The following is a 115,343-nucleotide window of genomic DNA, read 5'->3' as shown; positions in this document are numbered from 1 at the left end:
TAATCATGAGCATATAGGCACATACATGACTAATCAGGATTCACTTCAGCGGTTTATTTTTGAAAAGGCGCCGGTACGTGGCGAATATATCCGCTTGCAAACCAGTTTTCAGGATATAATCAACCAACATGATTATCCGCCGCCTATTCGTCACTTACTAGGTGAATCCTTGTGTGTGGCAGGTTTGCTAAGCGCCATTATCAAGTTTAAAGGCCGGCTGACTGTCCAGTTCAGAGGCAAGGGAAAGCTTAAGCTTCTGTTGGCGCAGTGTGATAATCAATTTCATATACGCGGTCTGGCAAAATGGGAAGGTCAGTTAACATATGAAGATTTGATGGAATCCTTTAAACAGGGTGTATTACTGATTACTCTGGATTCCGGCCCTGGCAAGCGCTATCAGGGTATTGTTGCCTGGCGGGGGAACTCCCTGGCGGAATCGATAGAAGGCTATTTTCAGGATTCCGAGCAATTGGCTACAAAAATATGGCTGGCGGTTGATGACACGAAAGCGGCGGGATTTTTGTTGCAAGTGATCCCCGGCGTTCAGAAGGATGTGAAGGGTGTAGAAGATGAAATCATTTCACCTCACTGGGCGCGTATCAGCCAATTGACCGCCTCACTGCGGCCGGAAGATATACTGATGTCTGATCATCAGGCTTTATTGAACAAGCTGTATCCTGAAGAAGAAATCAGGATATTTCCCTCTGATCAGGTATCATTTAACTGTACCTGTTCACGCAAGCGCGGTGAAGATGCCATTTTGATTCTGGGCAGGGAAGAGGCGGAAGCGGAATTGAAAAATAATAATTCTATTGTGGTCACTTGCGATTTTTGTAACAAGGAATATGTTTTTGATCGTGTTGATGTGATCAGGATTTTTGAAGACAGAGGCAAACCTTCTTCACAAACGCAAATTCATTGAAGGCACTCATGAAAAAGAAACTTGTCATCACATTATTTATTATTCTTTCTGCCGGTATCTGGGTTTTTTTCAAATATCGCTCACCGTCTGAAGAGGCGGCGCCTGGACAAGTGTGGGTGCAGACCGCGGTGGTCAAAACCTCGACGCTGCCGCTGGAAGCCCATGCCATCGGCACGCTGGTTGCGCGCAGTGTTGAAATCACACCTGAACTCGCGGGTCATGTGCGCAACATCTATTTCCAGGATGGGGCCTTTGTCAGCAAGGATACGCCGCTGATACAGCTTGATGATTCCGTGTATAAAGCCAAATATGAATCCACCAAGGCGCAGCTCGCATTCAGTCAGAATGATTTCAACCGCAAGACCTTGCTGGTCAAGCAGGGAGCAGTGACTCGTGCGGCGATAGACCAGGCGGACGCCGATCTCAAGGAAAAAACGGCCAACGCACAGGAGAATGCTGTTATGGTCAGCAAAATGAGGCTTAATGCGCCGTTTGACGGAGTGGTGGGCAAGTCCAAGGTGAATTTGGGTGATTACGTCACGACAGGACAAAGTATTGTTACGCTGACGGACACCCGGCACTTGCGTATAGAATACAGCGTGCCTGAAAAGTATCTGCCCTCACTCAAATCTGGTCAGGAAGTCAAAATCACGACATCGACTTACCCCGGCAAAGAGTTCTTTGGCAAGGTATCATTCATTTCACCTACAATCAATACCGAAAACCGCTCTGTTTTTCTCTATGCTGACGTTCCTAATAACACAAATGAATTGGCTCCGGGAATGTTTGTCAATGTCACTCATTCGCTGGGCACGGAAGAAAAAGTCTTAATGATACCTGCGCGCAGTCTGGTGCCGATTCTTGATGGTGAGCAGGTATACAAGGTTGTGAATGGAAAAGCCTATGCTGCCACGGTGCTAATAGGCAAGCGTATCAGCGACAGCGTGCAAGTGCTGCAAGGCTTGTCACCTGGCGATGTCGTGATTACCGACGGACAGCTCAAGATTAAAAACGGCATGCCGGTTCAAATTAAATCCTGATGATTGAGGTTTCTGCGTGAATTTACCTGCATTTTGTATCAAGCGACCTGCTTTTACCATTGTCATCAGCCTGGTCATGACAATTATCGGGCTCATTGGATTCATGAATCTGCCGGTACGCTGGATCCCTAATGTGAATCCGCCTCAAATTGCCATTTCAACTTCTTATCCGGGTGCGAACGCGCGGCTGGTCGAGCGTGATGTGACCAAGGTCATTGAAGACACTTTGTCCGGAATTAACGGTATTGAAATGCTGACATCGACCAGCCGCCAGGGCGAAAGCCAGATATCTATTACATTCAAACTGGGTCGTAACATGGATGCGGCGGTCGAAGATGTGCGCAGCAGCTTGGAGCGTGTCAGAGGATCTTTGCCCAAGGATTCGCTAAATCCTATCGTCACCAAGGCGGATCCCAATACCGATGCGATCATGTATATTTCATTTAATGATTCGCATAGAAGCGAGCGTGAATTAAGCGATTACATCGATAAATTTGTGGTTCCCTCATTTGAAACCATTGATGGCGTGGGCAGCGTTTGGGTTTATGGAAAACGGATATCCGCAATGAGAATCTGGCTGGATCCGGCCAAACTGGCTGCGGCGAATGTCACGGTCGATGAGGTGGCGCAATTGCTGCGTGACCAGAATATATCCATACCCAGCGGCCAGATTCTTGCGAATGACCGCTATTATAGCGTTGTCACCGATACGACACTCAAATCGGCAGAACAGTTTAATGATTTAATCATCCGCAACACACAAAACCAGATGGTGCGCCTGAAAGACATAGGCGAAGCCAGGCTGGATGTGGAAGATACCGATTCGGCCTTCCGCATCAATGGGAAACCTGGAATCGCGCTGGGCATTGTGCCCCAATCCACGGCAAACCCGCTGGATGTGGAAGATCAGGTACAAAAATCCTTCGCCGAATTGAAACGCACACTTCCTGACGGAATGCAGGCAAGTATCATTTATAACCAGGCGGATTACATTCGGGCCTCCATACATAGCGTTTATGAGTCATTTATTGAGGCGGTATTGTTTGTCTGGCTGGTGATTCTCGCATTTCTATGCAGCTTTCGCGCAACGCTGATCCCTATCATCACGATTCCCGTCTGCATGATCAGCACGTTCGCACTGTTGTATTTTTTGGGATTTTCCATCAATACCATTACCTTGATGGCATTTGTGCTGGCCATCGGCCTGGTGGTGGATGACGCGATCGTCATGTTGGAAAATATCAGCAGGCATATGGAAGAGGGAATGTCTGCTTTTCAGGCGGCATTAAAGGGCAGCCAGGAAATTATCTTTCCCATTATTGCGATGACACTCACGCTCGCGGCTGTGTATACTCCCATCGCATTCACACCTGGTTTGCTGGGTGTCTTGTTCCGGGAATTTACGTTTACTCTCGCAGGCGCGGTCATTGTATCCGGTGTCGTGGCCCTGACTTTATCACCGATGATGTGCGCCCGGATTTTGAACAAAGTCAATTATGATAATAGATATGGGCGATGGCAGACTCGTCAGCTTTCCCGGATTCAGTCCGGCTATCAAAATATTCTTGGCGTGCTCTTAAGCAGACGCAAATGGGTGGCCGCCTGTCTGATACTCGCCGCTGCAATGGGTTTGGGTACTTACAAATTTCTTTCTTCAGAACTTGCTCCAGCCGAAGACATGAATAATATTTATGTTTCCATCGCGGCGCCGCGCAGCGCCAGTTTTCAATATACGGATAAATACGTGAAGCAGATGGAGGCTCTTTATCAGCAGGTTCCGGAAATTGAATCCTATTTAAGCATGAGCGGCATGCGCTCACCGTCACATTCATTCCAGATTTTGACACTTAAGCCGCGTAACCAGCGTGCACGCAGCACGGATGAGATTGTGTCGGCCTTGACATCGGAATCAAGCCAGATCTCCGGTGTGAGAGTCAACATCTTCACGCCTCCGCCTCCGTTGACTGAGGTCGCGGGCGGCGACGACGGGGATAATCTGGGGCTGGTCCTGATGACAACCAGTGATTACCGCAAGCTGCAACAGACCACAAAACAAATGGTGGATGCTCTCAAGGAAAAGCCCCAGTTTGCGCATGTTGACAATTCATTAAAGTGGGATAGTGAGCAGTTCCAGGTCAATATCGACAGAGACAAGGCTGCAGACTTGCGTGTTCCCATTCCCTCTATCACCAGTACGCTATCTACACTTATTGCCGGAAGAATCATTGGCAAAATGGATGAATCGAATGTATGGCTGCAAATGAACAAGTCTTCACTGGCGGATCCCAATATTTTTCATCAACTGTATGTGCGCAACGACGACAGCAAAATGGTTCCACTGTCCAGTATGCTGACTGTCAGCGAAGCCAGTACGTCGGAAGTGTATAAACATTATGAACGTCTCCGCTCGGACATGATTTATTTGACATTGGCTCCTGCCCATAAGGTGTCAGAGGCGATCAAGGTGCTGCAAACCATCGCCAAGGACAACCTGCCAGATGACATGAAGTTCAGTTTTACCGGGGAAGCCAAGAGTTTTCTCGAATCCAGCGGGAAGACGGCGATGACGTTTTTACTCGCGTTGATATTCATTTATCTGGTGCTGGTTGCGCAGTTTGAAAGCTTCATCGATCCGCTGGTTATTCTGTTTACAGTTCCGTTCGCGGTGGTCGGAGCCATGCTGACATTGAAAGTGTTTGGAGGCACGTTAAATATTTACAGCAATATCGGATTGATCACGTTGGTTGGACTGATCGCGAAACATGGTATTCTTATTACGGATTTCGCCAATCGTCTGCGCGCTTCAGGCAAGTCTATCCATGAGGCGGTGGTAGAAGCATCCATGCTGCGTCTCAGGCCCATCTTGATGACGACCGCCGCGATGGTGCTTGGCGCGTTACCGCTGGCTTTTGCAATGGGTCCTGGCGCGGAAAGCCGTCAACAAGTCGGGTTGGTCATTGCCGGCGGCATGCTGTTTGGAACGTTTTTTTCACTTATTGTTGTTCCCGTCACTTACACTTTTCTCGCGCCATTTCGCAAAGTGGCGGTGTTGACCATTGAACAGGAAGCATGACATGCAGCTATTTTACGAAATTTTTCCGGTTTTCCTTTTTTTTCTCGCATTTAAATTTTATGGGATTTATGTGGCAACCGTTGTCGGTATTGTGACGACGTTTCTTCAGGTTTTCATCTCTCGTGTCTGGATGAAGGCGTGGGATAAAAAGCAGTTAATCACGCTCGCGGTATTTGTCGTGTTTGGCGGCATGACTTTATATTTTCATGACCCCATCTTTGTGAAGTGGAAACCGACCGTCGTGTTCTGGCTGTTTGCTGTTGCGCTGCTGGTTACCCATTATTTTACTCACAAACCGCTGATGCAGCGCCTGATGGAAAACATGTTGCAGGAAAAAGGTGTCGTGCCCAGCGAAATCTGGAGAAGGCTAAACCTGGTCTGGGCGGCATTTTTTATTGTGCTCGGCACGGTTAATCTTTACGTGGCCTATTTTTATAGCAATGATGCCTGGGTCAACTTCAAGTTTTACGGCGTGACAGGCGCTCTGTTTCTGTTCAGCATCCTGCAGGCATTATACTTGTCGCGTTATTTGGTAGAGAGGAATCAGACACATGATGAAAAACAATGAACGCTGGTCTCTTATTCACGAGCGTTTGGTTCATGCTTTTTCTCCTCGTCATCTGGAAGTGATAGATGAGAGTGATCAGCATATCGGTCACGCCGGGCATCAGGGCGGCGGAAGACACTTTGCGATTGTCATCGACGCAGTCAGTCTGAAAAACCTGACCCGAATCGAGGCGCACAGACGCATTTATGCATTATTCACGGATATCATGCCCGACCAGCTGCATGCATTGAAAATTAAGATACTCTAGCCGCAGCGCCCGCGTAAGATGTGTTGACTTGCTTGAGAGGTCAGGCGCATCACGAATCCAGGGTGTCATGATAGCGGTTGCCAAGATAGTCGTTTATCAGCGTGCCGCCTGTGCCAGCGATATTTTCCTGTTTCTTCCCGCTGCTTTCCGCGGGGTTGAATATATATTTCCGTACCAGATGCAGGTGTGCCAGCCTGAACCTCGCCACATGCTGGATGACTTCATGATACGCGGCGGTTAAGACAGTTGATTGATGCCGCTCGACCCAAGCCCTGATGGAATACTGTCTGAATGTATTGATCACCTGCACGTGTTCAAGGGGCATGTATTGTTGAAAGTTCAGCAAGGTTTGATACATGTCATCGATATCATGGGTGATGCCCAGAAACGCGTCCATAGCGGGAATAATACTGCTTTGCGCGCCTGACGGCCCTTTATAGGTATATGTCACATGCTGGTTGCGCACGATCACGCCGTCAAATCGCACACCTTTAAAGCCGCATGATGCGTTTTCGATTTTATCCCATCCATTCAGGTAGTGTCGCAATGTTTCCCAGTAATACTTTGTGTTGCAGCCTTCAGTCATTCTGTTTAGTAACGAAACGGATTTATCAAGAGCGCGGGTCATGGCTTGAAAACGTGAACACAGTTCGGTTTCGTTTAATGCTGATGGTGTTTTCCATTCTGTCATTCTTGTGCCTGCAAGCGCGCAGAGCTCGCGGGCCGCGTCCAGCGCCATGGCGCAGGCGGATTCGATCATGACATGAATGATGATAAACCAGGCTTCATCCTGAGAACCTGTGAATGATACCAGCGGCTGAATGTTTTCAGGGCGCATTCCCAGAGCGACATCGGTTAGCCGCCAGTTGGTTAGAATATAATCGTAGTAAGTCAGAATGGGAAACCGTTGCCGTCTTTTTGCAATGGCATAACTGTTTTTTGCAAGCACAGCGGGAACACGGCTGGCAGGAGAGGCGGGTTGTTCCCAGATATATCCTTGTACCAGTGCCAGCAGAATCCGAGCGGCGTCCGCGTCCTGGTCAGGGTCTGTTCTGTCCAGTGTCACAGGTGTGTCCGCATAAACATTATTCAAGTGTTCGATTTCATCGCGCAGGGTGCGCCTGGCCAATAAAACATGCAGTTGGCTTGCCAAGCGGTTTAACTCGACATTTAATTGCGATGAGGAAGGGAGAAAGCCGCATGAAACATGCAGGGGTAAAAAACCGCGACCTGCGTTTAATCCCGGAAGAAAGACCATGCTTTATTCCCTAAAGGCTTCCTGGTGCTCATTCAACTGTTCCGCCGTCAGCATGAATACACCTCCGCCGCCGCGCTGGAATTCCAGCCAGGTGAACGGAACGTCAGGATAAGCCTGAGACAAGGCATATTCGCTGTTGCCGACCTCGACAATCAGCACTCCCTGAGGATGAAGATACTCGCTGGCGTGGCGCAAAATTCTTACAGCGAAATCCAGTCCTTGTGTGCCTGCGGCCAGGCCTACTTCAGGTTCATGCCGGAATTCCTGCGGAAGGCTGAACATTTCTTCAGTACTGACATAGGGAGGGTTGCTGACAATGATGTCGTATTTCTTGCGTGGCAGCGAGGAAAAGAGATCAGACTCGACCAGGGAAACCTGATCTTCCACGGAATGTCTTAACGCATTGATTTTTGCAACGGCGAGAGCTTCAGCGGAAATGTCACTCGCGTCTATGGATGCGTCTGGAAATGCTTTCGCGCACGCAATGGCGATACATCCGCTGCCAGTGCACAGGTCCAGAATGGCGAAGACTTGCTCTGGATTGATCCAGGGCTGAAAGCGGTTTTCAATCAATTCTGCGATGGGTGATCGGGGGATCAATACGCGCTCGTCCACATAAAACGGCATTCCGCAAAACCAGGCTTCATGTGTCAGATAGGGCACGGGCATTCGTTTTTCAATGCGCGTTTGTATTAGTCCAGCAATTGTGGCGCGCTCTTCCTCTGTCAGACGCGCGTCCAGAATGCCAGGGTGAATATCGTGTGGTAAGTGTAGTGTATGCAGAATCAGCGCAATGGCTTCATCCCAGGCATTATCTGTTCCATGCCCGTAATACAAGCCCGCGGCGTTGAAGCGGCTGGTGGCGATGCGGATATAGTCGCGAATGGTAATCAGGTTGGTGTAATCAGTCATGATGTCTATTCTTTTAAGTGGATGGCCAAGCGTTAAAAAGATTTATGGTATCAAGGTGGATGATTAAATCAAACAACATTATAATCCTTGTGGAAATTTCCACTGACCTTGTTAATCTTGCGTGACGGCGTGTCATCGCTGTCCTTACGGCTTCGTGCGGAATCAATGTAACCGTACCGGTCTTAGCATGTGATCAATTCAGGGGGCTGCGATGTTTCAATGCGGAAGAACTTGTACCTGGCTGGCGTATCCCAAGGATCAAGAGGATGATTATGACAGATAAAATTGGATCACTGATTATTGATTTGGAAGGTTTGCAGATTTCTCCCGAAGAAAAAGACCTGCTTAATCACCCTGTTGTTGGCGGTGTCATCTTGTTCGCCAGAAATTACGAAACAAGAGCGCAGCTTACCCGGCTTTGCCATCAGATCCGGTCTGCCCGCAAGAAGCCGGTTCTTATCATGGCTGACCAGGAGGGGGGGAGGGTGCAGCGCTTTGTCCACGATTTCACGCGCCTCCCTTATATGGCTGCATTTGGAGGGATTTATGACCAAGATCCTGCAACAGCCTGCAAAATGGCTCACGATTGTGGCTGGCTGATGGCTATCGAATTACTATCTGCCGGTATCGATCAAAGCCTTGCGCCTGTTCTTGATTTGAACAAGGGTGTCAGTACTGTTATTGGCCGCCGTGCATTTCACTCCAAACCCGAATATGTGATCAAAATTGCCACTGCTTTCATGAATGGGATGCATGAAGCAGGCATGGCATCCACCGGCAAGCATTTCCCGGGGCATGGCTCGGTCATCCTGGATTCGCATGTGGCGGCGCCCTTTGATGACAGGACGATACAGGAAATCGATCAGGATGATATGATACCGTTCGCAGGGTTGATCAAGGCTGGAATATCAGCCATCATGGCGGCGCATATCGTTTACCCTAAAGTGGATAAAATGCCTGTCGGTTTTTCACGTTACTGGCTTCAAGACATATTGCGTCAGCGGCTGGGATTCAAAGGCGTGATTTTCAGTGATGATCTGAATATGGAAGGTGCGAATATTTCGGCAAACTGCCCGGACAGGATAATGGCAGCCCGCGAGGCGGGATGCGATTTCACTTTGCTCTGTAATAACAGGAAAGGTGTCATTGAAGCCCTTGATAGTCTGTCTGCTTCATCACAGCAGGTCAGCAGGGACAAATGGACAGCGCTGCAAGGTGATTTTTCCGGCGTGCATGTGCCCTATAATGAAAGTCGCCGTTGGCTGGCTGCCCGTGCAGTTCTGAGCAAACTGGAAGCTGATATGCCCGGTTCCTGACACTACTCTTTTTTAACTTTTAAAATTCGGAACATTGCTATGGAAACAGTTGATAAAATTCATTCAGTCCTCGAAAAAGCAGAATGTCTTTATAGTTTTGACGAAATCAATCAAGCGCTTGACCGTATGGCGAAAGAAATTTCACTTAAACTCAAAAATGCTAACCCCCTGATTTTATGCGTCATGACAGGGGCGTTGATACCGACAGGCCATATCGCCACACGCTTGCATTTCCCTGTTGAAATCGACTACCTTCATGTCACGCGCTACCGCGGCACCAATCGCGGAGGAGATCTGCATTGGCTGGTGGAGCCTAGAAAAAACCTTGAAGGCCGGACTGTTCTGATTATCGATGATATCATGGACGGTGGATTGACTCTTTCTGCCATTATTGATTATTGCAACCAGGCAAAGGCAAAAGCTGTGTACACCGCGGTCATGGTAAGCAAAAAACGTACCCGCGAGCCCGGCGTCAATTTTGAACCCGATTTTGTAGGCGTGGAAACCGAAGACAAGTATTTGTTCGGATTTGGTCTGGATTATAATGAATATTTGCGTAATGTTCCGGGAATTTACGCTGCGACTGACGTAGACTGATCTATTCGCTACCAATTGCCCATGTTTGGCATGGGTTGCTGTCGTGGGGCGTAATTCCCGTTTCTGAAATGAACGAATTACCTGTATGCTAGTATCTGGGATAAGGCGGAATGCAAGGAGACCGTGTCATGCAGCAATATAATATTTTACGCGCCATTTATATGTCGTTCTATTCCAGGAACCTTTATCGCGATGTGGCGAATAACTGGGGAGGAAAGGCGTTTTTATACCTTTTTATCCTGGTGGTCCTGACTTCCATCTATTTTACCTACACCATCCAGCGCGATTTGAACCAGGGTTATCAGGCAACGTATATTAACATTATCAAGCCCCAGGTTCCGGTCATTACCGTTGAAAATGGCAAGGTTATTACGCCTGAGAACAGGCCTTATTTTATCATCGATCCAGAAACACATACGAATTATGCTGTCATCGATACCTCTGGTCAGTACACGAGTATTGAACAGGCCAAATCCCTGATCTTGGTTACTGAGAAAGAAGTGATCATGCAGAGCAGAGAAGATGAAACCAAAACGTACAAGGTGCCTGCGGATGCAAAGGAATCATTCGATCCGGTTAAAATAAACGATTTCATACAGAAATTTATCAGCTATCTGTGGATACCGATATTTATTTTCATGGTGGTGCTTGCTTACTTGTACCGCATTCTTCAAGCCCTGTTATACAGCATACTGGGAAAATTATTCGCCCTGATTTTCAGCGTGAAACTGAGTTACTGGCAAATTGTGCAAATCATGATGGTTGCGATCACGCCTGCCATCGTCTTGGCTGAAATCCATCATGGCTTGCGTGTGTCAATTGCGCACGAAATGCTGCTGTATTTCCTGCTGGGAATCGTGTATCTGTTTTACGGGATTATTTCAAATAAAAACTGACAGAATGAATGAAGACGACAGCGTTCATGGCTTTCCGTCGTCCGGAAACTAAGGAATTTGTATGACGGGATTGATCTGGTGTGTGGCTTTTTTATTTGTTTTCGGCGTGCTGGCTTATCAGCGCGCTTCTCTCGTAATCTGGACAATCAGTTTTGCTCTATTTCTCTTGTTTGCAACCCGTTTGACCGGATTGAGCTTCAGCCTGATACTGGCCTGGCTGTTTTATCTCGTCTTATTCATACCGCTTAATGTCAGAATGTGGCGTCAGCGCTATATTTCCCAACACTTACTGAATTTTTATCGTCAAGTCATGCCGGCCATGTCGCGAACCGAGCGTGAAGCGATTTCAGCCGGAACAGTCACTTGGGAAGGCGATTTATTCCGCGGCAATCCTGACTGGAAAAAGCTGCTTGAGCATGCGCCCGCAGCTTTGACACAGGAAGAGCAGGCATTCCTGGCCGGTCCAGTCGAGGCACTCTGTGCGATGCTGAATGACTGGGACATCACTCATAACCGGATAGACTTGTCGCCGCAAGTCTGGAAATTTATCAGGGACAATGGTTTTTTTGGTCTCATCATACCCAAGCGATATGGAGGGAAAGAATTTTCTGCGTACGCGCATTCGCAAATCTTAATCAAAATTGGCGGCATCAGTATAACTGCGGGCTCCAGCATCGCCGTGCCAAATTCACTGGGCCCCGCGGAATTATTGCTGCATTATGGCACGGAGGAGCAAAAAAACTATTATCTTCCCCGGCTCGCGAGGGGTGAAGAAGTTCCATGTTTTGCGCTGACCTCACCAGTCGCTGGATCAGACGCGGGTTCCATGACTGATCACGGAGTGGTTTGCCAGGGGGAATTCAATGGCAAAAATATACTGGGCATACGTTTGAATTTTGACAAGCGCTATATCACGCTGGCGCCGATCGCAACGGTAATCGGACTGGCATTCAAACTTTATGATCCAGACCATCTGCTGGGCAGCAAGGAAGATTTAGGTATCACCTGCGCGCTTATACCCAGAAACACGCCGGGAATTGAAATCGGCCGCCGTCATTTTCCTCTCAACACAGCGTTTCAAAACGGGCCGATTCGCGGGAAAGATATTTTTATTCCATTGGATTGGATTATTGGCGGCCCTGATAAAGCGGGGAAAGGCTGGGTCATGTTGATGGAATGCCTGGCGGCGGGCCGTGCCATTTCCCTGCCGGCGAGCGCGGTTGCTGGTGCCAAGGTTTTGTCGTATGCCGCCGGTGCGTACGCGCGCATACGCAGGCAATTCAACATGCCAATTGGAAAGTTTGAGGGAGTTGAAGAGCCGCTGGCAAGAATCGCCGCTTATACCTACATTATGGACGCGGCGCGGACTTTTGCTACCGCAAGCATAGACTCGGGAGAAAAACCTTCTGTCGCTTCTGCTATTGTGAAATACCATGTGACTGAATTAGGCAGAAAAATTGCGGCTGACGGCATGGATATACACGGAGGCAAGGGCATTTGCCTGGGGCCTAAAAATTACATAGGCCGGGGTTATGAGGCGGCCCCCATCGCCATCACGGTTGAAGGCGCGAATATCCTGACACGCAACATGATTATCTTTGGACAAGGTGTCATACGTTGTCACCCCTATATTTTGTCAGAGCTGGAAGCCGCCAGACTGGATGATCCCAAGGCTGCGTTGAAAGCGTTTGATGATGCGGTAATGAAACATATCGCGTTTGGCATCAGCAATTTTGTCCGCAGCCTGGTTCTGGGAATCACCAGCAGTTATATCGTTCAGGCACCCAAGGGCAGGATGAAGAGGTATTATCAGCAGGCGACCCGCTTCAGCTCTGCTTTCGCACTTCTTTCAGATGTCTGCATGATGGTATTTGGCGGCAGCCTCAAGCGCAAGGAAAGTATTTCCTCACGGCTGGGCGATATTCTGAGTTATCTCTATCTGTTGTCCGCAGTATTAAAACACTATCACGATCAGGGTGAAAATCACGATGACCTGCCTGTGGTAAGGTATGCGTGTTTGTATTGCCTGTTTGAAATTCAGGAAAGGTTTGACGAGATTTTGAAAAATTTCCCTAACCGCTGGCTGGCGTGGGTGTTAAAAATCATCATATTTCCGCTGGGTGAAAGGTTTTCTAAGCCTAGAGATGCCATAGGACATAAGGTTGCGCAACTTCTCATCGCGCCTACTGCGACACGCGAGCGGCTGGCGGCTGGTGCCTACCTTACTCCGGTTCCGGAAAATATCATGTCGGAATTGCAGGATGCGCTGATTAAAACCATTGAGGCTGAGCCCATTGAAAAACTGATCAAGACAGCGAAAAAAGAGGGCAGAGCTACTGGCCATTCTGCAGCAGAACAGGCGCAGTCCGCACTGAACAGCAAAGCCATCACCATCGAACAATTCAATCAATTCATGCAGGCGGAAGAAGCCCGCAAAAAAGTGATTGCAGTGGATGATTTTTCAAACGAGGAGCTTGTGCCGGGTATAATCCAGCCTGTCAATGAGTATGCAGACATTACATCAAAATAAGCACCAGGGAATATGGATATATCTCATATTGTTGACCAGCTTTTTTTTATTGCTGGAAATCAGCTTTTTCATTCAGTGTAATCGGGCCTATCTTTCGGATTACACTTTTGTATCGGACAATCTCCACATTCCTCTTACAATTATCCCGGGTGTCTTGTTTTTTCTGGCTGCACAGATGTTTATTCACATCATGTATTGTTTCATTGTGTGGATCGTCGTTCAACTATCTGCGCCGGTCTTGCCATTCATGGATGCCCGTAAGTTTTATTATGCCGCCGGCGTCTGGTTTCTGGGATTACTGACTATACTAACAGCAAACCAATACTACTTTCCCAATTCCAAATTTGCTGAATTGACATCTCTGGTATTGATTAATCAACAGGTGACGATGGCCGCATTGGTCGCACTGGCAGGTTTGTGCGCTATCATTGGGCTGCTGGCGGTGGCAGGCCTCGTGAAGAGAATAATCAGACATTCGTTATTTTATCTTCCCTTGCTGATCGCCTTGGGCGCGACATCCGGATTCACCTTTTTCAAATCTGCCAGTCATCCGATAATCAATGCCGCCAGCGCTGTTCGTCCCAATATCATTCTGATTGGCATCGATTCCCTGCGGCCGGATTTCCTGGGTTATTTTGGTTCGGAAAGACCGGTGCCATTTCTGGATTCTTATCTGGAACGCGCCACAGTATTCAGTGAAGCAGTCACGCCGCTGGCGCGAACGTTTCCATCGTGGGCAAGCATATTGACCGGGCAGTATCCTGTTCAGACACGGATACGCTCCAATCTGGCGCAGCAAAACGGATTGCAGCTTGAAAACACTTTACCATCTATTTTGCAGCGAAACGGCTACGAAACGATATATGCCACGGATGAAACACGGTTTAGCAATATCGACCGAAATTTTGGCTTTGACCGCATTATCACGCCGCCCATGGGTTTGAATGATTTTCTGATCGGGAATTTCAATGACTTTCCGCTCTCAAATCTGATCGTTAATACCAGCCTGGGGAAATGGCTATTCCCTCATAGTTATGGAAACCGGCCGGTTTATTTTCTGTATGATCCTGACAGTTTTCTGCGATCTATAAAGGAAACGTTATCGGTCAGACATGATGCCAAGCCTTTGTTCCTGGCCATGCATTTTTGTCTGCCGCATTATCCGTATTTATGGTCTGGCCTGCCTGGAAAGGATTACACCCCACAGGAGCGTTATGTGGAAAGTATCCGCCGTGTTGACAGCCAGATCCGTGATTTGTTCTCTCTGCTGAAACAATTCCAGTTGCTGGATCACGCCATCGTTGTATTATTGTCCGACCACGGTGAAGCGCTGGAATTTCCAGGTGACAGAATCACGGAAGCAGATTTATACCTTTCTTCTCGCGGTGCAGGCGGTCCTGTTCCACGGTTTTATCCTCCCAGCTTGGACAAGGAAGATGTCAACCAGTCTGCAGGACACGGAACTGATGTACTGGGATTACCGCAATATCACACGCTGTTGGTTTTCAGAATGTATGGCATGAAGGCTTACAAACCAGGCGTTATATCAGGCGTAGTGTCATTACTGGATATCAAACCCACTCTGCTTGATTTCTTGAATATCCCGTCACCGGATTCCAGCGGGATCACGCTTGCCAGCGCGATCAAAGATCCCGCGTTATCCTTGCCTGACAGGCATATATTCATGGAAAGTGATTTTTCACCGGAAGCCATACGCACGGTTTACCCTGAAACACGTAAAGTGTTACTTGAAGGAATTGATTTATTTCAAATCGATCCCGTCACAACTCGCCTGACTGTCAGAAACGAAATGGCCGTTAAAATCATAAGCAGTAAACAATATGCCGATATTTATCGGGGATGGATGCTGGCCTTGTATCCCCAAAGCAAGCACTTTCGCATGCCTATTCTGATAAATCTGAATACAGGGCAGTGGACTAATGATTTACAAGCTTCCTTCGCCAGGCATTCACCTGCGGACTTGATGCTGGCCGAATTGAAAAAATTTTATGGTCAGGAAATCAATAAAGTAATATCTGTTGAGTAATGAAAATTATTCACCTTATTCTGGTGCTTTTCATGATTTAAATAGAGTCAGGCGGTTTGTAAGAAGCTGGTAATTAACAAACCTTCAGTTTTGTACACAAAATGCATTATTCAAGTTTTTCCTATCCCAATTTATAGTCAAAACATGATAAAAAGCGGATTATAATATGTAACATTATGATTATTTATAAATATTTACTTATGTGCATTTAATGTTCTTTTTGCTCAAAGTCTTTGTTTATGGTATTTCAGGGAAGTTTTCGATAGGTTGCTCACAGACTTATCCACAGAATCTGTGAGTAACTTGAAAACAAGACCTGATCTTATCAACAAACCTGGCGAATTAATCGAGGCCAATTCCACTAGCCAGATGTCTGATACGCAGTCATACGCAAGCGCTCATTTTTGTTCACAAAATGCAAAACTTCAATCAAGGCCATGATAATTCAGAACCTATTCATGATGAAAAAGTGCTCATTCTGATTAAGTATATGATTATTAATAAATATTAACTTATGTGCATTTAATGTTCTTTTTGCTCAAAGTCTTTGTTTATGGCATTTCAGGATGGTTTTCGATAGGTTACTCACAGACTTATCCACAGAATCTGTGAGTAACTTAATGTATTGTTAATTTTTTGAATTGCTAATTTCTGGTCATGCGTTTTGTATTTCAAGCTCATATGCTAAACTGCCGGCAACTCTCAACAGCGAGTTGTTGTATAACGACCGGGGTATTGTCTATTTGATTTCTGTATCCGGTTTCTGGCATGGCATTGGAATAGGCAGACGGGAAATCCTATGTTATCAAACCTGTTCAGGCTGGGTGAAAATCAGACTAATGTCAAAATCGAAGTCATGGCGGGGCTGACGACTTTCCTGACTATGTCATACATTATTTTTATCAACCCTGCGATCTTGTCTGAAACGGGAATGGATAAGGGTGCAGTGTTTGTCGCGACCTGTCTGGCAGCTTCTCTGGGTTGCTTTTTAATGGGATTGCTAGCCAATTATCCCATTGCGCTTGCGCCAGGTATGGCGCTCAATACTTATTTCACTTACAGCGTTGTGCTAGGTTCGGGTCACAGCTGGCAAATCGCGCTGGGCGCGGTGTTTCTCTCGGGTTTGATCTTTTTGCTTCTGAGTGTTTTTCCCATACGGGAATATATCATCAATAGCATTCCCAAGTCTCTCAAGGTGGCTATTGTTGCCGGCATTGGTTTGTTCCTCGGCATGATAGGCTTCAAGAGTGCTCAAATAATCACTGGCAGCCCAGCGACACTCGTCAAGCTCGGTAATTTGCATCAGCCGTCGGCTTTACTGGCTATATTCGGTTTTTTTCTGATCATAGGCCTGGAAGCACTGGGTGTCATGGCCAGTATTCTAATTAGCATTTTATCCGTTACCTTTATCAGTGTCGCTTTGGGCTATAATCAATTCCAGGGTTTGATTTCCATGCCGCCCAGTCTTGCGCCCACCTTGTTGCAGCTTGATCTCGGCGGTGCGTTCCAGTTAGGCATCGCCGCCATTGTTTTTGCTTTTTTGTTCGTGGATTTGTTCGATAACACCGGAACACTCATAGGAATCGCTTACAAGGCGGGCTTGATGGACAAGCAAGGCAAACTGCCCCGGATTGGACGCGTCTTGATTGCAGACAGTCTGGCTGCCATTTTTAGCGCATTACTGGGGACCTCTACGACGACAAGTTATCTGGAAAGCACAGTGGGTGTGAAAGTCGGCGGCAGGACTGGATTGATGTCTATAATTGTCGGCATTCTGTTTTTACTGGCCTTGTTCCTCTCGCCGCTTGCGCGTTCAATTCCTATTTATGCCACGGCGCCAGCACTGGTTTATGTCGCCTGCCTCATGGCGCATGCGTTCACGGATATCGAGTGGAACGATCCCACGGAATATGCGCCTGCGGTCATCACTGCTATTACCATGCCGCTTGCATTTTCCATCGCCGACGGCATTGCTTTCGGTTTCATTACTTATACGTTTGCAAAGCTGCTAAGCGGGCGAATACGTGAACTAAACATCACCATCATCTTGCTGACTGCCGCGTTCCTTCTGAAATATGCTTTGCTGCAATGATGCGCCGTGGTGAACATTTTAAAAAAAAACTACCGCTGTATACGATATCCCGATATACTTTTGCGTTTGAAACTTCATCCTGCGGGTATGGATCTTGTTCAGATTACCTGCGACTGATATCGGCGAATTAATGGAAAGGTTAGGGCATGGATATGGCTAATGTCATTAGCATTCTGTTTATACTTGGGCTGGTTTTGATTTCGGCTTTTTACCAGTTGGCAACCCTTGCCTGGACCATTCTGATAGGGATAGGCCTGGTTATACTGACCTCGTTTGGCTGGTTGTCGCCATTGCCTTTGGCCTTCTTCTGGCTTGTTTATTTGCTGGCAGCTGCATTTTCCAATCTGCATCAACTTCGACAACAATATATCGTCAAGCCTGCCTTGAAACTGTTGCAAAAGCAATTACCTACCATCAGCGCCACGGAACGCGCCGCCATTGAAGCGGGTGATACCTGGTGGGAAAAGGAGTTGTTTTGCGGCCGCCCTAACTGGAAAAAATTATTCAATATTCCGCGTCCTGTGCTGTCTCAAGAAGAACAGGAATTTTTAAACAATCAGGTTGAACAGCTTTGCTCCATGCTGGATGACTGGAATATTGTGTTTAATGATCGCAATTTACCGGATGAAGTCTGGAATTATCTCAAACAGGAAAAGTTTTTCGCAATGGTCATTCCAAGGGAATATGGCGGCCTGGGTTTTTCTGCGCTGGCACATTCCACTGTTGTTACCAAAATCGCCACCCGCAGTATTAGCGCGGCTGTTACCACCATGGTTCCAAATTCACTTGGACCTGGAGAATTACTGGTTCGCTATGGCACCGATGAACAAAAAAAATATTATTTGCCGCGTCTGTCCAATGGAACGGATATTCCCTGTTTTGCCTTGACCGCCCCCGATGCGGGTAGTGACGCAGGCGCAATACCGGATACCGGAATCGTTTGCCGCGGAGAATTTGAAGGCAGGGATGTATTGGGTATGCGGGTGAGCTGGGATAAACGCTATATCACTCTTGCTCCCGTTGCCACCCTTCTGGGATTAGCGATTCACTTGTATGATCCGGATCATTTGTTAGGCGATAAAACCGATATTGGCATTACCTTGTGCCTGATTCCCACGTCTCATCCGGGAGTAGAAACAGGTTCGCGTCATTTACCCATGTATCATGCTTTCATGAATGGGCCGACCCGCGGAAATAATGTATTCATTCCCTTGGAATGGATCATTGGCGGGCCTCAAATGGCTGGACAAGGCTGGCGCATGCTTATGGAATCTCTTTCCATTGGCCGTTCCATTTCTCTTCCTGCTCTTTCGACCGCCTGTGGAAAAATGGCTTACCGGCTTACCGGGGCTTATTCGAGAATACGCCGGCAGTTCAATACGCCTATTGCCTCATTCGAGGGGATAGAAGAAGCGCTGGGATACATTGCTGGCTACAGTTATATGCTGGAATCCTGCCGCATGATGACGGCGGGCGCGGTTGATCAGGACATTAATCCTTCTATTGTCTCCGCAATAGCAAAATATCACATGACAGAAATGTGTCGTCATGTTGTTTCTTACGCCATGGATGTCCATGCTGGCCAAATGATACAAACAGGCCCCAGAAACCTGCTCGCGAATGCCTATCTGGCAGTGCCAGTCAGCATCACAGTGGAAGGCGCGAATATTCTGACGCGTAATTTAATCATTTTTGGTCAGGGTGCCATACGCTGTCATCCCTATATTCTCAAGGAAATTGAACTCATTAGTTCACCTGATGCCAAAGTTGAAGAACTGGACAGACTGCTCATGTCGCACATCGGGTTTTATGTCAGCAACCTGTTGAGGAATGTAGCATACGGACTGACTGGCGGCAGGTTTATCATTTCCCTGGCGAAGAACAAGCGCATCAAGGCTTATCAGCGTCAACTAACCCGAATGAGTGCGGCGCTTGCCTTGCTGGCTGATACCAGTCTGATACTTCTGGGCGGAAGCTTGAAGCGGCGTGAACGCATTTCTGCCCGCCTGGGCGATATCATGAGCCAGTTATATCTGGCTTCCGCTGTTCTGAAATATTATTACGATCACGACAAGCCTGCTTCCGATGTCAATTATGTGTGCTGGTCTCTGCAAGAGTGTCTTTATAAGATCCAGTTGGCTTGTAATGAATTGCTGCATAATTTTCCCAACCGCTGGGCGGGCAGGCTGCTGGAATGGATTATTTTTCCCTTTGGTACTGCGTATCACAAGCCACGGGACAGATTGCACAACAGCATTGTAGAGCCTATGCTGAGTGCATCTGAACTGCGTGACCGTCTAACCCGGTTCTCTTATCTCGGGCATGATGATACGCATCTGATCAGACAGCTGGATCAGGCTATAGCACGGATATCAGCCATTGAACCTTTGCAGAAAAAATTGCAAAAAGCGGTGCAGACAGGCGCAATCCCACGATCATTTGAATTTGCCGATCGGGTGGCCGCGGCGGAACAGGCTGGCCTGCTCAGCGCAGATGAAGCCAGAATGCTTAATGATTTTGAAAAGTTGAGAACTGAAATTATCAAGGTCAATGAATTCAATTTTGACTTTACTGAAGTCATCGCATGATTCCGGATGGCATCCCGTACTGATGAGGATATGAAAATGACAGGAAAAACGACATCTTATTTGCGTGATGTATATATTGTTGATGGCGCACGCACGCCATTTCTTAAGGCTAAAGGCAAGCCCGGGCCATTTTCTGCTTCCGATCTTGCTGTCAATGCGGGCAAGGAATTGTTGAAACGCCAGCCGTTTTCAGCGAATGAATTAAATGAAGTCGTGATTGGTTGTGTCATGCCCAGTCCGGATGAGGCAAACATAGGCCGAGTGATCGCCATTCGTCTAGGCTGTGGAAAAACGGTTCCTGCCTGGACAGTGCAGCGCAACTGTGCTTCCGGCATGCAATCACTGGACAGCGCCGCGAAAGATATCGCTATGGGACGCCATGATCTGGTGCTGGCGGGCGGGACGGAAGCCATGAGCAGAGCACCGCTTTTGTTTAGTGAAAATTATACTAGTTGGATTGCCGGATTAACGGGCGCAAAAGACTGGAAGGGTAAAATCCAGGCCTGGTCCAGATTCAGGCCCGCCTATTTAAAACCGGTTATCGCCTTGCTCAGAGGGTTAAGCGATCCTCTTGTCAACCTGTCTATGGGGCAGACAGCAGAAAATCTTGCTTACCGCTTCAATATCTCACGCGCGGAAATGGATCAGTTCGCGTTGGAGAGTCATCAACGTACTGCCGCCGGCCAGGATAATCACTATTTTGGTGAAGTCCAGCCAGCTTTTGGCAGCAGCGGCGATTTTTATTTGACTGATGATGGTGTCAGACGTGATTCCTCGATGGAAAGACTCGCGACTCTCAAACCGTTTTTTGATAAAAAGTTTGGCAGTGTCACGGCTGGCAATAGTTCACAGATTTCAGATGGCGCCGCTCTGCTTCTGCTGGCGAGCAAAGAGGCGGTGGATAAATACCGTTTGCCGGTGCTTGCACGCATCGTGGATATCCAGTGGGCGGGCGTCGATCCGGCAGAAATGGGACTGGGTCCGGTTTATGCAACTCACAAGCTATTACAGCATCAGAAGCTGAGTATGGATGAAATTGATTTTTGGGAAATCAATGAAGCTTTCGCTGCCCAGGTCATAGGGTGCCTGAGAGCCTGGGAAAGTGATGAATACTGTCAAAAGAATCTGGGGCTGAAAAGTGCTCTCGGCAGCATAGATAAGTCCCGGCTGAATGTAGACGGCGGCGCTATTGCCATTGGACACCCTGTTGGAGCGAGCGGAGCACGAATTGTTCTGCACCTGATTGAAGTGCTGCGGCGAAACAAGGCCAAAAAAGGGATCGCCACCATTTGTATAGGCGGTGGACAAGGTGGCGCGATGTTAATTGAAAATGTCTCCGAGGTGTAACATGACAAAGTCACAATCATATCAGCACTGGCAGCTAGAAACCGATTCGGACCAGATATTATGGGTATGTTTCGACAAAAAACATTCCGCTGTTAACACACTGGACCGGGAAGTCATGGAAGAATTTTCCAGGATTGTCGATATGCTAAAAATCGATACTACACATAAGGGAGTAATTCTCACCTCGGCAAAAAAAAGCGGCTTTATCGCCGGCGCGGATATTTCCCAGTTTACACAGTTCAGTGACATTGCCGAAGCAACAGGTGTGTTGACACTGGGGCAAGAGATTTTAAATCAGCTGGAAGCGTTAAAATTACCCGTCGTCGCCATGATCGATGGTTTTTGCCTGGGCGGAGGTCTGGAACTGGCCTTGGCTTGTCATTACCGTGTTGCGGAAGAAAGCGGAAAAACCCGGCTAGGATTGCCTGAAGTGAAACTGGGAATTCATCCGGGGTGGGGCGGAACCGTCAGATTGCCGCGCCTCATAGGTGCGCCACAGGCATTAAACCTGATATTGAATGGTCATACCGTCAGCGGAAAGGCTGCGGCAAAGCTTGGGTTTGTCGACGCTGCTGTGCCCAAACGACAGTTGGTTAATGCGGCAAAATATTATGTCCTGAACAAACCGCCCAGGCATAAACCCGGAACATTACAGTCACTGACAAATCAGAAAATTATTCGGCAAATGCTCGGTTATTATCTGCGCAAGCAAGTCCAGAAAAAAGTCAATCCTTTACATTATCCCGCACCATTTCATGTGATAGACAATTGGGAACTGGTCGGTGTGGAGTCGGATGCGGCTTATGAGCGCGAGGCAAAAAGCTGCGGCAAATTATTTTTTAGCGAAACCTGCCAAAACCTGGTGCGTGTCTTTTTTCTGCAGGATCGATTAAAAGGTTTGGCGAAGGAATCCTCTTTCACTCCGCAGCATGTGCACGTGATAGGCGCGGGCACAATGGGCGGCGATATTGCTGCATGGTGTGCCGTGCAGGGAATGACGGTCACACTGCAAGATCTTGAACCGCGTTTTATTGCTCCAGCCATCAAGCGTGCGCATAAGTTATTCAAGGACAAACTGAAAGAACAGTATCTCATTGAAAAGGCCATGGACAGGCTGATTCCGGATATTAATGGTGACGGCATTTCCAGAGCGGATATCATCATTGAAGCTGTGATTGAAGACCTTGCAGTTAAACAATCGACTTTCAAGATGATAGAGTCAAAAGCAAAACCCCAGGCAATTCTGGCTACCAATACATCCAGCATTCCTTTGGATGACATTAATACGGTATTGCAGCAACCGGAACGCCTGGTGGGGATTCATTATTTTAATCCTGTGGCAAAAATGCAGCTGGTCGAAGTAGTGCAAGGTCAGCACACTAGCCAGGAAATTGTTGAGAAGTCCATTAGCTTCGTCAGGAAAATCGACCGCCTGCCGCTGCCGGTGAAAAGCAGCCCGGGATTCCTGGTGAACCGAATACTTATGCCTTATTTGCTGGAAGCGGTAGAGTTAATCAAAGAAGGCGTGCCTATGACAGCCATAGACAAGGCGATGACACAGTTTGGAATGCCTATGGGTCCCATTACTCTGGCGGATACAGTGGGGCTGGATGTTTGTCTTTCCGTGGCGAAATATCTGGGTAAATATTTCAACACTCCCATTCCGCAGCAACTCATACAATGTGTGGAACAGCGCAAGCTGGGAAGAAAGACCGGTGAAGGGTTTTATCAATATGACAAACGCGGCAAACAGATCAGAGGTGAAGAGAAACCTTACGACCAGCCATTGGACACCATTTCAAATCCCCTCGTTTTAACCATGTTGAACGAAGCTTTCGCGTGTCTGCGTGAGGGAGTGGTGGCTGACGGTGATTTGCTGGATGCCGGTATGGTCTATGGTACTGGATTCGCGCCATTTCGGGGCGGTCCCATTCACTATGCCAAAACCCAGGGGATACATGAATTATACCAGCAATATATCAAGCAACAGGAAGCAAGAGGCGAGAGCCAAAAGGTTAAGGAATGGGAAACGACCGCTGTTTGAACCACTTGATGTGTTACTTTAAAAATAACCCTCATATCATTGTATGAGGGTTATTTACTTTATTTGTTGACTACATTACCAAGGGGTTCATTTACAGGTTTTTTGCCTCCCTCAGAGAATTTCATGCTGTCACGATGCGAGCTTACCAAACGACTGGTGGATTGTGAAATAATACCTTTTGCCACCAGTTCCTTGAGATTTTGTTCCAGTGTGAACATACCCATGTCGCCGCTGGTTTGAATGGTTGATTCTATGTGTGAATTCATACCCTGGCTGATCAAATGGCGTATTGCCGGGGTGGCGAGCATGACTTCAAAGGCGGCTACGCGTCCGGAAGCGGCTTTCTTGACGAGTGTTTGACAGACCACGGCTTCAATTGTTTCAGACAACATGTTTCTCACGCGGTTTCTTTCAGACGTAGGAAATACATCTATGATACGGCTGATAGTAATGGCTGCTGAACTGGCATGCATGGTAGACAAAACCAGGTGACCGGTTTCTGCCGCAGTCAATGCAAGCCGAATAGTTTCAAGATCGCGCATTTCACCCAGCATGATCACATTTGGGTCTTGCCTCAGGGATGAGCGCAATGCTGCTGAAAAGCTTTTTGTGTCCCTGCCAACCTGCAATTGATTGATGGAACACTTTTTATTTTTATGTATGTATTCGATGGGGTCTTCTATTGTAATGATGTGACATGGTCTCATGGTATTGACAAAATCGATCATGGATGCCAGCGTCGTGCTTTTCCCGGAGCCTGTTGGGCCTGTTACCAATACCAAACCATGCGGCTGCACGAGCAGCCTTTTCAATATGATAGGCAAATTCAGTTCATCAAAAGTGGGTACTTTGTCTGGAATGACACGTAATACGGCTGCAAGCCCCTCTCTTTGATGGAATGCATTCACGCGAAAGTTACCCACATTAGGAAAATTGACCGCCAAATCCAGTGCGAGATGTTTTTCAAGTTTGCCTTGTTGTTCTTTGGTCAGGATACTATAAATCAGTTCTTTCGCGGTTTCGGGGGTAAAATTGGGTTTATCTTTCGTTGCCAGTAAATCCCCGTCGATACGCATGAGTAACGGCATGCCCGGAACAATGTGCACATCGGACGCGCGCTGCTCCAATGCAAGTTTTAAATATGTTTCAATTTCCATTGTAGTCTCCCCCTCGTCGAATCACCGCCATCAGTGTCTTTTTGGTTGTTCTCATTTTACGGATCATTATAGCTTTATGTTCAAAATAACTTGTGACATACACAAGAATATAAATTAAGTATAGCAATGGTATTCCAATTGTGTTCTGGGCAATAAAATTAAATAAAAACAATAAATTATTATGAGGTTCACCCTTATTAGGCCAGTCGCCGGGATAACGGGCCTGGGCGAATGAAAAGCATGTTACGCCAAGAGGATTGCATTTCCAGGGATGAAACGGCCATAAAGCTGACCTTCTTCACATGGCGGCTGGCAATTTCTGAAACTTTTATTTGAATATGCTTCACATAAGAACAATGATTACATATGAACACAATGGCGGCTGAACAGGTGATTGGGCTCAGCCTGATCAGGCAGTTTGAATCCGTATCCTGCAGGTCAAAGTCTGTCGCGCTGGTTCCTAATGGAGTTATGTTGGAAAACGTTTTGGCTGTAAAGATTCACTAGCTTGAAAAGTTTGTTTTGTTATGTAAATACGGTATCCTTAACATGCCTCCTATTTCAAGTGAATGTATATTGAAAATAAGTAGAATGTGACAATCAAGCTTAGGAGATAAACAATAAAGTTAAGGAGAGAGACTCAATGAAACGTTTTGTCATGCGCCCATTGGTGACTGTTCTTTGTGCATCGGGCTTGTTAGGTTCAACTCAGGCAATGGCTTCGGCATTCCAGCTATGGGAACAGGATGGAGCCAGCGTTGGAAATTATCACGCCGGCTATGCTGCGGAAGCCAATGATGCAAGTATTACCTGGTATAACCCCGCCGGTATCACCCGTATCAAAAACCAGCAATTTGTATTAGGTGGATCCGCAATTGCTTCAGATTTCAAATATCAGGGCAGCGTGGGCGTCACAGAATTATCACCTGTATTTAATCCGTTCCCGATACCCCATTTTCAGCCTGTGACAGTCAACTTTGACAGTGTCACTGCACAGGGCGGAGGATTCAGTATCATTCCTAACCTGCAATATGTCGCACCCATCAACGACTGGATAGGGTTTGGTTTCAGTGTGGATGTTCCATTTGGTTTGAAAACCAGTTATGGAACGACATCTCCCATGCGCTATGCCGCGACATTGACTTCTATCAGGGTTGTTGATATCAGTCCTGCTCTTGGCATGCAGATTACTGATAAGGCATCCGTGGGCGCGGGTTTTGACATACAAAGAGCTTATGCGGAATTTGACAGTGTCGCTGCGTTAATTGATCCGAGTCCGTTTTCCATTAACAAGACCGTGATCACATCAGAAGATACCCGCAGTACCAATAAGGCAAATGATACGGGTTATGGATTTCGTCTGGGTTTTATGTATGAATTTAACCCTTGCACTCGTATGGGCATTAGTTATCACTCGCAGGTGGTTCATCATTTCTCTGGCAGCAGCAAGTTCATTGGCCCTATCACTGAAATAGCCAACGCAGAGCATGGCGGCGGACCTATTGTTTCTTCCCGTGCCACCACGAATGTGAAACTACCGCCTTATACCGCATTAAGTGTGTTCCACAAGGCCACGCCATCCTGGGCGTTTATGGGTACGCTGGTTTACACGCAATGGAATACCTTCAAGACCTTGACGCTTAATCAGGTCGCTGGTCTGGTGAATGACCCGGTCACATTGGTTGCACCCAGCACGGACATCCAGATATCAATTCCGGAAAACTACCGCAATAGCTGGAATCTTTCGCTTGGCGCCAACTATTATCCCACGGAAACCATCATTATCCGTTCGGGTATAGGGTATGATCAGTCACCCGTGCGAGACAGATACCGTAATGTCCAGTTGCCGGATTCCGACCGCTATGCCTTGGCCTTAGGCGGACATTTCCAGGCAACAAAAACCATAGGACTTGACGTTGGCTGGTCTCATATCTTTTTCTTTGGCAAGGTTAAAGTCAATCCTCCGCCGCAGGTTAATGGCGCTGAAACGGTATCAACTAACGGCCATGTCAAAGGCGGTGCAGATGTATTGTCCGGCCAAGTCACCTGGGACATCGTTTAGGCGGCTAAAAAAGTTCCCAGGGTGTTTGACCTGACCCTGGGAATGGCTGATCTTTACTACAGGGTTAAAATAATAAAAATGGCGGCATATTTGCCGCCATTTTTATTGCACGCTATGTGTTAGCCGGTTCTTTGTATTCTGATGGTCAGATCTGCTTGTACGCCGGGTGAAATGTGTAAAGTTCCTTTGGCTTCACCGGTTTTTTCTGAAAGGCTGCCTTTTAGGCTGCCATATTCCGTATTGATGGTAATGTCTCCATTAATGCATTTTCCCGACATTTGCTGTGAGGTGTGTTTGGGGCAAAGCATACTTCCCGAGTCCTTGTCTGCATTGAATTTCAAAGTGAAATTGCCTGCGGCATCCACACTGCTCGCCGTCCCGGAGCCGCTATATTCACATTGGCCAATCATCCAGTTTTTGGCAGTACCTGTTCCCGCCCATTGTCCTGAAAGTTTCTGGCAAGCATTTGCGGCGTATGAATGCATGGTGATGTCAGCATAAGAAGCGGCAGCAAACGAAACTATTGCCGCGGTAAAACAGGTTATCAGTTTTTTTTTCATCTTTTCTCCTTGAAAACTTTGTTAATCCCATAGCCGGATAATCCACCAGGATATCCATCCGGTTTGTGTCTCCATGATGCAATGATTGCGCACAGAAGATAAAGAGCGATTATTACTGTATAAATATAGAATGGCAATAGAAAGGAAGAGGGGAGTGCGTCATTTAAAAACTGCTCCCGGAAAGTCATAAACTATTCCGGGAACAGGAAGAAAGGACTTATTTCACCGCAAGCGCTGATCCGCTGTCCAAATTAACAGTGAATCCTGAACCGGAGATTTTAAATTTTGTTGTATCCACATTCTTGATGTCATAAATGCCTTTTTTTGTATCAAACATGACAGTGGCGACTTTGTCTCCGCTGCAATTATCGGTCATATAGACATCTGCTTTGCAGTCAGAAGCATGACCATAGCACGCAAAGCCGATAATAATATCAGAAACCTTGTTTGTTGAATGTGCTTTGGTAATTCCGCCTGAGAGAGAACTTGAACACATTCCATCATTAATGATGGAAGTGGAATCCTTGTCTGTGTTATTCACAATAGTGAGGCCTGCCTGGGCTGCCAGAGGAACACTGCACAAACCTGCTGCCAGGACGCCAATACTTATTATTTTTTTAATTGTCATGCTTTTTTCTCCTTGATCATATTAATAAAAAGAACACTAACCACGAATATGAGTGGGGATGACAAGCCTGTCACCCTCGCTCAGGGAACTGTTATCTACCAGATTGTTGATGCGTATAGCCGAAGCTGTGGTGCGGAATTTGCGCGCAATCTTTTCTATGGTATCACCGCGTCTGACCATGTAAATGGTATCGCCAGGCTGTATCTTTTTAGCAGACGGAACGGGGGATTTTTTGCTCGCTGTTACGACCGGATGCGTGGGTATGATGATTTGCTTGCCAGGTTTGATTTGATTCGATGTCAACCGGTTCGCTTGGCGAAGTGACTGGCTGCTGATATGAAAACGTTTGGCAATTTTGTCCAGCGTATCTTTTGATCGCACCATGTAAATGGTATCGCCTGGCTGAAGCTTGTATGAATTTCCGTTTTTTTCAGAAACGATCACCGGGACGATATCCTGTGATTTTTTTATTTTGGAGGATATGTCATCGGTTGTTTTGCGGATGGCCGGCTTGCGATGATCTTCTTTTTCAGCAAGCAGTTCTTGGACTGGATAGGCGTCATCTTCAGCATCATCATCGCTGTCTGCGCCGGAATGTGGAATCAGCAGATTTGTTCCCGGGCGGATGGTGCTCTTGCTGAGATGGTTCATTTTTCGAATATCACTCGTGGTCGTCTTGAACTTTCTGGATATGGACATTAGTGTGTCACCGGATTTGACTTTGTAATGTATCCAGTTCACTTTACGGTTAAGCGGCGATCTTGCCAGATTTTCGGTAAACTGTTCTATGTTTTCAATGGGTAAAACCAGCTTATATGGGCCGCTGGTCGAAGTGGAGGCGCTTTTGAACCCCGGATTCAACTGCATCAGCTTTTGATGACTGATGCCGGCGAGAGCGGCGGCCAGCTTGAGATTGATCTGGGTTCCGATATCAACTTGTGCAAGGTAAGGGGCATTTCTAACCGGGGGCAGATACACAGGGTATTTGTCCGGACGACTGATAATCGCTGCCAGCGCCAGCAGGCTGGGTACATAATCCCTGGTTTCCTGTGCCAACGGCAACGACCAAAAATCCGTGTCCCGGCCATCGCGAATATTTCTTTTGATCGCGGCCAGCACATTACCTTCACCGGTATTGTACGCTGCGATAGCCAGCAGCCAGTTCCCTTCAAAAAAACTTTGCAGGTATGCAAGATAATTGAGTGCGGCGCGTGTTGACGCGATGACATCCCGGCGTCCGTCGTACCACCAGTCGCGTTTGACGCCTAATCCGGATGCTGTATCCGGCATTAATTGCCAAATCCCCGATGCACCCATATTGGAAACAGAAAAGGGATTGTAACCGCTTTCGACAATGGGCAGTAAAACGAGTTCCGCAGGCAAGTGACGTTTTTTGACCTGTTGTGAAATATAATACAGATAAGGTGCCGCGCGCGAGGCGGAACGCAGAAGATAATCCTGATTATTCATGTACCATTCAATTTTGACTTGTACCGCGTAACTTTCTTCATAATGTGCCAATGAGAATTCGTCTCGTAACACATCCCAGAGATTGTCTGCATTTCGATAACGGGTGATATCATCAGCCAGTTTCTGTTTGTGTTCAGGGGGCAGGTATTTTTGATACACCTGAATGCCTTCAGGATTGGGTAAAGCAAAAGAGATTCCGCCAATCAGAATGCTGCCAGCCGATAAAAGCAGGCATTTGATCGCCGCATTGCGCATTAATCGCATTTTTTGTCTAATCAAAGCATATATCCTACTGCGCAATCCATTCTTGTCAGCAATTTTAGCCAGCAAGGCTTTAAATCTTTTCAACACGCATCTGTCCTCGGCATTACTTCGTGCAATGTTATTATTAGTTAAAATTTAAGCATTTTTAATTTTCCTGAGTCAAAAAAATTAAAAGGGTACGACGAAAAAACAAGACAAATGCGGAATTTACAACGTATTGACGTCACACGGCGACACAATAGGCATGATGCCGGTATATTGAAGTCACTATGATTTAGAATTGTTAATTCCATTAACATGACCTTAGATAGTACTGATTAATCACTGTACGTCAAGATTTGGTATGCTATAGTAACAAAATTAGTCGGGAGATGGAAAAGCTTTGGCACACGGCTATCGTACGCTTCAACACTGGAATCACTGGCTGGCCCAACAATTTTTGGGCAAGCGGCTTTTGGATGCTGAAGCAGCGCAGATGGCAAGCCTGCTTGGTCGGCATTTCGGCAAACATGCCGTTCTGATAGGCGTGCCCCATCAATATGAATTGTTGAAATCAACGGCTATTCCCTGTCATTCGCTAATTACACCCATAATCACCCATGCGCATGAACCCGGTTTGATTGAAGGGGATTTGCATGAACTGCCTATCCTGACCGGCAGCATCGATTTGGTTTTGTTACCTCATACGCTGGAATTTGTTGATAATCCCCGGCAGTTATTATCCGAAGCCTGCCGCATCATCAAACCTGAAGGATTAATTGTTGTCAGCGGATTTAATCCGTACAGCACCTGGGGATTGCGAAAGCTCATGACCAAACACAAGAAAAACATACCCTGGGGAAGCAATTTTATACATTTTCATAAAATCAGAAACTGGCTCAGGCTTGCGGATTTCGCTATGGAAAGAAGTGAGTCCGTTTTGTACACACCGCCGGTCAATCGTCCCAAGCTCTACCATAAACTGCAGTTTCTTGAAAAGATCGGCAAGAAATGCTTCCCCCGGATGGGCGGTGTCTATATATTGGTAGCACGCGCCAAAGTCATTCCTCTGACACCCATAAGGTTAAAGTGGAAACAACAATTGAGCGGAATCCGTATTTCATCGACTATTTCCGGTAATATTGCCAGACAATCCAAATGAAACATGTACAAATATATACAGATGGAGCATGCCGGGGTAATCCAGGGCCGGGCGGGTGGGGTGCCTTGCTGCGATATGGGGGGCATGAGAGAGTTTTATCCGGAGCCGAGACACTGACTACCAATAATCGCATGGAGCTGACAGCGGCAATCAAGGCGCTGGCTGCACTGCGAGAAAATTGCAAAATTGAATTGCATACGGATTCGCAATATCTACAGAAAGGCATTACAGAATGGGTAAAAGGATGGAAAAAGCGCGGTTGGAAGAAGGCAGACAAGCAGCCGGTGAAAAATGCTGATTTATGGCAGCTTCTCGATCAAGAGGTTTCGCGCCATGAAATTAACTGGCATTGGGTAAAAGGTCATAGCGGCCATCCTGAAAATGAGCGCGTAGACCGTGTTGCAAACCAGGCCATTGATGAACTTTTAAACGCGGAGAAATCGTGAGGCATGCGGCAGATTATTCTGGATACGGAAACAACAGGGTTACGCATTGAAGACGGCCACCGTATTATTGAAATAGGCTGCCTGGAGATGGTGGACCGTAAATTGACCGGAAATCATTTTCATCATTTTATTAATCCGGAGCGTGAGGTAGAAGCCGGTGCGCTGGCGGTTCATGGCTTATCCAATGAATTTCTGCATAACAAACCTCTGTTTAAAGAGATAGTTAAAGAATTGATGGATTTTATTTCCGGTGCGGAATTGATCATACACAATGCGCCGTTCGATCTTTCATTCCTGAATAATGAATTACTCCTGACTCGTGAACGATGGAAAGCCGTAGCCGATTATTGCAATGTGATTGATACCTTGCAATTGGCGAGACAAATGCACCCTGGCCAGCGCAACAGTCTTGATGCCTTATGCAAGCGTTATGGGGTAGATAATTCAAAACGCGATTTGCATGGCGCTTTGTTGGATGCGCATTTGCTGGCCCAGGTCTATCTGGCCATGACTGGCGGCCAAGGCAGTTTTTTTGACGCCGCGGCTGAGACGCGGGATGCGCAAACCCAATCTTCAGGAACGGCGCATACCCGGCGCATCCAAAACCATAAGCTGATCATCATGCGGGCAGCTGAAACGGAATTGAAAGATCATGAGTTGTATCTTCAATTGCTGCAAAAGCAGGGTAAGTGCATCTGGAATGATTGAGGACCCCGCCGCATCTTTTTCCGCCCAAAGGCGAATAAATTGCTTTTACCGCCAAGTCGATAACCTGTTAATATCTCTGATAAATTTATCCCCGGTGCTCTTGCGGGGCGCCGATGGGGAATGTTAAATTAATTTCTAATTTTTTATCATTACGATATAGACGTCTAATAAAAATAACGTTAATATTCACTGCTTGCGAATTGATCAATATGTCATTATAAAATTCTGGAGAGATGGCTGAGCGGTCGAAAGCGGCGGTCTTGAAAACCGTTGTGTCCTCTGGGCACCGGGGGTTCGAATCCCTCTCTCTCCGACAAATCGCATTGGATATTAGGGGACAGCCTTGATAAAAGTTCTGTTAGTAGATGACCATGAACTTGTACGCATGGGTATAAAACGCCTGCTGCAGGATGTGCAAGCCATCAAAGTTGTTGGCGAAGCAAGTACAGGCGAAGAAGCGGTACTCTTGGCCAAAGAATTGGTTCCCGATGTCGTCGTTATGGATGTGCATATGCCAGGCATAGGCGGTCTGGAAGCGACCCGCAAAATGATTCGCCACAATCCCGATATTAAAATCCTTGCCCTGACTATTTATGAAGATGAGCCTTATCCCTCCCGACTGCTCCAGGCGGGGGCATCCGGTTATATTACAAAAGGCTGTGATCCTGATGAAATGATCAGAGCTATCAGAACAATACATTCCGGACAGCGTTATATCAGTCCGGGAATTGCGCAGCAGATCGCCATTAAGCGCTTTACCAAAGGTGAGGAATCCCCCCTGGATATGTTGTCTGAGCGTGAATTGCAAATCATGCTCATGATTACTCAAGGACAAAAGGTTCAGGATATATCCAAAAAACTTTGCTTGAGCCCCAAAACAGTTAACAGCTACCGCTATCGGATATTCGACAAGCTGAACATTAATAGTGATGTTGAATTGACTCTGATGGCGATGCGGCTTGGCATGCTTGAGGGCGCAAAGTCCGAACAGGAATGAGATTTTTTCGCCTTGTCGTAGAATGGCGTATAATATAGCTATTAATATCCTGTCTTTGATGCTTGCTCATGATTAAAAATATCAAGACGTTTCTCGCCAACCTTTCTCATCACCCGGGTGTTTATCAAATGCTGGGCGATAAAGGTGAGGTTTTGTATGTAGGCAAGGCCAAAGATTTAAAAAGGCGGGTCTCCAGCTATTTTGGCGGCAAATCAAAAGATCCGAAAACGCTTTCGCTGGTAGAGCACATACACGACATCAATATCACGATTACACACACTGAAAACGAAGCGGTATTGCTGGAATGTAATTTAATCAAAAAACACCGGCCTCGTTATAATGTTTTATTACGTGATGATAAGAGTTACCCGTATATATTGATTTCACATCATGGTTATCCGCGAATAGATGTATACCGGGGCGCACGAAAAAAGAATGCGTTGTATTTCGGGCCGTATCCGAGTTCCCTTGCCGTAAGGGAAACCATCAGTCTGATACAGAAAATATTTCGCATCCGTACCTGTCGCGACAGTTATTTTAATGCGCGAACGCGGCCCTGCCTGTTGTATCAAATCGGGCGCTGTTCGGGGCCTTGTGTAAAATTAATCTCTGAGGCTGATTATGCTCACTATGTCCAGCTTGCGATTTTATTTCTGGAAGGCAAGAGCCATCAGGTGATTGAGGAACTTCAATGCCGCATGGAAACGGCGGCACATGCGCTGGATTATGAACTTGCCGGATTTTACCGTGACCAGATCACACGTTTGAGACAAATCCAGGACCGCCAGTACGTGAATGTCACACACGGCAACGCGGATGTCATCGGTTTCGCCATGCAGGCGGGAATTGTCTGTCTTCAGCTCTTGTCCATACGCGGCGGACAGGTATTGGATAGTCGGTCTTATTTTCCCGCTGTTCCTGCATATTCACATACGGATGAAATCATTGAGGCATTTTTGACCCAGCATTATCTTGCTGATGCTTCTCATGTTGAAAGTATACCCAGGCTGATTGTGGTAGATGCGCAAATTCTGGAACAAAAACTGCTCGAGAATGTGCTGGCAGAACAGGCGGGGCATAAGGTCGAGGTTCTCAAGCCATCGCGAGGTGAAAAGAAAAAATGGCTGGCCATGGCTACCCTCAGTGCCCGGCAGTCGCTATCCGCGCATATATACAATAAAACCAACTTGCAGGAACGCGTGCTTGCGTTACAAGCAGCTTTAAACCTGAAAAATCCGCCAAGACGAATAGAATGCTTTGATATCAGTCACACTATGGGAGAAGCAACAGTGGCTGCGTGTGTGGTGTTCGATCAAAACGGTCCTGTCAAATGTGATTATCGGCGTTTCAATATTCATGATATCCAGCCTGGAGATGATATTGCAGCGATGCGTCAGGCATTAACACGACGCTTCAAGAGGCTGCAAAAAGAACACGCTCTGCTCCCCGATCTGGTCTTGATCGATGGAGGCCAGGCCCAGCTTGCTGCAGCGAAAGACATACTGGCTGATCTGCAAATTCATTCTTTATTATTGGTCGGGGTTTCGAAAGGGCCTGACCGTAAGCCGGGTTTTGAGACTTTGCATATTGACGGTTTGCCTCCTGTGCGCTGGCCTGCGGATGCGCCCGCCTTGCATTTCATTCAGCAAATCCGTGATGAAGCACACCGCTTTGCGATCACAGGGCATAGGCAGCGTCGGGATAAAACCAGGCGTCAGTCTCCTCTTGAGCGTTTGCCCGGCATAGGCGCAAAACGCCGCCGTGATTTGTTACGTTATTTTGGTGGTATTCAAGGCATAGCTCATGCTAGTCTTGATGAGTTGACAAAAGTATCGGGTATTAGCCGTTCTCTGGCAGAGAGAATATTTGCAGCATTCCATGACACGACCGTATGATCAAATGTTTAATTGGCCCAATGTACTCACCATAATACGGATATCGGTGATTCCGCTGCTTGCCATCTTTTACTACCTGCCATTTTCCTGGGGCCATTTGGCTGCGGCCATCGTTTTTGCCATAGCTGCAATCACGGACTGGCTGGACGGTTATCTTGCCAGATATCTCAAACAATCCACCAAATTAGGCGCATTTCTCGATCCGGTTGCTGATAAACTCATGGTGTCTATTGCGCTTGTCCTGATAGTCGCGGAGCCTACTTTTCAATTCGTCAGCGTGCCTTCATCCGTTGTTTCCATACCTACCTTTGTTATTACCATTCCCGCTGCTATTATCGTGGCGAGGGAAATTATTGTGTCTGCCTTGCGCGAATGGATGGCAGAAATCGGCAAGCGCGCGAGCGTTTCCGTATCAAGTCTGGGAAAAGTGAAAACTGCGGTACAAATGCTGGCCCTGATTGTCTTGCTGTACTGCGATAATACTACCAATTCGACCCTGGTGCTTACGAGTTATATTTTGCTTTATATCTCAGCAGTGTTAACTATTTGGTCTATGCTGATTTATTTAAAAGCCGCCTGGGTGCGGTTAGTCGTTTCAGATTGAATTATTTCTCATAAATCGCTTGACATACTTCAGTGCCGGGATAGAATTACACGCAAATTAAGACATGCACTCCGAACGCTAAGTAGCATGTATATTTATGGAATTATGCGGGAATAGCTCAGTTGGTAGAGCACAACCTTGCCAAGGTTGGGGTCGCGAGTTCGAGTCTCGTTTCCCGCTCCAGGTTACAAGAAAGCCTCAGAATTGATCTGGGGTTTTTTGTTTTGGGCTGGGTGGCAGAGTGGTTATGCAGCGGCCTGCAAAGCCGTGGACGCCGGTTCGATTCCGACCCCAGCCTCATTTTCGAAAGACTGGGAAAGGAGGCGCGCGATTCAGCATGGCTGAGCGCGAAGCTCTTTCTCACATAGCCCGGGTGGCGGAACAGGTAGACGCAAGGGACTTAAAATCCCTCGGGATCTAATCCCGTGCCGGTTCGATTCCGGCCTCGGGCATGAATTACTGACAGGTACGCCCCGACAGAGTCACAAGTCATGCGATGAGATCGCCGCTGGCGCAGTGGCGGAAAGACCAGGTGTGGGGTGACAAATGTGAATATGGTAAGCTATATCAATGACATTTGTTGTAACCGAAAAGTGCATACGCTGTAAATATACCGACTGCGTGGAAGTTTGTCCGGTCGACTGTTTTTATGAAGGTCCTAATTTTCTTGTTATTAATCCCACCGAATGCATAGACTGTGCATTATGCGAACCTGAGTGTCCTGTTAACGCCATTTATTCTGAAGATGATCTGCCTGACAAATATCAGTCATACCTGCCATTAAACGCCGAGCTTTCCGAAAAATGGCCTAATATCAACCGCCGTAAGGATGCACCTGCTGATGCAGACCAGTGGACGGAAATAGAAGATAAACTTCAGTATCTCGAGAAAGAATGGCCAAAATAAATACTATCATTTATATCTGTTGGCAGCTCACCAGCCGGATGATAAAACCAGAAGAACGGCTGTTCCAGGCATTATATTCCGCGAAGCAGGTATCAGGATGAAAATACTGGCCTTGGAAACGTCCTTTAATGCCTGTTCAATCGCGCTACAGAATGATCGCCAAGTCATTTCCAGTCACCATATCGCCCCCATGCAGCAAGCCCGCATGATCCTGCCGCTTATTCAGGAAATCCTGAGTGCGGGTGCTCTGACGATAAATGATCTGGATGCTGTTGCCTATGGCTGCGGACCGGGCAGTTTTACCGGGGTACGCATTGCCAATAGTGTCGCCCAGGGCTTGGGGTTTGCCGGTCAGAAGCCTGTTATTCCGGTTTCTTCTCTGGCTGCGCTTGCCCAGACCGCTTTGCTGGCGCAACAATGTACAAAGGTATTAGTCGCAGTGGATGCGCGTATGGAGCAGTTATACTGGGCCCGGTATCAAGTCGGCGAGCAGGGACTGATGATATTGGATGGGAAAGAACAATTATGTGCACCCATGGATATTAGCAGACCGGACACGAATGACTGGGTTGGTGCCGGAGACGGCTGGGACAAGCATGAAAAGGTCATTTGTACACGGCTAGGCTGGGCTCCGCAGGCGGTTTATGCGGCATTAGCGCCCACAGCGGAGGCAGTGTTACAGCTTGCCGCAGTCAGTCTTGAGCAGGGCAGGTGGATTAAGGCTTCTGAAGCTCTTCCTGTTTATCTTCGTTGAGATTTAAGCCTCATGGGACTAAAATTTGTGCTGTTACATTTTCAAAGAGCAGGGTAAGAGCGTGGCCCTACAAATAATATTGCAAAGCGGGAGCAGACATGACCGGTGCCAATAATGGCGAATGCCAAAACATCATCAATCAATTGAAGACCTATATTCAAGATAACGCCCATGAAAAAGATGTGCGTTTGCTTGAGATTTTCGCTCAACGGTATTATGCCTCGTCCGCTGTCGACGATTTGAAAAACCGGCCGATTGCTGATTTGTATGGTATTTTACTGTCACATTGGAAATACATTCAGCAGCGCGCGCCCGGTGAAGCCAAGATTCGTATATTTAATCCGGACAAGGAAAAAGACGGCTGGTCATCGTCGCATACAATCATACAGATTTCACATGATGATATTCCGTTTCTTGTCGATTCATCCCGCATGGTTGTCAACCGGTTTGGTTATCAGATTCACTTTATCATCCATTTCGGCGGATTCAAGGTTAAACGGGATGCCCATCATAAAATCACGGATATTGCGACGCCCGCCACCATGGATGAACATACTACTGGTGAGGCGCCAATATATATAGAAATTGACAGGCTGACTGACAAGAACACCATGATGGAACTGGAACAGGAAATTGGCAGCGTTCTCAGTGATGTGCGTGTTTCCGTCGCGGACTGGCGCAAGATGGTAAATCGTGTGGAAGAGTGTCTGAGCGAACTGGAAAACAATCCTCACACTAATGTTGACCAGGCAGAGCTTGCCGAATCACGTGATTTTTTACGCTGGCTCATCAACAACAATTTTACTTTTCTGGGTGCCCGCGACTATAAACTGATAGGCAATGGCACCAACCGCGCCTTGCAAATTGTTCCAGGTTCGGGATTGGGTGTGCTGCGCGATGAAACGTTTAGCACAACATCAAAAACCTATGCCGAACTGCCGCCGCAAGCGCGAAAAATGGCTTTATCTAAAAATATTCTGATCATAGCCAAAACCAATACCACCTCGACGGTTCATCGCCAGGCATATACGGATTACATTGGTGTCAAAATTTTTAATGACAAAGGCGAACTGACAGGCGAACATCGCTTCATCGGGTTATATACCTCCACGGCCTATCATTCCAGTCCCCGTCAAATTCCATTCCTGCGCCATAAGGTTGACAAGGTGCTCGAAGACCTGGGTTTTCCGCCGGACAGTCACGACGGCAAGGAAGCGGTCCATATTCTGGAAACGCTTCCTCGCGATGATTTGTTCCAGGCCACTCATGAAGAATTAATGGAATTGACACTGGGCATCATACAGCTGAAAGAGCGCAAACGCATACGGCTGCTGGTGCGCCGCGATGCTTATTACCGTTATTTTTCCTGCTTGGTGTATGTTCCAAGGGAAATTTTCGACACGGACCTTGCTTTGGCGATGCAGGAAATCCTGATGCAGGCCTTTAAAGGGATTGACTGCACTTTCACAACTTATTTTTCTGATTCAGTACTGGCGCGCATTCACTTTCTCATCCGCGTCAATCCAAAAATTCCCGTGGAATTTGACCTGGCTGAAATTGAAAAGAAACTGATTACAGTGTCGCGCTCCTGGTCGGATGATTTGAAAGACCGGCTGGTGGAGCATTATGGCGAAGCCGAAGGTCTCAGGTATTATGGTAAATATCAGAAGGCATTTCCCGCCAGCTATATTGAAGATTACTCAGTTCATGAAGCGCTGGATGATATCGAAAAAATCGAATCCCTGTCTGACGCGCGTCCGTTAGGCATGCTTTTTTCAAAATCCAATGATAATAACACATTGAACCTGAAACTCTTTCACGCCGAACAGACCATTGTTCTTTCCGATGTCCTTCCTATCCTGGAGAATATGGGCCTGAAAATTATTGGCGAACGGCCGCATGAATTGAAATTCAGGGATGGCAAGCATATCTGGATCAATGATTTCAATATGACATATGCCATCAACAAAGACATCGATATTGACGATATCAAGGATATTTTCCAGGATGCTTTCACTAAAATCTGGTTCGGAAAAGCGGAAAATGACGGATTTAATCGTCTGGTATTAGAAGCCGGTCTGACCTGCCAGCAAACATCGGCATTACGCGCCTATACCAAATATCTGCGCCAGACGGGATTTACATTCAGCCAGAATTATATAGAAAAGGCGCTGATTAACAATGCCGGACTTGCCATGGCGCTGGTACAGCTCTTTTTACTGCGCTTTGATCCCGCATGTGACGAGAACCAACGGTCTGATCCCAAGGAGCTGATTGATTATATCGAAAAGATGCTGGATTCGGTTGCCAGTCTGGATGAGGACCGCATTATTCGCAGACTGCTGGAATTGATTCAGGCCACCATTCGCACTAATTATTTTCAGAAATCGGCCGAAGGCATCGAAAAACCCTATCTCTCTTTCAAATTCGACCCGGCAAAAATTTCAGATCTTCCCTTGCCGCGTCCCCGATATGAAATATTTGTCTATTCGCCCCGGGTTGAGGGTGTGCACTTGCGCGCAGGCAAAGTGGCGCGCGGCGGCCTGCGCTGGTCCGACCGGCGAGAGGATTTCCGCACGGAAATCCTGGGCTTGATGAAAGCCCAACAGGTCAAAAACACAGTTATTGTTCCCGAAGGCGCGAAGGGCGGGTTCGTTGTCAAGACGGCGCTCACCCCGGAAATGACGCGCGATGATTACATGAAAGAAGTCATACACTGTTATTCCATATTCATTTCGGGACTGCTGGATATTACCGACAATATCAAGGAGGGCGCCACCGTTCCCCCGGCTGACGTGGTGAGATATGATGGTGATGATCCTTACCTGGTTGTGGCGGCAGACAAGGGCACGGCGACATTTTCGGATATCGCCAATGGCATCGCGCAAAAATACGATTTCTGGCTGGGTGATGCGTTTGCTTCCGGCGGCTCCGCCGGATATGACCATAAAAAAATGGGGATTACTTCTCGCGGCGTGTGGGTTTCGGTAAAACGTCATTTTCGCGAGCTGAATATCGATCCGGAAAATGATGATTTCACTGTTGTCGGCATAGGCGACATGAGCGGGGATGTGTTTGGAAACGGCATGCTGCTCTCAAGACACACTAAACTTATAGGCGCGTTTAATCATATGCATATCTTTCTGGACCCCGATCCGGATCCTGCACTGAGTTATGAAGAACGCAAACGCTTGTTTCACTTGCCGCGATCCTCCTGGAAAGATTACAACCCCCAGCTGATTTCCGTGGGCGGCGGTGTTTTCGATCGTTCCGCCAAATCCATCAAGCTGACACCCGAAATCAAGCATATTCTGAACACAAAGAAAGACTCGATGGTTCCAAACGAATTAATCCGCGCCATGATCAAGGCACCCGTGGACCTTATCTGGAATGGCGGCATTGGGACATTTGTCAAGTCCACCCAGGAATCACATCTTGATGTGGGTGACAGAACCAATGATGGCATACGCATAGACGCGACGGAGTTAAACGCGCGTGTCATCGCGGAAGGCGGAAACCTGGGAATGACTCAGCTCGCGCGTATTGAATACTCACTGCAAGGCGGTATCGTCAACACTGATTTTATCGATAATTCCGCAGGCGTTGACTGCTCGGACCATGAGGTTAACATCAAAATCCTGCTCAACCGGCTGATGGCGGACGGCGAAATGACGCTTGAACAGCGCAACAAACTGCTGGAAAAAATGACTGATGAGGTCGCGGCGCTGGTTTTATTAGACAATTATGATCAGACACAAATGCTTAGTCTGGAAACCTCGGTTGCCCAGCAGACCATCGATTTATTCAGACAGTATATGAATGATCTTGAGAAAACAGGGCGGTTGGATCGCAAGCTGGAATATTTGCCTGATGACAAAACCCTGCTGGAACGCAAGGCCGGCAATAAACCGCTGACACGGCCTGAAATTGCCATGCTGCTTGCTTATTGCAAGATGTATTTGAAACAAGACATTTTGGCCAGCGATGTTCCGGAAGATCCCTATTTCGGCAAGTTTCTGCTGACAGCTTTTCCCAAGCCACTGCGCGAAAAATACCTGCCTCAAATGCAGGAACACAGCTTGCGCAGGGAAATCATCGCCACTCAGTTATGCAAGAGCATTACTGACCGCATGGGAATTAATTTTGTGGAGAGGCTGCAGCGGGAAACCGGTGCTTCCGTCGCCTTCATCATACGCGCGTACTCGATTGCCGAAAACATTTTCCATATGGAAGAACTGTGGCAGCAAATCATGGCTCTGGACTTCAAAGTCGGCCAGCATATTCAGTATAGAATGATGCTGCAGATCTATTATCTGATACGTCGCGCCACGCGCTGGCTTTTACGCAATCGCAAGCCCAGCTTGGATATACAAAAAACCATAGATGACTTTGCTCCGCATATCAATGAATTAAGCAGGCGGCTCCCGCAAGTGCTGGACGGCATGGATAAGGAAGCTTATGACGCGGCGGTCAATTACCTGATTGATCAGGGCGTGCCGGACAAGCTGGCAAAGAGCATTGCTGGATGCAATACCTTGTTCACTTCTCTGGATATTGTGGAAGCCGCGCAAAAGTATGACCTGGACTTGACAGAGGTGGCAAAAACCTATTATCTGATCGGCAACCGCCTTGAATTAAATTGGCTGCGTGAGCTGATGAATTCCTATGTCGTTGAAAACCAGTGGGATGAATTGGCGCGCGCCGGTTTTAGGGATGATCTCGATCGTGTGCAGCGCAAGCTGAGCACTCGTATTCTGACAATGAAGTCAAAAGAAGTGAAAGATAAAAGTATCAATGACCGCATTGATTTCTGGATACATCGATATCAGTTTTTAATGGAACGCTGGCAAAAACTTCTGGCAGATATCAAATCAAGCGATGCTGTCGGATTTGTGACATACTCTGTTGTGCTGAGAGAATTGTTCGATTTTGCCCAGGCAGCATAAGGATGATAATATGGTAAACGAACGGATTTTCCACACAGTGCAATTGCCGTCCCAATACATTGAGGTGTATGGTTCCAGGATGCATTATGTGGAAGCGGGAGAAGGAAGCCCCATCCTGTTTTTGCACGGCATACCCACGTCTAGTTATTTATGGCGAAATGTCATTCCCCATCTGACACAGCTGGGACGCTGTATCGCGCCAGATCTGATCGGTTTCGGCCATTCGGACAAACCGGATATTGACTATACTGTCTTTGATCATATTCGTTATATCGAAAAGTTCATCGAAACGCTGGGTCTCAAAAATATCACTATCGTCATGCATGGCTGGGGGTCGCTGATAGGATTGGATTATGCGATGCGGCATGAAAGGAATTGCAGAGGGCTTGTTTTTTACGAGGCATTTTTGCGTTCCCTGAATGAAAACGATATTTCCCTGCCGTTCCAGGAGCAACTGATCGCCTTGCAGGGTATGGAAAATGTGTCGGACTTTGTCATGAATGGCAGCGCCTTCGTTGACAAGATCATTCCGCAGAATGTCATGCGGCAATTGACTGAAGAAGAAATGCAGAATTATCGGCAGCCATTTTTGCAGGAAGGTGCCGGCAAACCTATCCTGCAATATCTCAGGGAGTTGCCAAACGGGCAGGGAAAAACACGCATCGATAAGCTGATTGCTGATTATTCCGAAAAACTCAAGCATTCCAGGCTGCCTAAACTAATGCTTTATTCCGTACCTGGATTCATTACGTCCATTGCAACCGTTATCTGGGCCAAGGATAACCTGCCTAACCTGGAAGTCGTTGATATCGGCGAAGAATTGCATCTTGCACAGGAAAGCAATCCCCGGCTGATAGGGGGAACCATCAGTGCCTGGCTGCAGGGCATTGAACAGGCAAAATCAACATAGTGCAGTTGGAGCAAGAAACCCATGAAAAATTATTCCATCGCGATTGTTGGCGCAACCGGCTTGGTCGGCACCACTTTATTGTCTCTGCTCGCGGAGAGAAACTTTCCAGTCAATCAGTTGTTCCCTCTTGCCAGCCAGCAATCATCAGGCAAGCATATTACTTTTCGCGGAGAACAGTATCGCATACAAGACTTGTCTTCGTTTGACTTCACGCGCACCCGTATTGCATTTTTTTGCGTGGGCAATGACCTGGCCGCAGAATATGCGCCCAAGGCGGCAGCGGCGGGGAATGTGGTCATAGACAAGAGTTTTTATTACCGCAATCATGAAGATGTTCCTTTGCTCGTGCCTGAAGTGAATCTTGATGCTCTTGCAGGCTTTCGCAAACGTAACATTATCGCTAACCCTAATTGCAACACTATCCCGATCGCAGTGGGATTAAAGCCCATTTATGACGCAGTGGGTATAGAGCGTATCAATGTCGCCACTTATCAGTCTGTATCCGGAACCGGCAAGGAAGCGGTAGCGGAACTCACGGAACAAAGCCGTCAACTGTTGGATCATCAACACATACAGCCCCGGGTTTATTCGCAGCAGATTGCATTTAACATCCTGCCTCATATCGATGAATTCCAAGATAATGGTTACACGCGGGAGGAAATGAAAATCGTGTGGGAGATGCAAAAAATCTACGATGACCGCACGCTTGCCATCAATCCAACCGCGGTCCGCGTGCCGGTGGTATGCGGTCACTCGGCATCGGTCCATATTGAAACAAGGGAAAAAATCTCGACTGATCAGGCTTTGAAAATTCTTGCCAGTGCGCCTGGTGTCAGACTTGTTACAGGCAAATTTCCTTACGCGACACCGGTAGTGGACGCGACCGGGAATGACCATGTTCATATCGGCCGTGTGCGCGAAGACATCTCTCACACGAGAGGCTTGAATCTCTGGATTGTATCTGACAACTTGCGCAAGGGGGCGGCGACCAACGCTGTCCAGATTGCCGAACATTTAATCGAACACTATTCGCCGCTATGATATTACTGATTATTAAAAGCTATCTCATTTTGCTGGTGTCTATTGGAGCAGGTTCGCTGTTTATGCTTGCCATCGGTTTGTATTTCATTTTCAGAAAACCACCGCCATCCCGAAAGATCGTCTTGCCTGCAAACAGTGCCGCGCAAACAGCCAGTCTCGGTTTTCAGTCTGCGGATCGCTCGTCAGAATGGCATGACCTGACCGCCATCTCGGGTGATGATATCATCGCGACTCAGCTGGATCTGGCGCGCGCATATATTGAATCCGGCAAAAATGACCTGGCAAAAACCATATTGCATTATGTCGCAGAGCAAGGCAGTGCGTCTCAGCAGCAGGAAGCACAACAACTGATGATTCAGATTTAACATATGCGCATTGCACTCGGCATTGAATATAATGGTCACGGTTATTACGGCTGGCAGGGCCAGCGCAGTTTGCCAACTATACAGGGTAAACTGGAAGAAGCCCTGTCCATTGTCGCGAATGAGCCCGTTTTTCTTTTCTGTGCGGGACGCACGGATGCGAATGTGCATGCGACAGGCCAGGTCGTGCATTTTGATACCCGTGCCAAACGCCACATTGATGCGTGGATATGGGGAACGAATTCTCACTTGCCATCCTCTATAGTGGTTCGCTGGGCAAAACAGGTTGATTATCATTTTCACGCCCGATTTACCGCCACAGCGCGCCGCTATCGTTACGTGATTTACAACCATCCCATCCGCCCAGCCATTTTGAACCACAGGGTCACATGGCATTACTATCCATTGGATATAGAGCGTATGCGTGAAGCTGGCAGGCATTTGATTGGCGAACAGGATTTCAGCTCCTTTCGCTCATCCCAGTGTAACTCCAAATCCCCGATGCGCAATGTCACGGAGTTTTCCATTTCGCGCCAGGGTGATTTTGTTGTGATCGAAATACAGGCCAACGCATTCCTGCATCATATGGTTCGCAACATAGCGGGAACACTGGTTAAAATCGGTTCAAATACCCGGGAGCCGGAATGGATGTTTGAAGTCCTTCAGGCCAGGAATCGGCGTGCAGCTGCTGAAACCGCTCCGGCAGATGGTCTGTACCTCACGCGTGTGCTTTATCCAGAGCCCTATATTTTTCCAGTGTCGGATCCTGTGTTTTTGATATAATGCCGCTCCATGTGTCCTTGATTTGTTCAACGATGAGAGAATATAAGGTAACCTTATGAATTGGTTTAAAAAATTGCTGCCTTCACGGATTAGAACAGGTGCCAGTACCAAAAAAGGTGTGCCTGAGGGTTTATGGTCCAAATGTGATAAGTGTAATGCCGTATTATACCGGTCTGAACTGGAAAGAAACCTGGAAGTTTGCCCCAAGTGTGATTATCACATGCGTATCAGTGCCCGCAGGCGCATGGATTATTTTCTAGATCCCGATTCCATGCTGGAAATTGGCGCAGAAATCGGCCCTGAAGACAGACTCAAGTTTAGGGATTTGAAAAAGTACAAGGATCGCCTGTCCGCCGCGCAAAAGGATACTGGTGAAAAAGAAGCGCTGATAGTGATGCGGGGGCAATTGCTGTCCATGCCCGTTGTTGCGGCAGCCTTTGAATACGGCTTTATCGGAGGATCTATGGGCGCGGCGGTTGGCGAACGTTTTGCGCGCGCAGTTAATACAGCCATAGAAATGAACGCACCACTGGTGTGCTTTTCTGCAAGCGGCGGCGCCCGCATGCAGGAGGCGTTGATATCGCTGATGCAAATGGCGAAAGTCAGCGCAGCGCTGGCTCAATTATCCGAACAGGGTATTCCTTATATTTCGGTACTGACGGATCCAACCATGGGTGGTGTATCCGCAAGCCTCGCCATGCTGGGAGATGTTATTATCGCTGAGCCTGATGCCCTGATTGGTTTTGCGGGTCCGCGCGTGATTGAACAGACTGTGCGCGAGAAGCTGCCTGAAGGTTTCCAGCGCAGTGAATTTTTGCTGAAACACGGCGCTATTGACATGATTTTGCATCGCTCGGAAATGCGCCCCGGCATAGGGCGTATCCTGGCGAAATTGACCAGGCAAAAAATTCTTTCTACAGGTGAGGGGAAAGTATTATAGAATAGAAAGTTGATGGCCATTTGACCCCTTATTGACTTTAGAGGTGATACATGGAAAGACAAACTAAGCACAGGATTTTAGGCATTCTTGTTGTTATTGGATTAGTCATTATTTTGTTGCCTTTATTTCAGGGTGGTAAGGAATTATCTACAGAGGCTGCACTCGTTAAAACACCTCCTTTTCCTGATCAATCTATTCAGGTCACGGCGGCGGCTGCCGCACCCGAGGCGGCTGTGCCCGTCCAGCCAGCTGTTGCCGAACAAGCTACGGCGGCACCCCAGCCGGTTGAAAACCATGTCAATCAGACACCGGAAGATGTCATTACTGCTACCCATCCCAGCGTGATCAACGCTGCCGCACCGGGGTCACAAACCTTGCCTGCGCCGTTCCAGGATGATAACAGCGGCAAGGCCGTTGAAGCACAAAATACCGCATCCGGCACTCCCATTCAGGCGCCTGAAGCTGATCCGGGGTCTGACAGTATGAAGATCCAATTATCTCACAGTGATATCATCAAATCGGAAATGATGGCGAATAAATCAAAAGTCACCGCAGAGATGGCGACAACCAATCCTGATCCGGTGAAAACCAGCAATTACCGCATCATAGAAGGTGAAAAGGCCGCGGTATTACTGAAAAAAAACGCGCGCCTCGGCAAAAACAGCCACAGCTCTAAATCGCAAAATCTGTCCGCGATTAAACTGCCTGTCAACAACGTGTTAAAATCAGCGGTCAAGACACCCATAGACGATGACGGCCTGATCAAACTGAAAAGCGCTGTGTGGGTCATCCAGATTGGCAGTTTCAAGAACAAGGCGAACGCACTGCGTGTTGTGAACCAGTTGCGCGCAAATGGATACCGGGCTTTTATCCAGCAGATATCCACAGCCATGGGTGAAAGCACGCGTGTTTTTGTCGGCCCCGAGAACAAACGTACCACGGCCCGCGATCTGGCTGACCGACTGCAAAGTGAAATGCACATTCAAGGTATCGTCATCAGTTATAAACCATTAACCCTGTAAATATGAAACTATGCATAAACAATATAAATTCGAACTAACAACGCCAGGACGAGGATTGATTAACATTACGGATGAAGTTGCAAAATATGTGAATCATGCGAACGTGTCGACAGGATTGTGTCACCTGTTTCTTCATCATACGAGCGCATCGCTGACTCTGTGCGAGAATCACGACCCTCTCGTGCAGAGCGATCTGGAAGCTTTTATGCTGAGGTTGGCTCCGGACGGCGATACGCTCTATGAGCATATAGCTGAAGGCCCTGATGATATGCCGTCGCATGTCAGAACTGTATTGACGCAGAGTTCCCTGATCATACCTGTTTCAGATAACAAGCTGGCGCTGGGTACCTGGCAGGGAATTTACCTGTGGGAACACAGGCTGCGCAGCCATAAACGCAAGATAACGGTGACCATACAAGGTGATTGACTATCTGAAGGACAGAAGTTCTCTCTCTTGTCTGACCATAAAAGACCGACGGTAATCTACATGACTCAGGAATTACTTCTCCAGCCTCCGCTTACCAGCTTTTCTGCACGCATGCAGCAACAGATCCAATTCATTCTTGAACTGGACAAGTTGAAACATGTCATGCGTCGTTCCATGCTGCTTGACCAGTCCCGGACTGAAAACGACGCTGAGCATTCCTGGCATCTATGCATGCTCGCGATAGTGTTTGCCGAATTAGCCGGGCCTGACGTCAACATCGCCCGAGTGATTCGCATGCTGTTAATACACGATATCGTAGAGATTGATGCCGGCGATACCTTCATCTATGAAGAATCTCCGCATGCAGCGAACCAAAACATGCGTGAAAATCTGGCGGCGCAGCGGATTTTTGGCCTGCTGCCGGATGACTTGCGTGATGAATTATGGAATCTGTGGCGCGAATTTGAAGAGAAAAACACTCCGGATGCAAAATTTGCAGCCAGCCTGGATCGAATCCAGCCCTTGTTTTTGAATTATTTTAATCAGGGCGGGACCTGGGCGCGTTATGGTGTATCCTCGGCGCAGGTCAAGGACAAACAGCGTTTTATTGCCGATGCGTCTCAACCCTTATGGGAAATGGTTGAAACGCTGATTGCGGATGCGGTTGAGCGCGGCATGTTGAAAACGTAGCGGGCGTGCCCTGGATTTGGACGCACATCAAGACCAGCAACGTATCCGCAGTTATTACTCTCCGGTGTCTATCTGTCCAGGATCCAGATATTGCCGGGCATAATTCAGATAGATTTTTTCCCTGATAAAGAGGTCGTAAATATCCGGATCGATGTGGCCGTTGTTTTTCATGTCTTCCATGATGGCCAACACTTCCTTTAGTTTTTTAGCTTTCTTGTAAGGTCTGTCGGCGCATGTCAGGGCTTCAAAAATATCTGCAATCATGAGAACCCGTGCCTGCAAGGTGAGGTCGCTCCTTGTTTTGCCTGATGGGTACCCTTTGCCATCCATTCGCTCATGATGGCTGCCGGCTATCTCGGGTACATTTTGCAAGTTCGCGGGATAAGTCAGCGATTCAAGCATGGTTTTCGTATGTTTGACATGGCTCTGGATAATTTCTCTTTCCTCATCATTTAATGTTCCTCTTGAAACACTGAGACTGATGACTTCATCTTCTGTTAAAAGCGGCTTCATTTTATTTCCATCATGGTAACTGTATTTGCTGGCAATCTGGCGTATGCGCTGCTTGTCATCGTCTGGCAAAAACTCTCCTCCCCGGTTTACCTCTCGTATGAATTCTTTTGCCTGGTCCAGGTCTGCAATATCCTGAACATATTTTTTTTCAAGTTTGGCGTGGTCATTTCCTTTGACACGCTGCAATTGTTCCAGATAATGAATTTTGATATCACGCCGGATGACTTCAAATCGCTCATTAATGACTTCCAGACGGTCGCACACTGTTTCAAGCTTGGTGGATTTATCCATTACATGCTCAGGTACAATCAATTTGCCACAATCATGCAGCCAGGCTGCGATGACCAACTCATCAAATTGATCTTTGGTAAACGGTGTCAGACCAGGTGTGCCTTTAGATGACCGATTTATTGCATTGGCGATCATGATGGTTAAAATCGGGACGCGCATGCAATGATTACTGGTGTATTTACTCTTTGCATCAATGGACTTCGCGATCATCTGCAGCATGGAATCGAATATTTTTTTTGTGACTGTATCAACTCCTGTTTTGTCAGTGTAATGGCTGCCTGTGATGCCAGGGATTCGACAGCCAAACCCATCTCTTTACGAAAGGAAATGATCGTTCCCGTCGCCGTATCCCTGGCATTGATGAGTTGCAGGATTCCGATAGTATTTCCTTCATGATCTCGTAGCGGGACATTCAGAAATGAGCGGGATTGATATCCCAGCTTCTTGTCCACTTTTTTCATGCCGGAGAAAACAAGTTCCTTATCCTGGTAAGCGTCTTGAATAAAGACAGTCTTGTTTTGATGGTAGCAATAGCTGGCGACATTTTTCAAATTGGGTTTGCCATGGATGAATAACGGGATGGAAGTGACCGGCAGCCCGATATCAATCATGCTTTGAGGCTTGATCCGTAATGATTCATTGGCGAAGATGGCAAAGCTCAGTCTGTTTTTTTTGTATACCAGATACAAGGTGCCGCCATCCGCATTTGTCAAGTGCATGGCTTCTGATAAAATCATTTCCAGGAGTTTCGTATGGCTTTTTTCCGTAGATAACGCCACCCCGATTTTATTTAACCTTTCAAGCAATTGAAAACATTGCGGTACATCTTTCTTGGTTATCATATCGAATGTGGTTCTTGCTGATTGAATACTCAAAGTATAGATGGAAATAATGCGCGCGGCCGGTTTTTTGGTATAAAAGCCGCGGTGTGAAGTGAGGTATTAATCTAAAAATCAACTAATTGTCTGTTTCCCGCCGCGTCCCATACCAGCATGTTGCCGCGCTCATGCCAGGCGCCTAGTACAATGCGAAATACCCGGGCGCGTTCAAACTCAAGCACATGAATGTCAGGCCGATGTGTATGGCCGTGCACAAGACAGGATACCTTGTGTTTCCTGAAAATCTCAGTCACTGCATCAGGCGTGACATCCATTACTTCGCTGGATGCGCTGGCTGTGTGCTGTCTGCTTTTGGCCCGCATGGCAGCGGCAATTTTTTTACGAATGACAAGCGGGAGAAGGAGGAATATTTTTTGCAGAAATAAATTGCGCATGACTTTTCGCGCCTTGAGATAGTCTATGTCTTTAGTGCAAAGGGTGTCGCCATGCATGATCAAGGCGTCGGTTTGATAGACTTTGATTCGGGTTTCATCGGGCAGCAGCCGGCATCCTGTTTCATCCAGAAAACGTCCGCCGACAAGAAAATCACGGTTTCCATGCATAAAATACACGGGCACACCCTTGTGAACGAGCGATTTTAACGCCTGTTTTATCTGCTGTTGAAAGAGGGTGTTTTCATCGTCGCCAATCCATACTTCAAACAGATCTCCGAGAATATAAACAGCATCGGTATCGGAGCCGAGATCTCGTGTCATCTGTATGAATTTTTCCGCCGCTTCCGGATGGGTTTCATCCAGGTGCAGATCAGAGATAAAAATGGTTTTTCGCATATCCGCCATAAGAGCCTATTTTATATGAACTTATTCCATCCGTCCCGCCTCAGTCTTTCTTAATGTCACTATCTTATACTAAAATTAAATGAGGAGGTGTGATTATGCCCCTGCTGACAAGCGAGACTACACTGGTTTTATGGCATGAAACAATCAAAAATGCCGAAATACGCTGCTCCATTTCGTTGACCCAGGAACTCGAAACCTACCTGATCTCTCTGCTGATTCGCTATACAGACAGGCCTGAAGTGGCCCAGCAGATTTTTGCAAAAACATTTTTGGAAGCCATGCAGCAGCGCGAACGGCAGCGCAACGCCTGCTTGCAGAATGTGGGCGATCAATGTCTGCTGTATGCCGGGCTTTTCCCCCGCCAAGCGCAAAAGAAACATGTCAAAATCAATTACTTCGTTGATCTTGGCCGTTCTGCTTATGCGACTATCTCCAATACAGCCAATGATATCTATTGGTCACTGGCCTTGCAATTTGTCACGCTGATGGATGTGCTTCAATCGATTCGTGAGACACCGGATTTGATGCCTCTGGAAGCCTATGACCAATGGAATGAATTAGGCAGTCAGCGGGCCTTATCGTGTCTGCTGGGTTACACCCGAGGCGTTCCAGTCAAAAAATAGCCATCATATTCTGTACTCTATGGGCGAGAAACATTGTGTTCAATCTCCCGGCACACTAAAATACCCCGAGCTTTTTCAAAAATGGGGGTTGGATCAATGCGATTAATACTGCTCGGCTGCCCGGGCGCAGGCAAGGGTACGCAAGCCAAGTTGATAGGCGAGCGATACCACATACCACCCATTTCGACTGGCGATATTCTGCGCAATGCTATTCAGCAGGCGACGGAATTGGGTAAGCGGGTAAAAACCATTGTTGAAAGCGGTCGCCTGGTTCCCGATGATATCGTCATCGATCTGGTGGAAGACCGAATCAGGCAGCCCGATTGCAAAAACGGGTTTTTGCTGGATGGGTTTCCGCGCACTGTTGCGCAGGCAGAGGCTTTGCAACGCCTCACGCCGCTGGATTATGTAATCGACATTGATGTGCCTGAAGAGGAAGTGGTCAAGCGCTTGAGCGGCAGACGGATTCATCCAGGCTCGGGGCGGATATATCACATCCATTACAATCCACCGCGTACGGCTGGTCAGGATGATATTACCGGGGAAGTCTTGATACAGAGGCCGGATGATAGTGAAGAAACCGTACGCAAACGCCTGACTGTTTACCAGACCCAGACTCATCCTCTGCGTGAGTACTACGCGCATCCGGTCGAGCGTGGCGGAACGCGCCACCCGCAGTATGTCAAAATAGACGGCACTGGTTCAGTGGACGAAATCAAAAACAAGATATTTACACTGCTTGACAAACGTAAGGAAACGATCAAATGAAAAAAGCCCTGTTTTATGCCTTGATAAGTCTGTCACTTTTCATGTTTGCCGCAGTGTGTCCGGCTGCCAGCTTCAATTCCCCGCTGGGTTACTGGAAGACGATTGATGATGTCACAGGCAAGCCCAAATCAATACTGAAAATCTATCAATCTGGCGGCGCGTTATATGGACAAATTGTCAAGATTTATCCCCGTCCGGGCTATGATCAAAATGAGTTATGCACCGCTTGCAAGGGTTACAGACACAATCAGCGTATCGTGGGCATGGTGATTATGGAAGGATTGCGCCAGAACCCTAACAGCCCGGCAGAATGGAGCGGCGGAACTATTCTGGACCCTCTTAACGGCAAAATTTACAATTGCTACATTACCTTGATCAGTAACGGTCAGAAGCTCAATGTAAGAGGGTATATCGGAATATCCCTCTTTGGCCGTACCCAGACATGGATACGGGTGCCCAAGCCAGACTGAAAATTGAACAAGTTATCATTACAGACAAGAGCAAGAGACGCGCCTGGTGTTGTCGATGCCTCTCTTGCTCAGGCGTTAATGAGATTAATTTTTACAAACTTGAAGTAAAAGGTTAATACATAGACAAATTCTGCGTTCTTAATAATCTCTTTCTCATTCTTCATTATAATTAAAAATGCACACATTAATTAAATGGATTACCGACATAAAAGAACGAAGGAGAACCCTGTCATGAAGATTCAATTACTCGATTCAAACACCAAGCAACCCATGCGTAATTATAAACTGCAGCTGCAAGTCCGCGGCAAGGACAGCGGCTATATTTCCGCCACGACAGATCCGCAAGGCTATTTTCAACTGGATGAAAAATACAAAGGCCAGCAAATTTCGCCGCAGTTGAACGGCAGCCAAAATCAGTGGTTCAATGCTAATGATGGTTTGAAACTTTATTTCAACAACACACAAGCCGGCTCCAAGCAAAAACAGCCCAGTACCACATCTCACAAATAAAAGCGCATCATTATCATCGTTAATGGGCTGTTTCAAGACAGCCCATTTTGTTTTATGCAGTGTTGTTTCATCTCTCATTCCTCGCTGTGCAAGGTTTGCAATCACCCTGGATTCAAGAGATACTTGGGGAACTCTGATAGCAACTCTGTAAAGGATTATGAAGGCACAAAACGCGATTCAATTTGATCCTGACAAGCGTATATTGACGTGTCGCGGCGACTGGAATCTCGCGAATCTGGCGCAATTGAAATCCTTGCTGGCGGCGATAAGCTGGCCGGCCAGGGGTCAAGTTTCTATTGATGGCACCTCCATTGCCAGAATGGACAGCGCGGGTGCATGGCTGCTGATTGATCTGAAAAATACACTGTCGCGGCAAGGATTGAGAATCGAATGGGTGCACTTTCCTGAACAATCCCGGTCACTGCTGGCTATTATCGAAAATCAAGTCAGGGAGCAAACTCCGCTGCCTGCCAGCAAGAAAATAACCTTTCTGACAGCGGTGGGCAAGAATACCATTGAGCAGCTGCAGGAATTCCAGCTGTATCTTGCTTTCATCGGCGGTCTTACATTCGAAACTCTGCGCCTTATTCTGCATCCCCGTCATTGGCGCTGGAATGCGCTTGCCAGCGTCATCTACCGCACGGGCTACCAGGGGCTGCCCATCATCGCGCTTCTTTCATTTCTGATCGGAGTGGTGTTGACTTACCAGATGGGTCTGCAGTTACGTAATTATGGAGCCAATATCTATATCGTGGATTTACTGGGCTTGTCTGTATTGCGCGAATTCGGTCCTTTAATTACTGCCATTATGGTTTCCGGCAGAACGGGCTCTGCGTTCACAGCGAGTATAGGCATGATGAAATTGAATCAGGAAATTGATGCCTTGAATACTCTGGGTGTGACACCGGCCGAGCTGTTGCTGTTACCCCGGATTCTGGGTCTTCTGATATCACTGCCGCTGCTGACCATGTGGTCTGACATCTTCGGCGTCGTGGGAGGCATGGTAATGTCCAACAATATGCTGGGCATCACCTGGTATGAATTCCTGCAGCGATTCCCCCAGCAAATTCCTTTGCGTGCCTTCCTGATAGGAATTGGTAAGGCGCCAGTCTTTGCCCTGATTATCGCAAGTATAGGCTGTTTTCAAGGCATGCAGGTAAAAAACAGCGCCGACAGCGTGGGGCAAAACACCACTCGCAGCGTGGTACTCGCGATATTTTTTATTATCGTTGCAGATGCCGTTTTCTCTGTCATCTTTAGTAAGATGAAGTTATGAGCAGTCAGAATACCATTATCGAGATTACCGGACTTAAGACTTGCCTGGGCGGCGATTGGGTGCATAAGGGGATAGACTTGTCTGTACGCCGCGGTGAAGTGCTGGGAATCGTAGGCGGCAGCGGCAGCGGGAAAACAACGTTATTAAGAGAAATGATGTGCCTGACCAGGCCATCCGCGGGAACGATCAAAATATTCGGCCAGGATATCACGGCAGCTTTACCAGCCGATATTCTGGAAATCCAGCGGCGCTGGGGCGTGTTGTTTCAATCCAATGCCTTGTTCAGTTCACTCACATTGCTTGATAATGTCATCTTTCCACTCAAGGAACATACTTGCCTGGATGATGCCAGCATCAAGGAGCTGGCTTTGCTGAAGATACTCATGGCTGGCCTCCCTGTTGATGCGGCGCTCAAATATCCCGCTGAATTAAGCGGAGGCATGCAAAAGCGCGGGGGGCTCGCACGGGCAATCGTGCTAGACCCGGAACTCATTTTTCTGGATGAACCCACCGCGGGTCTGGACCCCAACACCGCGGCCGGGTTTGATCAGCTGATACGGAACTTGCAGAGTACTATGGGTTTGACTATTGTAATGGTAACGCATGATCTAGACAGTCTATGGTCAGTAACAGACCGGGTGGCGTTTTTAGGCGAGGGCCGCGTCTTGAGTGTGGACAGCATGCCTGCACTGGTCAAAAACCCTCACCCCTTGATACAGGAATTTTTTGGCGGGCCGCGGGGCAGGGCAGCCGGGGAAAGCTATAAACATGGAGAATAGCCGCCATGGATACTGATGTGAATTACACACTGGTGGGTGCATTTGTCATTTTTCTGGTATCCGCAGTCGTTTTTTCAGTGATATGGCTTTCATCCGGGCTATCAGCCATTCAATACTCCAACTACCTGATTTACAGCCAGGAATCGGTTTCCGGTCTCAGCATTGATGCACCGGTAGAATACAATGGAGTGAATGTGGGGGCAGTCAAAGCCATTTCCATTGACAAATCCAACCCCCATCTGGTCAAGGTGTTGCTCAGCATCAACACCTCGACGCCGATTACCCGGGGAACGGTGGCCACATTGACTACCAAAGGAATTACCGGCGTGGTATTTATCGCCCTGAAAGATTCCGGAAATGACTTGACGCCGCTCGTCACGGTATCAGGGCAAGATTATCCGGTTATTCCAACTGCTCCATCCATTTTTATGCGTCTGGATATCGCCCTGACCCGGCTCTCGAAAAACCTGCAGACTGTCGCCGATGCGTTTCGGTCGCTGATGGACAAGGAGAACCTGAAGTCTTTCAAGGATATTCTTGCCAATCTTGACCGCCTGACCACAACGCTTTCCGCCAATAGCCAACGACTGAATTTATTGATTTTGAACACCACACGCGCGAGCCAGCAACTCACACCGTTGCTGCAATCCAGTACCAGCGCGATGAAAACACTGGAGCTGCAAACCTTGCCGACCACTTATAGATTGCTGTCCAATCTGAACGATGTCGCTCGGACCCTGGGTGAGGTTTCCACGCAGCTTAAACAAAACCCTTCCATGCTAATTCGTGGTGCGGCAGTCCCACCACCCGGACCAGGTGAAAAACGATGATTTTCTATTCAATACAATTCATGCGGTACGGTATCCTGATACTTGCATTTGTCTCGCTTTCGGCATGCTCGTTTTTGTCTCCCGTCAAGCCTAACCTGCCAGACCGATATTTGATAAACAGATTACCCGCGCATGTGCCTGTCAAAAAAAACCGTCAGGCTGTCATTCTGGTTTCAATGCCCGAAACCCATGCGATCTATAACACAACGCAAATGGCTTATTCGATCAAGCCTTATCAGATTGCTTATTTTAGCCAGAATGAATGGGCCGAACCTCCTGTGCAAATGCTGCAACCTTTATTAGTCCAGACGCTGCAAAATACACATTCTTTCCGCAGCGTGGTTACACCGCCTTACAGCGGGCATTTTGATTATGTGCTTAATACACAATTGCTGGAGCTTAAACAGGATTTTACACGGCGCACACCGGTCTTGGTTATGACTGTCAATGCCCAGTTATACAAGGTATCCAGCCAGCAAATCATTGCTGCCAGGCAATTTAACGCGGAAGTGATGATTCCTTACGGAACACCGTACGGAGGAGTATTTGCCGCGAATTACGCCGCATCCTATATTCTCGGGCAAATCGCAAATTTTTGTCTGGCGAATATTCACTGAGAGAACTTGCCTCAGGCGCTGGGGCGTAACGCATCGTGTTAGCGGGTTCCGCGGCTTAACCTGCAAAAAGCCTCTTGTTCTGCTCAAGCAAGGGCGTCTTTGAATTATATGATGTAAATTCAACAAGATAATAATGGGCGTGACTATCCGCCCCGCCGGACATGGCGTACTGGTCCGTCTTCGTGAAAATACGGGTATAATGTAAAAGTGTCCTGAAAATGATAAGGAAGCATCATGGCAGAAACACAACCCGTTTTATTCGATAAAACCGTATTTCTGTTACATGGCGGGGGAGCGCTGGGAGCCTATCAGGTTGGCGTGTTCAAGGGATTAAGTGAGCAAGGCTATTCACCGGACTGGGTAATAGGAACGTCCATAGGGGCTATCAACAGCGCGATCATCGCAGGCAACCCTCACGAACAACGTGTCAGTAAACTGCAAGGCTTCTGGAATACCATCGCGACAAATATTCCAGCAGCTCCGAATTCTATCAACAATATCACCATGGAACGGATGCAGCACGAATTCAGCGCGCAAGTCACCACACTCACAGGGCAGCCCGGATTTTTCAAGCCACGCTGGTGGAACCCCTGGCTGGGGATTGAAAGCACTGCGGACAAGCTGAGTTATTACGATACCAGCATGCTGCGCGATACATTGCTGGAATTCATCGATTTTAATCTCATTAATCAAAAACAGACGCGTCTCAGCATGGGCGCGGTGCGTGTCGCAACGGGGAAGCTGGTTTATTTTGACAATACCAAGATCACAATCACTCCCGAGCATATCATGGCCAGCTGCGCCTTGCCGCCGGGATTTCCAGCTGTAGATGTGGACGGCGAATTTTATTGGGATGGAGGACTGCATTCCAATACACAACTTAATTTATTACTCTGCGAGCGGGAGCCCATACGCTACTTGTGCTTTATGGTGCATTTGTTTGATGCTTACGGAACGCGGCCAACGAATATGGATGGCGTCTATAAACGCCAGAAGGAAATTACCTATTCCAGCCACCACAAACAAGCCATATTTGTTTATCGAAATATTCATAATTTGAGGCATGCCATTCGCGTTTTGGGAGAGAATTTGTCTCCCGAGAAGAAAGAGGATCCCGAATTAAAAAAAATTCTCGATCTGGGGCAGACCGGAATCATACATCTCGCGCGATTTCACTGCAAAGGCAAACATTCGGAACTCTCATCGAAAGATTATGAATTTTCCCTGCCCACTATCCTGGCTCGTATTAAAAACGGTTGCGACGACGTATATAAGGTCATGCGCAATCCACCCTGGATCCAACCGTGTCCGGATGATGTGGGCCTGGTTTTGTACGAGGTATCGGAACACCCGGTAGTGGAAGACAGTTTGTTTGATGAAATCGCAAATTATGCTGCGATCACCTGATTTCGCTGTACGCCAGGATTGAATAAGACCCAGCAGCCAGATGAGAAGGAGTAAATCATGAAGCAGTCCGACATTCTCAAGAATGCATTCGCCATGCCAATCTCTCGCCCCGCGTACCCAAGAGGACCTTATCGATTCGTCAATCGGGAATTTTTTATTGTCACCTATGAGACTGATCTCGACATACTGAAAGAAGTTGTCCCTGAACCTCTGGAAGTCACTGAACCTGTCGTGAAATTTGAATTTATTCGCATGCCGGATTCAACCGGCTTTGGTGATTACACGGAGTCGGGGCAAGTCATACCGGTAACATATCAGGGAAAAAAAGGCGGGTATGTACACGCCATGTATCTGGATGATGAAGCTCCGATCGCGGCCGGGAGAGAAATCTGGGGATTTCCTAAAAAACTGGCGAAACCCAGTCTGCGTGTCAACAATGAAACGCTGATTGGAAAATTGAATTATGAGGAATTGGATGTGGCAGTGGCGACCATGGGATATAAGTACATAACACTGGACAACGAGCAAGTGCGCGCGTCACTGCTGGCGCCTAGTTATTTGTTGAAAATCATCCCTCATGTAGATGGAACGCCGCGAATTTGCGAATTGGTGGAATATTATCTAGAAAACCTGACTGTGAAAGGAGCCTGGAGCGGCCCGGCGGATATTGCTTTGACTGCGCATGCCATGGCGCCAGTGGCCGATCTCCCCGTGCGTAAAGTCATTTCCGCTTCACATATTGTTACGGATTTGACGCTGCCCTACGGGAAAGTGGTTTACGATTACATGAAAAAATGAAAAGATACCGAAACGGACAACTTGATTATTTCTTGTCTGGGTTTTTCCGGTAGATCACCCCGATACTGCCTATGACTTGAACCAGTTCTGCCTGGTTGCCCGCACAAATCTGGTTGAACAATGCGCGTCGCAAATCTCTGTCGCTGGATTGAATGCGAATTTTGATTAACTCATGATCATTCAGTGCGCGATCAACTTCCTTGCTGACGGCGTCTGTCAATCCATTGTTACCTAACAGAATCACTGGTTTTAGCTTGTGCGCCTGTGCTTTCAATTGTTGTCTGGTTTTGGGTGTCAGAGGCATGGTCATCTCAGCCGGATTAAAGTAGTCGCGTAATTTAACAGATTCTGGCCCACAAATCGAGGACGTTCACTCCGTGCGTGGTTTAGTCATATATTTCAAATACTTATATATTATTTTCAGGCTTTTTGTCTCGGGCGGTTATGAGTGTTTTTTGAGCGTTTTCAAGTATGGTAAGATGATTTATATATGCACGCACCTGACGTCTTGAAAGGGGATTGATGTCTGCCATTTTGAAAGATAGGGACGGTTATGATCATAGGCCATAAAATTCAACTTCGCCTGATAAAAGAAAGTGATTTACCCAAACTGTATGATGCCTGGCATGATGCGGAATCCAGAGGGCCGTATTATCCGCTGGCGCTTGTTCCGGAGCCGGTTTTTCGGGAAGAATTTGCCAAAAACGGATTTTGGAGCAGCGATTCCCAGCGTCTGCTGATAGTCGACGATAAAGATAATATGCTGGGCATTATTCATTGTGCTAAAGCCTCCACTTTATCAGACAGCGTGGAATTGAGTTACTTCATTTTCGATCATTCGGCGCGCAAAAAAGGCTATGCCACGGAAGCAGTCAAGCTCCTGGTTGATTTCATTTTTAATCAGCGGCGTCTCAACCGCATACAAATCCTTATCCCGGCCGGCAATGACGCATCCGTGCGGGTGGCTGAAAAAGTGCATTTTACACATGAAGGTATCGCACGGGGCGCGTTTTATCTGAACGGCGAAGACATCGATTTGCATATCTATTCATTGCTGAGAAAGGAGTGGGCAGCCGGAAAAAGCCGGTCAAAAAAAACCTGAGTCTCCGCGGTTCAACGAGCGCCCTCTTTTTTTATCCAGCGTTCCACCAGCATGCTGCAAACACTGTCGCCCGTGACATTCAACATGGTTGCCAGAGGGTCAATCATGATACTGATGGCTGCGATCATGATCAGGGTTTGCGAAGGGAATCCGTAAGTAGATATGATCAGCATTTCCCCCAGCATGCCCCCGCTTGGAATGGCGCCCATGACTGTGCCTACCAGTATTGCGATGCCTATTGCGGACAGTATGTCCGCCGGACCGGATAAACTGAGGCCAAATATTCCAAAAAGGAACGCAATTTTTAATACTGCGCCTAATACCGAGCCATCCTTGTGCAGCATTGCTCCTAATGGCACAACGGTTTCACAAATGTCATCCGCGACACCCATATTGCGCGTGGCTTGCAAGTTTGCGGGAATACTGGCTGCGCTGGAGCAAGTGGCGAAGGCAGTCATCATGGGGAAATAAACATGACCCCAGAATAGCTTGACGCGGAGAATCCCGCCAGCCAGCCATGCATACCACGTGAACGCGAGGATGAAATATATTGATGCGCTGACATAATAAATGCATATGGCCCGCACGTAACTGGTGAGAAAACGCGGGCCCAAATCAGCGGCCATCACAGCAAAATAGGCGAAAAAACCAATTGGCGCGTAATACATGATCAAGCGGATCACATGCATGAATACTTCCGTTCCTGCTTGCAGAAAAACAGCGAAAGGTCTTCCCTTGTCGCCTGCTGATGCGGTTGCAAGCCCGACCAGCAAGGAAAACAAAATCAGAGGCAGCATGTTTTTATGCGAAAGCAATTCTGTAAAATCCGGAACACTCAGCATATTGACCAGTTGGTCGGAGAGGTGAATGGTATTTACCGGACCTTGCGGAGACAGGTTAATGAGAACTCCCTGGGCGGGAGGAAATATCCGTACAATTACAAACATGAAGATCGCCGCAACCAGACCAGTAAAAAGAAAGGCAGCCAGCATGGTCAAGAGAATTTTTAACAGTTTATCTAGACGCAAATGGGAAACCGCGGAAGAAATGCTGAAAAAAACCAGGGGAACCACGGCAGCAAGAAGCAGGTTCAGAAAAATATCACCAAAAGGTTTCAAGAATAAAGCACGAGGCCCAAGAAAGGCTCCGGCCAACCCCCCGGACAAAATCGAAAAAACAAGGGCAGCGGGAAAAACATAGACCTTGAACCGCCTTGCATTGAACGCCATCACCTATTCCGAAGATTCCTGTAAATGGGAATCAATGGAATGATCATAGATGAAATATCAGGTGGATTCAACTTCGCGAACTTACACCGACAAATAGGAGACTTCTGTCGGTACAGGTATAGGCGAGGGAATATGCTTTCTCTTGTCACAATGCAGCCACAGACTAGAGCTGGTAATAATGCTGGACGGCACTCGTTTGTTCATCTGTGTCGGCATATGCGGATGCTGAGATTCTTCTTCCACCGAGATGTTTACAGCGCGATGTTTATAGTCTTTGATACGCATATAGTTTTCTTCTGGCGAGGTGCCGCCGGCAAGTGACAGATATATGGTATTCGCCATATAAGCAGGAAAATGGGAGTCCTTTTTCAGGACTTTTTTAAGTTCCAAGTCTGCCAGAATCTCTGAGCCCGAAGCATCAATCAAGCGGGAATTTTTCTCAAATACAGCAAGAGGTTGTTTTATGCTCGAGTCTGTCAGAAGATAAAAATATACCTGGCATTTCAATGCCTGGACAAGAGGCTGGTCATCTTTGATGAATTGATAGATTTCTTTTATGCGGTCATAATGATATTTGAATTCTTGAACAAGAAATTCAGGGTTGATATTAAATGCCGCCCATTCGGCTTTGTTTTTTATCATGTCTATCAACATGAAAATAAATGCGGGTGTGGCGACATTTTTGATGATCAGTGAGCTGTACTTGCCAACCTGGAAAAAGGTATTATTGCCTTTTTTCAGGGTTTCACAAAATAATTCGGTGGTCTCGCAACTATTCATTTCAGTTTTTGCGATTTTTTTATGATTGCTGACGCAATGCACGAGTTCACAATCCACCCATGTCCAAATTTCCTTGGACCATTTATGGCCGCCATGGTTGCGCGCGAGATCTATCAATCTCCAGACGGCAAAAAGAACGGGATTGGGAATGGCAGACATGACCATGGAGTGATATTTATCATGCGCCGTTGCTTCAAATGGTGTGACGTCAGGAAAGCCGTGGATATCTTTATAGGCAACAGTCCCCGGATAACTGATTGCCGTGATACGCGCAAACCGGCGCACGCCATTGTCAATATCATCAATTCCCTGTTCGCACAGCCTGTGAACCGGCCTGATATAGTTATCAAACCCGAAGCGCACTATCCCTATTGCATCAAACACGCCGGTGCTTGCATGCACCAGCTCACTGGTTTGAGCATCTACATGCAATGCGCCTGATATCAATAGATTTCTAGCCAGGCTGTCTAGTGATTCATTTTCCAGCTTGCCTTGAGAGGTGGTATAAAATGTCTGCTCAGACTCAGGCAGGGCGGCGATTAGCAGCTTTAATTTTTTCAATTCGTTCGCATCTAGCGGTCTGAGGAATCGATGCGACAAGAGCATGGGTAAAAAATATCGAACTGCTTCGCGGGTAAATTCACCGTTCTCATCCAGAATGCGATAGGTTTTTATATGCGGGAAATCAGGAAAAGTCTGTCTGCGTTCAAGAATAGTGCAAAACTGATGAAATGATATTCTGCCAGACTGGTAAAGAGTACGGGCTGCGGCAGGAAGCATGTCGGAAGAGAAAATCTGATCATCCCATGCCAGTTTATTCAGCGCGGCAAACAGGGATTCGCAATCATTCAAACTGCAGTCTTCTTTTGAGATTACAGATGCTGCTTTTATCAATATCTTTGATTCTTCCGCGGCGTATTTACGATGGAACAAGTCCCATAAAATTCGCGCATCTCCAATCTCAGCTATGCGGGCCAGCATACCAACCTCGATTTGTGTTTATATAGTTATAATAGTGATGAATTTTATGCCTCAATATTAATCCCGAAGTATTAAGAAAATATTACAAAACGCATAAAATTACAGAGAAAATACGGATTTCCCTTAAGAAAGGCTTAATACTGCCGTGATCGTATCAATATCAGGTTTTGTTTGTTACGGGTGAAATGGCGTGACTACTTTTATGATCCGCGACAAGTATGCTTGATTGATGTGACGGAAAAAAGACAATGCCGCCGATAGGGATTCCAAATACACGGGAGAGTTTTTGAGGGGCTTTATTTTGGTAAGCAAACCCGTGACTCGTTTCAGAACGGGAATTTAGGCCGGTCTGAACAGATAGATTTGTGAAGGCGAATCCTCGTTTTTTTAATGTTTGATTGACGATGTTTTTATAATTTTCATTAACATAATTCCAGACCGCTTGAAAGCTGATTGATGACTGGGGAATATAATCAGGAACCATGGCCTGATTGACGGCATTCACATAGGCGCAAATAATGTCAGCTGTTTGTGATGGTGTGAGGTTTTGATTCCAGTGCAGCAAGGCGGCGATTTTTGGATTAATGCATCCGTTCGTATCCAGTAATTCATTTACTGCTGTATCAATAATACTTACCAGCCAGGTGTGAATCCGTTTTTTATCCGAATCACTGCCTAGTCTAAGTCCATTATCTGTCTTTTTTACTGATTTGATATTCAGGCATATATGTCTGAATACGACGCCTATCTCGTCGATTTTCTGATCCGGCAGCAGACGGGGAACGCGATCAAAAATCCGCATTCTCAAGCTGGTTGTGTCCGGCTGGTTTTCCGGCAGGCGATATTTTTTCAGTGTTGCGGCATCAGCTGATTCCAGAAATTGTAGTAAAAATGATCGACTTGAAAGCATTGCGGTTCTCATCATTGTAATCGCCAAGACGCATTGTAATGCATCATGTCTTAAATAAATGTTAAGGTTCTTTTAATATTTTGAGTGTATAGCGGTCAAACAGGCAGTATCCAGACCGGGATAGAAAAGATGAGCAAGAGAAGATTGGATGTCAACTCTTGTAAGAAGCATACGGGTGATTTAATCTAACAAATATAACGGTGAATTTATTCGAAGTAAAGCGAGCCAATATGAAATTGATTACACTTAATATCTGGGGCGGTCATGTCCGCAAACCGCTTCTGGATTTCATAACCGCACATCGTGATATTGATGTTTTTTGCTTCCAGGAAGTTTACCATAATGCGCCGGCAAAGATTTCCAGCGAAGACAGGGCAGTCAGCCTGCAGATTTTTTCTGAACTGCAGGCATTGCTGCCCGAGCATAAGGGGTATTTTAGACCCGTTGTTGGTAATATTTATGGTATAGGCACATTTGTTAAAAACAGTTTTCATGTTCTGAATGAGGGCGAGGTTTCTATTCATGATAATCCCGTTTATTCCGGTAGCGGGCCCACTCATTCCAGAAACATGCAATGGCTTGAATGCCGCATTAACAATAAACCCTACACCATACTGAATGTTCATGGCCTTTGGAACGGCATGGGCAAATCAGACAGCCCCGAAAGGCTTTCGCAATCCAGGCGCATTCGGCATTTTATGGATACCATTCATGCTCCCAAAATATTATGCGGTGACTTTAACCTGAAACCTGATACCGAAAGCATGAAAATACTGGAGCAGGGAATGACTAACCTGATCAAGACTCACAAGGTTGCCTCCACCCGCACCAGTCTGTACCCGAAGACTGAAAAGTTCGCGGATTACATCCTTATCTCGCCAGAGATTCGGTCCAACCGTTTTGAAGTATTAAAAGATGAGGTTTCCGACCATTCCCCATTGCTTCTCGATTTTGCCTGATTTATTTTTCAGGCAATAAACAGACGCCCTGATCCCAACAGACTCGCTGACTTGCTGTTTTGATTGTCTCCATATGGAACATATAATAGAAAAATTGTCACTTTATTTCAACGAATGATTCGAGCTATGCTTGGCCTGAAATGAGAGGGCGGCATGACGAACCATCGAGTAAAAAACATTCTGACGACGTTCTTGAAACGGCTGGACGCCGGAGTAGGCAATGTCATTGAGCTAATCAATGAGCTGCCATATCAGCGTATCGTGACTACCCGCTGCAAGCGCGAGGAAATATTCGATTTATATCAACTCGGATTATTCCACTGCGGGAATGACCAGCATAATGGAACAATCGTGCAAGCGCACGCCCAGTACAACCAGACTGAAATCATGGAGCTGGTGGGTTTGCAGCCTCATGCGCAATATAGCCGGCATTATCATAAAAATAGCGCGGCTGTCATTTACATTATTTCAGGGCTGGGAACATTTCTATGCGGGGATGCGTTGATCCGCTATCATCCAGGCATGCGTATGACTATTCCTGCCGGCATGCTGCATGGCTTTAATACACAATCCCGCACATTTTTTCTGAGTATACAGACACCGCCTATTATTCATCCTGAAAGCGGTGAAATCGATCTCCATTATCCTGAAGGAGAATAATATGACGCTAAAGCATGCCTCGCAGGAACATCAGGCCGCAGGCACAGGTATACCCGGAAATATGGGTCTGGATCATGTCGGTATCGTTGTGCCTAACGCGTTGGAAGCGGCTGAATTCCTGATTGATGCTTTTGATGCCGAATTTGATTGGGAAGTAAGGCGTGATCCGGCTCCCTCAGCCGGAGAACGCGGATGGGATGCCATTTTCGGCGTGCATCCGGATGCGTATATGCCGCATGTGATCATGCTGAAGTGCGGTGAGCATCCCTTAACGCAATATATCGAAATTTTTGAGTGGAAATCCCCCGACCAGTCCCTGCCCAGAGGTGAAAATGGTTGGCATAAAATGAGTGATATTGGCAATAACTACATCTCTTTCACTGTAAAAGACATGGAAAAGGTTGTGACACACATCAAAGAACGGGTGTTTCCAAAATGGAAGAATACCCGGTTCATACAAGATCCGCCCATGCAATTTCCATTACGAGGGGAAATATGCACATCCACATTTCTGGTTTCACCCTGGGGCATGTGGATAGAACTAACGTGCTGGAGCCGGTCGCGGGAAAATGGGCAGGTTATAAAAGCGCAGCGCAAGATAGAGAAAAATAAATATATTGGCGCGTCTATCCACGCTTTGCCCACACCCGCATTTATGATAGACCTTGACGCGCTAGACCATAATATCCAGCTTATGTCGCGGCGCATCGCTGGCAATGGAATAGCCTGGAGAATACCCTGCAAGGCGCATAAATGCCCTGAACTCGCTAAATACATCATTCGCCAGGGTGGCGTTGACGGTGTCGTGCTGCTTACACTCGCAGAAGCGGAGAGTTTTGCCCGTCAGGGGATAGACAATATATACCTGGCAAACCAGGCAGGATCAGAAGCTGAGCTGGAAAGAATATCATTGCTTGCAAAACAGGTGAGGGTACTCAGGGTCGCCGTTGATGATCCTGGTTATCTGCGAAAACTGGCCGCAGCTGTAGAACGTTGGGAAATCATAGCCCCTGTCGAGGTGCTGGTGGAATTAAATATTAATCACAATCGCTGTGGCGTGGATACCATAGACCAGGCCGTCGCGTTATCCAGACTGACCAAGGAAATTGAGTCCAGGACTGGTTCAGTCCTGTTTCGCGGAATAACCGGTTACGAAGGTCATACGCCCGTCATGCCGCCGGAACAAAAAACACTTGAAACCAGGCGGTCTCATGCCATCCTGGCACAGGCAAGACACGCCATTGAAGCGGAGGGCATAACAGTCGAAGTGGTAAGCGGCGGCGGCAGCTGCAATTATCCGGATTGTCTCTCTGCTGGCGTCTTGACGGAAATACAGGCGGGTGGCGGAGCTTTATGTGACTTGCTTTATTATCACAAGGCTGACTTGAAGCAGCATGGGCATAAAATTGGCGCGCTGCTATTGACCCAGGTTATCAGCGCCGCGGCGGACCAGAGCCGGGCTATCGCAAATGCCGGATTCAAAACTGCGGGCTGGCACCCGTTTGGCGGATTACCTGAACCGCGTGACCGTAAGGATTTGAAAATCATAGGCCTGAGCGCCGAGCACACAAAAATTGAAAGCATAATAGAAAAACATCCTGTCAATCTCGCTCACGGAGACAAAATCGTGCTCATACCGGGATATACCGACGCTATGGGGTTTTTACATCGTGAAATTTATGCTATCCGCCATGATATTGTTGAGCAAGTGTGGAAAACTGTTTGAAACCGTATCCAGGACAGATTTATGAAAATGCCGCTGCAATTGGAAAAAATGATGTTTGGGTTCGTCGAAAGCCAGGTGCTTTTCGTATCCCGTCAAATCGGCTTGTTTGATTACCTTGCGGAAAAAGACGGATCAACCGTCAGACAAGCCAGTCTTGACTTGAATTTGCCGCAATCCTCACTGGAACGTTTATTGATCTGCGCGTTATGTATAGGTTTGCTGAAAAAAGAAGATGAGCGGTTTTTTCTCAGTCCGGAATTTTCATCATTCCTGTCACGTCAAGGACGACACTATTGCGGTGACAGGTTTTCACATTACTGGAAAACAACCTATCCGATATTTCAGCATTTGATAGATGCATTGCATGAAGATAAACCGCAATGGAATAAACTGGCCGGGCAAGTTAGTCACTCTATGGATCCAAGATCCGTATATGTGAACGCCATTTATTCAGATGAACGATCAACGCGGGAATTTCTGGATACCATGTGGGCATCCGGCTATCCTGATTCGCGAGATTTATGCGCCCGTTACCCCTTTGCTGAATACAAAAGAATGGTTGATCTGGGCGGCGCAACAGGATCTTTCGCCATTGCCGCGTTGCAATGCAATCCTTTGCTTGAAACAGTAATCATGGATTTTCCAAATATAAAGCCTTATGCTGAAAATCAATTCAGGCTTTATAATCTGGCTCAACGCGCCGAATTTCATGCTGGCGATATGTTCGTCGATATTCTTCCAGAGGGTGATATCTATGTTCTTGGTTACATACTTTCTGACTGGGAGGATTCCGTATCACTTTCATTGATCAGAAAAGTATATGATTCGTTGCCTGAAAACGGATTGATAATCATACTGGAAAAACTGTTTGAAGAGGATAAATCCGGGCCATACTTGACAGCCATGTTAAACCTGACCATGCTGCTGGAAATGTACGGTACATTAAGAAGCGCGGCTGACTATCACGACTGGCTGCGACAAACAGGATTTTCAGATATCAAGACGATACGCTCCGCTGGCGAAAAGCATATGATAGTCGGAAAAAAAATCAGTGGAGCATAAGCATGCATGATTATCTGAGAGATACCATTACAGTTCTGGATAATCAGCTTATTCGTACCCCCTTGCTGCCATTCCACACATTGGATTCTGCGCGCCGCGCCGCAATTTTTCTCAAAGCTGAAAATTTGCAGCTATTCGGTTCTTATAAGATTCGCGGTATCGTCTCCCTGATCAAACAGGAAACGACGCGTGATTTGCGGCAGGGTTTGTCGGCGGCCAGCGCAGGCAACATGGCTCAGGCTGTTGCATATTCTGCGAAATTACTTCAGGTGCCGTGCCGCATCTATGCTCCAAACAGTGCGCCCCGGCTTAAAATCGACATGATTAACAAACTGGGGGCTGAACTGATTGAATTGCCTTACGAAAAAGTATGGGGGCTGGTGCGAGGCGATGAGACACCCGCAGGGCGGCATGTTTTCATTCATCCGGCAATGAACGATTTTCTTCTCGCTGGTTATGCCGGCATAGCCAGAGAAATCATTGAGGATTTACCTGATGCCGATGCGATTGTCATACCATTTGGCGTGGGAGGATTAAGCCTGGGCATAGGCAAATTTATCCATCAAGCACGACCTGATATCGCGGTTTACACCTGCGAGCCGGAGACAGCCGCACCCTTAAAAAAATCCCTGCAGTCTGGAAGAGCTTCTTCAGTAAACAGATCGCCATCGTTTGTAGACGCAATTGGTACACCTGAAGTCTTGCCTCATGTATTCGAACAGCTGGCACCCATTTTGCGCGATAGCCTGGTTGTGACACTGGATGAAATCAAGAGTGCGCTTAAGTGTCTTTTTCTATACAATAAACTGGTGTGCGAAGGTGCCGCCGCCGCTGGTGTCGCAGGCGCCATTCAGTTGGCGGCGCTTGGCGTTCATCGTAATATTGTTTGCATATTAACAGGCGGCAATATTGATATAAATGTTCTCCACCGCGCCATCGCTTGAGCGGTCAACCTGTCATATTATTAAGGTGAGATTGATGAAATTAAAGCGCTGTCGCTGGTGTACCGATGATCCGGTATATGTGGCATATCACGATACTGAATGGGGCGTTCCTATTCATGATGACACTGTGCTGTTTGAATTTCTTATTCTTGAAGGCATGCAGGCAGGTTTGAGCTGGCTTACCGTATTAAAAAAGAGGGACGCTTTCCGTCGTGCTTTTTCCGGATTTGATGCTGAAAAAATTGCCCGCTATGACCAGCGTAAAATTGATCAGCTGTTAGCAAATGCCGGAATTATTCGGAATAAATTGAAAATAAACGCAGCGATTCAAAATGCGAAAGCTTTCCTCAAGGTCAAGGAAGAGAATGGGCATTTTTCCGACTATCTCTGGCGTTTTACTGACGGCACTCCCATTTTGAATCATTGGAATCGTCAGGAACAAGTACCTGCGAAAACCGATATCTCTGATGCCATGTCCAGGGATTTAACCAAGCGCGGCTTCAAATTTGTTGGGAGCACGATTTGTTACGCCTTCATGCAGGCTGTTGGCATGGTAAATGATCATATGACTGATTGTTTTCGCTACAAGGAACTCTGCCGCCAGTAAAGCGGACTCTTGAAGTCAAAGCAGCGGGCGACCAGGAATTAACTTGAAGATCAATCAGTCTTGTGGCTTTTTCAAGTGATTTTGTTCAGGGTTAGTTTTTGCATCAGCAGCACCGGACTCCAGAGACGGTTTGTGTTTCTTGAAATGCCGGCATTCATTTCCATCAGGAGAGTGTTTCCGCTTTTTTTCCGGCTTTTCCTGCGGTGAGCGCAATTTCCCCGTGCTTGTGGATACTAATGGAGGCGGCATGAATTGCAGCTGAGGAGGAATATACGGCAGACTGACTGATGTTGATGCAAACGAACAAGGGGCTGGTGCGGGCAGGGTGTCTTGTTTCGTTTGCATAAATTTAGTCACCTCTTGCCTGAGGAAATCATTCCTGGTCTTTTTTAACGCGTCATTAATCATGCCTGCTTCTTCTTGAGTATAATCTTCGCTGCACGACCTGGATACCAGAAGCGAGATGATGGAACTGTTTTCGCATTCAATGGCGACAAGTAAGGGAAAACTTCCGTCTTCACACGCATCTGTTGCCTCCGCGCCATGTTCCAATAACAGCCTCACAACTTCAATACACCCATTTTCAGACGCAATGATCAGCGGTGACAATCCATCTTCATACCCCATATTTGGATTTGCCTTTGCTGCTAAAAGCGCAGAAACGATTTCGGGCTGATCATGGCTTGAGGCGATAAAAAGCGGGGTGGTGCCGGAAAGGATGCAATCGGCGCTGACACCTTTTGCAAGCAGCAATTTCACTGTTTCCACATCGCCTTCGGCTGCCAGATGGAGCAAATAAATCTTGTCTTGTTCAGAATAAAAGCTGAATTTTCTCGCCAGTTTTTCGTGCTGAGAACGTTTCCATGCCTGTAATAAAGCAACTGTTTCGGGACCGGGTGAATCCAAATAAACATTCGAAATATATGTGTAACAAGCTGGCTCACTAAAAGCCTGAAAAGCAGATAATAATTCTCCAGCCATCATTAATTCATTTTCAACTTCGCGCGTTGGCAGTTTTTCCGAATCAGTAATAGTCCACAATTTTTTTTCGGGATGATAGCCAATCGCAATGGCATGGTCTCGATTAGCAAGAACAATTGCAATTGCCTGGTCAGATGCCGCTTGTCTCAGGGTTGTGAAATATTCTTTTAAATCCATCAATCCAGGCCCATAATTAATAACAATTCCACCCGAATCAAATAATTGGCCGATAGATTTTGGCTGGGTAAGCGGAAAAGTCCTTTTGGCATTTTGTGTGACTGTTTGCGCCCCGGTTTCAAACAAGTGAGGAAATGCTTCAGGCTTGGAGTGAATGGCGATACCCATTAATAAGCTGTCAATCTCAAGCAGGTACAATTCATCAGCTGTCAATGAGCTTATCTCTGCAGTTTTTTTACGCTTTCGCGCGTTTTTAATCTCCATGCCAAGTGTGGCTGGTCTTGAGGATAAAATAAAGCCCAGCTTCTTTTGGAAATCTGTAAAATTACCAGCCAATATTGACTGGATAACCAATAAAGACAAGCCCAAACAAATTCCTTTTTCTTCAGGTTCATACCCGGCGGCAAGCACACATTGATATAAATGGTTTTTCTTTACCTGGTCTTCCTCTGTACTTTCCGGCTCATTGTCAGACTCCGGATCCGAGTAGAGCGCATAACCCTGGTTATATGCAGCTGTTCTGGCTTTCATGTTGTTGTATCATTAATAAAATAATATATGGTCAATATAATACTGATCTATGATTAATGATTTATTAACAATTCTGGATAAATATAAATCACGTTATTGCAGATAATCAAATTTTTATCTATTATACGTTACCTGTTAACAATTCGACGATTATTAACTTTGTTTGAAACAAAAGACTTATTTATTAAATAGATAAAAGATGAATCCCAGACCACATCTTGCTCCGGATCAACCGGCAGCCCATTCAACCGCTCTAATTATGAGCCAGTTAAGCCATGATGTTGTTGATACGCAAAAGGAAAAACGTATCGAAAAGCTATTCGACCAGCTCAGATTCGCTATCTTCACTTCGAAACTGACAGGCGTGTCACTGCATGATGCCATGTTATCTCTCTATTCGACGGATGAGATCACAGAATTATTAAATGCGAATTCGAAGACATTATGCCGGCCATTTGACAATACCATTCTGATTACTTCCATTGTGCTTGAAGAATCAGACGAGAATTGTCAGTTGGCTGAAGCGATTATCAGCGCCTTGCATGACTATATTGATCCAAACAAATTTGATTCAGAAGGTAAAACAGCGCTTATATTGGCGGCAAAAATGCGTAACACACGCCTGGTCAGAATATTACTGGAAAATGAATTTTCATCCAGGATTAACATCAACGCTCAGGATCGCATGGGACGTACCGCCTTGCATTATGCATGCGCCATGGGAGATATTGAAATGGCCCGTGCTCTTGTCGATGCTGGCGCAAACCCGGATTTGCGCGATGATTGTGACAAAACGCCTTATGATATGACTTATGCCTCAAGTGAGGAATTAACAGGGCTTTTTGAATCAGTTGCTCTTGATCCGTGCCGCGACAAAACAGCTACGCACAACAAGATTGGCGTAAATGATCATATCAAATTCAAGACAACAACCAAGGAAAATGTGGAAATCATGCTGGCTGACGCGGATAAGGCAGTCCGGGAATGTCTTGTGCCCGAAGAAGCGCTTATTGCATTAAAAAATGAATTAAGCCGTCTTTCCGGTCAATCATTACTTCAAAGTTCACTGTCTGGACAGGGTGAGGTGCGCCGATTATTGAGCCGAACAAGAGATCTTTCCATTCGGAGTGCTGATTTTACAGGCTCAATCAGTGATGCGCTGCAGCCCGTTATACCGGATGAATTAGAAGTGTCATCCATTTCGGTCAGGCCAGACTAACGGATTAACTGCCGCACCTGTGAAATGAGGATTTAACTGATGAAAGCCTGCAATCTTGTCATTTTAACCCTTTTAAGCCTGATCGTGCCGATAAAAAGCATGGCAGTGTGTAAGAACGTTTACACAATTGGCGCATATGATAAGGTATTCTCTAACCATGCGGAGGTTATTAAGCTGGGGCCATTAATAGCCAAAGATGCTCCCTCAACAGTCCCGAAGTCATTTTTAGAAGCTGATGGAAGTTATGGCGGCGGCGAGGCATTTTGTACGATCCAAGCGGCATGCGATATACTTATGCGCCAAGTCGAATCCGGAGTGCTTCCAGCTAGCGAGAACTGGCATATTTATCTTTTGGATGCTGATTGGGATCATGATACCTATCAACTGCATCCAAATGACCTGCGTATTAACCGTTCTGTTAAAGTTTTAAAGCTGGTGCGTGAAAAATGTTAGCTCGGAAGGTTGGCGATATTCGTTCCGGGATAGAAAGTTTCCATAAAACCCTGGCTAAACCCCGCCTAATAATTCCAGTAATTTCCCTTACTGGAATTATGTTGGATCTAAGTAGCGTGAATGATGGTAATTGAATTTATCCAGATAACTTAATACTATTCACACATTCACAACCATTTACCATAAAAGAATTTTTAAAATGAAAAAACTCTTAGTTTGTCTTTTGGCCTGCGGTTTGCTTTCGATCAATGCCAATGCGAAAACCACACAAGAATTTTCCGAGTTATTTAAAAACTATGATGCCTGCTTTATCCTTTACAACCTGAATGAACATAAAATAGTCAGCGAATACAATCCCGGCAATTATTGTAACCAGCGGATTTCGCCAGATTCGACGTTTAAGATTGCCTTATCATTAATGGCTTTCAATCAAGGCATTATTAACCAAAATACAGTTTTCAAATGGGATGGGAAAAAGGGAGTCATACCCGAGCATGATCAGGATCAGACTCCCGGCACATGGCTAAAATATTCAGTGCTCTGGGTTTCACAGAAGATCACTCCACAATTAGGCCAGGCACGCATCAAGCACTATTTGGCTGGTTTTGACTATGGCAATCAAAATTTTAATGGAGACCTGGGCAAAAACAATGGCATCACTCACGCATGGTTGAGCAGCAGTTTGAAAATTTCCGCCATTGAACAACTCGATTTCTTAAAGGCGATGTTAGACAACGAATTACCTGTTTCAGACGAAGCCGTGGCCCATACAAAGAAAAATTTGTATCTTGGTAAATTGAATAATGGCGCAGATTATTTTGGCAAAACAGGCTCTGGCCGTCACGGTCGTAATGAGCGGCTGGATAACCCCAGCAAATTGCGTGACGGATGGTTTATTGGATTCATTCAAAATGGCAATCAACAATATATTTTTGTAAGCAATTTAACTGATAAAAAGGTGCAGGCATCCATAGACAAATCAGATGGCAGCTTAAAACCATTTGGCAGCCAGCTGCTGAAGCCGATCACAACCAAGTTATTGAATGATTACTTCACCGATCAGACCGTTTAGGATTGCTGGCCTGCTTTTTTGGTACTTTGGTACTTTAGAGTTGACTTCATTTTCACAGTAACTCTCCGGAACCAAATTGTTCTTTGGGCGCATCCTTGAACTTTGGCAGATTATCGTTGAAATCCACAATACGGTTTGCATACCAAATGTGTCTTACCGGTTTGAATGAATCCGGGATATCCTGGTGGAAGTCAAAATTATTTGCATTAATACCGATTCCACCCTGTTTGGCGGGGTCAAGTGAAATACCATAAACAAGGCTTTTGCATGTGGAACAAAGCATTAGCCTGGCAGATCCTCTGATGAGGCTTTCAAGATTATTCTCCCCGGTTACGATATTAAAATTGTTTGTCAAATAGGCCGCAGTATGTGAATAACCCGCTTTGTCTTGACTATTTTCAGACATGGAAGCGATTTCCCGACATTTATTACAGTGGCAGTATTGGGTAAACATAGGCTCGCCCCTACATATAAATTTAATTTTTCCACAATGGCATCGGCCATGGTAACTTGTCATTGTCATCACTCTCTCTCCGGTTCTGAAGGCATTTATTGATCTGTGTCAGCATACCGCACATCTGCCTTATTGTTTATTAATATGCTTTGTTATTTTACTAAATTTTTAATTCTGTTAATACTTTGTTCATAATTGCTTGCTAAAATCCGCAAAAAGATAAAGATCGAAAAAACGAGGATAGCAATCATGCTTGATAGAAATGTGCCCGCAACAATGGGGCCGCATATTGAAATGGTGTTTAATTCCGATGTAATACAAGTCTTCCAGACTCATACCACATTTCATGAAATGATTAAGCTTCGCGAAGTTTGCCAATATATGCGCGATGTTATCGATAAAACTGAATATGGCAAACAGCTAAACATGAAATGATTAAGCTTCGCGAAGTTTGCCAATATATGCGCGATGTTATCGATAAAACTGAATATGGCAAACAGCTAAAGATGAGCGCGAGTCATGGCATTGTTCTGATGAGCCGCCAGCCTTCCGGCATAAGTGCATTTTTTGCTGATAATGCAATAGCTGTTTTTGCCGCTGGTTTAGGCGGGATAAGTGTCGGAATATCTACCGCTCTTTCAGGTTTACTCGGCGGAGCCCGCGTAATTGGCAGCTCTATGTTTTATGGCATGACCGGTTTTGCTTTGGGATTTGCAGCAACGCTTCCCTGTTGCGGCCTGGGTGCATTCATAGCTGGACCAGCCGGCTTGGCTGCGGGTGCTGTAGGCCGCACATCTTATGATATAGGTCCGCGTGGTTCTGTCCCTCTTATTGCTGGCCTCATTGCTGCTGGTTTTCTGTTATTCAAGCATAGAACCAATGTAAATCACAATCGTGAGGAATTAAGGGAGTATCGAGAGAATTTTGTTAAAAGCATTGGCTTTCATGATTCACCTTCCGTTCGTGGTGAGGAGCCGCGTCAGCGGCGTCTCGAACCATGAACTCTGGTTTTGATTCCCGCTTGTGCGCGGGAATGACAGGAAGGTGCGGCAGCCCTTCGAGACGGACACTAACGTGTCCTCCTCAGGACAGGCCCTTCGAGACGGCGCTGCGTGTCCTCCTCAGGGTGAACGGCGGTGAAAATCCCGTTCGTGGTGAGGAGGACATGTTGTCATGCCAGCATGTTTTTAGCTGGCATCCAGCTGGTTCCGGATTGTTTAAAAGCATCACGGCCGACTATTACTCAGCACTTCCCTGTCTTCAGCGTCTGCCGACTTATTTTCCTTTATGAAAGTTGAATCAATAATATGCAATAAATTCCGCTCTTCCAAAATATCTATCGTTTTTTGAATCGCTGAGTTCACAACAGTGTTATTAATACCTCCGGATCCCAGCTTGTAATTATCCTGTAAAGCGGAGCATATTAAAGTGAAGAGACGTTTTAAGTCTTTATTGTTGGCTATTAACCTGTCTTCATCATCCATGATTTCACTTTCATCATCGACTTTGGCAGCAATCATTTCAAAGGCTTTTGCGAGACCGAATAAAACAGAAGAGTAGCAGTTGGAATGCACCACATCGTAATATTGAGCCAGGCAGATATTCTCATCTATCGCCTTTACGAGAGATTTTATTTCTGCGCCGGTCATGGTCACTTCAGTCATTTCCGCATTAAAAGGAGTGCCTGGGAAAAAGTCGTATTTCTTTTCATTGTCCATGCGAGTCGTTGTGAAGCGCATAATGGCGTGATAATCCATCACATTGCTGATTGCCCACCACAGAAATGATGGCGATGGTTTGCCTGGGTCAGGTTTTAGAAACTGCTCATTCTGGCGGCCGACAATGAGAAATTTTCCAGTGACGGGATCGCGAAAAGCCAGTGAAGCATGGTTGATCAAGGTGTAGCTGCAGTATTTGCGCGTGAATCCCAACTGGAATATTTGATTGTCATCCAGGCTGTCAACATCATTAGTTAACATGTCTTCATCCGGAATAGCCGGATAACTAGTCACTTTTTGCGTGGATTTCACAACAGAATCTATGAGTAAATTATATAATGTTGCGGCATTATAAACCCGATTCGTAATAGGAGCGAAAATGGATTGAGAATAGGGTTTTCTTTCTGGCGTTGGAGATCGCACAATTGATAAACTGCCGAATGTATGTTTTGGACTAATTGAAATGATTGATTCCGCCCGCGACAGCGGCGAGAGTGAGCGTCTTCGTGATTTTTTTTCAATAGAGAGCGGAGCAGAAGTGGTTATTCTGCCGCGTAATCCGCCATCTTGCTTATCATGGTTATTGTTGCCGGTTGGTTTTACTGCAGATGTGTCACCGTCGCCATTTAACCCCTCGGCTGGCTGCTCAATATGTATGGAGATCTGGGGAATTGACTTGGGGCTGCCAATTGGAGCTAATGAATCAGGCTCGTCCTTCGCCTTTGTGGCCAAGTCTTCTTTAGAACTTCGGGAGTCTTTACTGGTTCGAAGAAACATGGTTAATTCCTCATTGGTTATTGTATCTATTATGTATTTAGATGTTCTTATTTGACTTGAATGTTAATAAGATATAACCCTCGCATCCAAATAGATACAACTATATCACTTTCAAGACGAATTAATATTAAAATATTGTATAATTATTATACAAATAAATCAAGTTAGGTTATTATAACCTTATTAGGGTGGAATTCTCACTTCATGTGGTAATCAGATTTGCCAGCAGCAAGTCTGTTTTCAGCATCTGATAGAGGGCGGTAAATGTCTTGCTGAATATAAAATGCGGAGATTTGGTCTTTTTCAGATGATCCAGGCTGATATTAAACGGTTTATAGGATTGTCGTGAGTGCAGGCGCTGAAAGATGGGACAGATTGCGTCCGCAGCTTTTGCGATTTTTGCCTCAAGACTGTTTTTTGCTTCAAATTCATGCCACAAATCATGCAGTTGTGTTCCAAATTCCGGGTCTAGCGACATCAGTTTTTTTAATGCCTGCGCTTCGATTTTTTCCTTGTTTTGCCGCGCCTCTATATCAAACGCCATGACATCACCCGCATAGATTTCTACCACATCATGAATCATAGCCAGCTTGATGGTTTTTAACTCATCAATTTCAGAAAACTCATTTTTAAGTTCACGCATGAGTATGATTACTATCATGCTGGCCGACCAGGAATGTTCGGCCGTACTTTCCTTTCTGTCGGCGCTCGTAATGGTATTTCTGAATACAAGCTTGAGCTTGTTCATTTCCAGAATCAGCTGATAGGCATTCTGCATAACGGACATAAGATGGACCCCTCACCTGTTCATATCTGTTTCCCGCCCACCAGTAACAGATCATCTGCTTCCAGTACTGTATCAGGGCTGGGATTCAGAATCCGCGTATTTCCACGCTCAATTCCCATCACTAATCCATGTAATTGTTCTCGAATCCCGGAATCCCGAATAGTCTTGCCCAGGAACGGATGATCACTGCCGATCAGGATAGGTTTCAGGATAAAGCTTTCAAGATGCCCGTTTTTTTCAAGACCGGATGATGCCATGGTTGCCTTGCGCTTGAAACGGTCGATCTGGTCATCATTCCCTAGCACAATCAATTTGTCATTATCATAAAGCCGTACTTCGCCGCGCGGCGCCAGAATGGAATTGTGCCCACGGTAAATGGCAACGATGTTCACGCCAAAACGCTCGCGAATTTTACACTCTCCCAGACTTTTAGTGGCAAAAGGCGACTTGTCCCCGACTTCGATTTCAACAAAGTGCATGTCCCAGGGCGCGAGCTCCTTGAATTTGGATTGTTTGCCCTGTTTGTTGATATTTTTAACCAGCTGTAATTCAAACCAGCGGTAGGATTTTTCCAGCTGCCGGTATGCGGCCGCAAAGAAAATGATGACCAGTATCAACAATACGGCGGTCGTCACCCAGGTGTGAAAATACACCACGCTCAAAAAGGTGATTTCCATCAGTGTGACCAGCCATACCACAGATACGGCAGGATTGAATTTTAGCTTTGCATATTCTGGAATCGGGCTGAATTTATAGGAGAACATCATTCCCCAGATGAATGGCGAGGATAAAATAATGGAAATGGCTTCACAAACAATCTTGGTTTGATGTTTATTGGCAAGCAGGATGTAAATTTGCGGAAATACCAGCTTGTCGATCAGGGTAAAGATAATGGCGACGGTAATGCCGTTAATAAACAAGCGTACTGTCACACTGCGAGGTACGGGATTTTTCCTGGACTCTGTTTGCGTACGGTAAACCCAGGCTGTATAACTTTCCAGAAAGTATTTCATGCGCTGCGGCAGCACGCGTTCCATTGTTTCACTGATTTTCCCTGACAACCGTATCATATAAGGCGTAGTGAAGGTGGTAATGCTTGAAACCGCGACAATGATGGGATACAGCTGGTCGTTGATCGCGTTAAGCGACCAGCCCAGCGTCGCGATGATAAATGAGAATTCGCCTATCTGCGCCATGCCAAAACCGGCGCGAATAGCTGTTTTGGTGCTTTGCCCCGTCAAAAACGTCCCGATACTGATGACCGCGACCTTTCCCGCGATCAATACCAAGGCAATAAAAATGACTGTCTGCCACTGCCCGATGATGACAGAAGGATTGATAAGCATGCCGACAGAGATAAAAAATATCGCACCGAAAATATCACGAATGGGAACAATCAATTCTTCAATTCTATGCACCAGAACGGTTTCAGCCAGTATCGAACCCATGATAAACGCGCCCAGGGCGGTTGAATAATGAAAGTATGCCGCAATGCTGACCAGGATAAGGCACAAGGCCACGGAGATAATGGTCAGGGTTTCCTGGCTGATGTAATGGGCAAGCCGCCTGAATAACGCCGGCACCAGCGAGTATCCGATCAAAAACCATCCCCCCACTACCAGGAGCAGTTTGGCCGCGGCGATAAACATATCCTTGGGCGTGACATTTTTGGTCATGATAATCGTGGAAAGGCCTACCAGAATCAGGATAGCCAGCAAATCTTCCACAATCAGCACGCCAAAAATAACTTCAGCGAAGCGTTTGGTCTTCAAGCCCAGTTCATTGACCGCCTTGAAAATAATCGTGGTCGATGAAATCGCGAGTGCCGCTCCCAAAAACAGCCGGTCGTTATGGCTCCAGCCGAGAACGGCCCCCGCTCCATAGCCAACGAGAATCATCAGAGTGACATCAAACAAGCCGGTAATCAGGGCGGAAAACCCGACTTTAGTCAGCTTATGAAAGCTGAATTCCAACCCCAGTGAAAACATCAGAAAAATGACACCCAGCTCGGAAAGGATTTTGATATTTGTCACATCAGTAATGAAACGATGCGATGTGGTGAAAGGGCCTACAAGCATGCCGGCAACCAGATATCCCAACACAACAGGCTGATGAATGCGCTGAAAAAGCAAGACCACAAAGCCTGCCACACCCAGCATGATTGCCAGATCATGTATCAGCGGTGCCAGATCGTGCATACTGAATCCTGTTCATGTCATTTGGTTCATTCTTTGCCGCGGGTATTATAACCCTTTTTGCCGCTGTTTTTTAGGGATTTCTATAGCATGGAGTGATAAATTATTAATCAATCCGCGAGGGAGTTCTGCGGGCGAGCAGCGCATAAACCAGCACTTTTTCCTTGATTCCCTTTAGTGACGCATATCCCATTTCCTTTAGAACAAATTCATCCTGGATAATTTGATACACGGCTTCGCTGACAAGAATATTTGTATTGTATTCCTTGTTTATTCCCTCAAGCCGGCTGGCAATATTAATCGAATCTCCAATCGCCGTGTAATTAATGCGTTCCGAAGACCCCACATTTCCAACGATTGCATCGCCTATATGTATGCCTATGCGCGTATAGAATGGCGACCTTCCCTCCTCTTCCCATTTATGGTTCAGGGAACTCAAGGTTTCCTGGAATTCCAGTGCCGCACTGGCGGCATGATGACAGGGCCGGTCAATGTCGTCAGGCGCGCCCCAGAAGGCCATGATGGAATCACCGATATATTTATCGATGGTGCCTTTTTCTTGGATAATGATATTCGTAAACGCTTCAAAATATTCATTTAACTGCGCCATCAACCCGTCGGGTCTGGATTGATGCGTGATCGTCGTAAAATCTTTGATATCGCTGAAAAAAGCAACAATGGTTTTCCTGCTTCCGCCCAGTTTTGCGTTTTCACCTTTTCTGATTAACTGTTTGACCAGATCAGACGGCACATAACGTTTGAACGCTCTCAATCCAGTCTTCATAGTCTGAATGGCATCAGACAATAATATGATCTCCTTGACCCGGGTATGCACCGGCTGATCATCAGCCAGATCAAAATTTTTGATTTTATTCGTCTCCAGGATCAACTGCTTGACCGGTTTGACAATACTGTTAACAAATCTTGACACCAGGAAAACTCCCAGCAGCAAGATAAAAAGACTGATCAACATATTCGTGATTCTTGCCTTGTTAAGAGTGCCGATAAAGTCATTTTCCGGTATGACCAGGCCGATAAGCCAACCCTGGTCTTTAAACTCTGGCACGCTTTGATATGTCGCAAGATACGTTACACCCTGATAGCGAAAAGAGAAGCGTTTAGCTTTGAGTTTTTTGTATTTGTCAAACGAATAAGCTATCCATTTTGAGGGCAGTTCGTGAATATCCAGGAGCCGGGACATTTTGGGGAGTTTGTCAAAGTTCGGATAGGCGATCAATTTGCCGTTTTCCATCACCACAAACAATATTCCGTGCGGCGTGATTTTAAGACCATCGATATACCATGATATCCAGTCCAGACGTAAATCCACGCCCAGCACTCCTTCCAACAGCCCTTTTTTCCCATAAACCGGCGTGGCCAGTGTAATGCCCAGATAATCTGATGGTTTGTAAAGATATACGTTGGTCCAGGCCGCCTTTCCTATTTTTTGGGCCGACAGAAACCAGGGTCTGACGCGGGGATCATAATCCACGTCATGAGACTGAGTGGATGAGATAACGGTTCCCGCCACGTTCCGCCTGATAATGCTTTCAGTAGGCGCCGGAATCGAACGATCTATATAATGGCTTGTGATGGAATCATCGTCTTCATATTCGGCAGAAACATAATTTCCTTTGGTGTCACCCCAATAAATGGCTTGTACGATATTGAAAAATTCCGCCAGATAATAAAAATAACGTATCATTTCATCCGGTTCATCGACGTCCAGCACCTTGCCTGTAATCAGGGATAAAGTAATGCCGGAATCACGCTGCGCCAGGCGCACTTCTGACAGAAACATTTGACTCAATGAATGCGTAATGTCTTCCATTGATTTGTTGGCGATAAAAAAAATATCATCAGATGAACTTTTATAACTAAGCGTCATTAGAATCAGACTGGCGGTCAGAAACAAGGTAATAAAAAGCGAGAGAATGCTGAATTTTAATGTAACTATGATGTGGTTGATAAAGTTAATCAGAACTTTAATATATTTCATATTCCCGACATCATCCCTGCTGCTGTGTCCGTCTGGTAACACGGAATTTCATGGTCATGTGTTAAGCATGTTGCTTTAACAAGAGAGTAGCCTGAGGGTAATCCTGAAACAAGGATGTTACGGAAGGGATTCTAAAACCATGGCGCATGATGCTCAAATAGTGTACAATAACCGGGATTTATATCCATATTTGGAGTAATAATGAATAATCAAGTACATGTCTGCCTGGCGGAGATCACGGTTGGCCGCAAATTAAGTAAATACCTGAGCGGGCAATCCGGGCTTGACTCACACACGATAAGATTTGGCCAACCGGAATATTACTCTTGTGAAATCGACTGGCACGCCTTGAACCTGCGGGTTACGACTGACAGGCTAGAATAAATAGTGCGAGACTGCCGCCATGTTTACCGCGTTCAGAACACCCATCACAACCATAGAAAAAGTTCAGCTGAATACCACTCCTTATAAATACCAGAAACTGGAACAATTAAAACAAAAATTACTCTCGCTGGAACAAAGCGGAGACTTGAGTGAAGAGAATTTGATCTCTCTATTGAATTACTGTGATTCGATACTGGATGATTCACAGTTTACTTATATACAAATCGGTTTCTTTGGCCTGAGAACATCTCGTTGTGAAAATGTGACCAGGGAATTGTATTCATTTGTCAAACACAACATGATAGGGATTTTTTTGGATAAGCTGCGAGCGAGTTGCGATAGTCAATCGCTTGAGTCTAAAATTAACAAAACACAATTCACAGAACTGTCCGAGTGTATCAAATCAAGAAATTACACCCTCGCCCAAAAAATATTTAATCTGATTACTGCTTCAGTGGTCATTTGCGGTCAGTTTCCGGATCAATGCCTCAAATCAATAAAATCCTGGCTGGAACGTAAATTGTCATTACAGATTGAATTAATCCCGGACAGAAAAGTGTATGCTCCTGTGCGGTGGCCGTCACTGGAAATCAGGTCGTCTCAGACAGTATACGACTTGAACGGCATACGAGAATTAATGATGAAATGCGGCGACAATGAAGTCATGTCATTTACCTATGCCATTGACTTGCATGGTAACGTGGTTTTTTCCATAGGCGCCAATACTTCCTATCATATTAATTTGTGCGGCGGTGAAAAAGTTTGCGGCGCCGGCGAAGTCTTTCTGAAAAAATCATCGCAAGGAATCTGTGTGGAACTGATAAACAATAAAAGCGGCCTCTATCTGCCCAGGACAGAATTCATGCGGCCGTTAAAATACTGGTTCGCCCGGCACGAATTCATCATTGATCACGCTTGTCTTCATGATGAGCGTGACCATCTGATTCAAGGTTTTCAGGAACTCAGGATGATGAAATAATCCTTTTTCTGTTATTCAATGCGCTTGAATATATCCATGAATGTTATTTCAGGAATTTCCACGTAGTTCCCTGAGGACTGTCTTCTATTACGACAAACATGCTTGCCAGTTCATCCCTGATCCTGTCAGCTTCAGCCCAGTTTTTTTCACGACGCGCCTGCTGGCGCTGGGCTATCAGCGCCTCGATTTTAGCGGGATCCGTCTCGCCGCCGGTCTGGAAAAATGTTTCCGGCGCGGTTTGTAATATTCCCAGGACGCCGCCCAGGCGCTTTAACAAAGCGCCATGGGCTGCGGCTGCGCGCATGTCTTTATTTCTCAAGCGCTGAATTTCATGCGCCAGATCAAAAAGAGCGGACAAGGCAACCGGTGTATTAAAATCATCATCCATCGCGGCCATAAACTGGTTTTCAAAACGGGTATTTTCAGGATGCGGAGCATCGGATAGATGGCGCAAGGCGGTGTAAAAGCGTTCCAGCGATTGCCTGGATTGATAAAGCGCATCGGTGGTATAAATCAGCGGACTGCGATAATGGCTGGAAATCAAAAAAAATCTCAAGACTTCGGGTTCGTGTTCACGCAGAACATCGCGTATAGTCACGAAATTCCCCAGTGACTTGGACATTTTTTCCTTTTCCATCTGTAAAAAACCAGTGTGCATCCAGAGGTTTACGAATGGATGTTTAGACGCGGCTTCAGATTGGGCGATTTCATTTTCATGGTGGGGAAAGATCAGATCACGGCCGCCCGCATGGATATCAAAGTGTTTTCCCAGCAAATCCATGGACATGGCCGAGCACTCGATATGCCAGCCTGGCCTGCCCTTGCCCCACGGGGAGTCCCAGGAAGGCTCGCCGGGTTTGGCCAGCTTCCACAAGACAAAATCCAGCGGATCGCGTTTGACTTCCGATATTTCAACACGCGCGCCGCTTTCCAGTTGTTCAATATCGTGATGCGATAAACAGCCATAGGATTGGAAACTGCGCACGTCAAAGTAAACATCGCCATTGGCGCCTACATATGCGTGCTGATTGGCGATGATTTTTTCTATCAGGCCAATCATTTGAGGAATATAGTCTGTTGCCCGCGGTTCGAATTCGGGAGCGGTCAGGCCCAGCGCAGAAAAATCTTCATGCATGGCGCGCGTGAAGCGTTCCGTGACTACCCGGTACTCCTCATTGTTTTCACTTGCGCGCTTGATAATTTTATCATCGATATCCGTGATATTCCTCACATGATTCACTTCATACCCGCGCCAGCGCAAATAACGGATAATCACATCGACGGAGGTGTACGTGCGCGCGTGTCCCAGATGGCAATAATCGTAAACTGTGACGCCGCAAACATACATGCCCACTTTTCCCGGGACCATGGGAATGAATTCCTGTTTTTGCCGCGTGAGAGTATTGTGTATTTGCAACATAGTCTGCCCCAGCCTGTTTAATTTTTACTTGCCAATTTGAATGCCAGCCCCATACGGTGTTTCAATTTGCCTTGACCCAGTAACTGCGCGATAAGCGCAAGCTCGGGGCCGTGAGTCTTGCCGGTGAGCGCAACGCGTAAAGGCATGAATAATTTCTTGCCTTGCACGCCCAGGGTTTTTTTCATCTCAGCCAGCACCGGATCCAGATCAGTTCCGTATTTGTCAATGGCCTGCTCGGCTTCCACAAAAAACTGTTCGCCTGCATCACGAATGATCTGCAGCCCTTCCTGATCCATCTCTACGGTTTCATGAAAGAAAATCCTGGACCAGTCAGCCGCATCCTGTGGAAATTCAATATTGGATTTGACAGTATCAATGAATAATTTACGTGCGTTTTCCGGAACCTGGTTGAGGACGCTTTCTCCAAGCCAGCGTATCATTTCAGGCATATCCAGAGCCTGGACAGCGGTCTTTTGCCAGAACATTAATTGACTCGCGTCAAAGCGCGCGGGTGAGCGGCTCAGCCTTTCCAGATAAAAGTGTTGCGCCAGATGATCAAATGACAACAGGTCCTGCGTGTCGCAGGTATGACCTAACCGTGCCAGATAATTAATAATCGCAGCCGGAAGAAAACCTTGTTCGCGCAATTCATGCACGCTGTAGCTGCCATGGCGCTTGGACAGCGGCGCCCCATCTTCGCCTACAATCAGCGACAAATGGCCGTAGTGCGGCGTGTGCAGCGACATGGCTCGCAACAGCATGATTTGCCGCGGCGTGTTCGCCAGATGGTCTTCGCCGCGCAGCACATGCGTCACTTTCATCGTCGCGTCGTCTATTGCGTTGCAAAACAAAAACGGCGCGGTGCCGTCCGCGCGTCTGACGATAAAATCGCCGATATCATCGCTTCTGAAATGCTGCGGTCCTTTCACTGTGTCCACAAATTCAATGGACTGATCTGCGGGAACGGAATAGCGCCAGGCGGGTTTTTTGCCTTCATCAAGGCGGGATTGAATGTCCGCAGGTGTCAACTGTCGGCAGGTTCCGGCATAACGGGGCGCCTGGCCGCGGGATAACTGTCTTTTACGCGCGAGTAATAATTCCTGGTCTGTGCAAAAACAGGGATAGATCAGTTTTTTTTCTTCCAGGACTTTATAATATTTCGCATAAATATCCTGCCGCTGAGACTGCCAGTACGGCCCATAATCGCCATGCACGCCCGGCCCTTCTCCCCAGTGCACGCCCAGCCAGTTCAAGTCATTTTCCAGTGATTCCACAAAACGGATTTCAGAACGCGCCGCATCTGTATCTTCTATGCGGAGTATAAACACGCCATGATGTCTGGCGGCATATAACGCACTGAATAAAGCCGCGCGCGCGTTGCCAAGGTGGATCATCCCGGTGGGACTGGGAGAAAAACGGGTACGAATCATTTTCTTGCCTCCACCATTAACCGCTTCATTTCGCGAACAGCATGTATCAACCCGATGAACACCGCGCGGGCAATAATGGCATGGCCAATATTCAACTCATTAATTTCAGCAATGCCGGCGATAGCCTGAACATTTTGATAGTTCAATCCATGTCCGGCATTGACTATCAATCCTGCCTGATGCGCAAAATGCACCGCTTTGACAATACGCCTTAACTCCTTGTCGCGATCACTGTCAGTTTGCGCGTCTGCGTAGGCGCCGGTATGAATTTCAATCACTGGCGCGTCACATCGCAGCGCCGCCTCAATCTGTTTGACGTCTGGATCGATAAACAGGGATACTTCCATTCCAGCCCGTTTCAAACGACGCACCGCCTCATGAATGTGCGCCTCGTGCGTGACGACATCCAGTCCGCCTTCCGTGGTCAATTCTGCCCGTTTTTCAGGCACGAGACAGATGTGTTCAGGCTGGATTTTTTCAGCATAGGCCAGCATGGATTCAGTCACCGCCATTTCAAGATTCAAGCGCGTTTGCGTGACCGCCTTGATCAATTCCACATCGCGTTCCTGAATATGGCGCCGGTCTTCACGCAAATGAATGGTGATTCCGTCCGCACCGCCGTTTTCAGCCGCAAAAACCGCTTCGACGGGGTCCGGGTAACGGGTTAACCTTGCCTGTCGCAACGTCGCCACGTGATCAATGTTTACACCCAGTAAAATCGCGTTATTCTTCATTTTGCTTTTCCTCATCCAGCTGCATAAATAAACGCCGGCTATATATTGGTCTGCTCCCTAGCAAGGGCGCAAGCACAAACCGGGTCAGGCGCTTGGCGTCCTGTAGACAGGTCTCATCCTGCCAGTCGTCTTTGGCGATGGCAATTAAACTTTTCCCTGAAAAAATATTTCCCTGGGTAACCCGTTTTCCGTCCGGCGTACGGCCAGATTCACGATAACCGCCTGGCTCACACAAAACAAAGCCGTGCTCCGGCATAAACCGGTAAAACTGATCCGGAGAAAAGGTATTATGCAGGGAATTTTCCGATTTTGGCAGAAGGCCGTAGCCGATTTCCTCCAGAAGGCATTTTTCAAATGAGCGCAAGACTTTCTGCTGCAGGGGGCCGTCAAACAGGGCCGCGACGGCATTTTCATATGCCGCATACAAACCCGGGTGTGAATCCCATTTTTGCAGAAGACACATCAATAACTCGTTAAGATAAAAGCCGGCAAACAGGCATTCACCACGCAATTGTCTCATCATGCCGTGCGCTTCAGCGTGGGACAAAGCCATCAGCTCGCCTTTTCCGGCAAAGGAAACCAGCAGCGGAACAAAGGGTTGCAGCAGGCCGGGGCTGGCGGAACGCGATTTGCGCGCGCCACGGGCAACAACAGTCAAGCGGCCATGCTCAGGCGTGAATAATTCAATCAGAAAGCTGCTTTCACGATACGAACGCCGGTGCAGCACGTAAGCAGGCTGAAGATTGACTCGCTTCATCGCCGCACCGTCCTGTCATTCATAACCCAGGCTCCTGAGCGCCTTGTCATCATCCGTCCAGTTTTCTTTTACCTTGACCCAGAGACGCAAAAAGACTTTCTGACCCAGACGTTTCTCTATCTCGCGTCGCGCCTGCATTCCGACTTTTTTCAGCCGCGCGCCTTTCTTGCCTATGATAATGATTTTTTGGCCCTGGCGCTCAACCCATATGATTGCGCCTATCTCAGTCAGTTTTTCGCCTGGCTGAAATTGTTCGATTTCAACAGTGGTGGTATAAGGCAATTCTTCTTCCGTCGCGTGAATCAGTTTTTCGCGTATGATTTCCGCCACCTGGAAACGCATGCTTTTATCAGTGACTTGTTCATCCGGGTACAGCTGCGGCCCTTCAGGCAGCAGCTTGGCGATTTCAACCTCAAGATGTTCTGTGTTGTCCCTGGCCATGGCCGAGAGGGGAATAATATGGGTGAAGTGAAATTTATCTTTCAATTGATCAATCAGCGGCAGCAAATCGCTTTTATCCTTGAGCAAATCCACCTTGTTAATGGCAAGTATCACCGGCTTTTCAGATTGCTGTAATTTTTTCAACACCATTTCGTCTTCACCGCGCCAGCTGGTGGCATCCACCATGAAAACGATCACATCCGCATCCAGAATCACAGCGTTGGCAATGCGGTTCATATAGCGATTCATGGCGCGCTTTTCATCACGATGCAATCCGGGAGTATCGATATAGATGATTTGGGCTTGATGAAAAATCTTGATACCCAGGATCTGCCATCGGGTAGTTTGCGGCTTGGGAGAAGTAATACTGACTTTTTCGCCAACCAGACAATTCAACAAGGTTGACTTACCTACATTCGGCCGGCCAATAATCGCGACAAAACCGGATTTTTTTATATTTGCTTCACCCATATACACATGCCTCTTTGGTTGGCGACAGCGTCAGAACGCCCAGATTAATCATTTTTTCAATGCCGACAGCATGGCTTGCGCCGCGTCTTGTTCTGCCCTGCGCCTGCTTGTTCCTTTTCCCAGTGTCTGCTGTTCCAGGCCTTCAACCGCGCAGCTCACGGTGAAAACCTGCTGATGCGCCTCACCGGAAATGGCTTCAACCTTGTATACGGGCAGTGCCATGCGGCGGCTTTGCAGGTATTCCTGCAACAGCGTCTTGGGGTCTTTATGATTGGATGCTGACGACAAGGATTGCAGCAAAGGGCTGTACCATTCCGCGATTTTCCTTCTGGCGGTATCGAATCCCCCATCCAGATAGACAGCGCCGATAATGGCTTCCATCGCGCAGGAGAGAATGGATTGCCTTTCACTGCCGCCGCTGCGCAATTCACCGGGCCCCAAAAACAGGAATCGTCCCAGTCCAAATTCCTTGGCCAGGTCAGCCAGGGTGTCGCGATTGACCAGCGACGCGCGCCAGCGGCTTAACTCGCCTTCCGTCGCCTTGGAAAACTGCTGATATAGAATTTCGGCAATTACAAAGTTCACAACCGCGTCGCCTAAAAACTCCAGCCGTTCATTATGTTCGCCGCCCTTGCTGCGATGCGTTAATGCAATCTTGAGATACTTGGGCTGTTTAAATTCATAATTTAGCTTTAAAGATAGTTCGTCACTCATTCTGTTTCCGTTAATGAATCAGTTTTCCCATGCGGTTAAAGCGCAAGTTCTTTTTGGCGCCGTCCCAGCTCAGCCATACCAGAACCGCCTTGCCGACTATGTTTTTATCGGGCACAAATCCCCAATAACGGCTGTCAGCGCTGTCGTCGCGGTTGTCACCCATGACAAAATACATGCCTTTTGGAACAATAATGTCATGAAAATCCTGGCTGGACTTGGCTGTGTCGATATAAATGCGGTGTTTCACGCCCAGCAGGTCTTCCTGTTTTTCCTGTGCCTGCCATTCGCTGCCTGTTTCATTGACTGCCAGACTTTCCTTTAAATATTCCTGTGGAATTTTTTGTCCGTTCACGTACAACTCTTTATTGATATAACTGATTTTATCGCCCGGCAGTCCGATCACGCGTTTGATGAAATCATAGGATGGGTTGGGCGGCCAGCGGAATACCATGATGTCCCCTCGTTTCGGCGCGCCGCTCGTGTAGATTTTTGTGTGCACAACAGGAAGACGGATACCGTAATCGTATTTGTTGACGAGAATAAAATCGCCGGTCAACAAGGTTGGCTCCAGTGAACCGGACGGAATGCGAAAGGGTTCAAACAAAAAGGAACGCAGCAGGAAGACAATGAGCAGCACGGGAAAGAATGACCGCGCATAATCGACAATAATCGGCAGCTTGATTTCCGCGGCGTCCTTCTGAGCCAGCTGTCTCCTGCGCGCCAGAAACAAAATGTCAAACAAGGCGATCAAACCCGATATCACGGTCGCGTAGAACAAGATCATTTCAAAATTAAAATTCATCGTCAGTTTCTCTTATATTTCCCCGTCACAGGGTTTGGTTTGTTTGTCATCTTGAACAGGACGCACCTTCATGCGGCCGCAGACCGCGAATGCCGCGACCACGGCTATTTTTTATCGTCTATTTTCAACACGGCAAGAAATGCTTCCTGCGGGACTTCAACGCTGCCCAGTTGTTTCATGCGCTTTTTTCCTTCCTTCTGCTTTTCCAGCAATTTGCGTTTACGTGAAATATCACCGCCGTAACACTTGGCCGTGACGTTTTTCCGCATTGCCTTGACAGTCTGGCGTGCGATAATGGTACTGCCAATGGACGCCTGCACCGCCACATCAAACATTTGCCGCGGTATCAGTTCACGCATTTTTTCCGTGACAAGACGTCCTCGCGATTGCGCCTGTTCTCTGTGGACAATTGTGGCGAGAGCATCGACGCGTTCGCCGTTAATCATGATATCCAGCTTGACCAGGTCGGCTGTCTGGAAATGTGAAAAGCTGTAATCCAGAGAGGCGTAACCGCGGCTGACGGATTTAAGCCTGTCAAAGAAATCCATGACAATTTCACCCATGGGAAGTTCGTAAACCAGCGCAACCTGACTGCCGTGAAACAACATACTTTTTTGCACCCCGCGTTTTTCCACACACAAGGTAATGACACTGCCAAGGTGCGCCTGGGGAACCAGAATGTTGGCACGCGCGATCGGTTCGCGGATTTCTTCGATATGATTGACCGGGGGGAGCTTCGATGGATTATCCACATGCAGAATTTCACCCTTGGTTGATAATACTTCGTAAACGACGGTCGGCGCCGTTGTAATCAGCTCGAGGTTGTATTCACGTTCCAGGCGCTCCTGCACAATTTCCATATGCAGCATGCCAAGAAATCCGCAGCGAAACCCAAATCCCAATGCTTCAGACGACTCTGGCTCAAAGAAAAGAGCGGCATCGTTAAGACGCAGCTTGCTCAGCGCATCACGCAGCGCGGGGAAGTCATCCGAGTGGATGGGAAACAAACCGGCATAAACCTGGGGCTTGACCTTTTTGAATCCTGGAAGCATATCGGTTGCCGGATGATGCGCATGTGTCAGCGTGTCACCAACCGGAGCGCCGTTAATGTCCTTGATGCCGGCAATCACATAACCGACTTCGCCCGCCCGCAATGCGTCGGTTGGAAAGCGCTTGGGTGTAAAAACACCCAGTCCTGTGACTTCATGCGCCCTGCCTGTTGACATGACTTGCATTTTTTCACCCGACTTCAAAACACCGTTTTTAACCCGCACCAGCGAGACCACGCCCAGATAGGAGTCAAACCATGAATCGATAATCAGGGCCTGCAGAGGAGCGTCAGGGTCGCCTGTGGGCGCTGGTATGTCTGTAATCAGTCTTTCCAGTAATTCTTCTATACCCAGGCCTTGTTTCGCACTGATGCGCACCGCGTTTTGCGCTTCCAGGCCGATGATGTCTTCGATTTCATGAATCACGCGGTCCGGATCAGCCTGTGGCAAATCAATTTTATTGAGCACCGGCACGACTTCCAGCCCTTGATCCAGGGCGGTATAGCAAACCGCGACCGTCTGCGCTTCCACGCCTTGTCCGGCGTCCACTACCAGCAGCGCGCCCTCACAGGCTGCGAGAGATCGTGACACCTCGTACGAGAAATCAACATGACCGGGTGTATCAATAAAGTTAAGCTGGTAAGTCTGGCCATTTTTTGCCTTATAATGCAGAGTCACACTATGAGCCTTGATGGTGATGCCGCGCTCTCGCTCCAAGTCCATGGAATCCAGAACCTGCGCCTGCATTTCGCGTTCACTCAGTCCGCCGCAAAGCTGTATCAGACGGTCTGCCAGCGTCGACTTACCATGATCGATATGGGCAATAATTGAAAAATTACGAATATTTTGCATAGATACACGATACCCCGTTTAGGGGAATGATGGTAACGTATTTTTATCCAATATACCAATGGATTACCATACCGCTATCCCCGCTTCACACAAGATGACAGCCGGAAATATCGGAACAACGGCCGCAGGAATAGCCAACCTGACCACCCTCTTACCCAATGCAAGCCGCGGATGCTTAATATTGAAAATCATTTGATGATAAACTGTCTTAAGGCGGGTTTTTATATCACAAGGAAACATTATGGAAGATAAACAGAGCGAACCCCAAGGCACGCTGGTCATACAAACGGTTGCCATGCCGGCTGATACCAATGCAAACGGTGATATCTTTGGCGGGTGGCTGGTATCCCACATGGACATGGGTGCCGGATTCGCTGGCCGGCGGCGCGCCCATAGCCGGGTCGTAACGGTTGCCATTGATTCACTGGTATTTATCCGCCCTGTCACCGTGGGTGACACGGTCTGTTGTTACGCCAATCTGGTCAAGGTGGGAAGAACTTCCATGCAGTTCAAGATGGAAGCCTGGACCTTGGCTTTACAAGACGAGAAGCCTAAAAAAGCCGCGGAAGGCATGTTCACATTTGTAGCTATAGATGAAAATGGCCATCCCAGGCCTGTTGACCGCTGACAGGCAGCGTGCGTCTCGCGGCGCCAGCCGATGAATGTCCGTTTCCGCGATTGATTTATCATTGACGCAATGACTGATCATTACTCAATGTGACCAGCAAACGGCGGTAGTATCCAGGCCGACAGGAATCCCGAAAAACCAGGCAGGTAACCGGAAAATATCTCCCTTCAATTTGAAAGCGCAGGACTGCCACCCATCTGGTCACGGTGCTGTCACCCTTGAGCACGCCCTGGAGCAACGCCGCCCGGGTATGCACACACCACTGCCCCTGCCCCAGGCTGGTAATGCGTAAAACGGCATGGTCACCGCATAGCAAACCGTGACGCCGGACGATTATTGTTCCATAAACGGCTGCGGCAGATATCAGTCCCAGCCTGATCCATATCCCCGCCGTTAGCGAAATCAAAAGAGCCAGGGTGAATAAAAGCAGGACCAAGCTGAGAATAATATATTGCCAGGAAAGCTTTAGTTCAAAATCGTGACAGTGCATGGGAATGAATGATTTCCGTGATTCTGGCGAGATCACTGTCTTCAGGGGTTGCGCTCCCCATCAGCCAGGCGAACAACTCTGGGTCGGAACAATTCAGAAGCGCGACAAAACGCTTCTTGTCTTCCCTAGCCAGTTCCGGGTAAGCCTCGCTAAGAAAATTTCCTAATAAAACATCAAGTTCAAGCATGCCTCTGCGGCAGGCCCAACGCAGTTTTTCGGGATGCTCGAAAAAATCATGGTTTGCAGGGTCTTTCATTTAAGCTTCTCTTTAAAATTACTTGCTATACTGAATATCAGATTGAATGTAAAAGGAAGGGGCAGTGCATGTATCATACCCGATTAAAAGAATTAATTGCCAGTTTAAAAGCTGTAAATGACCAGCCTGACACTCGCCAGCAGGTGGATGAAATCATATCTATTTTGAGCCATCTGAAAAAAAAACAGGTTGATGATGACCAGATTGCAAGCTATCTGATCACCATCATCAGTGAGTTCCCGTATATGATGCACCATCCCAATAACGCCGCGCTGGAAAAACTGTGCCGGCAATTAAGGCCTGCCACGCTGAATTTGCCTGACTTTACCCGGGAGAAATTTTTTGGCGAGGCTTTTCAAAAACACGAGCCTTCCAAAACCAAGCCCTTGAGCTCCAAGAGATGATTGATTAATCCTCGCTACTCTTTCAAAACCACGGCACCATCATCCGCGCCGCTGCTGATACGACAAAGATAATTTGCTCCGCCTTTTAGCGCATAGGTTTTTGCGTCATAGTAGGCAGCGTGAAATTCAGCGGAATTATCCTCATAGACACGCAGACGCCCATAAGCATGAACAAGGCCTAGAGCGGCATGTTCAGTCAAAATGGTATTTGACGTCGCGATGACATAGCGCTCCTGTCCTGCGTCAGTTTTCACTTTATAGTGCGAAAAAATTGAAAAATTGATGCGTGTTGATGTTCCGCCTGTATCCGATTCGGCTTTGAGCATTTTGATGCCAGGCAAAGGTTTCAAGACACATTTATCGAAATAAACAATTGCCTTGACATCATCGCCCTGATGCAGAGCCTGCAACAGCTGATCATAACTTGTCAGTGCCTGGGAAGCCATACAAACGGGGGAAATGAATCCTGTTACGAGTGCAGCCGCTTTCAATCCAATGCTATGGATTTTCATGATAAGTCTCCCTGTAGAAAAGTCGAAATATATATTAAGATGTTGGGCAATTGTACCCTGACATCGAATTTAGAGAAGCATCATGCCCATACATAAACTCAAATTGATATCCCGCCGGGAAGTCGCGAATAATACGGTAGAATTCATGTTTGAAAAACCGGACGGTTTCACATTCATACCCGGCCAGTATGGAGGATTCACCCTGATCAATCCCAGCGAAACCGATGCCGGCGGCATCACGCGGCGATTTTCCCTGTTGAGCACGCCGGAAGATAAATTTATCGCGGTGACCATGCGCATTCAATCCTCGGCTTTCAAACGCGTTCTGAATACGCTTCCGCTTGGCAGTGAAATCAAATTTGCCGGACCTAGCGGTAATTTTATCTGTCACGATGATCCCTCCACGCCTGCTGTGTTTATTGCGGGCGGAATAGGTATCACACCCTTTTACAGCATGATTCAATCCGCGACCCGGCATCAGTCCATGCAAAAAATAATCCTGTTTTACGGCAACCAATCCATCAAAGACGCCGCTTACCTGCAGGAACTATCCCTGCTGCAAACGCTTAATCCCCATTTTACTTTCGTTCCCACCTTGACCATGACGGATGAGGGATGGAAAGGCGAGACCGGGTTTATTACGCATACCATGATTAAAAAATACATATCCGATCTGAATCAACCCATCTATTATGTCTGTGGATCTCCTGTCATGGTCACAGCCCTGCAGGAAACGCTGGTTGAAATGGGAGTGGAGGAAAATAAAATCAAGGTCGAAGATTTTCCTGGTTATTGATTCGGGCAAATGTCACAGCGGCAAAGATCCAACCGCCCGGGGAATCCAATCAGCCCATTGTTTACGTGTCCCTCTTGTCACTGGCGTAAGGACTGGTCCATAATCCACCGCAATATTGAAGGAATCTCACCATGAACAAACATGATTATCTGAAATTTCTGGCTGCGGAAACCAGTCAGCTGAAAGAAACCGGCCTGTTCAAGGCGGAACGTATTATCACTTCGCCACAGAAAGCGGTCATTGACTTGCAAGACGGTTCGCATGTTGTCAACCTGTGCGCGAATAATTACCTAGGCCTGGCCGACGATCCCTCTCTTATTGAGGCGGCCAAACTTTCACTGGACCAATATGGATACGGCATGTCATCCGTACGCTTTATCTGCGGAACCCAGACGGTCCATAAAAAGCTTGAGACACAGATCAGTCATTTTCTCGGAATGGAAGACACCATTCTGTATTCTTCCTGCTTCGATGCCAACGGCGGTTTGTTTGAAACACTCCTGGGCCCGGAAGACGCGGTCATCAGTGATGCGCTGAATCACGCCAGCATTATCGATGGAATTCGTTTGTGCAAGGCGAAGCGCATGCGTTACAACAATAACGACATGCGGGACCTTGAAGCAAAACTAAAGGAGGCGGCGGATTGCCGCGTCAAATTGATCGCTACCGACGGTGTGTTTTCCATGGATGGAATTGTCGCGAACCTGCCCGCTATCTGCGACCTCGCAGACAAATATGATGCAATGGTGATGGTGGATGATTCCCATGCAGTGGGATTCATGGGCAAACAGGGACGCGGTACGCATGAATACCATCATGTCATGGATCGCGTGGATATTATTACCGGAACACTGGGCAAAGCCCTGGGAGGTGCGTCAGGGGGATATACCAGCAGCCGCAAGGAAATTGTCGCCTGGCTGAGACAGCGTTCCCGCCCTTACCTGTTTTCCAACACCCTCGCGCCAACAATCGCCGCCACTTCAGTCAAAGTGCTGGAAATGCTTGAATCAAATCAGCATCTCATCAAGAAAGTACACGAAAACAGCGCGTATTTCCGCAGTGAAATGGAAAAACTGGGCTTTCATCTGGTTCCAGGCGACCATCCCATTATTCCAGTCATGCTGGGTGACGCGAAACTTGCCAGCCTGATGGCAGACCAAATGCTGCAAGAAGGTGTTTACGTCATTGGATTTTCCTATCCGGTTGTGCCGCAGGGCCATGCGCGTATTCGCACTCAAATGTCCGCCGGCCATGACAGAGAACATCTGGATAAAGCCATTGCAGCGTTCGCCAAAGTTGGCCGTCATTTAGGCGTAATCAAAGGAGCAGCACATGAAAGCGCTCGTTAAGGCAAAAGCCGAACCCGGTATATGGATGCAAGACGTACCCACTCCTGCCGTCGGACCCAATGACGTCTTGATCAAGATCAAAAAAACCGCGATCTGCGGGACAGACATCCACATTTACAATTGGGATGAATGGGCGCAGGAACATATAAAAGTGCCATTGGTTGCGGGCCATGAATTTGTCGGCGAAGTCGTGGAAATTGGAAAGGAAGTGGATTCTTACCACAAGGTCGGCGACCGCGTCTCGGGCGAAGGACATATCGCCTGCGGACATTGCCGCAACTGCCGTGCCGGCAGATCGCATCTTTGCCGCCGCAATGTAAGCGTCGGCGTGACCCGCAATGGCTGTTTTGCGGAATATCTATCTATTCCGGCTACCAATGCCTATCCCATCCCGGAATCAGTGCCAGACAAGCAGGCTTCTATTCTTGATCCCTTCGGAAATGCCGCGCACACGGCCTTATCCTTCGATCTCGTGGGGGAAGATGTGTTAATCACAGGCGCAGGTCCTGTTGGCATCATGGCGGCGGCCATCGCACGACATGTGGGCGCGCGTTATGTCGTCATAACCGATGTCAATGAATACCGCCTGAAACTGGCAGAAAAAATGGGTGCAACGCTGGCTGTCAATACTGCCCGTACATCTCTCAAACAAGTCATGGATCAACTGGACATGAAGGAAGGCTTTGATGTGGGCATGGAAATGTCCGGAAACCCCGGGGCGTTCACTGATATGATCACACACATGAATCACGCCGGTAAAATCGCCCTGTTAGGTTTTTTGCCGCATAATACCGGGATAGACTGGAGCCAGGTCATCATGAAGGGACTCATTATCAAAGGGATATACGGCCGTGAAATGTATGACACCTGGTATAAAATGATTACCATGCTGCAAAGCGGGTTAAACATCGCTCCGGTCATTACACATGAATTCTCAATTAGTGATTATCAACAGGCTTTTGAAACCATGAGATCAGGGCATTCCGGAAAAATCATACTCAACTGGAGTTAAATCGTCATATCATCTGCGCGGCATGCCGCTGCCGCGCAGACAACCCGGGCAGTGTGTTCGCGTTCTTCGGAAAACATAAAAAAACCGGACAGTCCCGGAAGAAGCAATAAAGAAGAGCTTTCCTGTAACACCTGACGCACAAACCATTGCAGTGAAAAAAAATCAAGCCTGAGCAAGATCCAGTATCGGCTCTGCCGCCATGGATTTAAAATCCATCACTTGATGGTCCCACTCATAAATCAAATGCTGCTCAAAATCATAAAACCACGCATGAATCTTGAGATTGTCAGAAGAAAGTTTTTCCTGAACGATAGGATATAATTTGAGGTTATTGACCTGATTGACCACATTCATGCGCGCAAGATCATTCACATCCGGCGTCTTATCAACATTAAGCTGTGCCCGGATCATATTAATCCATGCGGTTAACTGTGAAGGCGACTCAATATTGTCTGACTGGCATGCTTTCATGGCACCGCAATTGGCATGGCCGCATATCACGATATCTGTAATATGAAAATTGCCGAGTGCAAATTCGATGGCTGCCGCTTCGCTGTGCTGAGCTTGCGGCTGATAGTGCGGAATATAATTTCCAACATTACGGATAATAAAAAGCTCGCCGGGATCCGTGGATGTAATCAGCGATGGAATAATCCGGCTGTCTGAGCAGGCAATAAACAAAGTATGCGGATCTTGTTTTTTATTAATATACTCAAATAAACGCTTGTCATCATGCTGGCTTTGTACGTGAAAACGCCGAAAGCCATGGACAAGACGCCCATAGGAAGATTTAGGCGCATGTTCCCCAATTTTATTACGCAATTCATGTTCTGATACCAGATACCAGTCATCCAGTATCGCCGCGCCCCCGCATAAACCAAATAATGACTCAAAGCGCCGCGGCAAGCCCTTGATGAAAAAGTTAATATTTCTTGCCCTGCAATAATGAAAAAGATCAGTAATAGCCGACGCCCCTGACAAATCCAGGTTTCTGATATTCGATAAATCCATCAAAATGGTTTGTCCGTTCTTACCGTTCAATTGCTTTTGAATATCAGCAATTTTTGCCGTTGAAAGAAAAGTCAAGGCACCGACTAATGTTAAACGCACAATACCGTCTTGAGAACTTGATGTAATGTGCAAGTGGGTTTTTGTGGCTCGCAGCAATACAATCAGGCAAGACACAATGATCCCGGCCTGCACTCCGGCCAGCAAATCAACAAAAATGATTGTTACAAATGTAACCGCGTAAATGACCGCCTCCGGGCGCGTGGTTTTCCATAAATCATAAAACTCCTTGTAATTAATCATGGAAAATGCCACGGAGAATAACACGCCAGCCAGTGCCGCGATCGGTATGGCTCCAATGAGCGGAGCGGCGAAAAAAATAGTCAAAAGTATAATCAGCGAGTGAATAATGCTGGATCTGCGTGTTTTAGCGCCTGCTCTGACATTGGTTGCCGAGCGCGCGATCACACCTGTCACCGGTATGCCGCCAAAGAGAGAAACCGCTATGTTACCCATTCCCTGTCCAATTAATTCCTGGTCTGCATCGTGTTTTTCACCCTTTGCCAGCTTATCCACCGCAGAGGAAGACAAAAGTGTTTCCAGGGATGCAAGCAAGTAAATAATAACAGCATTAAAGAAGAGATCCTGAAGCGGAATGCTTGTTGACTGGGGAAAGTGAGGAAGCGGCAGCGTATTGGGAATGCCGCCAATTAACGGAACATCGGATAAATCGAATGCATATACAACAAGACTGGTGATGATAACGGCGGGCAGAATCGCCGGAATGCGTGGAAAAAGCTTTGGCAATCCATGAATAACGCCAATGGTCAAAGCTACCAGGAAAATACAAGTTCCATTGATGGCGTGTAAATATTCTTTAAGATGCGTAAGAACGGAAAAAATATCGGATTCGGGCGGCGGCGCGATTCCAAACGCACGCGGTAATTGGCCAATCAGTATGATAACGCCTATGCCTGCGGTGAACCCGGAGATGACAGGTAATGGCACATAGCGCCCAAATCTTCCCAGGCCCAGTATTCCGCTGCCAAGCTGCATCAGACCAGCCAGCCCGCAAATCAGAATCAGAGATTGAACACCAAATTTTTCAACGATGTCAGCGATGAGAATAGACATCGCAGCCGCCGGACCGCTCACGGCAAGCGTAGTGCCTCCGAATAACGCGCATACTATGCCCGCGATAATCGCCGTGATCAAACCCAATCCGGGTGAAACGCCTGACGCCAGCGCGATAGCAAGCGAAAGTGGAATAGCTATAAAAGCGACGGTGATACCGGATAACAAATCAGGCATCAGATAATCTTTCGAGAATAGATTCTTCCACGCCGGTATTAACCGGGAAATTCCCAAATCATAATTCAATTCGCCAAGTCGCATTATTTGTCACCTTTGTCAATTTGAACATTCCCTGTATCAATCGCATGCACGCTGCCATCGTTATTGCAAGCGACAGCTTAACATGAACCGTTTATCACGCACGCGCTTAATCCTGCTGCAAACTTAAAATTGTTATTTTGGTCATACGTTACTTCCCAACCAAAGACACCGCCTATTCCCGGATAAGTCTTGGGCGGTATATAGGTGTCACAGCTATTAGACGCGACAACACCGGTTCTTAAACATTGCACAGCGCGCTTAATGGTAGAAACCGGGATGACAGGAGAGCCATCTCCTCCACCCTGGGCATTAGGAACCAAGTAACCCAATACCACCTGCGATGGTTTCAAATAACTGACGTAAGGCAGATACCCGCGATTGGACGGCCAATTCACCAATAAATCGGTTGCCATGGCGACTGAAAAATTCGGGCTGTTTATGGTATTGGGATCATAACAAATGCCATCTATGCCAAGCATACAGCCGCTATTGTAAAGCTGCACACCAACCCAGGCTAATGAATCATGTGTCTGCATGATCAATGAAGAATAATTTCCCCATGTCTCGTTAAAAGTTGAAGTAACAGCAATGTTGGCGGTTTGTGGAGCCAGGGTAAGCAATAATGAAGGATGATTGGCGTGCATGGTGTTAATGATACCGGCCAACACAGCAATATCACCCTGCGGGTTGGCGAATGTTCCACCCGCAGTAAGGCCGCTTTCTATGTCAATATCAAAGCCATCAAATCCATATTGGTTGACCAGGCTTTCCAATGACTGGATAAATGTTTGTGTAAATGCGCTGGTCGATGAAGCCTTCTGCAACACCTGATGGAAATTGACTGTGGTGTTGGGAATACTCGTTGACGCGCCGCCCAATGATAACAAGACCTTTATACCCAGAGCCTGCAGGGATTTGATATAGCTTGGCGTAACCGTATCAAAAGCCGGAGTTATTTGTCCTGGCGTGACGGTGCTGAACACGCCAAATGCCACTAAAATATGTGTGTAGCCTGCGGCCGCTAACGCATTTGCAGAAGGCGGTGTTTTCCAGCCTGGCAAATAACCGATGATACGCCCTCCTGTTGCCGGGATAGGCGCGTACGAAATCGTTTCTGATGCATTAGAGGTTGCAGTAAGCGGTTGCGGATTATAAGTCGCATTATAACCGCCGATATTGGTAGATGAGACAGTATAAATAACGCCGTCGGTCAATTTTATTATAGATGAGCCCTGACCATTGCTTAATGAAATCGTTTGGGTAACAGGCGCGGCGCCATTGTTGGGCGTAAGAGTGGCTGATACAGATGAGATTGCCGCAGGAACACCGTTTACATTGATGGTAACATTATCCTGGGCAACCGGGGTGCAGGCATATGCCAAATTGACAACAGGCGCTGATTTGGCAGCCACGGCGGTAACAGGATTAAACGTCGCCGCGCAATAATATCCATTATAAGTAATTGCGGGGGTAGAGAAGCGATAACTTGCTCCGCTTATCAAACCAGATACAGTTGTTGTGGTATTCCAGTTTACTGACGCATTGGCAGAACTGCCGTTTTGGGTATTGGTTAAGACCAGAGCCGGATTATTCGTATACCCTGACAGTTCAGGAGGCAGTGCCTGAACTTTGAATGCAATGCCTGCTTCAGATGGTATCATGGCATATGAAATGACAGAAGATGCGATCATGCCGGAAATCAAGGTAATGGCAGCAGGATTCGCTGTCCCTTGGTAAACGTTGCCAAGGCTGTCTGTCACACTGACGGGGGAAACCGTATAATCTCCTGCCGCAAGATTGCTAATTTTTATCGTGTTTGACCAGGGGACCTGAACATCACTCAGCGGCAATCCATTGAATGCAAGATGAACTAGCGCATATGATTGCGTGACATTGGCAGGCTGCGGAGAGGAATTTGTCAAATCGATTTCACCCGTATTAACAGGTGTTCCCAGATACACGCTGACGCTATCAGGCACATAGTCCGCCGTAGCGGCGCCATAAATAATCGTGATGGATTTGCCAATCGGAAGCTTGCTGTTCGCGCCTGGATAAGTTGGAAAATGCAAATAGAAGGTAGACAAATAATTTGCGGCAACCTGAGGCCGGGAAGTAATTTGCAGATTATTATCCGGGTAAGAAAGAGGATTAAAATCTCCCCAAAATGAAGTATTCAAATTCTTGGTATTGAGAAATGTGACTGTCGTGTTCTGAAAATCAACAGCTTGACCGCATTGATTAGTAATCTTCAGGTATATTGTCTTCCAGAATTTGCTTCCGCTGTTGCTGAATGCGGTTTGTATGCAAGATGCGGCTTGCGAAGGCACAACAGGAACATTACCAGCGAAAGCGACAGGGGGCATCAAAATGAAAATCAAAAACAAGATTATCCTTTGCATGAGCACATCCTTGTTAACCACATGACAGCTTAAGAAAGTGTAGCAAATTCGTCTGAAATATCAAGCAATTATGAAATAACCGCCCGATTGCCAATATTTTCTTAAGGTTATTAAACTACAATACAAAGCTCAGGCGAGCCATCAGTTGAAAGGGAATTTCTCAGGCGTATCTGCGCCATAAAATAAATCTGGATATGGCCGCGGACAAACCAGACACAAACGAGATTCCGGTACGGCATGAATAACAGAACCAAATACTCCAGCATGTACATCCTGGTCTGCAATATTCCAGATGAGCGTTACGCTAACAAGGCTTATCGCGATACAATCAAAGGCATCAAGCAGAAATGGGCGGCGCAGGCAAACGATCCCGCCTGTCAGAGGCTTCACATCATCTATCTTTCGCCGGGCGATCAAGCTCATCATCGCAAATTCAAGGTGTTGAATCAGGTTGATCGCGAATCGAAAATTTGTATCGTCGGACATTGCAAGGAAGGCGAAGATAATATTTATAGTGACGGTATTTATCCCGATGAAAAAGATCCCAAACAATACGCCAGGCATGCGTTTTCATTTATTCACCTTGGCATGATCCTGCTGATGAACATCACTTCGCCAGAAGTATTGATTGACCGCGAACTCGTGTATCAACAAATGAATTCTGTACAGAGAAAGTTAAGAGTTTCCATCACGGCATGCAGAGCGGCTACAGATACCATTTCTTCATCAGGTGAAATTATTTCGGCGTCATTCGCCCGCAAGCTGTTCAATTTCCTGCATAATCAGATGTTCAATTCATCCTTGCTTTGTGACATTATCGCCGCAAACCAGATTGTCGCTCCCATAGGAACCAAGCCCGATCTCGCCAATCTGATAAAATATGTATGCGGTTTCGGTAATCATGAAGCCGGTATTCACAAACGATATCTGCAAAGCCCCTATTTCCAGGGAAAGTGTTGCTTTAATTTGTTCAAATCACCGTTAGGACGCAAGCCTGGCAACGACTATAAACTGATGTTCACCATTGCCCCCGACACCACTCACGAAGATGTACTGGAAAGTGACATACGCTGCAAAGTGCTGACAGTTCCTGAAGCATCCCGGCGCCTGGAGATGCAGATTTCAGGAGAAAATGCCATGAGAAAGGTTAAAAGCATTCTTTTTGACGCCAGCAAGCAAGAACGGCATCGCGACGCGGCAGTTCACTTATTATTGTTGTGCAAAGGCATGGTACAGGATCGGATACAAATTGACGACATTACCCGACAATATGACGACAGACATGAAATATCGCCTGTACGCTGCTGACCGCGATCATCCATATCTGTTTTCGAGATAACTGAACAAGGCTCTAATGACCATGGCTTCAGCGCCTGCGGGACGCCCCGGGCGCGGGCGTGAATTCCATGCCATCAAATCAAAATGCAGCCATGGAATGTCGTCAGGTACAAACTCCTTGAGAAACAAGGCCGCAGTAATCGCGCCGCCATAGGATTCTGTTGAATTATTATTGATATCGGCAATGGAGCTGTTCAGATATTCCCGATATGCCTGAAATAACGGCAGACGCCACATGGGATCATATTTTTTTTCACCCTGTTTGATCACATCATTGACCAGTTGATCATGATTGGAAAAGACTGCCGGTAATTCAGTGCCCAGCGCAACACGGGCTGCGCCGGTCAGAGTCGAGATATCAATGAGCACTTCGGGTTTTTCATCAGCCGCTTCTGTCAAGGCATCGGCTAGAATCACCCTGCCCTCTGCGTCTGTATTACCGATTTCGATGGTCAAACCTTTGCGGCTTTTAATAATATCGCCTGGGCGATAAGCATTCCCCGCTATCACATTTTCAACAACTGGAATTAAAACCCGCAGGCAAACTGGCAGTCTTGACTGCATGATCATGCGCGCGAGGCCTAGAACATGCGCCGCTCCCCCCATGTCTTTTTTCATAAGCAACATGGCTGAAGAAGGCTTGAGATCCAGCCCGCCGCTGTCAAAACATACTCCCTTGCCTACCAGTGTGACCTTGGGATGCGCAGGACTCCCCCAGCGAAAATCCAGCAGACGCGGCGGATCGTCACTCGCGCGACCCACGGTATAGATGGAAGCATAATTTTGCTCCAGCAGGGCTTCACCCAGGATTTGTGTCAGCTTCGCGCCATATTGCGCCGCCAGCTTTTCCACCACCGCGGCAAATTCGCCAGGACCCATATCATCGGCCGGTGTATTGATGCAGTCGCGCACCAGATAAATGGAATCAACCAGATTATTGATCTGATCCAGCCAGGCAGATTGCAAATATAATTGCGCCGGCTGGCGCTGAGGTTTTTTATAGCGTGTAAACTGGTATGCGCCCAGTCCCCACGCCAGAGCACACTGCTGGTATTGCGCGTCAGTCACATCGAATTTATACACGCCTTCAGGAAGAATGAATGGCAATCCGCCCGTTCCCCAAAGAGGGTCCGCGTCGGAGACACAGCAGATGACACGCGCAACCTTGCCGTGAGCATCCGGAATAAGGCGTGTATTTCCTGCTTCAGCCTGAAACTGTGTTGCAGCCAGCCATTCTTTAATGGCTGGAACCTGGATTGCCAGCCAATCCGAAAATCCGCTTTGTGACACAACGGAAATCGGAACCGCGGCAGCGCTTGTTTCAGTGGTAAAGCAAACTGACATTTTATTCTCCAATCATTTTTGCGGCCGGGGTGTAAGATTGCTTCAAGGCTTCAGCAACAGCCTGATAAGTAATTTTACCATTGGCCACATTCAACCCGTTCAATAAATGATGATTACGCCGCATTGCTTCCTTATAGCCGTAATTAGCCAAGGACAGGGCGAAGGGCAGCGTCGCATTATTCAAGGCAACAGTCGATGTGCGCGGCACCGCGCCCGGCATATTGGCCACGCAGTAATGCACGACACCATCAACGACATAAGTCGGGTTTTGATGTGTGGTCGGCTTGCTGGTTTCAAAGCATCCACCCTGGTCAATTGAAACGTCTACCACCACGGAACCCGGGCGCATCTGGCTTAACATGGCGCGTGTCACAAGTCTGGGTGCTGAGGCGCCGGGAATCAAGACAGCACCAATCACCAGGTCAGCGCTTTGAACATGTTCTTCTATGGCATCTGTTGTGGAAAAAATGGTATTGATTTTTGAACCAAATTGCAGATCCAGATGATATAAACGTTCAAGAGACTTGTCGATCACAACGACGTGCGCGCCCATGCCCATGGCCATGCGCACGGAATTGGTTCCCACCACGCCGCCCCCCAGGACCACGACTTTCGCCGGCGCCACGCCGGGCACGCCGCCCAGCAGCATTCCGCGTCCGCCGTTCTTGATTTCCAGACTGGTTGCGCCTGCCTGAATAGCCATGCGGCCGGCGACTTCACTCATGGGGGCCAGCAAAGGCAGTCCGCCGTGCTGATTGGTCACTGTTTCATAGGCTATCGCCACGCAACCGGAATCCTGGAGCAACTTTGCCTGTTCCGGGTCAGGCGCAAGATGAAGATAAGTAAATAAAACCTGGTTCTCACGCAGCATGCGGCATTCATCCGGCTGAGGTTCCTTGACCTTGATGACCATATCGGCTTTCTGAAAAATTTCTTCCGCCGCGTCAACTATACGCGCCCCAACATGCTGATAAGATTCATCGTCAAAACCAATTTTTTCGCCCGCTCCCTTTTGCACAATCACTTGATGACCGTTAGCGATCAATTCCCTCACACTGCTTGGCACCAGCCCGACTCGATATTCAAAGTTCTTTATCTCTTTTGGAACACCTATTAACATGATTAATCTCCAATGGGTTATAGTGTGATATCCATATGAAAAACTACCTGAACATTTCCATCCATAGCTTATTGACACGCTGAACATATTCCGCAGGATCCGGCAACGCACCGCCTTCAGCCAGGAGCGCCTGATCAAATATAATATGCGTCCAATCTGACAAACGCATTTCATCCTTTTCATCCAGCAACTTACGCACCAGCATATGATCCGGATTCAATTCCAGAATCGGCTTGGTCTCTGATACTTGCTGTCCCGCCGCCTTCAATAAGCGTTCCATTTGCGGGCCTAACGCATTCTGGTCACGTACCAGGCAGGCTGGAGAATCAGTCAAACGATGCGACAGGCGCACTTCCTTGATGTTCTTTTCCAGCAGAGTGTGAATCTTTTTCAGGAGAGCATCGAATGTCTGCTGTTGTTCGTGCTCTTTATTCTCTTCCAGTTTTTTTTCTTCCGCGCTGTCAGGAATGATTTCATCCAGCTGCAAATCGCCTTTTGCAACAGATTGAAATGGTTTGCCATCGTATTCCGGCATATGTCCGACGACCCATTCGTCAATGCGGTCAGTCAACAACAGGACTTCAATGTCATTTTTTCTAAAAATTTCCAGATGAGGACTGAACCTGGCCGCGTTGATTGTATCCGCAGTGATATAATAGATTTTTTTCTGGGCAGGTTTCATGCGCTGGAGGTATTCATCCAGGGAAACAGTCTGTTCGGCGGCATCGCCATGGGTAGAGGCAAAGCGCAGCAGTTTGCCGATTTTCTCGCGGTTCGTGAAATCTTCAGCCGGGCCTTCCTTTAAGACATTACCAAACTCTTTCCAGAATTGGACGTACTTCTCCGGTTCATCTTTAGCGATTCTTTCAAGCAAATCCAGCACATGCCGCACCATAGCTGAACGCAGCTTGGGAATCGATGGATGATCTTGCAAAATTTCTCGCGAAATATTGAGAGGCAATGCGGTCGTATCCAGCACACCACGCACAAAACGCAAGTAGTGAGGCATGAATTGTTCGACCTGATCCATGATGAATACGCGCTGCACATATAATTTTAGTCCATGATGGGTGTCGCGCTGCCACAAATCAAAAGGCGCGTGTGAAGGAAGATAAAGAAGACAAGTATAATCGATATTACCACCTTCAATCTTGTGATGCGTCCATGCCAGCGGATCTTCAAAATCATGCGCGATATGTTTGTAGAATTCCCGGTATTGCTCAACCGTCACCGCACTTTTCGGCAGCGACCAGAGTGCCGTGGCGCGATTAACGGTTTCCCACTCCGCAGTCTCTTTTCCATCATCGGCGCGTTTTGGCATCATGATGGGAATATTCAAATGATCCGAATACTTGGTAATAATGCTGCGCAGCCGCCATTCATTCAAAAACTCTTCTTCGCCTTCCTTCAGGTGTAAAATGACATCGGTGCCGCGCGCCGTTTTTTCCAGATTGGCAACTGTGTACTCGCCATCGCCCTTCGATTCCCAGCGCACGCCATGAGCGCTGCCCAGTCCGGCGCGGCGCGTTATGACCGTCACCCTGTCTGCCACAATAAAAGAGGAATAAAAACCCACGCCGAACTGCCCTATCAAATGAGCATCCTTTTTCTGGTCGCCAGTCAACCGTGATAAAAATTCACGCGTGCCAGACTTGGCGATAGTGCCCAGATTTTCAACGACTTCATCCCGGCTCATCCCTATCCCGTTATCACTGATGGTAATCGTCTTGGCATCATTATCAAAACGGATGCGTATGCCGAGATTAGAATCAGATTCGTATAAGGCGGGATCAGACAAGGACTCGAACCTAAGCTTGTCTATGGCGTCCGAAGCGTTGGATATCAGTTCACGCAAAAAGATTTCCTTGTTACTGTACAGCGAATGGACCACTATATCGAGTAACTGCTTAACTTCAGCCTGAAAATTGAGTTTTTCCTGATGTGCGTCTAGCGTCATGAATCCTATCCTCCACTATGTGGTGGATACTATATAGCCCAAAGCAAAATATTCAAGTTAGAAAATAAATTGATAGACACAATCAGCCGCGTTAATAGTAAATATATGTGCATTATCAGCCAGGCGCAGACCCGGGACAGGCATCATGTTCCGGCTGGCGGTATGCATGTAAGCGATTGTTTTAAATAGTTATATTTGTTTCCATGGTTTGCTTGTTCAGCCGGTTATGCACCAGAACCGCGCAAGTTATGATCAATAGAAACCTGTAACCAGCAGCATGTTTTTAATGCCTTATCAGTTTTTTTAGAAGCAGCACTCCCAGCGCGGCAAATAAGAGCGGCGGAAGAAAGGCGGCGAACAGCGCGGGAATCTGATAGACCACGCATAATTGCCCTAGCATGGCGTTTAAGATGAAAAAAGCAAATCCAGCCAATATGCCGACCACGATGCGCCAGCCCATGGTTGAGGTGCTCAATGCACCCAGCACGAAGGGAATGGCGAGAAATATCATGACTAGCGAGGCAAGCGGCTGAAACACCCGCTGCCACAGGGTAAATTGATATTCATTCGCCTGCAGGCCGTTCTGCTTGAGATAGCGGATAAACTTGATCAGCTTGCTCAGAGACATTTCATTGGGATCCACTAGTCCCACGTTCAACAGGTTGGAATTTAATTTCAGCTCCCAGGGCAGTTCCGTGAAAACCTGACTTTTGGTGCGATTGGTGTAAAACGAGGTCTTCACGACATCATGCATGCGCCATTCATTGTCTTGCAGCGTCAGCGACTTGGCAAAATAAGCGGCCTGCAGGCGGTGATCATTGTCGAACTGGTACCAGGTTACACCGTTTAACAGCTGCCGTCCCACGACCCGTTGCACATGTATGAAATTATCATCAATATGAAACCAGATACCTGACGCCGTCACCACCGCCTGCCCCGCATTTTTTGCATTTTCCTTACGCATCACAGCCTTATAACTTAATCCCGGAGCAATCCACTCACCGGCAAGACTCAGGAACAAAATCAGTACCAGCGCGGCTGCCAGCACGCTTTTGATGATTTGACGAATGGAAAATCCGGATGCGCGCATGACCGCAAGTTCGCGGTAGGATGACATGATGCTTAGACCCACTATGCTGCCCAGCAGCACCAGCAGGGGAGAAAAATGGTAGAGATCATTGGGAAGCTTCATTAAAACATAAATGACAGCCTGGCCAAACCCGTAGTCGCCCTCTCCTATGCTCTTGGCTTCAGCAAGCAAAGACATGATGAGCAGCAAACTGGTAATCACCAGCGCCGCCATGCCGGTAGCCAGCATAATGGTTTTTGCAATATAACGGTCCAGAATCTTGATCATGATTTTTTCAACCAGGGTTTCGCGCTGACGAACATCACCGTTCCGACAAACAACAGCATCACACCGTGTACCCACCACATCCCTATCGAGACTGGAATACTTCCCTGCATTACCCAGTGCCGCGCGACATAGAGCAGATTGATATAGACAATATAGACCAGAACGGCGGGTATCAGCGACATGAATCTTCCCTGGCGTGGCCTGATGGCGCTCATTGGAACAGCAAGCAAGGCCAGAAAAAGCGTTGACAGCGCAATGGAAAAGCGCCACTGGAATTCTGCGGCACGCCTGGGCATGGCGTAATCGCGCCATAATTGTGATGTCGGCAAGGCTGCGTTTTCCTGAGTGGCGATACGCACCTCATTGTCCGGGATACGCACGGCATATTTTTTAAATTGTATGATTTTGTAATCGTTCTGGCCTGGGACACCTTCATAGCGATACCCGTCTGTCGTCACGAAAAACTGGTCCTGCGATTCACTGTCCTTGATTTGATAACCTTCATTGGCAAGGACCAGCATCCAGGATGTCTGCGCCGCGCCATCAACTTCAACGGATTTTTCCTGGGCCAGGAACACATTTTCCGCGCGCTGGCGGTCGCGGGATAGTTTTTCCACGTACATGACATGAGTGCCATCGGGACTGGCCTGAAACCGGCCCGGTATCATCGTTTGCACCAGGTGCACGGTGGCTTCATCACTGGTCATCACCTGCTGCCGTTTTGCTGAAACCAGGGGATTCACCCAGATCATGAGAAACAACACAACAGCCGACACCACGACTGCCAGGATAAGGGTCAGTCGTAATATCTGTTTCTGTCCATAACCATACATTTCCAGAATTGCCATTTCGCTATCCGCGTACAGACGCCCGAAAGCAAGCAAAATACCCAGGTACAAGCCTAATGGAAGCAGGAATGAAAGAATGTATGGCGCTTCAAAACTTGCCAGTTCCAGCAGGACACTGGTGGGTATTTTACCGATGGCGACATAGTTGAGATATCGCACCATCTGCTGGCTGAGAAAAGCCAGCAATAACACAATGGTAACACCCAGTAGTGTATAAATGATTTCACGAGTCAGGTAGCGGGCAATGATCATTAAATAACCTTTTTAACTGCAGGCGACCCGGCATTGCTGCTGTATTCACACATCCGGGCACATCGATTTATTTCAGCAGACCGGATTATATCGTGAAGTGACGGGTGACAAATCATTTTTTTTGAATAAACTCTATAAATTATCATTCACAACTCACAAGACCCCATGGGGAGAAATCATGAAGTTAAGCATTAAAGCCTCGCAGCCGCTCAAACAACAAAAATCCTGTCTTATTATCGGCGTCTATGAAGACGGCGAACTGACCCCGTCCGGCAAGGAACTGGATAAGAATACCCAGGGTTTTATCAGGAAACTGTTGCAGCAGGGCGTGATGCAGGGAAAAGTCGGGCAAATACTCCCCTTGTTCCTCCCGCCCCATTCGGCTTGTGAACAGATACTCTTGGCAGGCTGCGGCAAAATCAACACGCTGACGCCCGCCGGATTCCGCAAAATCATGGTGTCTGCCGTCAGGGCGCTCAATGCGGCGTCCGCAAAACAGGCTTCCTGCTTTCTGGCTGAATTACCGGTTGGCGACAAAAGCCTGGCCTGGAAAGTCAAACAAATGGCAGAATGCGCCTGGGAAGCCTTGTATCGTTTTGACTTGTTCAAGAGTGAAAAGGAAGCTCCCCTGGCGCTGAATGAGTTTGTCATTCATCTGCCTGACGCCAAACATTTAAAAGCCTGCGAACAGGCGCTGGCGCAAGGTCAGGCTGTCGCGGACGGCATCACCCTCACGAAAAATCTGGCGAACCTGCCCAGCAACATTTGTACGCCGGCATTTCTGGCCGAACAAGCCCGGGAACTCGGAAAACGGTATGCCTCGTTGAATGTCAAGGTATTGGAAGAAAAAGAGATGCGCAAGCTGGGCATGGGAGCCATTCTGGCCGTTTCCCAGGGCAGCGCGCAAGAAGCCAAACTGATATGCCTGGAATACAAAGGCGGAAAGCAGAAAGCAGCACCTGTGGCCCTGGTAGGCAAAGGCATTACTTTCGATACGGGCGGCAACTCATTGAAATCTCCAGAAAACATGGTGGGCATGAAATATGATATGTGCGGCGCCGCCACAGTCCTTGGCACCATCAAGGCTGCCGCTGAACTCAAACTGCCGGTCAATATCGTCGGGATCATCGCTGCGGTAGAAAACATGCCGGGAGGCACGGCCTATAAGCCGGAAGATATTTTAACCAGCATGTCCGGCCAAACCATAGAAGTGATCACGACAGACGCTGAAGGGCGCCTGGTACTCAGCGATGCCTTGACCTATTGTGAACGCTATCAGCCTGAGGTAGTCATTGATATCGCCACGCTGACAGGCGCGGTGGTCATTGCGCTGGGCGTGCACGCGACCGGGCTTATGTCTAATGACGATGCGCTTGCCCATGATCTGCTGCAAGCAGGATTGGAAAGTAACGACCGCGCCTGGCAGTTGCCCCTATGGGATGAATACCAGGAACAAATCAAAAGTCCTTTTGCCGATATGGCAAACTCGGGCGGACGCTCGGCAGGATCCATCACCGCCGGCTGCTTTTTATCCCGTTTTGCCAAAAAATTCCGTTGGGCTCACCTGGATGTAGCCGGGACAGCCGCCATGATGTCCGGCACCAGCGAGCGTATGGCTACGGGCAGGCCTGTTGCCATGCTGGCTCAATATCTGATTAACAGGACCCGATAAATGGAATGGCCCGCGGCGAAAATCACTTCCCCGCATCAATAGAAGGCTGGTCTCATGAAAATTGAATTTTATGTGCTCGAAACCGCCAGCAGTCAAAAATCACTGTATTTTGCCTGTCAACTGCTGGAAAAGATTTATTCCATCGAGTCCAGAAAGATATTGGTGCGCACCCAGACCCGCGATGAAGCCGTTCGCTTTGATGCCTTGCTCTGGACTTATCGGGATGATAGTTTTCTGCCGCATCATGTTTATGATCCGGCAGTTCAGGATCATCCAGCCATTCTTATTACCGATGGGACCGCGCCAGCAGTTCACCAGGATATCCTGATGAATCTGGGCGAAGACATCCCCGCATTCCATAACCAATTCCAGCAGATAATAGAAATTGTGTTTAGCGACCCGCATGTGCAACAATTGGCGCGGGCGCGATACAAACAGTATCGCCAGCTGGGATATGACATTAATACCATCAAATTAAAAGCAAGCGAATCATGACCGAAATCGAAAAAATCTATAATCCCCAGGCGATGGAACAGCGCTGGTATCGCCACTGGGAAGCCAAAGCTTACTTCGCTCCTTCGGGAACGGGCGCACCCTACTCCATCATGCTGCCGCCGCCCAATGTGACCGGAAGCCTGCACATGGGTCACGGATTTGGTTTTACACTGATTGACGTTCTGATTCGATATCACCGCATGTGCGGGATGAATACACTTTGGCAAACAGGCACGGATCACGCAGGTATCGCCACTCAAATGGTCGTGGAAAGAAAACTGAATCTTGAAGGCAAAACACGTCATGATCTGGGTCGGGACGCCTTTGTGGAAAAAATTTGGGAATGGAAAAATGAGTCCGGAGGAAATATTTCCCGCCAGCTTCGCCGCCTGGGCGCTTCCATGGATTGGTCACGTGAACGTTTTACCATGGATGAAGGACTCTCACACGCGGTCAGGGAAGTATTTATCCGCCTCTATGAGGAAGGCCTGATTTACAGAGGCAAACGGCTTGTCAATTGGGACCCGGTCTTGCTGACCGCCATTTCGGATCTTGAAGTCGTGAACCAGGAAGAAGACGGCAGTCTCTGGCATATCCGTTATCCTCTTGTTGATGCGAAGGAGTATCTTGTTGTTGCCACGACGCGCCCGGAAACTCTGCTGGGTGATGTCGCGGTCGCCGTCCACCCTGATGATGAACGATACCGGCATTTCATAGGCAGACAAGTGCACCTGCCGCTTGCCGACAAAACCATTCCAGTCATCGCGGATACCTACGTTGACCCTCTGTTTGGGACCGGCTGCGTCAAAATCACGCCAGCGCATGACTTTAACGATCACGCTGTCGGCGCCCGTCATCATCTGGAACCCGTCAACATATTCACTCCCACGGCACACATGAATGAAAATGTACCGGATATTTATCAGGGTCTTGACCGCTTCAAGGCCCGTGAACAGATAGTCAGGGATCTGGAAACACAAGGGCTGCTGGAAAAAATTGAAAAACATAAACTGAAAGTTCCCCGCGGCGACCGCTCCAATGCCGTGATTGAACCCTATCTCACCTATCAGTGGTATGTAAAATCAAAAGTACTGGCTGAGCCCGCCATCCGCGCAGTTGAAAACGGTGACGTGAAATTTGTGCCCGAAAACTGGAACAAGACTTATTATCAATGGATGCACAACATCGAAGACTGGTGCATCAGCCGGCAGCTCTGGTGGGGTCACCGCATTCCAGTCTGGTATGATGAAGACGGCGAAGCCTACGTAGGCCACGACGAAGGCGATGCGCGCAAACGTAATAACCTGGAGGCGGATATTCCGCTCAGACAGGATGAAGACGTTCTTGATACCTGGTTTTCTGCCGCACTGTGGCCGTTTTCTTCTCTGGGGTGGCCCGCCCAAACAAACGATTTAAAAACATTTTTCCCTACCAATGTTTTGGTTACGGGATTTGACATCATCTTTTTCTGGGTCGCCAGAATGATCATGATGAGTCTCAAATTCACCGGACAAGTACCGTTTCGGGAAGTGTACATCACCGGTTTGATACGTGATTCAGAAGGTCACAAGATGTCAAAATCCAAAGGCAACGTTCTCGATCCAATTGATTTGATAGACGGCATCAGCCTGGATGAATTAGTCAATAAGCGCACGTACGGACTCATGCAGCCCGCGATGGCGCAAAAAATTGAAAAAGCCACACGCAAGGAATTTCCTGACGGCATTCCTGGTCATGGCACGGACGCGCTACGTTTTACCTTTTGCTCCGTCGCCTCCTATACGCGGGAAATTCGCTTCGACACTAACAGACTGGGCGGTTATCGTAATTTTTGCAATAAGCTCTGGAATGCTTCCCGCTATGTCATGATGAATACGGAGGGACAGGATACCGGGTTGGGCGGCGCGCCCATGACCTTGTCGCTTCCTGACCGCTGGATCATTTCAAGATTGCAGCATGTCATCAGGGACGCGCATGAACAGATGAAGCAATATCGTTTTGACCTATACGCGCAGACGCTTTACGATTTCACCTGGAATGAGTTTTGTGACTGGTATCTGGAGTTATCCAAACCCATTCTGACTTCTTCTGGCAGTACACCGGACATGCTGCGCGGAACCAGGCATACGTTGGCCAACGTTCTGGAGTCTATTCTGCGCCTGCTGCATCCCATTACACCTTTCATCACGGAAGAAATCTGGCAGCGTCTCAAGCATCTGACAGGGCGCCAAGGTGAGACCATCATGCTGGAAACTTACCCGCAATACCATCACTCCCTGCTGGATGAAGAAGCCGCGAAACAAATAGAATGGTTGAAAAGCGTGATTATCGCCATCCGCACGATACGCAGCGAAATGAATATTGCGCCAGGCAAATTATTGCGCGTGCTGTTGCGAAAAGGATCACAAACTGATCGTGTCAATTACGACGGCCATCGACATCTTTTGTTTACACTTGCAAAAATTGAACGTTGCGACTGGATACCGGATCATGAAGCACCGCCGCAATCCGCGACAGCCTTTGTGGGAGAATTGGAAATATTCATCCCCATGGCAGGCTTCATCAATAAAGAGGAAGAAGCGGCGCGCCTCAACCGGGAAATCGC

The 115,343-nt window shown here is 47.3% G+C and carries 102 protein-coding genes and 4 tRNA genes (1 of these 106 running past the window's edge); 69 read left to right on the top strand and 37 right to left on the bottom strand.

From position 1 onward, the window contains the following. Positions 1-25: 25 nt before the first annotated feature. Genes hslO through AQULUS_RS05900 form a run of 5 tightly spaced genes read left to right on the top strand, consistent with a single transcriptional unit; the run spans position 26 to position 5,850 of the window. A complete protein-coding gene (hslO, locus tag AQULUS_RS05920) occupies positions 26-922 on the top strand; it encodes an Hsp33 family molecular chaperone HslO (RefSeq protein WP_148339163.1) in 897 nt (298 codons plus the stop codon). A gap of 8 nt (positions 923-930) precedes the next feature. Next, positions 931-1,962, top strand: coding sequence for an efflux RND transporter periplasmic adaptor subunit (locus AQULUS_RS05915; RefSeq protein ID WP_148339162.1), 1,032 nt, complete (start codon positions 931-933; stop codon positions 1,960-1,962). Positions 1,963-1,978: 16 nt separating this feature from the next. Continuing rightward, a complete protein-coding gene (locus AQULUS_RS05910) occupies positions 1,979-5,035 on the top strand; it encodes an efflux RND transporter permease subunit (protein WP_148339161.1) in 3,057 nt (1,018 codons plus the stop codon). A gap of 1 nt (position 5,036) precedes the next feature. After that, positions 5,037-5,603, top strand: a complete 567-nt coding sequence (locus AQULUS_RS05905; RefSeq protein ID WP_148339160.1) for a septation protein A — start codon at positions 5,037-5,039, stop codon at positions 5,601-5,603. Further along, positions 5,587-5,850: a BolA family protein gene (locus tag AQULUS_RS05900; protein ID WP_197737294.1), complete on the top strand. Its 264-nt coding sequence runs from the start codon at positions 5,587-5,589 to the stop codon at positions 5,848-5,850. The genes AQULUS_RS05905 and AQULUS_RS05900 overlap by 17 nt, the downstream gene beginning before the upstream one ends. Before the next feature lie 49 nt (positions 5,851-5,899). On the opposite strand, the gene AQULUS_RS05895 is transcribed toward AQULUS_RS05900, so the two are convergent. Both AQULUS_RS05895 and prmB read right to left on the bottom strand, forming a co-directional pair. Then, the gene (locus tag AQULUS_RS05895; RefSeq protein WP_148339159.1) at positions 5,900-7,108 is read right to left on the bottom strand and encodes a PrnB family protein; all 1,209 of its coding nucleotides are present in this window, start codon (positions 7,106-7,108) and stop codon (positions 5,900-5,902) included. A 3-nt stretch (positions 7,109-7,111) separates the two neighbouring features. Further along, positions 7,112-8,020, bottom strand: a complete 909-nt coding sequence (prmB, locus tag AQULUS_RS05890; RefSeq protein WP_148339158.1) for a 50S ribosomal protein L3 N(5)-glutamine methyltransferase — start codon at positions 8,018-8,020, stop codon at positions 7,112-7,114. A gap of 272 nt (positions 8,021-8,292) precedes the next feature. Between prmB and nagZ the strand changes: the two genes are divergently transcribed. The 9 genes from nagZ to AQULUS_RS05845 all read left to right on the top strand — a co-directional run bounded on the left by nagZ (position 8,293) and on the right by AQULUS_RS05845 (position 23,477). After that, a complete protein-coding gene (nagZ, locus tag AQULUS_RS05885) occupies positions 8,293-9,336 on the top strand; it encodes a beta-N-acetylhexosaminidase (RefSeq protein WP_172622754.1) in 1,044 nt (347 codons plus the stop codon). 39 nt (positions 9,337-9,375) lie between these two features. After that, a complete protein-coding gene (locus tag AQULUS_RS05880; RefSeq protein WP_148339156.1) occupies positions 9,376-9,933 on the top strand; it encodes a hypoxanthine-guanine phosphoribosyltransferase in 558 nt (185 codons plus the stop codon). Between the two features lie 128 nt (positions 9,934-10,061). Further along, positions 10,062-10,829: a DUF1189 family protein gene (locus AQULUS_RS05875; protein ID WP_172622753.1), complete on the top strand. Its 768-nt coding sequence runs from the start codon at positions 10,062-10,064 to the stop codon at positions 10,827-10,829. 61 nt (positions 10,830-10,890) lie between these two features. Beyond that, complete coding sequence (locus tag AQULUS_RS05870; RefSeq protein WP_148339154.1) at positions 10,891-13,359, top strand: acyl-CoA dehydrogenase; 2,469 nt, start codon at positions 10,891-10,893, stop codon at positions 13,357-13,359. Continuing rightward, complete coding sequence (locus AQULUS_RS05865) at positions 13,337-15,406, top strand: sulfatase-like hydrolase/transferase (protein WP_172622752.1); 2,070 nt, start codon at positions 13,337-13,339, stop codon at positions 15,404-15,406. The genes AQULUS_RS05870 and AQULUS_RS05865 overlap by 23 nt, the downstream gene beginning before the upstream one ends. A 799-nt stretch (positions 15,407-16,205) precedes the next feature. Next, entirely contained in the window at positions 16,206-17,498 is a 1,293-nt protein-coding gene (locus AQULUS_RS05860; RefSeq protein ID WP_148339152.1) for an NCS2 family permease, read from the top strand. A 146-nt stretch (positions 17,499-17,644) separates the two neighbouring features. Next, positions 17,645-20,086: an acyl-CoA dehydrogenase gene (locus AQULUS_RS05855; RefSeq protein ID WP_232051848.1), complete on the top strand. Its 2,442-nt coding sequence runs from the start codon at positions 17,645-17,647 to the stop codon at positions 20,084-20,086. A 36-nt stretch (positions 20,087-20,122) separates the two neighbouring features. Beyond that, on the top strand, positions 20,123-21,433 hold the full coding sequence (locus AQULUS_RS05850; RefSeq protein ID WP_148339151.1) for an acetyl-CoA C-acetyltransferase: 1,311 nt from the start codon (positions 20,123-20,125) through the stop codon (positions 21,431-21,433). Position 21,434: 1 nt separating this feature from the next. Further along, positions 21,435-23,477, top strand: coding sequence for a 3-hydroxyacyl-CoA dehydrogenase NAD-binding domain-containing protein (locus AQULUS_RS05845; RefSeq protein WP_172622751.1), 2,043 nt, complete (start codon positions 21,435-21,437; stop codon positions 23,475-23,477). Positions 23,478-23,536: 59 nt separating this feature from the next. Here AQULUS_RS05845 and AQULUS_RS05840 read toward each other — a convergent pair whose 3' ends face one another. Then, positions 23,537-24,634 (bottom strand): type IV pilus twitching motility protein PilT, encoded by a 1,098-nt coding sequence (locus AQULUS_RS05840; RefSeq protein ID WP_148339149.1) that lies wholly within the window; start codon positions 24,632-24,634, stop codon positions 23,537-23,539. Between the two features lie 643 nt (positions 24,635-25,277). Between AQULUS_RS05840 and AQULUS_RS05835 the strand changes: the two genes are divergently transcribed. Continuing rightward, the gene (locus AQULUS_RS05835) at positions 25,278-26,696 is read left to right on the top strand and encodes an OmpP1/FadL family transporter (protein WP_148339148.1); all 1,419 of its coding nucleotides are present in this window, start codon (positions 25,278-25,280) and stop codon (positions 26,694-26,696) included. Positions 26,697-26,815: 119 nt separating this feature from the next. Here the strand turns inward: AQULUS_RS05835 and AQULUS_RS05830 are convergent, their stop codons facing one another. The 3 genes from AQULUS_RS05830 to AQULUS_RS05820 all read right to left on the bottom strand — a co-directional run bounded on the left by AQULUS_RS05830 (position 26,816) and on the right by AQULUS_RS05820 (position 29,705). Then, the gene (locus tag AQULUS_RS05830; protein ID WP_148339147.1) at positions 26,816-27,256 is read right to left on the bottom strand and encodes a hypothetical protein; all 441 of its coding nucleotides are present in this window, start codon (positions 27,254-27,256) and stop codon (positions 26,816-26,818) included. Between the two features lie 217 nt (positions 27,257-27,473). Then, positions 27,474-27,884 (bottom strand): hypothetical protein, encoded by a 411-nt coding sequence (locus AQULUS_RS05825; protein ID WP_148339146.1) that lies wholly within the window; start codon positions 27,882-27,884, stop codon positions 27,474-27,476. A 36-nt stretch (positions 27,885-27,920) separates the two neighbouring features. Continuing rightward, positions 27,921-29,705: a lytic transglycosylase gene (locus AQULUS_RS05820; protein WP_148339145.1), complete on the bottom strand. Its 1,785-nt coding sequence runs from the start codon at positions 29,703-29,705 to the stop codon at positions 27,921-27,923. A 295-nt stretch (positions 29,706-30,000) separates the two neighbouring features. Between AQULUS_RS05820 and AQULUS_RS05815 the strand changes: the two genes are divergently transcribed. From AQULUS_RS05815 to AQULUS_RS05715, 21 genes are all read left to right on the top strand, one after another. Continuing rightward, on the top strand, positions 30,001-30,759 hold the full coding sequence (locus tag AQULUS_RS05815) for a class I SAM-dependent methyltransferase (RefSeq protein WP_148339144.1): 759 nt from the start codon (positions 30,001-30,003) through the stop codon (positions 30,757-30,759). Continuing rightward, complete coding sequence (rnhA, locus tag AQULUS_RS05810) at positions 30,756-31,205, top strand: ribonuclease HI (protein WP_148339143.1); 450 nt, start codon at positions 30,756-30,758, stop codon at positions 31,203-31,205. The genes AQULUS_RS05815 and rnhA overlap by 4 nt, the downstream gene beginning before the upstream one ends. A 3-nt stretch (positions 31,206-31,208) precedes the next feature. Beyond that, the gene (gene dnaQ / locus AQULUS_RS05805; protein WP_148339142.1) at positions 31,209-31,913 is read left to right on the top strand and encodes a DNA polymerase III subunit epsilon; all 705 of its coding nucleotides are present in this window, start codon (positions 31,209-31,211) and stop codon (positions 31,911-31,913) included. A gap of 227 nt (positions 31,914-32,140) precedes the next feature. Further along, positions 32,141-32,226, top strand: a tRNA-Ser gene (locus AQULUS_RS05800). A gap of 30 nt (positions 32,227-32,256) precedes the next feature. Next, positions 32,257-32,910 carry a UvrY/SirA/GacA family response regulator transcription factor gene (uvrY, locus tag AQULUS_RS05795; protein ID WP_148339141.1) on the top strand — a complete coding sequence of 218 codons (654 nt, stop codon included), beginning with the start codon at positions 32,257-32,259 and terminating at the stop codon, positions 32,908-32,910. A gap of 68 nt (positions 32,911-32,978) precedes the next feature. After that, positions 32,979-34,805, top strand: coding sequence for an excinuclease ABC subunit UvrC (gene uvrC, locus AQULUS_RS05790; RefSeq protein WP_148339140.1), 1,827 nt, complete (start codon positions 32,979-32,981; stop codon positions 34,803-34,805). Beyond that, the gene (pgsA, locus tag AQULUS_RS05785) at positions 34,789-35,409 is read left to right on the top strand and encodes a CDP-diacylglycerol--glycerol-3-phosphate 3-phosphatidyltransferase (RefSeq protein WP_232051847.1); all 621 of its coding nucleotides are present in this window, start codon (positions 34,789-34,791) and stop codon (positions 35,407-35,409) included. Before uvrC ends, pgsA begins: the two co-directional genes overlap by 17 nt. 107 nt (positions 35,410-35,516) lie before the next feature. Further along, a tRNA-Gly gene (locus tag AQULUS_RS05780) sits at positions 35,517-35,592 on the top strand. Positions 35,593-35,636: 44 nt separating this feature from the next. Then, positions 35,637-35,707, top strand: a tRNA-Cys gene (locus tag AQULUS_RS05775). Positions 35,708-35,776: 69 nt separating this feature from the next. Then, a tRNA-Leu gene (locus AQULUS_RS05770) sits at positions 35,777-35,861 on the top strand. 118 nt (positions 35,862-35,979) lie between these two features. Further along, positions 35,980-36,315: a ferredoxin FdxA gene (fdxA, locus tag AQULUS_RS05765; protein ID WP_148339139.1), complete on the top strand. Its 336-nt coding sequence runs from the start codon at positions 35,980-35,982 to the stop codon at positions 36,313-36,315. Positions 36,316-36,412: 97 nt separating this feature from the next. Further along, positions 36,413-37,069, top strand: coding sequence for a tRNA (adenosine(37)-N6)-threonylcarbamoyltransferase complex dimerization subunit type 1 TsaB (gene tsaB / locus AQULUS_RS05760; RefSeq protein ID WP_148339138.1), 657 nt, complete (start codon positions 36,413-36,415; stop codon positions 37,067-37,069). Positions 37,070-37,167: 98 nt separating this feature from the next. After that, a complete protein-coding gene (locus AQULUS_RS05755; protein WP_148339137.1) occupies positions 37,168-42,015 on the top strand; it encodes an NAD-glutamate dehydrogenase in 4,848 nt (1,615 codons plus the stop codon). 10 nt (positions 42,016-42,025) lie between these two features. Then, the gene (locus tag AQULUS_RS05750; protein WP_148339136.1) at positions 42,026-42,925 is read left to right on the top strand and encodes a haloalkane dehalogenase; all 900 of its coding nucleotides are present in this window, start codon (positions 42,026-42,028) and stop codon (positions 42,923-42,925) included. Positions 42,926-42,946: 21 nt separating this feature from the next. Further along, positions 42,947-43,966 carry an aspartate-semialdehyde dehydrogenase gene (locus AQULUS_RS05745; RefSeq protein WP_148339135.1) on the top strand — a complete coding sequence of 340 codons (1,020 nt, stop codon included), beginning with the start codon at positions 42,947-42,949 and terminating at the stop codon, positions 43,964-43,966. Further along, positions 43,963-44,331, top strand: coding sequence for a FimV/HubP family polar landmark protein (locus tag AQULUS_RS05740; protein WP_148339134.1), 369 nt, complete (start codon positions 43,963-43,965; stop codon positions 44,329-44,331). Before AQULUS_RS05745 ends, AQULUS_RS05740 begins: the two co-directional genes overlap by 4 nt. Before the next feature lie 3 nt (positions 44,332-44,334). Beyond that, positions 44,335-45,111, top strand: coding sequence for a tRNA pseudouridine(38-40) synthase TruA (gene truA, locus AQULUS_RS05735; protein WP_148339133.1), 777 nt, complete (start codon positions 44,335-44,337; stop codon positions 45,109-45,111). A gap of 55 nt (positions 45,112-45,166) precedes the next feature. Continuing rightward, positions 45,167-46,051 (top strand): acetyl-CoA carboxylase, carboxyltransferase subunit beta, encoded by an 885-nt coding sequence (gene accD / locus AQULUS_RS05730; RefSeq protein WP_148339132.1) that lies wholly within the window; start codon positions 45,167-45,169, stop codon positions 46,049-46,051. 50 nt (positions 46,052-46,101) lie between these two features. Then, positions 46,102-47,073, top strand: coding sequence for an SPOR domain-containing protein (locus AQULUS_RS05725; protein ID WP_148339131.1), 972 nt, complete (start codon positions 46,102-46,104; stop codon positions 47,071-47,073). A 10-nt stretch (positions 47,074-47,083) separates the two neighbouring features. Further along, positions 47,084-47,500, top strand: coding sequence for a secondary thiamine-phosphate synthase enzyme YjbQ (locus tag AQULUS_RS05720; protein ID WP_148339130.1), 417 nt, complete (start codon positions 47,084-47,086; stop codon positions 47,498-47,500). 60 nt (positions 47,501-47,560) lie between these two features. After that, positions 47,561-48,190, top strand: coding sequence for an HD domain-containing protein (locus AQULUS_RS05715; RefSeq protein WP_148339129.1), 630 nt, complete (start codon positions 47,561-47,563; stop codon positions 48,188-48,190). Between the two features lie 54 nt (positions 48,191-48,244). Here AQULUS_RS05715 and AQULUS_RS05710 read toward each other — a convergent pair whose 3' ends face one another. From AQULUS_RS05710 to AQULUS_RS05700, 3 genes are all read right to left on the bottom strand, one after another. Continuing rightward, on the bottom strand, positions 48,245-49,153 hold the full coding sequence (locus AQULUS_RS05710) for an HD-GYP domain-containing protein (protein WP_172622750.1): 909 nt from the start codon (positions 49,151-49,153) through the stop codon (positions 48,245-48,247). Between the two features lie 47 nt (positions 49,154-49,200). After that, on the bottom strand, positions 49,201-49,836 hold the full coding sequence (locus AQULUS_RS05705; protein WP_148339127.1) for a GAF domain-containing protein: 636 nt from the start codon (positions 49,834-49,836) through the stop codon (positions 49,201-49,203). Positions 49,837-49,940: 104 nt separating this feature from the next. Then, on the bottom strand, positions 49,941-50,663 hold the full coding sequence (locus AQULUS_RS05700; RefSeq protein ID WP_148339126.1) for a UDP-2,3-diacylglucosamine diphosphatase: 723 nt from the start codon (positions 50,661-50,663) through the stop codon (positions 49,941-49,943). A 104-nt stretch (positions 50,664-50,767) separates the two neighbouring features. On the opposite strand from AQULUS_RS05700, the gene AQULUS_RS05695 reads away from it, so the two are divergent. The 10 genes from AQULUS_RS05695 (at position 50,768) to AQULUS_RS05650 (ending at position 58,750) form a co-directional block, all read left to right on the top strand. Further along, complete coding sequence (locus AQULUS_RS05695) at positions 50,768-51,295, top strand: hypothetical protein (RefSeq protein WP_148339125.1); 528 nt, start codon at positions 50,768-50,770, stop codon at positions 51,293-51,295. Positions 51,296-51,391: 96 nt separating this feature from the next. Then, positions 51,392-52,063: an adenylate kinase gene (gene adk / locus AQULUS_RS05690; RefSeq protein WP_148339124.1), complete on the top strand. Its 672-nt coding sequence runs from the start codon at positions 51,392-51,394 to the stop codon at positions 52,061-52,063. Next, complete coding sequence (locus AQULUS_RS05685) at positions 52,060-52,533, top strand: DUF2147 domain-containing protein (RefSeq protein ID WP_148339123.1); 474 nt, start codon at positions 52,060-52,062, stop codon at positions 52,531-52,533. The genes adk and AQULUS_RS05685 overlap by 4 nt, the downstream gene beginning before the upstream one ends. A gap of 231 nt (positions 52,534-52,764) precedes the next feature. Further along, positions 52,765-53,043, top strand: a complete 279-nt coding sequence (locus tag AQULUS_RS05680) for a hypothetical protein (protein WP_148339122.1) — start codon at positions 52,765-52,767, stop codon at positions 53,041-53,043. Between the two features lie 157 nt (positions 53,044-53,200). Next, a complete protein-coding gene (locus tag AQULUS_RS05675) occupies positions 53,201-54,319 on the top strand; it encodes an ABC transporter permease (protein WP_232051845.1) in 1,119 nt (372 codons plus the stop codon). Continuing rightward, positions 54,316-55,098 carry an ABC transporter ATP-binding protein gene (locus AQULUS_RS05670; RefSeq protein WP_148339121.1) on the top strand — a complete coding sequence of 261 codons (783 nt, stop codon included), beginning with the start codon at positions 54,316-54,318 and terminating at the stop codon, positions 55,096-55,098. The genes AQULUS_RS05675 and AQULUS_RS05670 overlap by 4 nt, the downstream gene beginning before the upstream one ends. A 5-nt stretch (positions 55,099-55,103) precedes the next feature. Beyond that, positions 55,104-55,928 (top strand): MlaD family protein, encoded by an 825-nt coding sequence (locus AQULUS_RS05665; protein WP_148339120.1) that lies wholly within the window; start codon positions 55,104-55,106, stop codon positions 55,926-55,928. Beyond that, a complete protein-coding gene (locus AQULUS_RS05660; protein WP_148339119.1) occupies positions 55,925-56,545 on the top strand; it encodes an ABC-type transport auxiliary lipoprotein family protein in 621 nt (206 codons plus the stop codon). The genes AQULUS_RS05665 and AQULUS_RS05660 overlap by 4 nt, the downstream gene beginning before the upstream one ends. Before the next feature lie 234 nt (positions 56,546-56,779). Next, the gene (locus AQULUS_RS05655; RefSeq protein WP_148339118.1) at positions 56,780-57,952 is read left to right on the top strand and encodes a patatin-like phospholipase family protein; all 1,173 of its coding nucleotides are present in this window, start codon (positions 56,780-56,782) and stop codon (positions 57,950-57,952) included. A 57-nt stretch (positions 57,953-58,009) separates the two neighbouring features. Continuing rightward, positions 58,010-58,750 (top strand): acetoacetate decarboxylase, encoded by a 741-nt coding sequence (locus AQULUS_RS05650; protein WP_148339117.1) that lies wholly within the window; start codon positions 58,010-58,012, stop codon positions 58,748-58,750. Between the two features lie 25 nt (positions 58,751-58,775). On the opposite strand, the gene yhbY is transcribed toward AQULUS_RS05650, so the two are convergent. Continuing rightward, positions 58,776-59,054, bottom strand: coding sequence for a ribosome assembly RNA-binding protein YhbY (gene yhbY, locus AQULUS_RS05645; protein WP_148339116.1), 279 nt, complete (start codon positions 59,052-59,054; stop codon positions 58,776-58,778). Positions 59,055-59,303: 249 nt separating this feature from the next. Between yhbY and AQULUS_RS05640 the strand changes: the two genes are divergently transcribed. Next, positions 59,304-59,852: a GNAT family N-acetyltransferase gene (locus AQULUS_RS05640; protein ID WP_148339115.1), complete on the top strand. Its 549-nt coding sequence runs from the start codon at positions 59,304-59,306 to the stop codon at positions 59,850-59,852. Between the two features lie 11 nt (positions 59,853-59,863). On the opposite strand, the gene AQULUS_RS05635 is transcribed toward AQULUS_RS05640, so the two are convergent. From AQULUS_RS05635 to AQULUS_RS05625, 3 genes are all read right to left on the bottom strand, one after another. Next, a complete protein-coding gene (locus AQULUS_RS05635; RefSeq protein ID WP_148340288.1) occupies positions 59,864-61,081 on the bottom strand; it encodes a dicarboxylate/amino acid:cation symporter in 1,218 nt (405 codons plus the stop codon). A gap of 81 nt (positions 61,082-61,162) precedes the next feature. After that, positions 61,163-62,842 (bottom strand): hypothetical protein, encoded by a 1,680-nt coding sequence (locus tag AQULUS_RS05630; RefSeq protein ID WP_148339114.1) that lies wholly within the window; start codon positions 62,840-62,842, stop codon positions 61,163-61,165. 160 nt (positions 62,843-63,002) lie between these two features. After that, a complete protein-coding gene (locus tag AQULUS_RS05625) occupies positions 63,003-63,752 on the bottom strand; it encodes a hypothetical protein (RefSeq protein ID WP_148339113.1) in 750 nt (249 codons plus the stop codon). Positions 63,753-63,982: 230 nt separating this feature from the next. Between AQULUS_RS05625 and AQULUS_RS05620 the strand changes: the two genes are divergently transcribed. From AQULUS_RS05620 to AQULUS_RS05595, 6 genes are all read left to right on the top strand, one after another. Then, the gene (locus tag AQULUS_RS05620) at positions 63,983-64,711 is read left to right on the top strand and encodes an endonuclease/exonuclease/phosphatase family protein (protein ID WP_148339112.1); all 729 of its coding nucleotides are present in this window, start codon (positions 63,983-63,985) and stop codon (positions 64,709-64,711) included. 153 nt (positions 64,712-64,864) lie between these two features. Next, positions 64,865-65,371, top strand: coding sequence for a cupin domain-containing protein (locus AQULUS_RS05615; RefSeq protein WP_148339111.1), 507 nt, complete (start codon positions 64,865-64,867; stop codon positions 65,369-65,371). Position 65,372: 1 nt separating this feature from the next. Next, positions 65,373-67,097, top strand: a complete 1,725-nt coding sequence (locus AQULUS_RS05610) for an alanine racemase (protein ID WP_148339110.1) — start codon at positions 65,373-65,375, stop codon at positions 67,095-67,097. A gap of 21 nt (positions 67,098-67,118) precedes the next feature. After that, positions 67,119-68,159 (top strand): methyltransferase, encoded by a 1,041-nt coding sequence (locus AQULUS_RS05605; RefSeq protein WP_148339109.1) that lies wholly within the window; start codon positions 67,119-67,121, stop codon positions 68,157-68,159. 2 nt (positions 68,160-68,161) lie between these two features. Further along, on the top strand, positions 68,162-69,103 hold the full coding sequence (locus AQULUS_RS05600; protein ID WP_148339108.1) for a threonine ammonia-lyase: 942 nt from the start codon (positions 68,162-68,164) through the stop codon (positions 69,101-69,103). Positions 69,104-69,137: 34 nt separating this feature from the next. After that, on the top strand, positions 69,138-69,710 hold the full coding sequence (locus AQULUS_RS05595; protein ID WP_148339107.1) for a DNA-3-methyladenine glycosylase I: 573 nt from the start codon (positions 69,138-69,140) through the stop codon (positions 69,708-69,710). 54 nt (positions 69,711-69,764) lie between these two features. Here the strand turns inward: AQULUS_RS05595 and AQULUS_RS05590 are convergent, their stop codons facing one another. Beyond that, positions 69,765-71,399, bottom strand: coding sequence for an ankyrin repeat domain-containing protein (locus tag AQULUS_RS05590; protein ID WP_148339106.1), 1,635 nt, complete (start codon positions 71,397-71,399; stop codon positions 69,765-69,767). Positions 71,400-71,598: 199 nt separating this feature from the next. Here AQULUS_RS05590 and AQULUS_RS05585 point away from each other — a divergent pair, with 199 nt between their 5' ends. The 3 genes from AQULUS_RS05585 (at position 71,599) to AQULUS_RS05575 (ending at position 74,143) form a co-directional block, all read left to right on the top strand. Then, a complete protein-coding gene (locus tag AQULUS_RS05585; protein ID WP_148339105.1) occupies positions 71,599-72,618 on the top strand; it encodes an ankyrin repeat domain-containing protein in 1,020 nt (339 codons plus the stop codon). Positions 72,619-72,657: 39 nt separating this feature from the next. Next, positions 72,658-73,071 (top strand): DVU_2496 family lipoprotein, encoded by a 414-nt coding sequence (locus tag AQULUS_RS05580; RefSeq protein ID WP_148339104.1) that lies wholly within the window; start codon positions 72,658-72,660, stop codon positions 73,069-73,071. Between the two features lie 199 nt (positions 73,072-73,270). Next, on the top strand, positions 73,271-74,143 hold the full coding sequence (locus tag AQULUS_RS05575; protein ID WP_148339103.1) for a class D beta-lactamase: 873 nt from the start codon (positions 73,271-73,273) through the stop codon (positions 74,141-74,143). 52 nt (positions 74,144-74,195) lie between these two features. Here AQULUS_RS05575 and AQULUS_RS05570 read toward each other — a convergent pair whose 3' ends face one another. Beyond that, positions 74,196-74,660 carry a GFA family protein gene (locus AQULUS_RS05570; RefSeq protein WP_148340287.1) on the bottom strand — a complete coding sequence of 155 codons (465 nt, stop codon included), beginning with the start codon at positions 74,658-74,660 and terminating at the stop codon, positions 74,196-74,198. 186 nt (positions 74,661-74,846) lie between these two features. Here AQULUS_RS05570 and AQULUS_RS05565 point away from each other — a divergent pair, with 186 nt between their 5' ends. Together AQULUS_RS05565 and AQULUS_RS05560 are read left to right on the top strand one after the other, a co-directional pair. Continuing rightward, positions 74,847-75,032 carry a hypothetical protein gene (locus AQULUS_RS05565; RefSeq protein WP_148339102.1) on the top strand — a complete coding sequence of 62 codons (186 nt, stop codon included), beginning with the start codon at positions 74,847-74,849 and terminating at the stop codon, positions 75,030-75,032. Next, the gene (locus tag AQULUS_RS05560) at positions 75,029-75,598 is read left to right on the top strand and encodes a hypothetical protein (protein WP_148339101.1); all 570 of its coding nucleotides are present in this window, start codon (positions 75,029-75,031) and stop codon (positions 75,596-75,598) included. Before AQULUS_RS05565 ends, AQULUS_RS05560 begins: the two co-directional genes overlap by 4 nt. A gap of 225 nt (positions 75,599-75,823) precedes the next feature. Here AQULUS_RS05560 and AQULUS_RS05555 read toward each other — a convergent pair whose 3' ends face one another. From AQULUS_RS05555 to AQULUS_RS05540, 4 genes are all read right to left on the bottom strand, one after another. Then, positions 75,824-77,092 (bottom strand): hypothetical protein, encoded by a 1,269-nt coding sequence (locus tag AQULUS_RS05555; protein WP_148339100.1) that lies wholly within the window; start codon positions 77,090-77,092, stop codon positions 75,824-75,826. Positions 77,093-77,294: 202 nt separating this feature from the next. After that, a complete protein-coding gene (locus tag AQULUS_RS05550) occupies positions 77,295-77,879 on the bottom strand; it encodes an HD domain-containing protein (protein WP_148339099.1) in 585 nt (194 codons plus the stop codon). A 20-nt stretch (positions 77,880-77,899) separates the two neighbouring features. Continuing rightward, positions 77,900-80,077 carry a cation:proton antiporter gene (locus AQULUS_RS05545; protein ID WP_148339098.1) on the bottom strand — a complete coding sequence of 726 codons (2,178 nt, stop codon included), beginning with the start codon at positions 80,075-80,077 and terminating at the stop codon, positions 77,900-77,902. Between the two features lie 103 nt (positions 80,078-80,180). Further along, positions 80,181-82,073 (bottom strand): adenylate/guanylate cyclase domain-containing protein, encoded by a 1,893-nt coding sequence (locus tag AQULUS_RS05540; protein ID WP_148339097.1) that lies wholly within the window; start codon positions 82,071-82,073, stop codon positions 80,181-80,183. 201 nt (positions 82,074-82,274) lie between these two features. Between AQULUS_RS05540 and AQULUS_RS05535 the strand changes: the two genes are divergently transcribed. Both AQULUS_RS05535 and AQULUS_RS05530 read left to right on the top strand, forming a co-directional pair. Beyond that, complete coding sequence (locus AQULUS_RS05535) at positions 82,275-82,457, top strand: hypothetical protein (protein ID WP_148339096.1); 183 nt, start codon at positions 82,275-82,277, stop codon at positions 82,455-82,457. A gap of 19 nt (positions 82,458-82,476) precedes the next feature. Beyond that, a complete protein-coding gene (locus tag AQULUS_RS05530; RefSeq protein WP_148339095.1) occupies positions 82,477-83,436 on the top strand; it encodes a hypothetical protein in 960 nt (319 codons plus the stop codon). 43 nt (positions 83,437-83,479) lie between these two features. Here the strand turns inward: AQULUS_RS05530 and cysS are convergent, their stop codons facing one another. The 8 genes from cysS to lepA all read right to left on the bottom strand — a co-directional run bounded on the left by cysS (position 83,480) and on the right by lepA (position 92,106). After that, positions 83,480-84,856 (bottom strand): cysteine--tRNA ligase, encoded by a 1,377-nt coding sequence (cysS, locus tag AQULUS_RS05525; protein WP_148339094.1) that lies wholly within the window; start codon positions 84,854-84,856, stop codon positions 83,480-83,482. 17 nt (positions 84,857-84,873) lie between these two features. Continuing rightward, the gene (gene gltX / locus AQULUS_RS05520; protein ID WP_148339093.1) at positions 84,874-86,286 is read right to left on the bottom strand and encodes a glutamate--tRNA ligase; all 1,413 of its coding nucleotides are present in this window, start codon (positions 86,284-86,286) and stop codon (positions 84,874-84,876) included. Then, positions 86,283-87,020 (bottom strand): pyridoxine 5'-phosphate synthase, encoded by a 738-nt coding sequence (pdxJ, locus tag AQULUS_RS05515; RefSeq protein ID WP_172622749.1) that lies wholly within the window; start codon positions 87,018-87,020, stop codon positions 86,283-86,285. The genes gltX and pdxJ overlap by 4 nt, the downstream gene beginning before the upstream one ends. Then, positions 87,010-87,777, bottom strand: coding sequence for a DNA repair protein RecO (gene recO, locus AQULUS_RS05510; RefSeq protein WP_148339091.1), 768 nt, complete (start codon positions 87,775-87,777; stop codon positions 87,010-87,012). The genes pdxJ and recO overlap by 11 nt, the downstream gene beginning before the upstream one ends. Before the next feature lie 15 nt (positions 87,778-87,792). After that, the gene (gene era / locus AQULUS_RS05505) at positions 87,793-88,689 is read right to left on the bottom strand and encodes a GTPase Era (protein ID WP_148339090.1); all 897 of its coding nucleotides are present in this window, start codon (positions 88,687-88,689) and stop codon (positions 87,793-87,795) included. Between the two features lie 48 nt (positions 88,690-88,737). Beyond that, complete coding sequence (gene rnc / locus AQULUS_RS05500; RefSeq protein WP_148339089.1) at positions 88,738-89,403, bottom strand: ribonuclease III; 666 nt, start codon at positions 89,401-89,403, stop codon at positions 88,738-88,740. A 10-nt stretch (positions 89,404-89,413) separates the two neighbouring features. Then, complete coding sequence (gene lepB / locus AQULUS_RS05495) at positions 89,414-90,205, bottom strand: signal peptidase I (RefSeq protein ID WP_148339088.1); 792 nt, start codon at positions 90,203-90,205, stop codon at positions 89,414-89,416. Between the two features lie 104 nt (positions 90,206-90,309). After that, the gene (gene lepA, locus AQULUS_RS05490; RefSeq protein WP_148339087.1) at positions 90,310-92,106 is read right to left on the bottom strand and encodes a translation elongation factor 4; all 1,797 of its coding nucleotides are present in this window, start codon (positions 92,104-92,106) and stop codon (positions 90,310-90,312) included. A gap of 241 nt (positions 92,107-92,347) precedes the next feature. On the opposite strand from lepA, the gene AQULUS_RS05485 reads away from it, so the two are divergent. Next, positions 92,348-92,734 (top strand): acyl-CoA thioesterase, encoded by a 387-nt coding sequence (locus AQULUS_RS05485; protein ID WP_148339086.1) that lies wholly within the window; start codon positions 92,348-92,350, stop codon positions 92,732-92,734. 58 nt (positions 92,735-92,792) lie between these two features. Here the strand turns inward: AQULUS_RS05485 and AQULUS_RS05480 are convergent, their stop codons facing one another. Together AQULUS_RS05480 and AQULUS_RS05475 are read right to left on the bottom strand one after the other, a co-directional pair. Next, positions 92,793-93,224, bottom strand: coding sequence for a protein YgfX (locus AQULUS_RS05480; protein ID WP_148339085.1), 432 nt, complete (start codon positions 93,222-93,224; stop codon positions 92,793-92,795). Then, positions 93,205-93,480 carry an FAD assembly factor SdhE gene (locus AQULUS_RS05475; protein ID WP_148339084.1) on the bottom strand — a complete coding sequence of 92 codons (276 nt, stop codon included), beginning with the start codon at positions 93,478-93,480 and terminating at the stop codon, positions 93,205-93,207. The genes AQULUS_RS05480 and AQULUS_RS05475 overlap by 20 nt, the downstream gene beginning before the upstream one ends. Positions 93,481-93,548: 68 nt before the next feature. Between AQULUS_RS05475 and AQULUS_RS05470 the strand changes: the two genes are divergently transcribed. Continuing rightward, positions 93,549-93,884, top strand: a complete 336-nt coding sequence (locus tag AQULUS_RS05470; RefSeq protein ID WP_148339083.1) for a hypothetical protein — start codon at positions 93,549-93,551, stop codon at positions 93,882-93,884. Positions 93,885-93,898: 14 nt separating this feature from the next. Here AQULUS_RS05470 and AQULUS_RS05465 read toward each other — a convergent pair whose 3' ends face one another. Beyond that, the gene (locus tag AQULUS_RS05465) at positions 93,899-94,396 is read right to left on the bottom strand and encodes a hypothetical protein (protein ID WP_148339082.1); all 498 of its coding nucleotides are present in this window, start codon (positions 94,394-94,396) and stop codon (positions 93,899-93,901) included. Positions 94,397-94,478: 82 nt separating this feature from the next. On the opposite strand from AQULUS_RS05465, the gene AQULUS_RS05460 reads away from it, so the two are divergent. The 3 genes from AQULUS_RS05460 to tdh all read left to right on the top strand — a co-directional run bounded on the left by AQULUS_RS05460 (position 94,479) and on the right by tdh (position 97,553). Beyond that, positions 94,479-95,192 (top strand): ferredoxin--NADP reductase, encoded by a 714-nt coding sequence (locus AQULUS_RS05460; protein WP_148339081.1) that lies wholly within the window; start codon positions 94,479-94,481, stop codon positions 95,190-95,192. Between the two features lie 131 nt (positions 95,193-95,323). After that, complete coding sequence (locus AQULUS_RS05455; protein ID WP_148339080.1) at positions 95,324-96,541, top strand: glycine C-acetyltransferase; 1,218 nt, start codon at positions 95,324-95,326, stop codon at positions 96,539-96,541. After that, complete coding sequence (tdh, locus tag AQULUS_RS05450) at positions 96,525-97,553, top strand: L-threonine 3-dehydrogenase (RefSeq protein WP_148339079.1); 1,029 nt, start codon at positions 96,525-96,527, stop codon at positions 97,551-97,553. Before AQULUS_RS05455 ends, tdh begins: the two co-directional genes overlap by 17 nt. 162 nt (positions 97,554-97,715) lie before the next feature. On the opposite strand, the gene AQULUS_RS05445 is transcribed toward tdh, so the two are convergent. Further along, positions 97,716-99,956, bottom strand: coding sequence for a bifunctional SulP family inorganic anion transporter/carbonic anhydrase (locus AQULUS_RS05445; RefSeq protein WP_148339078.1), 2,241 nt, complete (start codon positions 99,954-99,956; stop codon positions 97,716-97,718). Positions 99,957-100,033: 77 nt separating this feature from the next. Then, positions 100,034-102,355 carry a glycosyl hydrolase family 18 protein gene (locus AQULUS_RS05440; RefSeq protein ID WP_148339077.1) on the bottom strand — a complete coding sequence of 774 codons (2,322 nt, stop codon included), beginning with the start codon at positions 102,353-102,355 and terminating at the stop codon, positions 100,034-100,036. Positions 102,356-102,592: 237 nt separating this feature from the next. Between AQULUS_RS05440 and AQULUS_RS05435 the strand changes: the two genes are divergently transcribed. Beyond that, the gene (locus tag AQULUS_RS05435; protein WP_148339076.1) at positions 102,593-103,663 is read left to right on the top strand and encodes a hypothetical protein; all 1,071 of its coding nucleotides are present in this window, start codon (positions 102,593-102,595) and stop codon (positions 103,661-103,663) included. A gap of 6 nt (positions 103,664-103,669) precedes the next feature. On the opposite strand, the gene AQULUS_RS05430 is transcribed toward AQULUS_RS05435, so the two are convergent. The 5 genes from AQULUS_RS05430 to lptF form a co-directional block, all read right to left on the bottom strand. Further along, complete coding sequence (locus AQULUS_RS05430; protein WP_148339075.1) at positions 103,670-105,037, bottom strand: leucyl aminopeptidase family protein; 1,368 nt, start codon at positions 105,035-105,037, stop codon at positions 103,670-103,672. 1 nt (position 105,038) lies between these two features. Next, entirely contained in the window at positions 105,039-106,157 is a 1,119-nt protein-coding gene (gene ald, locus AQULUS_RS05425; RefSeq protein WP_148339074.1) for an alanine dehydrogenase, read from the bottom strand. 43 nt (positions 106,158-106,200) lie between these two features. Next, positions 106,201-108,114: a molecular chaperone HtpG gene (htpG, locus tag AQULUS_RS05420; protein ID WP_148339073.1), complete on the bottom strand. Its 1,914-nt coding sequence runs from the start codon at positions 108,112-108,114 to the stop codon at positions 106,201-106,203. 283 nt (positions 108,115-108,397) lie between these two features. After that, positions 108,398-109,471 carry an LPS export ABC transporter permease LptG gene (gene lptG / locus AQULUS_RS05415; RefSeq protein ID WP_148339072.1) on the bottom strand — a complete coding sequence of 358 codons (1,074 nt, stop codon included), beginning with the start codon at positions 109,469-109,471 and terminating at the stop codon, positions 108,398-108,400. Further along, positions 109,468-110,571 carry an LPS export ABC transporter permease LptF gene (gene lptF / locus AQULUS_RS05410; protein WP_148339071.1) on the bottom strand — a complete coding sequence of 368 codons (1,104 nt, stop codon included), beginning with the start codon at positions 110,569-110,571 and terminating at the stop codon, positions 109,468-109,470. The genes lptG and lptF overlap by 4 nt, the downstream gene beginning before the upstream one ends. Before the next feature lie 178 nt (positions 110,572-110,749). Here lptF and AQULUS_RS05405 point away from each other — a divergent pair, with 178 nt between their 5' ends. The 3 genes in view from AQULUS_RS05405 to AQULUS_RS05395 are tightly spaced (at most 54 nt apart) and all read left to right on the top strand, a layout consistent with a single transcriptional unit that may run on beyond the window. Further along, positions 110,750-112,243 carry a leucyl aminopeptidase gene (locus AQULUS_RS05405; protein ID WP_148339070.1) on the top strand — a complete coding sequence of 498 codons (1,494 nt, stop codon included), beginning with the start codon at positions 110,750-110,752 and terminating at the stop codon, positions 112,241-112,243. Positions 112,244-112,297: 54 nt separating this feature from the next. Further along, on the top strand, positions 112,298-112,738 hold the full coding sequence (locus tag AQULUS_RS05400) for a DNA polymerase III subunit chi (protein WP_148339069.1): 441 nt from the start codon (positions 112,298-112,300) through the stop codon (positions 112,736-112,738). Positions 112,739-112,743: 5 nt separating this feature from the next. After that, positions 112,744-115,343: the 5' portion of a valine--tRNA ligase gene (locus AQULUS_RS05395; RefSeq protein ID WP_148340286.1), read on the top strand. Its footprint extends 166 nt past the window's final position; the window shows 2,600 of its 2,766 coding nt (coding positions 1-2,600); the start codon lies at positions 112,744-112,746; its stop codon lies beyond the right edge, outside the window.

It is taken from the genome of Aquicella siphonis, assembly GCF_902459485.1.
GTDB lineage: Bacteria > Pseudomonadota > Gammaproteobacteria > DSM-16500 > DSM-16500 > Aquicella > Aquicella siphonis.
This window is presented reverse-complemented; position numbering and strand designations above follow the sequence as displayed.

Coding starts and splice junctions, on each gene's coding strand:
- hslO (WP_148339163.1), top strand. CDS start 26: ATGACTAATCAGGATTCACTTCAGCGGTTTATTTTTGAAAAGGCGCCG.
- AQULUS_RS05915 (WP_148339162.1), top strand. CDS start 931: ATGAAAAAGAAACTTGTCATCACATTATTTATTATTCTTTCTGCCGGT.
- AQULUS_RS05905 (WP_148339160.1), top strand. CDS start 5,037: ATGCAGCTATTTTACGAAATTTTTCCGGTTTTCCTTTTTTTTCTCGCA.
- AQULUS_RS05900 (WP_197737294.1), top strand. CDS start 5,587: ATGATGAAAAACAATGAACGCTGGTCTCTTATTCACGAGCGTTTGGTT.
- AQULUS_RS05895 (WP_148339159.1), bottom strand. CDS start 7,108: ATGGTCTTTCTTCCGGGATTAAACGCAGGTCGCGGTTTTTTACCCCTG.
- prmB (WP_148339158.1), bottom strand. CDS start 8,020: ATGACTGATTACACCAACCTGATTACCATTCGCGACTATATCCGCATC.
- nagZ (WP_172622754.1), top strand. CDS start 8,293: ATGACAGATAAAATTGGATCACTGATTATTGATTTGGAAGGTTTGCAG.
- AQULUS_RS05880 (WP_148339156.1), top strand. CDS start 9,376: ATGGAAACAGTTGATAAAATTCATTCAGTCCTCGAAAAAGCAGAATGT.
- AQULUS_RS05875 (WP_172622753.1), top strand. CDS start 10,062: ATGCAGCAATATAATATTTTACGCGCCATTTATATGTCGTTCTATTCC.
- AQULUS_RS05870 (WP_148339154.1), top strand. CDS start 10,891: ATGACGGGATTGATCTGGTGTGTGGCTTTTTTATTTGTTTTCGGCGTG.
- AQULUS_RS05865 (WP_172622752.1), top strand. CDS start 13,337: ATGCAGACATTACATCAAAATAAGCACCAGGGAATATGGATATATCTC.
- AQULUS_RS05860 (WP_148339152.1), top strand. CDS start 16,206: ATGTTATCAAACCTGTTCAGGCTGGGTGAAAATCAGACTAATGTCAAA.
- AQULUS_RS05855 (WP_232051848.1), top strand. CDS start 17,645: ATGGATATGGCTAATGTCATTAGCATTCTGTTTATACTTGGGCTGGTT.
- AQULUS_RS05850 (WP_148339151.1), top strand. CDS start 20,123: ATGACAGGAAAAACGACATCTTATTTGCGTGATGTATATATTGTTGAT.
- AQULUS_RS05845 (WP_172622751.1), top strand. CDS start 21,435: ATGACAAAGTCACAATCATATCAGCACTGGCAGCTAGAAACCGATTCG.
- AQULUS_RS05840 (WP_148339149.1), bottom strand. CDS start 24,634: ATGGAAATTGAAACATATTTAAAACTTGCATTGGAGCAGCGCGCGTCC.
- AQULUS_RS05835 (WP_148339148.1), top strand. CDS start 25,278: ATGAAACGTTTTGTCATGCGCCCATTGGTGACTGTTCTTTGTGCATCG.
- AQULUS_RS05830 (WP_148339147.1), bottom strand. CDS start 27,256: ATGAAAAAAAAACTGATAACCTGTTTTACCGCGGCAATAGTTTCGTTT.
- AQULUS_RS05825 (WP_148339146.1), bottom strand. CDS start 27,884: ATGACAATTAAAAAAATAATAAGTATTGGCGTCCTGGCAGCAGGTTTG.
- rnhA (WP_148339143.1), top strand. CDS start 30,756: ATGAAACATGTACAAATATATACAGATGGAGCATGCCGGGGTAATCCA.
- dnaQ (WP_148339142.1), top strand. CDS start 31,209: ATGCGGCAGATTATTCTGGATACGGAAACAACAGGGTTACGCATTGAA.
- uvrC (WP_148339140.1), top strand. CDS start 32,979: ATGATTAAAAATATCAAGACGTTTCTCGCCAACCTTTCTCATCACCCG.
- pgsA (WP_232051847.1), top strand. CDS start 34,789: ATGACACGACCGTATGATCAAATGTTTAATTGGCCCAATGTACTCACC.
- fdxA (WP_148339139.1), top strand. CDS start 35,980: ATGACATTTGTTGTAACCGAAAAGTGCATACGCTGTAAATATACCGAC.
- tsaB (WP_148339138.1), top strand. CDS start 36,413: ATGAAAATACTGGCCTTGGAAACGTCCTTTAATGCCTGTTCAATCGCG.
- AQULUS_RS05755 (WP_148339137.1), top strand. CDS start 37,168: ATGACCGGTGCCAATAATGGCGAATGCCAAAACATCATCAATCAATTG.
- AQULUS_RS05750 (WP_148339136.1), top strand. CDS start 42,026: ATGGTAAACGAACGGATTTTCCACACAGTGCAATTGCCGTCCCAATAC.
- AQULUS_RS05745 (WP_148339135.1), top strand. CDS start 42,947: ATGAAAAATTATTCCATCGCGATTGTTGGCGCAACCGGCTTGGTCGGC.
- AQULUS_RS05740 (WP_148339134.1), top strand. CDS start 43,963: ATGATATTACTGATTATTAAAAGCTATCTCATTTTGCTGGTGTCTATT.
- truA (WP_148339133.1), top strand. CDS start 44,335: ATGCGCATTGCACTCGGCATTGAATATAATGGTCACGGTTATTACGGC.
- accD (WP_148339132.1), top strand. CDS start 45,167: ATGAATTGGTTTAAAAAATTGCTGCCTTCACGGATTAGAACAGGTGCC.
- AQULUS_RS05725 (WP_148339131.1), top strand. CDS start 46,102: ATGGAAAGACAAACTAAGCACAGGATTTTAGGCATTCTTGTTGTTATT.
- AQULUS_RS05720 (WP_148339130.1), top strand. CDS start 47,084: ATGCATAAACAATATAAATTCGAACTAACAACGCCAGGACGAGGATTG.
- AQULUS_RS05715 (WP_148339129.1), top strand. CDS start 47,561: ATGACTCAGGAATTACTTCTCCAGCCTCCGCTTACCAGCTTTTCTGCA.
- AQULUS_RS05710 (WP_172622750.1), bottom strand. CDS start 49,153: ATGCGCGTCCCGATTTTAACCATCATGATCGCCAATGCAATAAATCGG.
- AQULUS_RS05705 (WP_148339127.1), bottom strand. CDS start 49,836: ATGATAACCAAGAAAGATGTACCGCAATGTTTTCAATTGCTTGAAAGG.
- AQULUS_RS05700 (WP_148339126.1), bottom strand. CDS start 50,663: ATGCGAAAAACCATTTTTATCTCTGATCTGCACCTGGATGAAACCCAT.
- AQULUS_RS05695 (WP_148339125.1), top strand. CDS start 50,768: ATGCCCCTGCTGACAAGCGAGACTACACTGGTTTTATGGCATGAAACA.
- adk (WP_148339124.1), top strand. CDS start 51,392: ATGCGATTAATACTGCTCGGCTGCCCGGGCGCAGGCAAGGGTACGCAA.
- AQULUS_RS05685 (WP_148339123.1), top strand. CDS start 52,060: ATGAAAAAAGCCCTGTTTTATGCCTTGATAAGTCTGTCACTTTTCATG.
- AQULUS_RS05680 (WP_148339122.1), top strand. CDS start 52,765: ATGAAGATTCAATTACTCGATTCAAACACCAAGCAACCCATGCGTAAT.
- AQULUS_RS05675 (WP_232051845.1), top strand. CDS start 53,201: ATGAAGGCACAAAACGCGATTCAATTTGATCCTGACAAGCGTATATTG.
- AQULUS_RS05670 (WP_148339121.1), top strand. CDS start 54,316: ATGAGCAGTCAGAATACCATTATCGAGATTACCGGACTTAAGACTTGC.
- AQULUS_RS05665 (WP_148339120.1), top strand. CDS start 55,104: ATGGATACTGATGTGAATTACACACTGGTGGGTGCATTTGTCATTTTT.
- AQULUS_RS05660 (WP_148339119.1), top strand. CDS start 55,925: ATGATTTTCTATTCAATACAATTCATGCGGTACGGTATCCTGATACTT.
- AQULUS_RS05655 (WP_148339118.1), top strand. CDS start 56,780: ATGGCAGAAACACAACCCGTTTTATTCGATAAAACCGTATTTCTGTTA.
- AQULUS_RS05650 (WP_148339117.1), top strand. CDS start 58,010: ATGAAGCAGTCCGACATTCTCAAGAATGCATTCGCCATGCCAATCTCT.
- yhbY (WP_148339116.1), bottom strand. CDS start 59,054: ATGCCTCTGACACCCAAAACCAGACAACAATTGAAAGCACAGGCGCAC.
- AQULUS_RS05640 (WP_148339115.1), top strand. CDS start 59,304: ATGATCATAGGCCATAAAATTCAACTTCGCCTGATAAAAGAAAGTGAT.
- AQULUS_RS05635 (WP_148340288.1), bottom strand. CDS start 61,081: ATGGCGTTCAATGCAAGGCGGTTCAAGGTCTATGTTTTTCCCGCTGCC.
- AQULUS_RS05630 (WP_148339114.1), bottom strand. CDS start 62,842: ATGCTGGCCCGCATAGCTGAGATTGGAGATGCGCGAATTTTATGGGAC.
- AQULUS_RS05625 (WP_148339113.1), bottom strand. CDS start 63,752: ATGCTTTCAAGTCGATCATTTTTACTACAATTTCTGGAATCAGCTGAT.
- AQULUS_RS05620 (WP_148339112.1), top strand. CDS start 63,983: ATGAAATTGATTACACTTAATATCTGGGGCGGTCATGTCCGCAAACCG.
- AQULUS_RS05615 (WP_148339111.1), top strand. CDS start 64,865: ATGACGAACCATCGAGTAAAAAACATTCTGACGACGTTCTTGAAACGG.
- AQULUS_RS05610 (WP_148339110.1), top strand. CDS start 65,373: ATGACGCTAAAGCATGCCTCGCAGGAACATCAGGCCGCAGGCACAGGT.
- AQULUS_RS05605 (WP_148339109.1), top strand. CDS start 67,119: ATGAAAATGCCGCTGCAATTGGAAAAAATGATGTTTGGGTTCGTCGAA.
- AQULUS_RS05600 (WP_148339108.1), top strand. CDS start 68,162: ATGCATGATTATCTGAGAGATACCATTACAGTTCTGGATAATCAGCTT.
- AQULUS_RS05595 (WP_148339107.1), top strand. CDS start 69,138: ATGAAATTAAAGCGCTGTCGCTGGTGTACCGATGATCCGGTATATGTG.
- AQULUS_RS05590 (WP_148339106.1), bottom strand. CDS start 71,399: ATGAAAGCCAGAACAGCTGCATATAACCAGGGTTATGCGCTCTACTCG.
- AQULUS_RS05585 (WP_148339105.1), top strand. CDS start 71,599: ATGAATCCCAGACCACATCTTGCTCCGGATCAACCGGCAGCCCATTCA.
- AQULUS_RS05580 (WP_148339104.1), top strand. CDS start 72,658: ATGAAAGCCTGCAATCTTGTCATTTTAACCCTTTTAAGCCTGATCGTG.
- AQULUS_RS05575 (WP_148339103.1), top strand. CDS start 73,271: ATGAAAAAACTCTTAGTTTGTCTTTTGGCCTGCGGTTTGCTTTCGATC.
- AQULUS_RS05570 (WP_148340287.1), bottom strand. CDS start 74,660: ATGACAAGTTACCATGGCCGATGCCATTGTGGAAAAATTAAATTTATA.
- AQULUS_RS05565 (WP_148339102.1), top strand. CDS start 74,847: ATGCTTGATAGAAATGTGCCCGCAACAATGGGGCCGCATATTGAAATG.
- AQULUS_RS05560 (WP_148339101.1), top strand. CDS start 75,029: ATGATTAAGCTTCGCGAAGTTTGCCAATATATGCGCGATGTTATCGAT.
- AQULUS_RS05555 (WP_148339100.1), bottom strand. CDS start 77,092: ATGTTTCTTCGAACCAGTAAAGACTCCCGAAGTTCTAAAGAAGACTTG.
- AQULUS_RS05550 (WP_148339099.1), bottom strand. CDS start 77,879: ATGTCCGTTATGCAGAATGCCTATCAGCTGATTCTGGAAATGAACAAG.
- AQULUS_RS05545 (WP_148339098.1), bottom strand. CDS start 80,077: ATGCACGATCTGGCACCGCTGATACATGATCTGGCAATCATGCTGGGT.
- AQULUS_RS05540 (WP_148339097.1), bottom strand. CDS start 82,073: ATGAAATATATTAAAGTTCTGATTAACTTTATCAACCACATCATAGTT.
- AQULUS_RS05535 (WP_148339096.1), top strand. CDS start 82,275: ATGAATAATCAAGTACATGTCTGCCTGGCGGAGATCACGGTTGGCCGC.
- AQULUS_RS05530 (WP_148339095.1), top strand. CDS start 82,477: ATGTTTACCGCGTTCAGAACACCCATCACAACCATAGAAAAAGTTCAG.
- cysS (WP_148339094.1), bottom strand. CDS start 84,856: ATGTTGCAAATACACAATACTCTCACGCGGCAAAAACAGGAATTCATT.
- gltX (WP_148339093.1), bottom strand. CDS start 86,286: ATGATTCGTACCCGTTTTTCTCCCAGTCCCACCGGGATGATCCACCTT.
- pdxJ (WP_172622749.1), bottom strand. CDS start 87,020: ATGAAGAATAACGCGATTTTACTGGGTGTAAACATTGATCACGTGGCG.
- recO (WP_148339091.1), bottom strand. CDS start 87,777: ATGAAGCGAGTCAATCTTCAGCCTGCTTACGTGCTGCACCGGCGTTCG.
- era (WP_148339090.1), bottom strand. CDS start 88,689: ATGGGTGAAGCAAATATAAAAAAATCCGGTTTTGTCGCGATTATTGGC.
- rnc (WP_148339089.1), bottom strand. CDS start 89,403: ATGAGTGACGAACTATCTTTAAAGCTAAATTATGAATTTAAACAGCCC.
- lepB (WP_148339088.1), bottom strand. CDS start 90,205: ATGAATTTTAATTTTGAAATGATCTTGTTCTACGCGACCGTGATATCG.
- lepA (WP_148339087.1), bottom strand. CDS start 92,106: ATGCAAAATATTCGTAATTTTTCAATTATTGCCCATATCGATCATGGT.
- AQULUS_RS05485 (WP_148339086.1), top strand. CDS start 92,348: ATGGAAGATAAACAGAGCGAACCCCAAGGCACGCTGGTCATACAAACG.
- AQULUS_RS05480 (WP_148339085.1), bottom strand. CDS start 93,224: ATGCACTGTCACGATTTTGAACTAAAGCTTTCCTGGCAATATATTATT.
- AQULUS_RS05475 (WP_148339084.1), bottom strand. CDS start 93,480: ATGAAAGACCCTGCAAACCATGATTTTTTCGAGCATCCCGAAAAACTG.
- AQULUS_RS05470 (WP_148339083.1), top strand. CDS start 93,549: ATGTATCATACCCGATTAAAAGAATTAATTGCCAGTTTAAAAGCTGTA.
- AQULUS_RS05465 (WP_148339082.1), bottom strand. CDS start 94,396: ATGAAAATCCATAGCATTGGATTGAAAGCGGCTGCACTCGTAACAGGA.
- AQULUS_RS05460 (WP_148339081.1), top strand. CDS start 94,479: ATGCCCATACATAAACTCAAATTGATATCCCGCCGGGAAGTCGCGAAT.
- AQULUS_RS05455 (WP_148339080.1), top strand. CDS start 95,324: ATGAACAAACATGATTATCTGAAATTTCTGGCTGCGGAAACCAGTCAG.
- tdh (WP_148339079.1), top strand. CDS start 96,525: ATGAAAGCGCTCGTTAAGGCAAAAGCCGAACCCGGTATATGGATGCAA.
- AQULUS_RS05445 (WP_148339078.1), bottom strand. CDS start 99,956: ATGCGACTTGGCGAATTGAATTATGATTTGGGAATTTCCCGGTTAATA.
- AQULUS_RS05440 (WP_148339077.1), bottom strand. CDS start 102,355: ATGCAAAGGATAATCTTGTTTTTGATTTTCATTTTGATGCCCCCTGTC.
- AQULUS_RS05435 (WP_148339076.1), top strand. CDS start 102,593: ATGAATAACAGAACCAAATACTCCAGCATGTACATCCTGGTCTGCAAT.
- AQULUS_RS05430 (WP_148339075.1), bottom strand. CDS start 105,037: ATGTCAGTTTGCTTTACCACTGAAACAAGCGCTGCCGCGGTTCCGATT.
- ald (WP_148339074.1), bottom strand. CDS start 106,157: ATGTTAATAGGTGTTCCAAAAGAGATAAAGAACTTTGAATATCGAGTC.
- htpG (WP_148339073.1), bottom strand. CDS start 108,114: ATGACGCTAGACGCACATCAGGAAAAACTCAATTTTCAGGCTGAAGTT.
- lptG (WP_148339072.1), bottom strand. CDS start 109,471: ATGATCAAGATTCTGGACCGTTATATTGCAAAAACCATTATGCTGGCT.
- lptF (WP_148339071.1), bottom strand. CDS start 110,571: ATGATCATTGCCCGCTACCTGACTCGTGAAATCATTTATACACTACTG.
- AQULUS_RS05405 (WP_148339070.1), top strand. CDS start 110,750: ATGAAGTTAAGCATTAAAGCCTCGCAGCCGCTCAAACAACAAAAATCC.
- AQULUS_RS05400 (WP_148339069.1), top strand. CDS start 112,298: ATGAAAATTGAATTTTATGTGCTCGAAACCGCCAGCAGTCAAAAATCA.